The organism is Exiguobacterium algae (assembly GCF_018617875.1).
In the GTDB taxonomy this organism is placed as follows: Bacteria; Bacillota; Bacilli; order Exiguobacteriales; family Exiguobacteriaceae; genus Exiguobacterium; species Exiguobacterium algae.
This window is the reverse complement of sequence record NZ_JACSKZ010000003.1, coordinates 1-112540: the sequence shown is the minus strand read 5'-3', so window position 1 is coordinate 112540 and position 112540 is coordinate 1. Positions and strand designations below refer to the sequence as shown.

122 protein-coding genes, 10 tRNA genes, 1 riboswitch and 1 other annotated feature (1 of these 134 cut by a window edge) are annotated in these 112540 nt (G+C 47.6%); of the genes, 75 read left to right on the top strand and 57 right to left on the bottom strand.

Features of this window, described 5'->3' with window-relative positions:
- On the bottom strand, positions 1 to 756 hold the 5' portion of the coding sequence (locus KNP03_RS09335) for a glycoside hydrolase family 55 protein (RefSeq protein ID WP_214828634.1). It extends 843 nt beyond the left edge of the window; only the first 756 of its 1599 coding nucleotides appear in the window; it begins with the start codon at positions 754 to 756; its stop codon lies beyond the left edge, outside the window.
- Between the two features lie 262 nt (positions 757 to 1018).
- On the opposite strand from KNP03_RS09335, the gene KNP03_RS09330 reads away from it, so the two are divergent.
- From KNP03_RS09330 to KNP03_RS09315, 4 genes are all read left to right on the top strand, one after another.
- Entirely contained in the window at positions 1019 to 1219 is a 201-nt protein-coding gene (locus tag KNP03_RS09330; protein ID WP_015880427.1) for a cold-shock protein, read from the top strand.
- Positions 1220 to 1337: 118 nt separating this feature from the next.
- A complete protein-coding gene (locus tag KNP03_RS09325; protein WP_214828631.1) occupies positions 1338 to 1751 on the top strand; it encodes a pyridoxamine 5'-phosphate oxidase family protein in 414 nt (137 codons plus the stop codon).
- Between the two features lie 195 nt (positions 1752 to 1946).
- A complete protein-coding gene (locus KNP03_RS09320) occupies positions 1947 to 2453 on the top strand; it encodes a DoxX family membrane protein (RefSeq protein WP_214828627.1) in 507 nt (168 codons plus the stop codon).
- An 80-nt stretch (positions 2454 to 2533) separates the two neighbouring features.
- On the top strand, positions 2534 to 2830 hold the full coding sequence (locus KNP03_RS09315) for a DUF3817 domain-containing protein (protein ID WP_214828624.1): 297 nt from the start codon (positions 2534 to 2536) through the stop codon (positions 2828 to 2830).
- Between the two features lie 22 nt (positions 2831 to 2852).
- On the opposite strand, the gene KNP03_RS09310 is transcribed toward KNP03_RS09315, so the two are convergent.
- Complete coding sequence (locus KNP03_RS09310) at positions 2853 to 4112, bottom strand: MFS transporter (protein ID WP_214828621.1); 1260 nt, start codon at positions 4110 to 4112, stop codon at positions 2853 to 2855.
- 119 nt (positions 4113 to 4231) lie between these two features.
- Between KNP03_RS09310 and KNP03_RS09305 the strand changes: the two genes are divergently transcribed.
- Positions 4232 to 5434 carry a helix-turn-helix domain-containing protein gene (locus KNP03_RS09305; RefSeq protein ID WP_214828617.1) on the top strand — a complete coding sequence of 401 codons (1203 nt, stop codon included), beginning with the start codon at positions 4232 to 4234 and terminating at the stop codon, positions 5432 to 5434.
- Positions 5435 to 5438: 4 nt separating this feature from the next.
- On the opposite strand, the gene KNP03_RS09300 is transcribed toward KNP03_RS09305, so the two are convergent.
- Entirely contained in the window at positions 5439 to 6446 is a 1008-nt protein-coding gene (locus KNP03_RS09300; RefSeq protein WP_214828614.1) for a S66 family peptidase, read from the bottom strand.
- A 63-nt stretch (positions 6447 to 6509) separates the two neighbouring features.
- Positions 6510 to 6836 (bottom strand): winged helix-turn-helix transcriptional regulator, encoded by a 327-nt coding sequence (locus KNP03_RS09295; protein ID WP_338082726.1) that lies wholly within the window; start codon positions 6834 to 6836, stop codon positions 6510 to 6512.
- A 104-nt stretch (positions 6837 to 6940) separates the two neighbouring features.
- On the opposite strand from KNP03_RS09295, the gene KNP03_RS09290 reads away from it, so the two are divergent.
- Positions 6941 to 7750: a VOC family protein gene (locus KNP03_RS09290; RefSeq protein ID WP_338082725.1), complete on the top strand. Its 810-nt coding sequence runs from the start codon at positions 6941 to 6943 to the stop codon at positions 7748 to 7750.
- A gap of 16 nt (positions 7751 to 7766) precedes the next feature.
- On the opposite strand, the gene KNP03_RS09285 is transcribed toward KNP03_RS09290, so the two are convergent.
- The gene (locus KNP03_RS09285; protein ID WP_214828608.1) at positions 7767 to 8759 is read right to left on the bottom strand and encodes a 5'-3' exonuclease; all 993 of its coding nucleotides are present in this window, start codon (positions 8757 to 8759) and stop codon (positions 7767 to 7769) included.
- Between the two features lie 201 nt (positions 8760 to 8960).
- The gene (locus tag KNP03_RS09280) at positions 8961 to 10283 is read right to left on the bottom strand and encodes a hemolysin family protein (RefSeq protein WP_240544553.1); all 1323 of its coding nucleotides are present in this window, start codon (positions 10281 to 10283) and stop codon (positions 8961 to 8963) included.
- 189 nt (positions 10284 to 10472) lie between these two features.
- On the opposite strand from KNP03_RS09280, the gene KNP03_RS09275 reads away from it, so the two are divergent.
- The gene (locus KNP03_RS09275) at positions 10473 to 11270 is read left to right on the top strand and encodes a glucose 1-dehydrogenase (RefSeq protein ID WP_214828605.1); all 798 of its coding nucleotides are present in this window, start codon (positions 10473 to 10475) and stop codon (positions 11268 to 11270) included.
- 48 nt (positions 11271 to 11318) lie between these two features.
- Here the strand turns inward: KNP03_RS09275 and KNP03_RS09270 are convergent, their stop codons facing one another.
- Positions 11319 to 13247 carry an ATP-binding protein gene (locus KNP03_RS09270; protein ID WP_214828602.1) on the bottom strand — a complete coding sequence of 643 codons (1929 nt, stop codon included), beginning with the start codon at positions 13245 to 13247 and terminating at the stop codon, positions 11319 to 11321.
- 186 nt (positions 13248 to 13433) lie between these two features.
- On the opposite strand from KNP03_RS09270, the gene KNP03_RS09265 reads away from it, so the two are divergent.
- From KNP03_RS09265 to KNP03_RS09255, 3 genes are read left to right on the top strand one after another with little or no spacing between them, the layout of a single operon-like run.
- Positions 13434 to 13754, top strand: coding sequence for a PadR family transcriptional regulator (locus KNP03_RS09265; RefSeq protein WP_214828599.1), 321 nt, complete (start codon positions 13434 to 13436; stop codon positions 13752 to 13754).
- Positions 13751 to 14047, top strand: a complete 297-nt coding sequence (locus KNP03_RS09260; protein WP_214828595.1) for a DUF1700 domain-containing protein — start codon at positions 13751 to 13753, stop codon at positions 14045 to 14047. The genes KNP03_RS09265 and KNP03_RS09260 overlap by 4 nt, the downstream gene beginning before the upstream one ends.
- 49 nt (positions 14048 to 14096) lie before the next feature.
- Positions 14097 to 15128 (top strand): DUF4097 family beta strand repeat-containing protein, encoded by a 1032-nt coding sequence (locus KNP03_RS09255; RefSeq protein ID WP_214828592.1) that lies wholly within the window; start codon positions 14097 to 14099, stop codon positions 15126 to 15128.
- Between the two features lie 63 nt (positions 15129 to 15191).
- Here KNP03_RS09255 and KNP03_RS09250 read toward each other — a convergent pair whose 3' ends face one another.
- A complete protein-coding gene (locus KNP03_RS09250; RefSeq protein ID WP_214828962.1) occupies positions 15192 to 16475 on the bottom strand; it encodes an NCS2 family permease in 1284 nt (427 codons plus the stop codon).
- Between the two features lie 245 nt (positions 16476 to 16720).
- Here KNP03_RS09250 and KNP03_RS09245 point away from each other — a divergent pair, with 245 nt between their 5' ends.
- The 5 genes from KNP03_RS09245 to KNP03_RS09230 all read left to right on the top strand — a co-directional run bounded on the left by KNP03_RS09245 (position 16721) and on the right by KNP03_RS09230 (position 19524).
- Entirely contained in the window at positions 16721 to 16954 is a 234-nt protein-coding gene (locus KNP03_RS09245) for a hypothetical protein (RefSeq protein ID WP_214828589.1), read from the top strand.
- 11 nt (positions 16955 to 16965) lie between these two features.
- Positions 16966 to 17925, top strand: a complete 960-nt coding sequence (locus KNP03_RS09240; RefSeq protein WP_214828586.1) for a LacI family DNA-binding transcriptional regulator — start codon at positions 16966 to 16968, stop codon at positions 17923 to 17925.
- A 67-nt stretch (positions 17926 to 17992) separates the two neighbouring features.
- Complete coding sequence (locus KNP03_RS09235; protein WP_214828584.1) at positions 17993 to 18274, top strand: HesB/YadR/YfhF family protein; 282 nt, start codon at positions 17993 to 17995, stop codon at positions 18272 to 18274.
- 97 nt (positions 18275 to 18371) lie between these two features.
- Positions 18372 to 18497, top strand: a complete 126-nt coding sequence (locus tag KNP03_RS13555) for a hypothetical protein (RefSeq protein WP_276313825.1) — start codon at positions 18372 to 18374, stop codon at positions 18495 to 18497.
- A gap of 97 nt (positions 18498 to 18594) precedes the next feature.
- Positions 18595 to 19524, top strand: coding sequence for a manganese-dependent inorganic pyrophosphatase (locus tag KNP03_RS09230; protein WP_214828582.1), 930 nt, complete (start codon positions 18595 to 18597; stop codon positions 19522 to 19524).
- Between the two features lie 157 nt (positions 19525 to 19681).
- Here the strand turns inward: KNP03_RS09230 and KNP03_RS09225 are convergent, their stop codons facing one another.
- The 3 genes from KNP03_RS09225 to KNP03_RS09215 are packed head-to-tail and all read right to left on the bottom strand — an operon-like array spanning position 19682 to position 23049.
- Entirely contained in the window at positions 19682 to 20806 is a 1125-nt protein-coding gene (locus KNP03_RS09225) for a DUF418 domain-containing protein (RefSeq protein ID WP_214828580.1), read from the bottom strand.
- A gap of 20 nt (positions 20807 to 20826) precedes the next feature.
- The gene (locus KNP03_RS09220; protein ID WP_015880457.1) at positions 20827 to 22380 is read right to left on the bottom strand and encodes an ABC-F family ATP-binding cassette domain-containing protein; all 1554 of its coding nucleotides are present in this window, start codon (positions 22378 to 22380) and stop codon (positions 20827 to 20829) included.
- Positions 22381 to 22440: 60 nt separating this feature from the next.
- Positions 22441 to 23049, bottom strand: coding sequence for an NAD(P)-dependent oxidoreductase (locus KNP03_RS09215; RefSeq protein ID WP_214828578.1), 609 nt, complete (start codon positions 23047 to 23049; stop codon positions 22441 to 22443).
- 167 nt (positions 23050 to 23216) lie between these two features.
- On the opposite strand from KNP03_RS09215, the gene KNP03_RS09210 reads away from it, so the two are divergent.
- Entirely contained in the window at positions 23217 to 23864 is a 648-nt protein-coding gene (locus KNP03_RS09210) for an NAD(P)H-binding protein (protein WP_214828576.1), read from the top strand.
- A 77-nt stretch (positions 23865 to 23941) separates the two neighbouring features.
- Here KNP03_RS09210 and KNP03_RS09205 read toward each other — a convergent pair whose 3' ends face one another.
- The 6 genes from KNP03_RS09205 to KNP03_RS09180 all read right to left on the bottom strand — a co-directional run bounded on the left by KNP03_RS09205 (position 23942) and on the right by KNP03_RS09180 (position 32342).
- The gene (locus KNP03_RS09205; protein ID WP_214828573.1) at positions 23942 to 25984 is read right to left on the bottom strand and encodes a cellulose biosynthesis cyclic di-GMP-binding regulatory protein BcsB; all 2043 of its coding nucleotides are present in this window, start codon (positions 25982 to 25984) and stop codon (positions 23942 to 23944) included.
- Between the two features lie 21 nt (positions 25985 to 26005).
- Positions 26006 to 27253, bottom strand: coding sequence for a glycosyltransferase family 2 protein (locus tag KNP03_RS09200; protein ID WP_214828570.1), 1248 nt, complete (start codon positions 27251 to 27253; stop codon positions 26006 to 26008).
- Positions 27246 to 28955 (bottom strand): DUF2334 domain-containing protein, encoded by a 1710-nt coding sequence (locus KNP03_RS09195; RefSeq protein WP_214828566.1) that lies wholly within the window; start codon positions 28953 to 28955, stop codon positions 27246 to 27248. The genes KNP03_RS09200 and KNP03_RS09195 overlap by 8 nt, the downstream gene beginning before the upstream one ends.
- The gene (locus tag KNP03_RS09190) at positions 28945 to 29802 is read right to left on the bottom strand and encodes a diguanylate cyclase domain-containing protein (RefSeq protein WP_214828564.1); all 858 of its coding nucleotides are present in this window, start codon (positions 29800 to 29802) and stop codon (positions 28945 to 28947) included. The genes KNP03_RS09195 and KNP03_RS09190 overlap by 11 nt, the downstream gene beginning before the upstream one ends.
- Complete coding sequence (locus KNP03_RS09185; protein ID WP_214828562.1) at positions 29783 to 30865, bottom strand: hypothetical protein; 1083 nt, start codon at positions 30863 to 30865, stop codon at positions 29783 to 29785. The genes KNP03_RS09190 and KNP03_RS09185 overlap by 20 nt, the downstream gene beginning before the upstream one ends.
- A 211-nt stretch (positions 30866 to 31076) precedes the next feature.
- Positions 31077 to 32342 carry a purine/pyrimidine permease gene (locus KNP03_RS09180; RefSeq protein WP_214828561.1) on the bottom strand — a complete coding sequence of 422 codons (1266 nt, stop codon included), beginning with the start codon at positions 32340 to 32342 and terminating at the stop codon, positions 31077 to 31079.
- Between the two features lie 74 nt (positions 32343 to 32416).
- Here KNP03_RS09180 and KNP03_RS09175 point away from each other — a divergent pair, with 74 nt between their 5' ends.
- On the top strand, positions 32417 to 33121 hold the full coding sequence (locus tag KNP03_RS09175) for an alpha/beta hydrolase (RefSeq protein WP_214828559.1): 705 nt from the start codon (positions 32417 to 32419) through the stop codon (positions 33119 to 33121).
- Positions 33122 to 33161: 40 nt separating this feature from the next.
- Here the strand turns inward: KNP03_RS09175 and KNP03_RS09170 are convergent, their stop codons facing one another.
- The 3 genes from KNP03_RS09170 to KNP03_RS09160 all read right to left on the bottom strand — a co-directional run bounded on the left by KNP03_RS09170 (position 33162) and on the right by KNP03_RS09160 (position 36926).
- Complete coding sequence (locus KNP03_RS09170; RefSeq protein WP_214828557.1) at positions 33162 to 34343, bottom strand: MFS transporter; 1182 nt, start codon at positions 34341 to 34343, stop codon at positions 33162 to 33164.
- Positions 34344 to 34454: 111 nt separating this feature from the next.
- A complete protein-coding gene (locus KNP03_RS09165; RefSeq protein ID WP_214828555.1) occupies positions 34455 to 35246 on the bottom strand; it encodes an endonuclease/exonuclease/phosphatase family protein in 792 nt (263 codons plus the stop codon).
- Positions 35247 to 35297: 51 nt separating this feature from the next.
- Positions 35298 to 36926, bottom strand: a complete 1629-nt coding sequence (locus tag KNP03_RS09160; protein WP_214828553.1) for a PTS transporter subunit IIBC — start codon at positions 36924 to 36926, stop codon at positions 35298 to 35300.
- 219 nt (positions 36927 to 37145) lie between these two features.
- On the opposite strand from KNP03_RS09160, the gene KNP03_RS09155 reads away from it, so the two are divergent.
- From KNP03_RS09155 to KNP03_RS09145, 3 genes are all read left to right on the top strand, one after another.
- The gene (locus KNP03_RS09155) at positions 37146 to 37910 is read left to right on the top strand and encodes a TrmH family RNA methyltransferase (protein ID WP_214828550.1); all 765 of its coding nucleotides are present in this window, start codon (positions 37146 to 37148) and stop codon (positions 37908 to 37910) included.
- Positions 37911 to 37968: 58 nt separating this feature from the next.
- Positions 37969 to 38427: a GNAT family N-acetyltransferase gene (locus KNP03_RS09150; RefSeq protein ID WP_214828546.1), complete on the top strand. Its 459-nt coding sequence runs from the start codon at positions 37969 to 37971 to the stop codon at positions 38425 to 38427.
- Positions 38428 to 38517: 90 nt separating this feature from the next.
- Complete coding sequence (locus tag KNP03_RS09145) at positions 38518 to 38982, top strand: hypothetical protein (RefSeq protein WP_214828543.1); 465 nt, start codon at positions 38518 to 38520, stop codon at positions 38980 to 38982.
- Between the two features lie 33 nt (positions 38983 to 39015).
- Here the strand turns inward: KNP03_RS09145 and KNP03_RS09140 are convergent, their stop codons facing one another.
- Positions 39016 to 39513 carry a hypothetical protein gene (locus KNP03_RS09140; RefSeq protein ID WP_214828540.1) on the bottom strand — a complete coding sequence of 166 codons (498 nt, stop codon included), beginning with the start codon at positions 39511 to 39513 and terminating at the stop codon, positions 39016 to 39018.
- Positions 39514 to 39631: 118 nt separating this feature from the next.
- On the opposite strand from KNP03_RS09140, the gene KNP03_RS09135 reads away from it, so the two are divergent.
- Positions 39632 to 40288 carry a TVP38/TMEM64 family protein gene (locus KNP03_RS09135; protein ID WP_214828537.1) on the top strand — a complete coding sequence of 219 codons (657 nt, stop codon included), beginning with the start codon at positions 39632 to 39634 and terminating at the stop codon, positions 40286 to 40288.
- Between the two features lie 28 nt (positions 40289 to 40316).
- Here the strand turns inward: KNP03_RS09135 and queF are convergent, their stop codons facing one another.
- The 4 genes from queF to queC are packed head-to-tail and all read right to left on the bottom strand — an operon-like array spanning position 40317 to position 42619.
- On the bottom strand, positions 40317 to 40805 hold the full coding sequence (queF, locus tag KNP03_RS09130; RefSeq protein ID WP_015880473.1) for a preQ(1) synthase: 489 nt from the start codon (positions 40803 to 40805) through the stop codon (positions 40317 to 40319).
- 13 nt (positions 40806 to 40818) lie between these two features.
- On the bottom strand, positions 40819 to 41529 hold the full coding sequence (gene queE / locus KNP03_RS09125; RefSeq protein WP_214828534.1) for a 7-carboxy-7-deazaguanine synthase QueE: 711 nt from the start codon (positions 41527 to 41529) through the stop codon (positions 40819 to 40821).
- On the bottom strand, positions 41511 to 41969 hold the full coding sequence (gene queD / locus KNP03_RS09120) for a 6-carboxytetrahydropterin synthase QueD (protein WP_214828530.1): 459 nt from the start codon (positions 41967 to 41969) through the stop codon (positions 41511 to 41513). Before queD ends, queE begins: the two co-directional genes overlap by 19 nt.
- A complete protein-coding gene (gene queC / locus KNP03_RS09115) occupies positions 41966 to 42619 on the bottom strand; it encodes a 7-cyano-7-deazaguanine synthase QueC (protein ID WP_214828527.1) in 654 nt (217 codons plus the stop codon). Before queC ends, queD begins: the two co-directional genes overlap by 4 nt.
- A 209-nt stretch (positions 42620 to 42828) precedes the next feature.
- Between queC and nhaC the strand changes: the two genes are divergently transcribed.
- The 4 genes from nhaC (at position 42829) to KNP03_RS09095 (ending at position 46702) form a co-directional block, all read left to right on the top strand.
- Positions 42829 to 44205, top strand: a complete 1377-nt coding sequence (gene nhaC / locus KNP03_RS09110; protein ID WP_214828524.1) for a Na+/H+ antiporter NhaC — start codon at positions 42829 to 42831, stop codon at positions 44203 to 44205.
- An 86-nt stretch (positions 44206 to 44291) separates the two neighbouring features.
- Positions 44292 to 44876 (top strand): DNA-3-methyladenine glycosylase, encoded by a 585-nt coding sequence (locus tag KNP03_RS09105; RefSeq protein WP_214828521.1) that lies wholly within the window; start codon positions 44292 to 44294, stop codon positions 44874 to 44876.
- A gap of 81 nt (positions 44877 to 44957) precedes the next feature.
- On the top strand, positions 44958 to 45470 hold the full coding sequence (locus KNP03_RS09100; RefSeq protein ID WP_214828518.1) for a type 1 glutamine amidotransferase domain-containing protein: 513 nt from the start codon (positions 44958 to 44960) through the stop codon (positions 45468 to 45470).
- Between the two features lie 149 nt (positions 45471 to 45619).
- Positions 45620 to 46702 (top strand): MFS transporter, encoded by a 1083-nt coding sequence (locus KNP03_RS09095; protein ID WP_240544551.1) that lies wholly within the window; start codon positions 45620 to 45622, stop codon positions 46700 to 46702.
- 271 nt (positions 46703 to 46973) lie between these two features.
- On the opposite strand, the gene bshB2 is transcribed toward KNP03_RS09095, so the two are convergent.
- The 3 genes from bshB2 to pdxK are packed head-to-tail and all read right to left on the bottom strand — an operon-like array spanning position 46974 to position 48876.
- Positions 46974 to 47627 (bottom strand): bacillithiol biosynthesis deacetylase BshB2, encoded by a 654-nt coding sequence (gene bshB2, locus KNP03_RS09090; protein WP_214828516.1) that lies wholly within the window; start codon positions 47625 to 47627, stop codon positions 46974 to 46976.
- Complete coding sequence (locus tag KNP03_RS09085) at positions 47624 to 47995, bottom strand: YojF family protein (protein WP_214828514.1); 372 nt, start codon at positions 47993 to 47995, stop codon at positions 47624 to 47626. The genes bshB2 and KNP03_RS09085 overlap by 4 nt, the downstream gene beginning before the upstream one ends.
- Positions 47996 to 48051: 56 nt before the next feature.
- On the bottom strand, positions 48052 to 48876 hold the full coding sequence (gene pdxK / locus KNP03_RS09080) for a pyridoxine/pyridoxal/pyridoxamine kinase (RefSeq protein ID WP_214828512.1): 825 nt from the start codon (positions 48874 to 48876) through the stop codon (positions 48052 to 48054).
- 189 nt (positions 48877 to 49065) lie between these two features.
- Here pdxK and cbpA point away from each other — a divergent pair, with 189 nt between their 5' ends.
- The gene (gene cbpA / locus KNP03_RS09075) at positions 49066 to 49701 is read left to right on the top strand and encodes a cyclic di-AMP binding protein CbpA (protein ID WP_214828510.1); all 636 of its coding nucleotides are present in this window, start codon (positions 49066 to 49068) and stop codon (positions 49699 to 49701) included.
- Between the two features lie 32 nt (positions 49702 to 49733).
- Here the strand turns inward: cbpA and KNP03_RS09070 are convergent, their stop codons facing one another.
- From KNP03_RS09070 to KNP03_RS09060, 3 genes are all read right to left on the bottom strand, one after another.
- Positions 49734 to 50252 (bottom strand): GNAT family N-acetyltransferase, encoded by a 519-nt coding sequence (locus tag KNP03_RS09070; protein WP_338082727.1) that lies wholly within the window; start codon positions 50250 to 50252, stop codon positions 49734 to 49736.
- A gap of 62 nt (positions 50253 to 50314) precedes the next feature.
- Complete coding sequence (locus KNP03_RS09065; RefSeq protein WP_214828508.1) at positions 50315 to 51199, bottom strand: diacylglycerol/lipid kinase family protein; 885 nt, start codon at positions 51197 to 51199, stop codon at positions 50315 to 50317.
- Positions 51200 to 51292: 93 nt separating this feature from the next.
- Positions 51293 to 51667 (bottom strand): hypothetical protein, encoded by a 375-nt coding sequence (locus KNP03_RS09060; RefSeq protein WP_214828505.1) that lies wholly within the window; start codon positions 51665 to 51667, stop codon positions 51293 to 51295.
- A gap of 159 nt (positions 51668 to 51826) precedes the next feature.
- On the opposite strand from KNP03_RS09060, the gene KNP03_RS09055 reads away from it, so the two are divergent.
- From KNP03_RS09055 to KNP03_RS09045, 3 genes are all read left to right on the top strand, one after another.
- Complete coding sequence (locus KNP03_RS09055) at positions 51827 to 52258, top strand: MarR family winged helix-turn-helix transcriptional regulator (RefSeq protein ID WP_214828502.1); 432 nt, start codon at positions 51827 to 51829, stop codon at positions 52256 to 52258.
- Positions 52259 to 52378: 120 nt separating this feature from the next.
- The gene (locus KNP03_RS09050) at positions 52379 to 53014 is read left to right on the top strand and encodes an FMN-dependent NADH-azoreductase (RefSeq protein ID WP_214828500.1); all 636 of its coding nucleotides are present in this window, start codon (positions 52379 to 52381) and stop codon (positions 53012 to 53014) included.
- 80 nt (positions 53015 to 53094) lie between these two features.
- Positions 53095 to 53775, top strand: coding sequence for a uracil-DNA glycosylase (locus KNP03_RS09045; protein ID WP_214828498.1), 681 nt, complete (start codon positions 53095 to 53097; stop codon positions 53773 to 53775).
- Positions 53776 to 53844: 69 nt separating this feature from the next.
- On the opposite strand, the gene KNP03_RS09040 is transcribed toward KNP03_RS09045, so the two are convergent.
- Both KNP03_RS09040 and KNP03_RS09035 read right to left on the bottom strand, forming a co-directional pair.
- A complete protein-coding gene (locus tag KNP03_RS09040) occupies positions 53845 to 54846 on the bottom strand; it encodes an alpha/beta hydrolase (RefSeq protein ID WP_214828496.1) in 1002 nt (333 codons plus the stop codon).
- 35 nt (positions 54847 to 54881) lie between these two features.
- Positions 54882 to 55703 carry a Cof-type HAD-IIB family hydrolase gene (locus tag KNP03_RS09035; protein ID WP_214828494.1) on the bottom strand — a complete coding sequence of 274 codons (822 nt, stop codon included), beginning with the start codon at positions 55701 to 55703 and terminating at the stop codon, positions 54882 to 54884.
- 125 nt (positions 55704 to 55828) lie between these two features.
- Between KNP03_RS09035 and KNP03_RS09030 the strand changes: the two genes are divergently transcribed.
- The 4 genes from KNP03_RS09030 to KNP03_RS09015 all read left to right on the top strand — a co-directional run bounded on the left by KNP03_RS09030 (position 55829) and on the right by KNP03_RS09015 (position 59747).
- Positions 55829 to 56521 (top strand): response regulator transcription factor, encoded by a 693-nt coding sequence (locus KNP03_RS09030; RefSeq protein ID WP_214828492.1) that lies wholly within the window; start codon positions 55829 to 55831, stop codon positions 56519 to 56521.
- Positions 56518 to 57897: a sensor histidine kinase gene (locus KNP03_RS09025; protein WP_214828490.1), complete on the top strand. Its 1380-nt coding sequence runs from the start codon at positions 56518 to 56520 to the stop codon at positions 57895 to 57897. Before KNP03_RS09030 ends, KNP03_RS09025 begins: the two co-directional genes overlap by 4 nt.
- A 63-nt stretch (positions 57898 to 57960) precedes the next feature.
- Positions 57961 to 58326 (top strand): DUF1499 domain-containing protein, encoded by a 366-nt coding sequence (locus tag KNP03_RS09020; RefSeq protein WP_214828487.1) that lies wholly within the window; start codon positions 57961 to 57963, stop codon positions 58324 to 58326.
- Positions 58323 to 59747 carry a dihydrolipoyl dehydrogenase family protein gene (locus KNP03_RS09015; RefSeq protein ID WP_214828484.1) on the top strand — a complete coding sequence of 475 codons (1425 nt, stop codon included), beginning with the start codon at positions 58323 to 58325 and terminating at the stop codon, positions 59745 to 59747. The genes KNP03_RS09020 and KNP03_RS09015 overlap by 4 nt, the downstream gene beginning before the upstream one ends.
- Positions 59748 to 59782: 35 nt before the next feature.
- Here KNP03_RS09015 and KNP03_RS09010 read toward each other — a convergent pair whose 3' ends face one another.
- The 3 genes from KNP03_RS09010 to KNP03_RS09000 form a co-directional block, all read right to left on the bottom strand.
- Entirely contained in the window at positions 59783 to 60565 is a 783-nt protein-coding gene (locus tag KNP03_RS09010; protein ID WP_214828481.1) for a flagellar motor protein MotB, read from the bottom strand.
- The gene (gene motA / locus KNP03_RS09005; RefSeq protein WP_214828478.1) at positions 60543 to 61325 is read right to left on the bottom strand and encodes a flagellar motor stator protein MotA; all 783 of its coding nucleotides are present in this window, start codon (positions 61323 to 61325) and stop codon (positions 60543 to 60545) included. The genes KNP03_RS09010 and motA overlap by 23 nt, the downstream gene beginning before the upstream one ends.
- An 85-nt stretch (positions 61326 to 61410) precedes the next feature.
- On the bottom strand, positions 61411 to 61602 hold the full coding sequence (locus KNP03_RS09000; RefSeq protein ID WP_224862903.1) for a hypothetical protein: 192 nt from the start codon (positions 61600 to 61602) through the stop codon (positions 61411 to 61413).
- A 201-nt stretch (positions 61603 to 61803) separates the two neighbouring features.
- Between KNP03_RS09000 and KNP03_RS08995 the strand changes: the two genes are divergently transcribed.
- The gene (locus KNP03_RS08995; protein ID WP_214828475.1) at positions 61804 to 63183 is read left to right on the top strand and encodes a TrkH family potassium uptake protein; all 1380 of its coding nucleotides are present in this window, start codon (positions 61804 to 61806) and stop codon (positions 63181 to 63183) included.
- 16 nt (positions 63184 to 63199) lie between these two features.
- Here KNP03_RS08995 and KNP03_RS08990 read toward each other — a convergent pair whose 3' ends face one another.
- Both KNP03_RS08990 and KNP03_RS08985 read right to left on the bottom strand, forming a co-directional pair.
- Entirely contained in the window at positions 63200 to 64270 is a 1071-nt protein-coding gene (locus tag KNP03_RS08990) for an SDR family oxidoreductase (RefSeq protein ID WP_214828472.1), read from the bottom strand.
- Positions 64267 to 66441, bottom strand: a complete 2175-nt coding sequence (locus KNP03_RS08985) for a PAS domain-containing sensor histidine kinase (protein ID WP_214828469.1) — start codon at positions 66439 to 66441, stop codon at positions 64267 to 64269. The genes KNP03_RS08990 and KNP03_RS08985 overlap by 4 nt, the downstream gene beginning before the upstream one ends.
- Before the next feature lie 126 nt (positions 66442 to 66567).
- Here KNP03_RS08985 and KNP03_RS08980 point away from each other — a divergent pair, with 126 nt between their 5' ends.
- Together KNP03_RS08980 and KNP03_RS08975 are read left to right on the top strand one after the other, a co-directional pair.
- Positions 66568 to 67062 carry a restriction endonuclease gene (locus KNP03_RS08980; RefSeq protein WP_214828466.1) on the top strand — a complete coding sequence of 165 codons (495 nt, stop codon included), beginning with the start codon at positions 66568 to 66570 and terminating at the stop codon, positions 67060 to 67062.
- A 217-nt stretch (positions 67063 to 67279) separates the two neighbouring features.
- Entirely contained in the window at positions 67280 to 67762 is a 483-nt protein-coding gene (locus KNP03_RS08975; protein WP_214828464.1) for an LURP-one-related family protein, read from the top strand.
- 57 nt (positions 67763 to 67819) lie between these two features.
- On the opposite strand, the gene KNP03_RS08970 is transcribed toward KNP03_RS08975, so the two are convergent.
- Positions 67820 to 68443 carry a DUF1836 domain-containing protein gene (locus KNP03_RS08970; protein WP_214828461.1) on the bottom strand — a complete coding sequence of 208 codons (624 nt, stop codon included), beginning with the start codon at positions 68441 to 68443 and terminating at the stop codon, positions 67820 to 67822.
- 148 nt (positions 68444 to 68591) lie between these two features.
- On the opposite strand from KNP03_RS08970, the gene KNP03_RS08965 reads away from it, so the two are divergent.
- A complete protein-coding gene (locus tag KNP03_RS08965) occupies positions 68592 to 69242 on the top strand; it encodes a diacylglycerol/polyprenol kinase family protein (RefSeq protein WP_214828458.1) in 651 nt (216 codons plus the stop codon).
- 163 nt (positions 69243 to 69405) lie between these two features.
- Positions 69406 to 70326 carry a UDP-N-acetylmuramate dehydrogenase gene (murB, locus tag KNP03_RS08960; protein WP_214828456.1) on the top strand — a complete coding sequence of 307 codons (921 nt, stop codon included), beginning with the start codon at positions 69406 to 69408 and terminating at the stop codon, positions 70324 to 70326.
- Between the two features lie 76 nt (positions 70327 to 70402).
- On the opposite strand, the gene ald is transcribed toward murB, so the two are convergent.
- From ald to trhO, 4 genes are all read right to left on the bottom strand, one after another.
- Positions 70403 to 71533, bottom strand: a complete 1131-nt coding sequence (ald, locus tag KNP03_RS08955) for an alanine dehydrogenase (RefSeq protein ID WP_214828454.1) — start codon at positions 71531 to 71533, stop codon at positions 70403 to 70405.
- A gap of 132 nt (positions 71534 to 71665) precedes the next feature.
- Positions 71666 to 72889, bottom strand: coding sequence for a PucR family transcriptional regulator (locus KNP03_RS08950; protein WP_214828452.1), 1224 nt, complete (start codon positions 72887 to 72889; stop codon positions 71666 to 71668).
- Positions 72890 to 72980: 91 nt separating this feature from the next.
- Positions 72981 to 73394, bottom strand: a complete 414-nt coding sequence (locus tag KNP03_RS08945) for a divergent PAP2 family protein (protein WP_214828450.1) — start codon at positions 73392 to 73394, stop codon at positions 72981 to 72983.
- Between the two features lie 133 nt (positions 73395 to 73527).
- A complete protein-coding gene (trhO, locus tag KNP03_RS08940; RefSeq protein WP_214828448.1) occupies positions 73528 to 74469 on the bottom strand; it encodes an oxygen-dependent tRNA uridine(34) hydroxylase TrhO in 942 nt (313 codons plus the stop codon).
- A gap of 225 nt (positions 74470 to 74694) precedes the next feature.
- On the opposite strand from trhO, the gene KNP03_RS08935 reads away from it, so the two are divergent.
- Entirely contained in the window at positions 74695 to 75339 is a 645-nt protein-coding gene (locus KNP03_RS08935) for a TVP38/TMEM64 family protein (protein ID WP_214828446.1), read from the top strand.
- Between the two features lie 16 nt (positions 75340 to 75355).
- On the opposite strand, the gene KNP03_RS08930 is transcribed toward KNP03_RS08935, so the two are convergent.
- Positions 75356 to 76642: a Na+/H+ antiporter NhaC family protein gene (locus KNP03_RS08930; protein ID WP_476702723.1), complete on the bottom strand. Its 1287-nt coding sequence runs from the start codon at positions 76640 to 76642 to the stop codon at positions 75356 to 75358.
- Between the two features lie 59 nt (positions 76643 to 76701).
- A riboswitch (SAM riboswitch) is annotated at positions 76702 to 76796 on the bottom strand.
- A gap of 95 nt (positions 76797 to 76891) precedes the next feature.
- Positions 76892 to 78571: a GGDEF domain-containing protein gene (locus tag KNP03_RS08925; protein ID WP_214828441.1), complete on the bottom strand. Its 1680-nt coding sequence runs from the start codon at positions 78569 to 78571 to the stop codon at positions 76892 to 76894.
- A gap of 148 nt (positions 78572 to 78719) precedes the next feature.
- Positions 78720 to 78931, top strand: a binding site (T-box leader).
- 57 nt (positions 78932 to 78988) lie between these two features.
- On the opposite strand from KNP03_RS08925, the gene argS reads away from it, so the two are divergent.
- Positions 78989 to 80671, top strand: a complete 1683-nt coding sequence (gene argS / locus KNP03_RS08920) for an arginine--tRNA ligase (RefSeq protein ID WP_214828439.1) — start codon at positions 78989 to 78991, stop codon at positions 80669 to 80671.
- 50 nt (positions 80672 to 80721) lie between these two features.
- Here argS and KNP03_RS08915 read toward each other — a convergent pair whose 3' ends face one another.
- Genes KNP03_RS08915 through KNP03_RS08905 form a run of 3 tightly spaced genes read right to left on the bottom strand, consistent with a single transcriptional unit; the run spans position 80722 to position 82350 of the window.
- A complete protein-coding gene (locus tag KNP03_RS08915) occupies positions 80722 to 81249 on the bottom strand; it encodes a hypothetical protein (protein WP_214828437.1) in 528 nt (175 codons plus the stop codon).
- Between the two features lie 34 nt (positions 81250 to 81283).
- A complete protein-coding gene (locus KNP03_RS08910; RefSeq protein ID WP_214828435.1) occupies positions 81284 to 81862 on the bottom strand; it encodes a metallophosphoesterase family protein in 579 nt (192 codons plus the stop codon).
- Positions 81859 to 82350 (bottom strand): YajQ family cyclic di-GMP-binding protein, encoded by a 492-nt coding sequence (locus KNP03_RS08905; RefSeq protein ID WP_214828433.1) that lies wholly within the window; start codon positions 82348 to 82350, stop codon positions 81859 to 81861. Before KNP03_RS08905 ends, KNP03_RS08910 begins: the two co-directional genes overlap by 4 nt.
- 68 nt (positions 82351 to 82418) lie before the next feature.
- Here KNP03_RS08905 and pulA point away from each other — a divergent pair, with 68 nt between their 5' ends.
- Complete coding sequence (gene pulA, locus KNP03_RS08900; RefSeq protein ID WP_214828431.1) at positions 82419 to 84407, top strand: type I pullulanase; 1989 nt, start codon at positions 82419 to 82421, stop codon at positions 84405 to 84407.
- 23 nt (positions 84408 to 84430) lie between these two features.
- On the opposite strand, the gene KNP03_RS08895 is transcribed toward pulA, so the two are convergent.
- Positions 84431 to 84595: a YycC family protein gene (locus KNP03_RS08895; protein ID WP_214828428.1), complete on the bottom strand. Its 165-nt coding sequence runs from the start codon at positions 84593 to 84595 to the stop codon at positions 84431 to 84433.
- A 140-nt stretch (positions 84596 to 84735) separates the two neighbouring features.
- Here KNP03_RS08895 and KNP03_RS08890 point away from each other — a divergent pair, with 140 nt between their 5' ends.
- From KNP03_RS08890 to KNP03_RS08875, 4 genes are all read left to right on the top strand, one after another.
- The gene (locus KNP03_RS08890) at positions 84736 to 85536 is read left to right on the top strand and encodes a hypothetical protein (RefSeq protein WP_214828424.1); all 801 of its coding nucleotides are present in this window, start codon (positions 84736 to 84738) and stop codon (positions 85534 to 85536) included.
- A 91-nt stretch (positions 85537 to 85627) separates the two neighbouring features.
- Positions 85628 to 87751, top strand: coding sequence for an MMPL family transporter (locus tag KNP03_RS08885; protein ID WP_214828422.1), 2124 nt, complete (start codon positions 85628 to 85630; stop codon positions 87749 to 87751).
- A gap of 247 nt (positions 87752 to 87998) precedes the next feature.
- Positions 87999 to 88631, top strand: a complete 633-nt coding sequence (locus tag KNP03_RS08880; protein ID WP_214828420.1) for a YitT family protein — start codon at positions 87999 to 88001, stop codon at positions 88629 to 88631.
- A 71-nt stretch (positions 88632 to 88702) separates the two neighbouring features.
- Positions 88703 to 89425: a YwiC-like family protein gene (locus KNP03_RS08875; protein WP_214828418.1), complete on the top strand. Its 723-nt coding sequence runs from the start codon at positions 88703 to 88705 to the stop codon at positions 89423 to 89425.
- A 1-nt stretch (position 89426) separates the two neighbouring features.
- Here KNP03_RS08875 and KNP03_RS08870 read toward each other — a convergent pair whose 3' ends face one another.
- The 3 genes from KNP03_RS08870 to KNP03_RS08860 form a co-directional block, all read right to left on the bottom strand.
- Positions 89427 to 90374, bottom strand: a complete 948-nt coding sequence (locus KNP03_RS08870) for a DUF4003 family protein (protein WP_240544549.1) — start codon at positions 90372 to 90374, stop codon at positions 89427 to 89429.
- Between the two features lie 89 nt (positions 90375 to 90463).
- Positions 90464 to 90895, bottom strand: coding sequence for a type III secretion system chaperone family protein (locus KNP03_RS08865; RefSeq protein ID WP_214828416.1), 432 nt, complete (start codon positions 90893 to 90895; stop codon positions 90464 to 90466).
- A gap of 67 nt (positions 90896 to 90962) precedes the next feature.
- Positions 90963 to 91229, bottom strand: a complete 267-nt coding sequence (locus KNP03_RS08860) for a metal-sensitive transcriptional regulator (protein ID WP_214828414.1) — start codon at positions 91227 to 91229, stop codon at positions 90963 to 90965.
- Between the two features lie 281 nt (positions 91230 to 91510).
- Here KNP03_RS08860 and KNP03_RS08855 point away from each other — a divergent pair, with 281 nt between their 5' ends.
- The 5 genes from KNP03_RS08855 to KNP03_RS08835 all read left to right on the top strand — a co-directional run bounded on the left by KNP03_RS08855 (position 91511) and on the right by KNP03_RS08835 (position 96918).
- Positions 91511 to 91816, top strand: a complete 306-nt coding sequence (locus KNP03_RS08855; RefSeq protein ID WP_214828412.1) for a rhodanese-like domain-containing protein — start codon at positions 91511 to 91513, stop codon at positions 91814 to 91816.
- Positions 91813 to 94281 carry a CoA-disulfide reductase gene (locus tag KNP03_RS08850; protein WP_214828409.1) on the top strand — a complete coding sequence of 823 codons (2469 nt, stop codon included), beginning with the start codon at positions 91813 to 91815 and terminating at the stop codon, positions 94279 to 94281. The genes KNP03_RS08855 and KNP03_RS08850 overlap by 4 nt, the downstream gene beginning before the upstream one ends.
- Before the next feature lie 171 nt (positions 94282 to 94452).
- Entirely contained in the window at positions 94453 to 95895 is a 1443-nt protein-coding gene (locus KNP03_RS08845) for an alanine/glycine:cation symporter family protein (protein WP_214828407.1), read from the top strand.
- A gap of 81 nt (positions 95896 to 95976) precedes the next feature.
- Complete coding sequence (locus KNP03_RS08840; RefSeq protein ID WP_214828406.1) at positions 95977 to 96432, top strand: DUF1877 family protein; 456 nt, start codon at positions 95977 to 95979, stop codon at positions 96430 to 96432.
- Positions 96433 to 96480: 48 nt separating this feature from the next.
- Positions 96481 to 96918, top strand: a complete 438-nt coding sequence (locus KNP03_RS08835; RefSeq protein ID WP_214828404.1) for a hypothetical protein — start codon at positions 96481 to 96483, stop codon at positions 96916 to 96918.
- Between the two features lie 41 nt (positions 96919 to 96959).
- Here KNP03_RS08835 and KNP03_RS08830 read toward each other — a convergent pair whose 3' ends face one another.
- A complete protein-coding gene (locus tag KNP03_RS08830) occupies positions 96960 to 97913 on the bottom strand; it encodes a metal ABC transporter substrate-binding protein (RefSeq protein ID WP_214828402.1) in 954 nt (317 codons plus the stop codon).
- Between the two features lie 172 nt (positions 97914 to 98085).
- Between KNP03_RS08830 and KNP03_RS08825 the strand changes: the two genes are divergently transcribed.
- From KNP03_RS08825 to KNP03_RS08815, 3 genes are all read left to right on the top strand, one after another.
- Positions 98086 to 99021 (top strand): alpha/beta hydrolase, encoded by a 936-nt coding sequence (locus tag KNP03_RS08825; RefSeq protein ID WP_214828399.1) that lies wholly within the window; start codon positions 98086 to 98088, stop codon positions 99019 to 99021.
- Positions 99022 to 99083: 62 nt separating this feature from the next.
- Positions 99084 to 99683, top strand: a complete 600-nt coding sequence (locus tag KNP03_RS08820) for a histidine phosphatase family protein (RefSeq protein ID WP_214828398.1) — start codon at positions 99084 to 99086, stop codon at positions 99681 to 99683.
- A 10-nt stretch (positions 99684 to 99693) separates the two neighbouring features.
- Positions 99694 to 100170 (top strand): DUF456 domain-containing protein, encoded by a 477-nt coding sequence (locus tag KNP03_RS08815; protein ID WP_214828395.1) that lies wholly within the window; start codon positions 99694 to 99696, stop codon positions 100168 to 100170.
- A gap of 74 nt (positions 100171 to 100244) precedes the next feature.
- Here the strand turns inward: KNP03_RS08815 and KNP03_RS08810 are convergent, their stop codons facing one another.
- Positions 100245 to 100718, bottom strand: a complete 474-nt coding sequence (locus KNP03_RS08810; protein WP_214828392.1) for a YwpF family protein — start codon at positions 100716 to 100718, stop codon at positions 100245 to 100247.
- A gap of 114 nt (positions 100719 to 100832) precedes the next feature.
- Here KNP03_RS08810 and KNP03_RS08805 point away from each other — a divergent pair, with 114 nt between their 5' ends.
- Entirely contained in the window at positions 100833 to 101135 is a 303-nt protein-coding gene (locus KNP03_RS08805; RefSeq protein WP_214828389.1) for a hypothetical protein, read from the top strand.
- A gap of 34 nt (positions 101136 to 101169) precedes the next feature.
- Here the strand turns inward: KNP03_RS08805 and KNP03_RS08800 are convergent, their stop codons facing one another.
- Together KNP03_RS08800 and KNP03_RS08795 are read right to left on the bottom strand one after the other, a co-directional pair.
- Complete coding sequence (locus KNP03_RS08800; protein WP_214828386.1) at positions 101170 to 102615, bottom strand: nicotinate phosphoribosyltransferase; 1446 nt, start codon at positions 102613 to 102615, stop codon at positions 101170 to 101172.
- Positions 102616 to 102637: 22 nt separating this feature from the next.
- The gene (locus KNP03_RS08795) at positions 102638 to 103171 is read right to left on the bottom strand and encodes a cysteine hydrolase family protein (protein ID WP_214828383.1); all 534 of its coding nucleotides are present in this window, start codon (positions 103169 to 103171) and stop codon (positions 102638 to 102640) included.
- A gap of 136 nt (positions 103172 to 103307) precedes the next feature.
- Between KNP03_RS08795 and KNP03_RS08790 the strand changes: the two genes are divergently transcribed.
- The 3 genes from KNP03_RS08790 to KNP03_RS08780 are packed head-to-tail and all read left to right on the top strand — an operon-like array spanning position 103308 to position 104408.
- Positions 103308 to 103583 carry a 4a-hydroxytetrahydrobiopterin dehydratase gene (locus KNP03_RS08790; RefSeq protein WP_214828380.1) on the top strand — a complete coding sequence of 92 codons (276 nt, stop codon included), beginning with the start codon at positions 103308 to 103310 and terminating at the stop codon, positions 103581 to 103583.
- Complete coding sequence (locus tag KNP03_RS08785) at positions 103576 to 104058, top strand: hypothetical protein (protein WP_240544547.1); 483 nt, start codon at positions 103576 to 103578, stop codon at positions 104056 to 104058. The genes KNP03_RS08790 and KNP03_RS08785 overlap by 8 nt, the downstream gene beginning before the upstream one ends.
- Positions 104059 to 104090: 32 nt before the next feature.
- Positions 104091 to 104408, top strand: a complete 318-nt coding sequence (locus KNP03_RS08780; protein WP_214828377.1) for a hypothetical protein — start codon at positions 104091 to 104093, stop codon at positions 104406 to 104408.
- Between the two features lie 39 nt (positions 104409 to 104447).
- Here the strand turns inward: KNP03_RS08780 and KNP03_RS08775 are convergent, their stop codons facing one another.
- Positions 104448 to 105173, bottom strand: a complete 726-nt coding sequence (locus tag KNP03_RS08775) for a rhomboid family intramembrane serine protease (RefSeq protein ID WP_214828374.1) — start codon at positions 105171 to 105173, stop codon at positions 104448 to 104450.
- A 63-nt stretch (positions 105174 to 105236) separates the two neighbouring features.
- Between KNP03_RS08775 and acpS the strand changes: the two genes are divergently transcribed.
- From acpS to KNP03_RS08685, 18 genes are all read left to right on the top strand, one after another.
- Positions 105237 to 105614, top strand: a complete 378-nt coding sequence (acpS, locus tag KNP03_RS08770; RefSeq protein ID WP_214828371.1) for a holo-ACP synthase — start codon at positions 105237 to 105239, stop codon at positions 105612 to 105614.
- The gene (gene alr / locus KNP03_RS08765; RefSeq protein WP_214828368.1) at positions 105592 to 106668 is read left to right on the top strand and encodes an alanine racemase; all 1077 of its coding nucleotides are present in this window, start codon (positions 105592 to 105594) and stop codon (positions 106666 to 106668) included. The genes acpS and alr overlap by 23 nt, the downstream gene beginning before the upstream one ends.
- Before the next feature lie 129 nt (positions 106669 to 106797).
- Positions 106798 to 107076, top strand: coding sequence for a hypothetical protein (locus KNP03_RS08760; RefSeq protein WP_214828365.1), 279 nt, complete (start codon positions 106798 to 106800; stop codon positions 107074 to 107076).
- A 5-nt stretch (positions 107077 to 107081) separates the two neighbouring features.
- The gene (locus KNP03_RS08755) at positions 107082 to 107432 is read left to right on the top strand and encodes a type II toxin-antitoxin system PemK/MazF family toxin (RefSeq protein WP_214828362.1); all 351 of its coding nucleotides are present in this window, start codon (positions 107082 to 107084) and stop codon (positions 107430 to 107432) included.
- Positions 107433 to 107576: 144 nt separating this feature from the next.
- Complete coding sequence (locus KNP03_RS08750; protein ID WP_214828359.1) at positions 107577 to 107903, top strand: STAS domain-containing protein; 327 nt, start codon at positions 107577 to 107579, stop codon at positions 107901 to 107903.
- Positions 107900 to 108379, top strand: a complete 480-nt coding sequence (gene rsbW / locus KNP03_RS08745) for an anti-sigma B factor RsbW (protein WP_214828356.1) — start codon at positions 107900 to 107902, stop codon at positions 108377 to 108379. Before KNP03_RS08750 ends, rsbW begins: the two co-directional genes overlap by 4 nt.
- Positions 108345 to 109145, top strand: coding sequence for an RNA polymerase sigma factor SigB (gene sigB / locus KNP03_RS08740; RefSeq protein WP_015880560.1), 801 nt, complete (start codon positions 108345 to 108347; stop codon positions 109143 to 109145). The genes rsbW and sigB overlap by 35 nt, the downstream gene beginning before the upstream one ends.
- A 69-nt stretch (positions 109146 to 109214) precedes the next feature.
- Entirely contained in the window at positions 109215 to 111344 is a 2130-nt protein-coding gene (locus KNP03_RS08735; RefSeq protein ID WP_214828353.1) for a Tex family protein, read from the top strand.
- A gap of 204 nt (positions 111345 to 111548) precedes the next feature.
- Positions 111549 to 111623, top strand: a tRNA-Asn gene (locus KNP03_RS08730).
- 9 nt (positions 111624 to 111632) lie between these two features.
- Positions 111633 to 111724 (top strand) — tRNA-Ser (locus KNP03_RS08725).
- Positions 111725 to 111755: 31 nt separating this feature from the next.
- Positions 111756 to 111830 (top strand) — tRNA-Glu (locus tag KNP03_RS08720).
- 5 nt (positions 111831 to 111835) lie between these two features.
- Positions 111836 to 111911, top strand: a tRNA-Val gene (locus KNP03_RS08715).
- Positions 111912 to 111932: 21 nt separating this feature from the next.
- Positions 111933 to 112008 (top strand) — tRNA-Asp (locus tag KNP03_RS08710).
- 7 nt (positions 112009 to 112015) lie between these two features.
- A tRNA-Gln gene (locus KNP03_RS08705) sits at positions 112016 to 112087 on the top strand.
- A 10-nt stretch (positions 112088 to 112097) separates the two neighbouring features.
- Positions 112098 to 112173 (top strand) — tRNA-Lys (locus KNP03_RS08700).
- A gap of 18 nt (positions 112174 to 112191) precedes the next feature.
- A tRNA-Leu gene (locus KNP03_RS08695) sits at positions 112192 to 112279 on the top strand.
- Between the two features lie 3 nt (positions 112280 to 112282).
- Positions 112283 to 112359: transfer RNA gene (locus KNP03_RS08690), tRNA-Arg, on the top strand.
- A 7-nt stretch (positions 112360 to 112366) separates the two neighbouring features.
- A tRNA-Ile gene (locus KNP03_RS08685) sits at positions 112367 to 112443 on the top strand.
- Positions 112444 to 112540: the final 97 nt, after the last annotated feature.

Sequence of the window (112540 nt, the reverse complement as noted above, 5' to 3'; positions counted from 1 at the left end):
GTTGGCGGCACGTAATCCGTCCCCTAAGTAGTGGTAATGGGGGGAGGTGACATCGAATGCATGCAGCCCTGCATTTTTTGCCGTCACGTGATGCACCCAACCGTACGTCACATGAGCGAAGGTCAAGGCGCTGGAAGTCGTGTCTCCGCTCGTGGTTCGTTGCGAAGCATCGAGGCGATCGACGTTCCAGTCCAGCGTGAGGTGCGCCACTTCGATGTGGTGATTGCCGGCGAACGGTGTCGCATTTCTTAGGAGGCGACGATGTTTCGGTGCGCGATTCGAAAGTTTGAGAATCGTCTGTTGTTGACCGGCTCCATGCAGGATGCAATTTGAAGGCAGTCGGATTCCGCGGACGACATAGGTACCGGCGGGAACGTAGACATGGCGATTCGACCGAAGCGCGAGACGGAAGGCGAGTGTGCAATCGGTCTCCCCGTCACCGACAGCACCATAATCGGTCACGTCCACCTCTTGCCGGATGGATTGCTTTAAATTTAAGTGTTCCGCGTCCAAGCGTCTCATCCAAACAGGACGTACCACCCCATGTACAAGTTCGAGAGGGAGTGCGTTTTTGATGGGGGTGATTCGTTCGGTTAGCAGAATACGGCACGGATAGGTCAAGTTCGTGTGTGGATAGTTCTTTTCCCGCATCTCTTCGAGCCACTTCAACGTGGTGGGTAACGTATGATCGGAAGACCAGTTCGAATAATGATGAATCGTCGATTGAATGTCTTGTCGGTTAATGGGTGTTGTCATCGTCTATCCCTCCTGGCGATTCTTTCACTAGGTTGTACCCGTTCCAGCTCGATTTTTAGCAATCAGAAGTATTTACTAGACAGAAGCATTTAAGCATGGTATATTACATATGTGCTTAATTAAGAATAGCTGGAATCATAATTCACAAGTGCTTGGGATTATTTTTCATTAGATAATCCAGAGGCTTGTATTTTTTTTGGTCAAGTTTTTTCTAGTAAGGCACTACTATAACGCATAGCGTTTATTTCAGGAGGGTTCATTCATGAACACAGGTAAAGTAAAATGGTTTAACTCAGAAAAAGGTTACGGCTTCATCGAAATGGAAGGCGGAGACGACGTATTCGTACACTTCTCAGCAATCCAAGGCGACGGCTTCAAAACACTTGAAGAAGGCCAAGAAGTAACTTTCGAAATCACTGACGGAGCTCGTGGACCACAAGCTTCTAACGTTGAAAAAATCTAATTTTCCTCTTTGAGGAATGAGATAGCCTGCTCGCTTCGGCGAGCAGGTTTTTTTGTGTTTACTTGCTCCCTGTGAGGGAACAGTATATGAGCAACAAATCATGAAGGAGGAATTCGGAATGGGTGCAAAGGAAACAGCGTTAAAAATACTAGATTCCAGTGATGTAGGAACGATGGCGACGGTATATAGAGTGAAACCCCACAGTCGATACATGACCTTTTTCCACGATGAGTTCACACTTTATACGGCAACTTCAAACGATTCGGACAAAGTAGATGAATTGGAAAAAAATCCGTATACGCATATTTTGATTGGATACGATGGGGACGGGGTCGGAGACACGTACTTAGAAATACTAGGGAAGGCAACGGTCTCGGATGACGAATCCATGAAAGAAAAAGTATGGAATGAAAAACTCGAAGGATGGTTTGACGGACCCGATGATCCGAAGCTCATTATCCTCAAAATCGAACCGGAATCGATCTGGGTGATGAACAAGAAGGGGGAGTCACCCCAGGAAGTACAACTTTAAATGAATCAGGATGCCTGCAAATGGGCATCTTTTTTCATGCTTTAAAAGTGTCTGTCACGTGACGACAATATGAACGAACGATGAACAATTGGAAACTTCTTCATATACATATGTGAAAAACTGAACAAGAGTGGTATATTGTGAATGTAATCACATTATTCATTATTTCACATTTGTTAAAAGGGAGGAATTATCATGTTCACGAAATTTTGGCAAAACAACAAAGTCGCTACGGCGATCTTGACGGTACTCCGTGTCTGGCTCGGCTACCACTGGCTCACAGCAGGATGGGGTAAAATCACTGGTGGATTCGCTACAGAAGGATTCTTAAATAACGCGTTGACACTTGCTACAGGGGAACACCCAGCGGTAGCAGGCTGGTGGGCAGCGTTCTTAGAAAACTTCGCGATTCCAAACTCGGCTCTCTTCGATGTTCTTGTTCCTTACGGTGAGTTCTTGGTTGGTCTTGGTCTATTGCTCGGTGCGTTGACACGTAGCGCAGCATTCTTCGGACTTGTCATGAATATGGCGTTCTTGCTCTCAGGAACGGTTAGTACGAACCCGACGATGTTGATCGTGTCTGTATTGATTCTCGTTGCTGGACATAACGCAGGTAAAATTGGTGTGGATGGATTATTCCTCCGTCGCTTCGTTGAGACGAAAATCACTCATCGTTCACCAAATCGTCAAATAGCCTCTTAACACCCGGTGTTCTCCTGTGACAAATCTCTCACGTTTCGGCTACGATAGATATAGCCTAGAGAAACAAAGGAGAACGCTACATGAATATGACGTATTTTAAACGGCTTGGTTATGCAGAAGGTGTATCATTCTTATTGCTGTTGTTCATTGCGATGCCATTAAAGTATATGGCCGGGATCCCGCTCGCCGTGAGCATCGTCGGAGCGGCACACGGATTCTTGTTCGTCGCTTACGTCATCGCAGCTGTATACATGGCTTGGCGCCATCGTTGGAGTTTTAAAGTGCTCGCGTTGGCTGTCATCGCTTCTGTCATTCCATTTGGACCATTCTTATTAGAAAAGCGGGTACTCCCGTCTATAGAAAAGACATCGAACTAATTTGTTCGATGTCTTTTTCTGTTTATGAGGCGGTAATGTCTGAATTCAATGGCGTAGTGCTTTTTTCGGCACGGATATCGTGACGAATGCGATACATTGAAGAGAGAGTAAGCGAGAGCAGGCAAACCATGCAAATTGCGTACAATGCGGATGCAGGCATCCATTCGCTCAACATGCCGAATAAGATGAATCCGAACGGCGTCATTCCCATCGCCAATGATTCAAGTACCCCCATCACACGTCCGAGGTATTTCGGATCGGTGTTCGATTGTAAATAAATTTGAAGCGGAATGTTCGTTCGAATGACCAGAAAACCTGTCAATAAAGCGAAGGTTGTCAAGAAAATAATGGAAGCGAAGACAGAAAAACCGAGCAGGACCGGAATCGCTGGTCCGATGAAAATTAAACTTAACATGGTCAATGAACGAAGTGACGTCGTGAGTTGATATTTGATTTTGAAAAATGGTAAGGCGTGTAGAAGTGAAGCGACCAAGAAACCGACGGCAAACATACTTTGCAGGAAGCCAAACTGGAACGGACTCACCCCGATACTTTGGAGTGTGACGATCGGGAACAACACTTCTGAAGCGACGAAGAAGAAATTAAGAAACGCAGCCAGAATGGTGATGGTCCAAAGAACGCGTTTTCCTTTTAAATAATGGAAGCCGGACTTCACATCTTCCCAAGCGGCTTGAGTTGGTGCAGTCGATTCAGTTGATAAGAAGGTTAGGCGAGAAGCGAAGAATGCCGCAATCCCAAACAAGACGGCTGAACTGAATAGAAATGCTGAAATCGGTAATAGTTTGAACAACGCTCCGGCAAGAAGTGGGGTACCGATACTCGAGAAAGAAATGATACTTTGAACGAGTGAGTTCACACGCTGCAATTCGTCTTCTTTAAATAACAATGGGATCGAGCTTGAGATCGTGACCGATAAAAACGTTGAGAAGATGGATAGTATGGCGGTGATGAGTAAGAAGACAGGCGCTCCGAATGTCCACATGAGACTGGCGACACCGGCGATTAAAAATAATAACCCGTTCAGTGATTCCATCGAGATAATCAGTTTTTTTCGATTTAACCGGTCGGCATACGCTCCGGCGAATGGTGACAAAAGAACACGTGGCAATGTTCCGGCTAAGAGGACGAGTGCGAATTGAAGTCCGGAACCAGAAGATGTTAAGACGATCAGACCAGCAACGAACGTGAAGAGACTCGACGCGAACAAGGACATGAATTTACCGAGTAACAGCACGGGGAGGTTTGAATTTGTCGTTTTCATAAGAAATCTCCTTTGCATATTTGTTAAATGTGATTTAACATTAATATAAAGCAAAAGAGGGAATCTGTAAACAGTTAAGTTCAATTTAATTTAACTTTTTTACAATATGGAGGTACAAGATGATAGGGGAACGGATAAAAACGTTACGAAAAGAGAAAAAATTGACGCAAACTCAGCTTTCTGAAGGGATTATCACGAAATCGATGTTAAGTATGATTGAAAATGGGAAAGCGGAGGCCTCGATGCGCAGTCTGCGTGAGATTGCCAAGAGGCTCGATGTGCCCGTGCAATCTTTATTGACGGATCCACGTGAATCTGAACTCCAAGATTTGGTCGAGCAAATCGAATATGCCGATTTAGGATTCGAGAAGTGGAAACGGGAAGATATTCAACGTGTTTTGAGTCCGTTCATGGAAGAAGAGATGGAGTCGATTTGGCAGGGGCGTGCTTACGTATTGTATGGAGATGCCATATTGAATGAGGAGAATCATGATTTCGTACTCGAGTTTTATGACCGGGCCATTACCCTCTTTGAACGTTTAGGAGAAAAAGATGAAGTCGCCATGACAAGAATCGGACAGGCTTATTATCTGCTTCATTGGAATCGCTTTGAAGAAGCGAGCGAGAAAATGGAGTGGATTGAGATGTTGGATTTACAAAGTATGAAACCGAAAACACGCATCGAATACTACATGTTACTCGTCTTCAAAGAGTTGCTCTACGACGACAACATTCCCAAAGCTTTAGAATACCTTGAAGAGGCTTTGGAATATATGAAACAGACACGGACCTATTACCGGGCAGATGATGTCTATCGGGCGATGATTATTTGCGGTTTATATCTTCAAAATGATTCGTTAATTCAATTGGCTAATCTGAAGGCGAGACAATATGTTGAGTTCACAGAGGACCGTGCGGCAAAAGGGCGGTTAATGTTTTCCGAGGCGCTGACCGCTATGATGAGAGGGAATGCTGAAGAACTTGGGTATCATGTGAGACGATTAGAACAAATCTTGGACGATGAAGTAGGGAAGAAGAAATTTATTGCGCCGCTCGATTTGTTTAAAGGTGTCTATCACGCAATGATTGGTGAAAAGGAGACTGCCCGGAAGTCGCTTGGTGACTTGTGGGAGGCACGGTCGGAGTGGCAAATCAATCATAGTCTGATTGACCAGGCGATTTATTTGGAAGGACTACTTTTAGGTACCTTGTATGGATGTGGAGATGAGTGGTTATCCGACATTGAAACAATCGTCCACCAATTCCCGCCTGGCCGGTATCACCAACACCTGATGGGATTGATTCAAAAAATCAAGGGCTGATGTTTCAGCCCTTGAACGTTTGTGTGAGTGTTCCTTTTCCGTCTTTGACCTGAACTGTAGCGTATGCGCCGTTGATGAACGTCATTTGAGGCGGGACATGTCCGAAGTCGACCTCATAAAAAATAGGAACCCCCAGCATGTCGTGTAATTCCTGATAGATCTCCTCGACAGTATAGCCTTGATAGTCACGGGGAGCATCACTCCGTCCGAATAAAATCCCTGACGTCCGTTCGAACCATCCGGCCCACTTCATTTGAAGGAGGGTCCTTTTTAATGCAGGGACATTTAATTCAACGGTCTCGAAATACCAAAAAATCGGCTCGTCACGAAGTTTTTCCTGTTGGAAGGAGGCGATGTCACCATACTCAGTGCCGATGGTATGTAATAAAACATCGATACACCCGCCGAGAAGACGTCCTGACATCTCGGTCCCTCCGATGGTTTTCCATTTGGTCGTTTCGGTCAAATGAAAAAGTTGCGTCGTCGGGTTATCATGTTGCCATTCCTTTTGGAACTTCTCGGACGACTGCTGCGTGATGGTCTCATTTTCAGATGTAGATAAAACATCCAGCCAGCGAGCGCTCGTCGCGTCCCATTCTTCACCTCTTAAATCGACCAAATTCGGTCCGTGTGCGGACGCAATCCCGGTTTTTAATGTGTAGACGAATAACAGAAGACTTGTGTCCGAGTAACCGAGCATCCATTTCGCGGGGAGGTGTTCCCAGTCGATGTAAGGTAAAATCTCCGTCAATAGTTCACCACCCCATGGAGGGATGATCAGATCAACGGACGAATCGTGGAGGAGTCGTACGAGTTCTTCTGCGCGGACGGACGCCGGTGCGGACTTGCCACGGTGTTGCGTCCAGGCAGTCGGTTCGAACTGGAGCGTGAAGCCGTGACGTTTGAAGATTCGTTCAGATTGATGAAGTAGTTGGTGTAATTCAGTCGGGATTCCTGACGAAGGCGCGGTAACGCCAACGCGGTGGTCTGATAGATGTGGATAGCGAATCATGTTAGCCTCCTGTGGATAAGTGATTGGTAGGGCGTTTCAAAATAGTTGTCCACATGTGGACAACTACCGGGTGCGCATTTTTTCGGCATGACGGATACCCCATTCGTTCATTGCCTCGAGGACCGGGATGAGCGTTTTCCCATATTCACTCAACTGATAATCCACACGAGGCGGAACTTCCGGATAGACGGTGCGGACAATGACCTCCTGTTCTTCTAAATCGCGGAGTTGGGCCGTCAATATTTTTTGGCTAATCTTTGGGAGGGCGCGCTTCAATTCACTGAAGCGTAATGATTCTCCGTTTATAAGGAGTAGCAGAATCGAGTGCTTCCATTTCCCTGTGATGAGATCGAGCGCTGTATCGACCTCGCAAGTTGTTATTTTCGTCACATCGCTCATCCTTTCATTAGTATCTTTTAAGTAACTATACCACCTTTTTGTGCCTACTTCTGCTTCAATCCGATCGGGGGTATAGTGAAAGAGAGGTGATTAAAGTGGATAAAAAACTAAGTAATATTCAATTAGGTGCAGTGACATTACGTGTCAGTGACTTAGAGCGGATGAAACAATTTTATACAGAAGTAATTGGGATGCGCGTGTTGAACGAAGCGGCGAATGAGGTCACGCTCGGGACAGCGGAACGGGAGTTGGTCGTACTGCATGAACAATCAGGTGTGCGACCGAATCCCCGGGCAGCCGGACTTTTCCATATGGCGATTTTGTTGCCGAATCGAATCGAGCTCGGCCGCGTGCTTGCGCATCTCATCGAACGTCGGATTGATGTCGGACAAGGGGATCATTTGGTCAGTGAAGCGTTCTATTTGAGTGACCCGGAAGGGAACGGAATCGAGCTGTACGCGGATCGTCCAAAAGAGCAGTGGGAATATGAAGAAAACGGTCATGTGAAGATGGCTACCGAGCCTGTTGAGTATGAGTCGATGCTTCGTTCGGCGGCAGATCGACCATTCGAAGGGTTGCCGCCAGGGACGACGATGGGGCATGTTCATTTCAAAGTACGTTCCCTTGAGTCGGCCAGACAATTTTATCATGAGCATCTTGGGTTTTCGATTACGACCGATTCGTATCCGGGTGCACTCTTCTTAGCAGCGGATGGCTATCATCACCACATCGGAACGAACGTATGGGCGCGGCCAGTTGAGCCAATGGGAGCGGAGGCAGGATTGGAAGCCTGGACACTCTACGTTGATCGACAAACGATTCAGGATCTTGGGGGAGACGGTCATACGTTAACTTTAACGGACCCGGACGGCATCACAGTCCATATTAAAAGCACGGATGAATAATATCATCCGTGCTTTTTTAACGTGCTGAAATTTTCTTTTGATTTGCATTGAATGAGAGACGGAGTCCACGTTTTTGATACGCTTGTTCGACCCGTTTCGGATTGATGCTGAGCTCAAGGTGAGCCAGCTTCAAATGGTCGAGCTCCGGCACCGTAACATCGAGACGGACGAGCTTCATATTTCGCTCTGCTTTCTTGCGTGTTCGTCTCAAATTACGGGGCACCTCTTCTGACGTCAGTGCCGCGATCGTTTCATTGATTTGTTGTCGCTTGTCTCCTTTGATGCTTAGGGCAGTATACAGCTTATCGAGCGAACCGAATCGTTTAATCAACTGTACGGATTGGCTTTCATCAAGTCCTGCTACAGGAGGGATTCCATCCGAACGGTCCCCTGTTAACGCCTTGACTGCTGAAAGTTGTTTTGGTTTTAACCCTTCATAAAGTGCCGCAATCTCCTCTGGACGGATTTCAAGATGGCGTTTCAAGGGTAGAGGACGGTTGTCGCGAATCGCACACCGAGCCTGCATTTGCTGAAGCTCTTGTGTTTGAAGCCACACAGTGATGCGTGGGCTCACCAGCTGCAGTAAATCCTTATCCTTTGTCATGATGACGACAGGGGCACTACAGCTGAATTTGCGTGCGATATGAGCGATTAAGTCTTCTCCTTCGTAGCCTTCTACCTGGAATTGTGGAATTCCACTATCCTCGAGGAGTTGTCGCATGAGTTCCATCTGTGCTTTTAGCTCAGGTGGTGTTTGGCGGCGACGTCGCTTATAGCCTGGATAAAACTCACGACGCCATAGTGTTTCACGTGAGACGTCCCAGACAACGACAAAGTGGCTCGGGCGATGTCTGCGTAAAATCGTCCGAATGAGGCCGGTCATTCCGATGACGGCACTCCGATCATTTTTGGATACCTCGCGTCCTTTTTTCGTTCGGCTCGCGGCGGCACCATAGTAGGCACTGGCCAGCATGGAGTTACCGTCAATCAAAAATAGTTTACGTTCCATGCGTAACCTTCTTTCTATTATCTTTCTTTTTGAAACCGAACATTCTACGATCATTCGGTGATGTTGTGTCATTGAGTGAAACGCACTCAAATAAGCAACATATGTGCAGTATATCACGACAAGAGGGGAAAATATAGCGACAGTTCGAAGCGGAGACTAAAAATCCCTTCTCAAAAGTATGAGAAGGGAGAAATCATTTCATCATTCAGATGGGAGTTCCAAGTCGTTTTTATGAGCCAAAATCAAGTCGACAAAGACGATGCGGTGGTTATCGACTTCACGAACAATCAATTCGTGGCCGTGCGAAAGAATAAACCGCTCCCCTGTTCGGGCATTTGCTTTTTGGGATAAGACAAACCCGCCAATCGTGTCGACGTCATCTTCAATCTCAATCCCGAAACGTTCTTCAAGCTCTTGCGTCAAAACAAGGCCGGACAGGCGATAATGACCCGGTCCGATTTCTGTGATTTCAGCTTGTTCATCGCGGTCGAACTCGTCGCGGATTTCACCTACGATTTCTTCGAGAATGTCTTCGATCGTTAATAAACCGGCCGTTCCCCCATATTCATCGATGACAAGACACATCATCGTGCGGGCGTTTTGCATTTTGACCATTGCCTCTTGTAACGGAGTGAACTCTGTGACGAGTGGTAATTGATGAATGAAGGACTCAAAAGGAGATTCATTTTTTGAAAGTTGTGCAGTGAACAGTTGCTTCGCGTTGACGAAGCCGAGTACATCGTCACGGTCGCCGTCTCGTGTGACCGGATAGCGTGTGTACTGGTGCTCTTCTACAACTGCGATGATTTCCTCGATTGAGTCTTCTTCATCGATTGTGACCATGTTCATTCGTGGCACCATCGCATCCTTCGCGATTCGTTCATCGAATGAAAAAATATTTTGAACGTAAGCCAGCTCGTTTTCGTTGATCTCACCACTCCGGAAACTCTCCGTCATAATGATTTTCAGCTCTTCTTCTGAGTGCGCCGTCTCCTGAGCGGTCGTTTGTACACCGAACAACCGAAGCGTAAGCCGGGCCATGCTGTTTAACGCACGGATGAAAGGATAAAACAATTTCGTGAATACATGAAGTGGGCGTGCTACCAAGAGCGTTAATTTCTCCGCTTCGTGTACCGCTAGCGTTTTTGGCACGAGTTCACCGATGACGACATGTAAAAAGGCAATCAGTAAAAAGGCGATTAAAAAAGAAATGAAGGTTGCAACCGAGGGTGAGACACTCAACCGGTTGATGAGCGGGTGAATATACCCTTCTATTTGATCGGCACCGATCCACCCTAGTCCTAATGCAGAGAGCGTGATTCCAAACTGCGAGGCCGAGAGGGAGTCATCAATATTTTCAATCACTTTTTTTGCGCTTTCGGCGCGTTTATTTCCTTCAAGGACGAGTTGATCGAGCCTTGCACTTCGCACCTTGACGATAGAAAATTCCGCTGCAACAAAAAAAGCGGTCAAAAATAGTAGTAAAGCGACGATCGATAAGCTGAGTAACATGGGACTGTCCAAAAATTCCCCCAAAAATCGGGGAGTCACCTCCATCAAAATAGAATCAAACGTCTTTCAGGCACATCCTGAAAACGAATAGTTTGTTTCAGTATAGTTGATTTATCGTGATTATTCAAAAAGCAGTGCATGAGGTTTGATGAAGAGGGGAATGCGGGAACTACAAACCGAGAAGACGAAGGAGGAAATGAAATGGCAAACTATCCAGAGCTTAAAGGAAAAGTAGCAGTCGTCACCGGTAGTTCGAAAGGTCTCGGTCGTGCCATCGGGGAGCGCTATGCGAAAGAAGGGATGCACGTCGTCCTAAATTATCGAAGCAGTGAGAAAGAAATGGAAGAAGTCATCCGTGGGATCGAAGAACATGGAGGACGTGCGGTCGCCGTGCAAGGGGACGTTTCGGAAGAGGGACTTGCCGAAAAAATGATTGAGAAGGCCATCTCGGAGTTTGGGAAGATGGACGTCTTTGTCAACAACGCCGGGGTCCAGGTTGAGGCCAAAACGCATGAAATGGAATTCGACAATTGGAGAAAAATCATCGACATCAATTTGAATGGGACGTTCCTCGGTGTTCGTGCCGCTTTAAAATATTTTGTGGAAAACGAAATCGAGGGGAACATCATCAACATGTCTTCGGTGCATGAAATGATTCCACGTCCGGGTTACACGCATTATGCTGCGAGTAAAGGGGGCGTCAAAATGTTCACGAAGTCGGTCGCTCTTGAATATGCGCCGAACCATATTCGTGTAAATGCAATCGCGCCGGGTGCAATCGATACACCGATTAACGAGGAGACGATGAGTGACCCGGAAGAAAAAGAAGGATTGAAGGCACTCATTCCTTCCCATACAATCGGAAAACCTGAACAGATTGCAGCTGTTGCGGCTTGGCTCGCCTCGGATGAATCGTCATATGTCACAGGGACCACGATATTCGCAGATGGGGGACTGTCGCTCTATCCATCGTTCGGACCTGAAAATAAAGTGCAATAAGGAAAGAGAGGAATGCGATCTGCATTCCTCTTTTTGATGAAGCGCTGACTATGCGACCGGCAATGTGATGAAGAAAGTCGAGCCTTCGCCAACGGAAGATTCAACACGGATTGTTCCATCATGCCCTTCCACAATTTCTTTACAGATGGCAAGACCGAGACCGGTGCCTCCGATTTTTCGGCTTGCTGAATTATCGACGCGGTAAAACTTATCAAACACCTTGGAGATAGCCGTTGCCGGGATGCCGATTCCGAAATCTTGAACCGTGATCTCAAGGTGATTCGTTCCGATATCGGTTACATTGATTCGAACGTCTCCACCGTAAGGAGAATACTTCAGCGCATTATGAATGATATTGGTGAACAGTTGATGGAGGCGTGTGCGGTCCCCGAATACATGAACTGATTTCTCGCATTGGAGAGAAAGGTGATGATATCTTGAAATCTGTTGGACAGAGATGGCTTGCTCTAAAAGGTCACGTACGTTTTCTCTTTGGAAATCATAGGTTTGTTTTCCGGACTCCATTCGCTGGATATCAAGTAGGTTAGAAATCAAATCCTCAAGACGCAAGGTCTCCTGGTGGATCAAACTGATGTACTTTTTCATGCGTTCCGCCGGAAGTTCACGGAATCGAAGCAGTTCGGTAAATCCGATAATACTGGTCAGCGGTGTGCGGAGTTCATGAGACACGGTGGAGACGAGTTCCGTTTTCAGACGATCGACCTCTGTTTCATGTGTGATATCTCGAAACACGAGCATCGTTCCATGCCGTGTGCCCCGCAAGTAGATTTTTTCAGCGTACATCTGAATGAATCGTGCTTCTTCATTCATAGAGAACGTGACACTCTCTTCTTTGCATTGCCCATCAAATGATCGGCGCATGAATGAAAAGAATTTTTCTTTTTGATCGACCTGTAGTCCCAATTCATCCAATTCGATATCGACTCGACATAGATCGACCTCGTTCCAGTGGGTGATCGGTTGATTGAACAGAACAAACAGTGCTTGGTTTGCCCATTTCTCATTCGTTGTATGTTCGACATAAATCACGGCATCCCGAATGGAGTGAAGAAGACGTGCTGTCTTTTCTCGCTCTTCTTCTACCTGGGTTCGCTGTGTCGCCAACGAAGTAGCCATTTGCCGAAATGAGTTGGCCAGTTGCCCGACTTCGTTTCGTGATTGAGGGGCTACAGGATAGATGGACGGCTTGTCACCTGCGAGGCGTTTACTGTTTTCAATTAAATCTTGGAGCTGTCCAGTCAGTCGTTTTACATACGGGTGTGCAATGAAAAATAAAATGAGCAGGACAAGGAAGAGGGAGAAGAGCCAAAGCGCCTGGGCCCATTTCGTATGTGTCGCCAGCTGTGTTCGTAAAGCATCTTCATCGCTATTCAACGCATTCCGATAATCCGTGAACATCTTCTCCATATCGACAATGCTCTCACTCATGTCAGCCGCGCTGCTTGAATTGATGGCAAAAGTTCGATCTGCCGGCGGCGTGTCTTGTGGGTATACAGCGTCCAAAGTAGGCATTTTTAAAAAGGGTTCCGTGACACGCCCCTCATGCTTGGCGTCGACGTAGCGTTCTAAGCTCGGCATAACCCGATCCTGATACGCCGCAAAAAGCGTGCGGGCATTGTTGGCGTAAGTTTGTTCGTGGTCGGTACGCGCGTGGCGTTCGAACCACGATGTCTGTTTATGGATTAACGCTTGCTTCTCTTTGACTCGTGCGAGCATCTCTTCGTCTCCGAGAAGGACGTAACCCCGCATCTCATACTGCATCGACTGCCACGTCTCAAATAATTCCGTCGCATTCGTCCGACGTTCGCTAATTTGCTCGAGAGCGGAGGTGGTCTGTTCGATTCGCTGTTCCGCATACATATATACAGCGATCGATGTGAGGAGGACTAGCGCGGTAAATAAGTAAAAAACAAATAAGAATTGTCTTCCAATTCGTTCATCAATCCATGATTTCATGAAAATCGTTCCTTCCTGGAACTATGTAAGTTTCGGTTAAAGAGCCCTTACCATATGTTTACTATTATTGTACCGATTCGATTTCATACTTTCCACACATAAAAAGTGAAAAAATATCTATTATACATTGAACAGTAGTGAATTGTATGCTATTGTTCAATGTATAGTAGAGGGGAGGCGAAAATGATGAATCCTCAATTTAAAAAAGGCGTGTTGAATTTGTGTGTGTTGGCACTCGTCGCGCAAAAAGACCGCTATGGTTACGAACTCGTCCAGGCCATCTCAGCAAATGTTTCGATTTCAGAGGGAGCCGTGTATCCGTTACTACGCCGACTGACCATGGATGGGTATTTTACGACGTACTTAAAAGAATCGGCGGAAGGACCGCCGCGAAAGTACTACACGATCACCGACCAAGGGAAGGCTCATTTAGATGAACTGCAAACGGAATGGGAGTTGTTCACTACAGGTGTCAATGCGTTGATTCAAAGGAGTGACCCATCATGACGGATGAACAGTATTTACTTGAACTCGAGCATTTGCTCATGGGGATTGGAGTACGTGCACGTATTGAAATCTTACAAGAAGTGGCGATGTACTTCACACGAGCCGAACTTTCAGGGGAATGCGCAGACGAAACCGTGAGGCGGTTAGGGGAACCACGTGCCCTGGCCGAAAGACCGTTCGAAATCTCCGAACGTGTTTGGCTGACGACACGGCATCGCAAAAGCGAATCGATGCGTAGCAGACGTTCTGTAAATGTAGGGAATGGAATTTGGCCGGGCTTTGTGCCGAATTGAAAGAGTGAACGAACTATATTTGACTGCTGATGAAAAGGGGAGACGACAGATGACGGAGCAACAATATTTACTTGAACTCGAACAATTGCTGATGGATGTGCAAGAGGCGGACCGGGAAGATATTTTAAGAGATGTCGCAGAATATTTCGCGAGCGGTCGCGTCGAGGGAAAACAGGATGAGGACATGATTGAAGAACTGGGGACCCCGCAAGCGTTCGCGAACGAGCTACGGGAGACCGTGCAAACGTTGACGACTGAACATCATGAGCCGACTACGGTGATGAAAAGTTCGAAAGTCGCATTTCAGAATGTATCAATCAAAGTAAAAAATGCGCACGTTCATATTGTTCCTTCCACCGATCAGTATGCTCACGCAACGTTGGAAACGGAAGATGACCTTGGCGTATTGATGGATATCGTGGATGGGACGTTAGAAATTCGGATTGAAACCAATCGGCCGTTTCGCTTGACCGACTTGCTGACCTTGTTCGTTAATAAGACACCGACTCTTCGGGTGGAGCTGCCTCAACATGAATTCAATGGGGTATACGTTGAAAACCGTCACGGAGCGACCGACATAAAGGGAATTGTCGCGCGGGAAATTGAGGTCCAAAATGCAAATGGACGTGTCGAAGGGGAACGCCTGCGGGTTCATCGAGGTTTCCTCAAATCAAGTAACGGCAGAGTCTCTCTTGTTTCGAGTGTCGGGAGTGAATGGGAAGTGACTTCGTCGAATGGTCGGGTAGAGGTGAAAAAAACGACAGGGAATCTCAAGGCCAAATCGTCGAACGGACGAGTGGATCTTGAACAGATTGATGGAGCCGTTAAAGCCAAATCGTCAAACGGGAAAGTGCAACTTGTTGCAGATACCATTACTCACCCGATTAATATGGATACGAAAAACGGGAAAATTGAACTTCAGTTGAAAGAAAAACCGACGAATACCACGATTCGAGGAAAAACGAAAAATGGTCGAGTTGAGATGTTCGGCTCACGCACGAATGAATACGCTGCGGGCAATGGAGCGAACGAAGTGATGTTGACGAGTTGGAACGGGAATGTCATCGTAACGGACTATTAAACAATCTAATCAACCAAAAATAGCCCCCTTCGTCCAATCGGATGGAGGGGGCTATTTCGTCAGTTAAAGGATAAACATCTCCAAGATGAAGAGTGCCCCGAACAAATAAATGAGCGGGTGAACCGTCTCTTTGTTCATCGCTTTGAAGATCGGGTACAAGATGAACCCGAATGCGATCCCGCGTTCGATACTTCCTGAAAGCGGCATGATCAAAATCGTCATGAAGGCCGGGAAGTATTCGCTAAAGTCGCTCCAGTCGATATAACGGACGTTCGTCAACATGAGAGCCCCGACGATGATGAGTGCAGGAGCTGTGATCGCCGCAACGCCAGAGATGGCACCGATGAGCGGGCTAAAGAAGAGCGTCAATCCGAACAAACCAGCGACGACGGCCGTTGTGAGACCCGTACGTCCACCTTGTGCGACACCGGCTGCAGACTCGATGTATGCCGTCGAAGGGCTCGTTCCGACAAGTGAACCACCCATTGTGGCAAGCGAGTCGGCAAAGAGTGCACGGTGACCATTTTCAATCGTTCCGTCTTCTTTTAAGAGCCCGGCTTGTTTCCCGACACCGACAAGTGTACCTGTCGTATCGAACAATGTGACGAGGAAGAACGAGAGGACGGCACCGAACAATCCATATTGAATGACATCACTAAATGCTGTTACCGGGTTGACCATGAGTCCTTCTGGAAGTGTCGGCATCGCCGTGACACCGTTGATTTGTAAGATGTCCATGAAGTAAGCCGCGATTCCAGTGAGTACCATCCCGATCAACAGTGATCCTGGGACATTTCGCGAGAAGAGAAGTGCCGAGACGATCAAGCCGCCAAGGACGAGCAAGACTTCCGGTGAAGAGACGTCACCGAGACGCACCAAGTTTGCCTCATCGGCAACGATTAAGCCCGATAACTTTAATCCGAGCGAAGCGATGAAGAGACCGATTCCGGTCGTGATGGCATGTTTCAACGAAGTCGGAATCGCTTGAATCAGTTTCGTCCGAATCGGAGAAAGCGACAAGATCAAGAAGAACACAGACGAGACGAAGACGACACCAAGCGCGGCGGATGGTGCGATTTGTTCCTGGGCGACGAGTGTATAAGCAAAGAAGGCGTTGAGTCCCATCCCGGGTGCCACAGCGATCGGCAAGTTCGCAAAAAACGCCATTAAGCCCGTTCCGATGAGGATGGCAATGATTGTCGCCGTGAAAGCTTGTGCGAACGGGATGCCGGCATCAGACAAAATCGCCGGGTTGACGACAGAGATATACGCCATCGTCACGAACGTTGTGATCCCTGCTGTCACTTCCTGTTTAACATTCGTTCCATGTTGTTTCAGTTGAAAGATATTCATCGATAAAACTCCTTATTAAGGTCTATTTCCGAACATTAATTGAAAAAAATGATTAAATTAACGTTATCAACTTGATGACTATACAAAAATGTTGGATTCGCGTCAATTGTTTTAAGCAAAAAACATCAAAAATGAGAATCAACGATAAAAAATGTTCGGAAATAAACTTTTTTCAAAAAGAAGCTTGCTCTGAAACGCGTTTCAGAAGATACGGTATAGACAAAGGGAGGGGAACCGATATGAAACCAGCAATGTGGAAGACATGGTGTAGTGGCATCGTATACGAACTCGTCATCAATCAGTTGTATACACCACTCGGGAAAATGTTGTGTGCCCGATTCCGGGAGGAGTTTCTTCATCTGTCAATCGAGGAGCGTTTCCGTCTTGTTCAGGCGATCCGTTGCCAAGTAATCGAAAGAGGTGACAGTCAGCAAGACGAGTGGGTACACTATATGCATAGACTGACTGATTGAGGTGAGGCAGGATGGCGAATATTCGAGACATCGCCAAATATGCAGACGTTTCGGTGACGACTGTCTCGCGCGTGATCAACGATCATCCTTATGTATCGAAAGAAAAACGGGATCGTGTTCATGCAGCGATGAAAGAATTAGGCTATTTGCGTAATCAGCAAGCGTTGACGTTGTCGACGGGGAAAACACAACGGGTTGTCGTGATTCTTCCTTATATGGATCATCCGTATTATAGTTTTTTTGTGGATGGGATCGCGAAAGCAGCACTCGAGAATCAATACCGGATTGTCATTTGGCAAACGGAATACAAGTTGAGTGAAGAACAGCAAGCGCTCGACCTGTTAAAACATCGGGAAGTCGATGCCGCGATCATTCTGTCACATGAGATGTCATTCAAAGAGATGGTCTCCTATCGTGCCTATGGTCCAATCGCTGTCGCGACCGTCGGAGCACCTAAAGGTATTTCCTCAATTCACGTCGACCATTATGCATCGTTCGTATCAGGTATTCACGTACTGCAACAACATGGGTACGAAGAAATCGGAATTATCTTGTCGAGAAGCCATAGTCCGAGCTCCCTTGCGCGTCAGCAGGCCTATTTTGACGAAGTAGCGTCTGCGCGTGAGCAATGGATTTGGACCGGCTATTTGACGAGTGAGGACGGTATACGCCTGGCGGATGAGTTCCTATCTCAAAAAGAGCGTCCTCGAGCGCTCTTTTTCTCGTCGGATTATGTGGCGCTCGGTTTTCTAGGGGAGATGCAGCGTCGACAACTCCCCATTCCGGAAACGGTTGCGATTCTAGGATTTGATGGAAATCCGATTGGGAAAGCATTTGGTCTTTCCACCATGCTGTCCCCGAATGAGACAATCGGTCGACAATTGTTCGAAACAGCGCTCGCTGAGATGCAAGGGGCATCCCCGCAAACAACGGCGATGACGGTGATGTATCAAACCGGCACGACCCTTTAGGCAAGTTCCTCGCTCGACCACTACGAAACGTTTAGAATGAATTTAGTAGTCGAGAGGAGGAATCCGAATGAAGATTCATGTTACAGAAGAAGCGCTTCAATGGTTCAAAAACGAGATGGAAGTCGAATCAGGTCAGACGGTTCGCTTATTTGCAAAATATGGGGGTTCGACGGATTTGACGCATGGTTTTTCGGTCGGGGTCATCACCGAAGAGGTCGACAATGCAGCCGTCGAGACAGAAGCGGACGGCATTCGTTTTGTCGTAGCGGAACAAGATGAATGGTTATTCCAAGGGCAAGATGTGAAAGTCGAAATCCGTGGAGAAGAAATCGTTTTTGTCCAAGCCTAAGTTTTCAGTTTGTTTACGGACGATGAATCGTTGTTTCATACGAATCTCCAACGGGAACAGGTGAAAGACAAGCCGGATTTCTGAAAGGATGACATGTATGACAGATAAAGAAAAACGTGAGCAGGAAGACTTAAAACGAGATCAACCGGATATCTCCCATGAAGAGGATTCAAAAGGTGATCATTCCGATCTCGAGGAAACAGATGAAGACGAACAAGCATAAAGAGCCAGGTGAGGCTCTTTTCTTTTGGGAATTGAAACAAGCGCTATTGACGTTATAATGGATAAGGGAAAACTATTCATAGTGAGGAGAATGAAAGATGAGTACAGTACTTGTTTTTGGACATAAGAATCCAGACACGGATACGATTTGTTCAGCGCTCGCTTATGCAGAGCTGAAAAAGAAATTGGGAATGGACGTAGAAGCCGTTCGTCTTGGTGAAGTGAACGGGGAGACACAATATGCACTCGACCATTTCCGTGTGAAAGCACCACGCATGATCGATGGCGTGAACGGAGAAGCAGAAGAAGTCATCCTGGTTGACCACAACGAGTTTCAACAAAGTGCAGACGGCATCGAGAACGTCCGCATTCTTGAAGTCATCGACCATCACCGGATTGCCAACTTCCAAACAGCGGATCCGCTTTACTATCGTGCGGAACCGGTTGGCTGTACGGCAACGATTTTACTCAAGCTATATAAAGAAAAAGGAATTGAAATCGCGTCGGATATGGCTGGATTGATGCTTTCGGCAATCATTTCAGACTCACTCCTTTTTAAATCGCCAACGTGCACGGACGAAGATGTGAAGGCGGCAAAAGAGCTCGCTGAAATTGCTGGCGTCGATGCGGAATCATATGGTCTCGAGATGCTAAAAGCAGGTGCCGACCTCAGTCAAAAAACAATCGCAGAACTCATTTCGCTCGATTCAAAAGAATTTTCGATGGGTGACTACAAAGTCGAAATCGCACAAGTGAACACGGTCGATGCGAACGAAGTGTTAAACCGTAAAGATGAAGTCGAAGCTGAAATCAAAAACACGGTTGAAGCGAAAAATCTCGATTTGTTCGTCTTTGCCATCACGAATATTTTGACGAACGACTCAGAAGCTGTAGTTGTCGGATCGAAACCGGAATTGTTCGAGAAGGCGTTTAATGTGACGCTTCAAGACGGGGTGGCGACGCTTCCTGGCGTCGTCTCGCGTAAAAAACAAATCGTGCCGGTGTTGACAGACGCGGCTACAAAATAATAAAAGTGGAGCCGCTTAAGTAGCGGCTCTTTTTTGAAGTCAATATTGCACATACCTGTTTGATGTGTGTGGACGTGAGAGTCCTGATCTTGAGGCATGGCTCACGTGCCACGAATCATAAAAAATAGAGGTCGAAGCAGGCGCTTCGACCTCTATTTTATTTGTTCTTTTGAACCCCATATGTCCCAAATCGCCACAGTTTCTCAAACGGTCCGTAGCGATGGTTTCTCAGCCACCACATGGAGAGGAGAGCCTGCAAGAGTAGGATACTGACACTGAGGAACAATCCTTCAGTCAACGATAATCGGCCGTAAGCCCCCAGTGCGATGACAGGGAGAAAGACGAAGAACGTTTGCGTTAAATAGTTCGTCAGTGCCATCCGTCCCAGTGCCTGGAGCGGTTTAAACGTCCATCCTTTGCGAACAGCAATCGTGAAGAGGCAGATATATGTCGTCGCAAGCAGTTTACCGGAAATCAAGACAGCTAATAGATTCACCCATACATAATTGTACCCATTCCCATAATGATGCCAGATGATGATGGCGAAGAAAGGCAAGGCTGACAAGCTGCAAATGATTGCTGTTCGTGCCAATCCTTCAATACTCCACGTCAATAACTTTCGCTCCCGTCCAATATACAGGCCAAATAAGAAGAGACTGAGGATTTCAAATCCAACGAGGAACGAGTTCGAGAACGCGTTAAAGATTTCGTAAGTGAGCCGATAGTCAAGCCATGGTCCGAATCCTTGATTAAATGCCTCCGGGAATGGCCACCCCGGATAATACGTTCCGCCCATGCGCCATTCGTCGAGCGCGGAAGTCACATAAAGGAGGAACACACTTCCGATGAGCAGTCCCCACGCCCAAGCGAGGAGGGAGCGGTTACGCTGTTTATAAAACAAAGGGAGCAATAATCCCCACATCGCATACGTGTGTAAGATGTCGCCGGACCAGATCGTCAGGTGAATGATTCCAAATAGGAAGAGGATGGCAATCCGACGTATGTAACGGCTAACCGATTCCCCGCGCGCATACGTGCGCTCGAGGAAAATCGAGAAGCCGATTCCAAATAGAAAAGAGAAAATCGTATAAAACTTTGTTTGTACAAACAAATCAAACAATGTTCGAATAAGCAGGTCACTTCCTTCGTAAACCGGGCGACCGAAAATCCAGTCGCTCCCGAGCATACTTGGGATATTGACGAGGAAAATGCCGCAGAGGGCAAACCCCCGGATGATATCATACAGGATAATCCGTTCATTCGGTTGAATTGGGCCAGCCATACGACACGTCCTTTACTGAATTAGAATACTTTCGTCGTCCAAGACTCACAGTTCCAAACGTCTGTGACGATATCCTCATAGAATTCTGGTTCGTGACTGATGAGGAGGACACTTCCTTTGTACTCTTTCAACGCGCGCTTCAACTCTTCCTTCGCGTCGACGTCCAAGTGGTTCGTCGGCTCATCAAGTAAGAGCAAGTTTGTTTCGTTGTTTAAGAGTTTGCAAAGGCGGACTTTCGCCTTTTCCCCACCACTGAGGACAGAGATTTTACTTTCAATGTGCTTCGTCATGAGACCGCATTTCGCGAGCATCGCACGCACTTGCTGTTGGTTGAGTGATGGGAACTCGCTCCAAATCTCTTCGATACATGTGTTGTTGCTCGATGCTGCTTCCTGCTCGAAGTAACCCATTTCGAGGAACTCACCGCGTTCGACTGTTCCTTCAAGCGGGTTGATTAAGCCGAGTAAGCTCTTTAAGAGCGTCGTCTTCCCGATGCCGTTCGCGCCGACGAGGGCAATCTTTTGACCGCGCTCCATTTGAAGGTCGAGCGGACGAGAGAGCGGTTCATCGTATCCGATGACAAGACCTTTCGCATCAAAGATGAGACGTCCCGACGTACGAGCCTGCAAGAAGCGGAATTCCGGTTTCGGACGTTCTGCGCTCAATTCGATGACATCCATCTTGTCGAGCTTCTTCTGACGGGACATCGCCATGTTTCGTGTCGAGACACGCGCTTTGTTTCGTGCGACGAAGTCTTTCAAGTCGGCAATCTCGGCTTGTTGACGCTTATAGGCAGCTTCAAGCTGCGAACGTTTCATCTCGTACACTTCCATGAACTTGTCATAGTCTCCGACGTAGCGGTTCAATTCTTGGTTCTCCATATGGTAGACCAAGTTGATGACGCTGTTTAAGAACGGGATGTCGTGTGAGATCAAGATGAAGGCATTGTCATAGTTTTGAAGGTAGCGCTTCAACCATTCGATGTGCACTTCATCCAAATAGTTGGTCGGCTCATCGAGGAGCAAGATATCTGGCTTCTCGAGAAGCAACTTCGCAAGCAATACTTTCGTACGTTGTCCACCTGACAAGTCCGTGACGTCACGATCGAGACCGACATCTAAAATGCCGAGACCGCGTGCGACTTCTTCTACTTTCGCATCGATGATATAAAAGTCGTTTGAGTCGAGCGTCTCTTGAAGTTCACCGACTTCAGCGAGCATGTCTTCCATTTGTTCAGGTGTCGCGTCTCCCATTTCCATGTAGAGTTCGCCGATGCGCGTCTCCATGTCGATCAAGTATTGGAAGGCACCTTTCAAGACGTCCCGAATCGTCATCCCGCGCTCAAGCACCGCGTGTTGATCGAGGTAACCGACACGGACATTTTTCGCCCATTCAATTTTCCCTTCATCCGGTTGGAGCTTGCGTGTGATGATGTTCATAAACGTTGACTTTCCTTCTCCGTTCGCTCCGACGAGCCCGATATGCTCGCCTTTTAAGAGGCGGAAGGAAACATCATTCAAAATCGCGCGGTCACCAAAGCCATGGCTTAAGTTTTGTACCGTTAAAATACTCATAATTCGTTTTCGTTCCTTTCAAAGTAAACTATCCGATATTGTAGCATGAATTAAATCAAATTAGTACGCCAGTCCGACTGACTGACGAATATGTTCATGTTCTTCAACTGTATGAAGCATGAATTGAGCGACATCTGCACGGGAAATCCGGCTGCCCCCGTCGGGCACCCCATCAAAAGAAGTGCGGTATTCGGATGTCCGTGGACCGTCTGTCAATTGCATGGGACGTACAATCGTGTAGTCAAATGAAGAATGTTTAATCAAGTCGGCCGCTGCACGGTGTTCGCGGAGCGTCTTGCGAAGCATAAATGCGATGGCTTTTCCAAGAATACCAGGCAGTTCGTAGTCGATTCCCGCGGATGCTAAATAAATGACGCGATTGATGCCGTTTGTCTTCATCGCCGGTACGAGCTTGTCGACGACGTTTGCTAAGAAATCGTCCTCATTTAAGTCGGTACCGAGACAGCTGATGACGGCGTCATGCCCCTCCATTGCGGCGCTTAGCGCATTACTGTCGAGTAAATCACCTTCAATGATTTCAAGTTGAGGGGTTGGGATTAGTTTTTTTTGTTCGCGCACATAGGCCGTGATGTCATGTCCATGTTCAATTGCCTGGTCAATGAATTGATGACCTGTCCGTCCGGTTCCGCCTAATACGAATAGCTTCATAGCAGCAAGGCTCCTCTCTGATTTCCAATATATACAGTATACAGTAGTTTCTGAAATCGCGAGTATTCCAAATCCGCGAATCAACTGATTTGCAAACGTACGTTTATCGACTTTTTATAGTCGCTTCAGCTAAACTGAAAGAAATGATCTATGAAGGGGAGACGAGAATGGGAAAAACGGCATTAGTTGTTGGAGCGACTGGATTGATTGGACGAGAGCTCGTGGAGCAATTGCTGGAGAATGACCGTTACGACGCGGTGTGGATTGTTGTTCGTCGTTCAAAGCGCTGGAGTCATCCGAAGTTGCATGAAATTGTCGGATTTGAACAGATGGATGAAACATTACCGCATCTCGATGATGTCTATTGCGCTCTCGGGACGACGATCGGGGTGGCGGGATCACAAGACGCTTTCAAACAAGTGGATTTGGAGCTTCCTCTTGAAGTCGCACGCATTGCCCAAGCACACGGAGCGACCCGTTATGCGGTCGTGTCCGCTCAAGGTGCGTCCCTTCGTTCGCCGTTCTTTTACAATCGCGTAAAAGGGGAATTGGAGAACGGGTTAAGAGTGTTCCGTTTCAAGCATTTAATCATCGCGCGTCCATCGTTGCTCCTTGGGAACCGTGATTCGTTCCGATTCGGGGAGAAAGCCGCGGAATGGGTCAGTCGACCGTTTCAGTCGATTTTACTTGAAAAGACGCCTGACGTCGCGCCGATTCAAGCTTTGCATGTCGCCCGATCGTTGATTATGGCATCTGAAGAGGGCGAAGGTGTCGAGATTTTGACCTCCGGCATGATGCAACGGATGAGTCAATGAGTTAAATACATCATGGTAGGCAAACAAAAAAAGTCGGATGAATGTCCGACTTTTTTTGTGTAGTTTAAATCTTCCGATTAGGAGTGATGTTTTTTTCGACGTTGCAGGTAAAGGACGGAGAGAATGACGACAACGAGAGCCGCAAACCCTACCATATACCAGATGGATTGGTTATCCTCGGCAGATTCAGGTAAGTTGCTGACGCCGGAAGTGGCTTTTTCGAAATAAGCGCTGTTTGTAAATACCGACCCATTCTGGTTTTGAACAGCGATGTTGAACGTCTCTTTCGGTGCAATGAGCGACTGCATCAATGACGAGTCCACAGGCTGGTCATTTGGAGAAATGACAATCAGTGCCTCATCCTTATTCCAAAGAGATGGTTGGATCCAGGCAATTTGTTCGGTCGTTTCTGGTATAAAACCAAATGTCGTCAAGTCGACTTCTCCTTTATTCGAAATGACCCAGTCGGATTGACGTTCTTTCATGAAAGGATAACTTTCTGGATCACCTACTATAAGGATGGAGCGCTCTTCAACCATGTCTTTCGAAAAAGCGTCTGCGGAAACGAAATCAATTTTTTTCGTGGATGGCGGAACCGACAACCCTTCCATGATGTTTCCTAGGTTTTGGAGTCCGAGTTGATTGAGCTGAGGGTCCGTTACGATCACAACACCTTCATCCGCCTCAAAGATACTAGTTAGATTTTGAAATGTTTCGTTGTGTTTTTCATTGCTGGCGGGCGGGATCAAAATTTGACTCTCGTCGGAAATGAACACCCACCGGTCAGCATCGGTCGAGGTACAGGATGTTTCAGAGCGAAGTCCGGTCGCCTCAAACGAGAAATCGAGAGAAGGATTGCGGCCCAGTGTCGTACTGTCGATGTCAATGGTGTGGGTTGACCACGCTTCTTCCTCAGTCGACTGCTGGAGGGGGATCGAGTAAGGGACTTCATTAATCCATGCTGTGAGCTCGGGACGAATGTCGTTTTCATTGTTCGAAAGCAACTCATCGGCGACTTTGTATTTCAGTTCAATCTTGACTGTTGCGTTTTCATCAAGCATAGGAAGCGCTTGGTAATAGCGTGTGCTCGCAGGTTCGCTACCACTCAAATAAAGGTCCTTTGCCCCTAATGTCTTCAAGGTGATGTTCGTCTGAGCAGGGCGTGGAGCAGGTGCACTGTTTAATACAAGGCGTTCTCCATTCAATTGAGCACGCTGTTGTTCATCCAGAAGATAATCCAGTGTCCCTTCAAAAGCTTCTCCATTTTGAGCTAAAACGAATAAAGCATCGGTTTGATCGGATTGATTTTTTAAGGTCACCCGTTCAAATAACACATCTTCGTTTTGTAAATCCGGATTCAGTTGTTCAATCCATTTGGCGACCTCTCCTGAGAACGAATCGATCTCACCGACGAAAATGTAGCGACCTTTCAACGTATCGATGGACCGGTCGTATTGGAGCGAAACATTATTACCATCTTGCGCATCTCGCTTCAATTCGCGATAGAGCAATAGTCCCGCCTCTAACTCTTCCGTGTTCGCTTGTTGCGGGAGCACGATTGTTAACGGGTCATTATACGTTTGTACGAAAGGGTGGGGATAATCTTCCAGTGAGAGGGAAGAGGTACTTTCACTTAATCCGACGAAACTGGAAGGGTGAATCGTCAACCAACTCCCACTCGTATCCCCTTCGTCGCATAACCGCCCTTTTACGATACCGGTGTATGCGAGTTTCACCTCATGCGTCCCTTTTGTTAATTGGGAAGTGGTCAAGGGAATCGTCACATTTCCTTCGGTCGTCGCTTCAGATAATGCGGTTGATTTAACCGGCTCCCCGTCAATTCTGATTGTGAGAGCTGAAGGCGGAATGAGTAGTTCAGAGTGTGTCCAATCGATTGATAACACCTTATTTTTCCCCGGCTTTTCGTCAGTGAGTACCGTATACGTATACGTACGTTCTGATTTTTCGCCAGGCAACACATCATCCATTTCCAAAAAAGAAATGGCGCTGCTTGTATTAGCAGATGAGATGGGTAGAGAAGAAGACACTGTTGTGGCAAAGGCAGGTGTCGTTGCAGTGAGAAGAATTCCTAAAGCAACGAGAACGATGCGTTTTTTCATGATGATTCTCCTTTTCAATAATCAACCGAATCGGTCTGTTTTGTACCATTTGACATCCTGGTTAAAGAGGACGCGTTTCATCTCAAGGTAAAGCGAATAAATTACTAGCACAATCCATAGTTGGCTGTACGTAAAATACATAAGAATGACGGTGAAAAAATTTTGGAGATTAAATTCAGATCGTTCGATACTGAGTGTTACAAAGACTTCTGTGACAAACAGAAGGAAGGCAAGAATCCATAAAACCATGGTCATATTCCCGACCTCTAACCCGATATCGAAAAATAGGTTGAGAACAAAGAGTGAATTCGACAAAATGACGCCGAAGAAGAATAAGAAATAGGTGAAAAAGAAGTAAAAAATATCAAATACGATTTTTTTACGTTTCAATTCGAATAGCTGCCCCATAAACTTGAGGACAACATATTGGTTCCCCCGGGCCCAACGCGTGCGTTGCTTCCACCACACTTTTAAGGTTTGAGGCTCTTGTTCCCACGTAATCGCAGCTGGGAAAAAGCGGATGTGCCAACCGAGTTCGTAAACACGAATCGTCAGCTCTGTATCTTCGGCCAATGCCTTCTCATCCCACCCTCCCAACTCGTCGATGATGGAACGTCTGATTGAAAAGTTTGTACCGGGTATAGTGGCAATCCGGAACCATTTCCAACGCCCGGCCTGTGCCATCCACTGAAAACAAATCGTTTCGATATTGATCAGCCGTGTGAGAAGTGTCTCGTACGCGTTTGTCACGCGAAACTTTCCGACGATGGCGCCCGCGTCAGGGTCGTTCAATAACCCCATGACGAGATAATAAACCCCGTCTTTTTCCGGTGTGTTGTCCGCATCATACACGACCAGTATTTCTCCGCTGGATTGAGTCAGTCCGTAGTTGAGAGCGGAAGACTTTCCTTTTCCGGCATATTCGGGCGTCGTCTTCACGACTTTAATGAAGGGGAAGTCGTCGGCGAAAGATTGAGCGATTTCCCCGGTGCGGTCAGAAGAATTGTCATTGATTAGAATGACTTCGAGTCGATCTTTCGGATAGTTTATCCGGGACATCGCCCGAAGCGTGGCGGCCACCACGACCTCTTCGTTGTGAGCAGGAATGAGCACAGACACTTTTGGTAAGTTGACCATCTTCTTTTGCCACTCCGGAATCGGCTTTCGATAGGTCATGAAATGCCAAAATCCACCTTGCATCAAAAACATGTGATAGAGGAGCATCGTCCAAATCATGATGAGAGAAAACACGAATAGCATGTTAGCCACGAGGTGCACGCTCCTTAAATAATCGTTTTTTTCGTTGAGTTCTCAGATAGAAAGTATAGAGACTGAAGGCTGCCACGGCTAAAAATGTGACCACTGCGAGAAGGAACAAGGCTTGTTCAAGGAAAGAGTGAGGGGCAAAACGTTGTACCCAGGCACTCCATACGCTCCGCTGATCCTCTACAATGAATTGACCGGACGCATCTACTCGAATAGACAGGTTAGAAGTAGTAACTGTCGGGTTGGTTTCTCGAAGTGACAACCACCGGAAATGGGGGGTACTTTCCATCATTTCGACAATCTCCGGTACGTATTCGATTCCTAGATAAGGATGATAAAAGGCTCCGATCATCGACTCCCGAACAAGTAACATTTCGTCGCGAGCTTGTTCCATTACTTTTACTGGATCAGACAGTTGTGGATCGACAAAACCAATCGTTTCCGGATAAAGCGTCATATAGTTCAAAAAAGGAGGATTTGTCACAAACGGTACGCTCGTCATGACATCCCATTCTTCCTGTCCCCACTGGACTTGCCCGAATATATTCGTGAAGTAATCAGCAGTTAATTCATATCCCGTATGCGACATCGCATAGTGAGGTGCTTCAAACCCAAGTGGATGGAGACCTAACGTAGTCAGGTCCCTCACGCCACGCTCTAGTTTATCGCGGATATAAGCTTCTTCGCGGGCATGCATTTCCTTTTGATAAGATTGATAGTCGTTATGATTCGCAAATGCCTCTTTTGACTGAAGAATAGGGGCTTCTTCACTTGCAGGTCCAAAAATCGGCTGACCGTTCTCTACATCCCAAAATTCAAAGCCCTCCCCGGTTTCGGAAGAACGGTATTGGTGAGTATAGCCGTGTAGTAACACGGTGGCCCCTCGGTCTTCTAATTTTTTTAATACTTGGAGTAATTCAGGTCTGTCGGAGAATTGAACGACATTGCCTGTCTCGGGATCCGTATAGATTGGGACGACGGCCATCAGTATGGGAACGTGGTGATCAAGTAAATAAGTGCCGACTTCGTCTACTAATTCCGGGTCGGCAGATGGGCTAACATCTTCTAAGCGCAAATAACCGACATGTTCTGCTTTGGCCTGTACATCAAAAAAATCAAAAAGTGTATCGGAAAAGAGAAGGTGTGAGCGGTTGAGTAAAGTGGATAGTCCTGCGTAGTAGTTGTGTTGATAGGAGAAGATGACTGGTAAGTGTTGGTTGGATAATGTGAGGGCGTGTGGTGTGACTTTTTGGAGGTCTGTTGTGACGATTACAGGTTCGTTGCCTTCGAATTCAACTTGTTTGCCCGATCGTTCCTGCTCAAAATGGGAGACGGACACGATTCGTTTGAAAGAGAGTGCATCGAATGCTTGTAAAACCGTTGCGGATTGTCCGATGGCGTATAACGGAATCTCTTGTTCATCGATGAGTTGTTTGGCTTTTGGAAGCAGCTGACCTTGCTGATGATAAACAAAAAGATGGGTTGCTCCCTCAAATGAATCAGACTCGAGGTTACGGTCTCGAACCACCTGAATCTGATCGGAAAATCGAGAAACAAGCGTTTCCAGCTTCAGAACATCCGGCGGAATTTCTTCGTCAACCGAAGTGTAGATGATCAGAACGTGAGGCGTTTCCTTCGCTGAAGCCGGTGAAGCATAAAACAGGAGGCAGAGCGTTCCGATCAGTAAAAAAAATTTATAGAGCATTGGATTTCAACTCGTTTCGTAAAAGAATGAGAACCTCTTTAGGCTCGATAACTTTAGTATCTTCAGAAATCGTATAGTGCGCGACATGGTTTGAGAACGTGACAACCTTTCCACGCTCAAGCTCGAAATCTCCGATTATGTCTTTGAAACGGTGATATAAGATCTCCATGTTTTCTTCGGCAGTATGTGGGAGAATGAACGCAAAATCTTCTTGCGATAGACGAAACTTTTTATCTGTAGCTCTCGTTGATTCGTACAGTTGTTGCCTAAAGAAACGGATGAACCGGTTATATTCGGTTTCCCCATACAAATCATAGAATGTCGACAAATAATCAATCCTCAGTAACAAAACAGTAAAAATACCGCCATGTCGTTTTATTCGATCCATCTCCATCTGTAAGTCCAATTGGAATCGCTCCTCATTATCAAATCCCGTTTCAGCATCGACAGCAACCAGATCATGAACTTGCTGTGAAAGTTGAGAGTTGGTAACTTGGAATCCTTTAATTTGATCATGGATTGAACCCGTCAGTACCGTTAAACCTACAATACTGACTCCGAAGATGAATAAAGAAGAATCATTGAATAAAAGAAAGTCTTCCTGTGGTCGAATCAGTAAATTCCAAAAATATAAACTGCCGAATAAGAACAGGATCACGAGCGTGGTAATCAGCCCGCCCCGCAGTCCGAAGAAGAGAGCAACGATGACCGCCGTCGCGACAAGGGCATGTGCCTCTAAATCAACCGTTCCGAGTGAGGGCATAAAAAGAACAAATGCGATCACACCAGCGATGAGGAATAAAATATTCAATAGCAAAAATGTCGTTTTACGGTGCAATATCCCCATGTGCGATTCTCCTTTCAGCTAAGAGTGGAAGCAGGTTGTCAAACGAATGCGTCTCTTTCGTTATGACGTCTATATACCCGCCATAATAAGGAGAGGCATCATCTTGTACGGATAATTCGTATAAATGTTCCAACGTTTCGGTGGCGAGTGTCATTTCATTTCGTTCCATCAAGTAAAAAATAACTAAAGCATATACCGCTTGCGACTCATACTGAACGACAGGTTGTTCGGTACGTCGGTCATAGCGGCCATAGACGATTCCATTTTGAAGTTCTGATACTAAAAAAGTGAAAAACTCGGTAGTGTTTAGCCCGAATTGTTCATACCGGAGAGCAACATATAATTGATCGATAAGATTGATTGTATTGTCGAAGTGGTATGTTTTATGTTGGGTATCATAATATTTGGCGTAGAAGGGTCCATCTGTTGGTGCATTTTCTAATAGCCGCTTGGCCGCCACGACCCGCTCGTTCGAAAGAGAGTTGAGCATATCATAATCGAGATAGCTTAGTGTGACACGGCTTCCCACTTCCTTCGTATTTAAATCGGTAAAATCCACTGGAAGTCCGTCCACAAAACTATAGGAGTCTAATGCCGATTGAATCTCTTCAGCAAGCAGTGCATAACTCGGAGTTGAAAAAGTTTCTGCAGCCCGAATCAGTGCGCGGCAAATTCTGGCGTCGTCAATCCAGGCATTCGTAGGGTTGGCTTCAATCGACATCGTATTTCCTTTAAGCTCCCATGACACCATCCCGGATTCGTGTAAGAAATAGTGACGCAATACTTTCACTTGGGCGGCAAATTCATCACTTCGTCCCTCATTCACTAAAAAGAGCATATATAACCCGAGCGATTCAGATAAATATTCATTTCGCCGTTTTAATAAATCGGTTCGGATCAACCCTTGTTCAGACAATAAAAAGGTACGGATGAATTGTTCTGTCGGATACGCACTATCAAAGGTCGGATACATTTGAATGGAGGACGTCATGTCATCTTTTGGCGTAAACAGCGAACAACCAGCCAGCAATGTAACACAAAGCGGAATCTTTATCCATTTCATGTAAAGACGCCTCCTTCTACAACTACATATTCCACTATCTCGGTCAGATAATCATGGTTCATATGAAAATCAGGGAAATAGCGGTGTTATGAAAAGATTATCATCATTTCTTTGTTAAATTTTCATGATTTAGAAGGCTCATTTACGTAATATGAAGTCTTAAAAAAGCTCTCACCGAATAACGGGTGAGAGCTTTAGACTATCGTGTTCTTCAATCTCGAATTCGACTCAATATGGCAGTCGTCAGGGCGACGACGGTTCCTAAAACCAGTCCGTTCGAGAAGACGGTTGCGAGTAGTGGTGGGAGCTGATTCATGGAGCCGGGTGGTAACAGCATTGCCCCTGCACCGATGATGAGCGGGAGTCCGACCGTTAAGGAAGCGGTTTTTTGATTTAACTCGAATGCAGCCTCGTTAATACCAATGATCATCATTGTCGCGATGAGCGGGGTGACGAGGGCATAGCCGACAGCCGCAGGAATGCTGGCGATGAGCGATACGAACGGTCCAAACAACGCAAGGACGAGCATCAAGACATGGGCGACGAGGTGTGGATTACGATGGACACTTTCCGTTGAAGACAAGAAGCCTGCCGTTCCAGAGATGGCGACGGGACCCGGCGTGCCGAATAGACCGGCGAGTATTTGACTGATCCCGCTGACGACGCCAGAAGCCGGGACATTCCCTTTGACAGTGCGTTTTTCACGTGAACTGACAATTCGTTCGATTAGCTTGATGTTTGCCAGGACGTTCGTCATCAGAAGAAGTGTAATGACGAATGCCGTCGGAAGCAAATTCCAATCCCATACCCAACCGCCGAACGGGAATAATTCAGGGATGAGGAAGAATGACTCGGAATGGACAATCGGAGTTCCGAGTCCGAGCAAATTGAAAAGTCCGAAGCCGACGATTAGCGTCAGTACGAGACCGTATTGTTTAAAGCGGCTACGCTCCAACGTCAGCGCAAAGAGAACCAATCCGGCTGTCGCAATCGCTTGGATACTATTGATTCCATCATCCGATACACCGAAGCCTCCTTTAATGACGGCCCCTGAAAGTTGGAGGACGAGTAAAATCATATAGACGCCAAGGACCTGTGGAGTGAACAAAGCGAGCATCCGTCTTAAAATGCCCGTTACTGTGAGCAAGACACCGATGACACCACTTAAAAATAACATGAAGCCTAAGGCCTGAAGTGTTTCCTGTTGACTACCGTACAGGGCAGGTCCGATCGAGGCATACAAGGTGAAGACGCCCCACCAGATACCTGCCGGCCCCTCGAGAATCGGGAGGCGGTGGCCGAGCAGAGTTTGAATGATGCTAAAAAGTGCGAAGATGAAGAGCGAGCGCGAGATGAACGTCATCGTTTCATCTGGTGAGAGTTCAAATAAGGCGGCAATCGAAAGCGGTGGTACAATATTTGTAGCTAAAATAAAAATAAACCACTGAATGGCTGTGGTTACGTTACTCTTGGTCATGGTGTCCCCCTGATCATACTTTTTTCTTATTAGTGTACCGTTATGAAGAAATCGATGCAAATGGAGGGTATATAATGAAGAAATTTTTGAAGTGGACTGCACTGTCCATCGTGGCACTGCTACTCGTCGCAGTCATTGGTTTTTTGGTTTGGACGCAGTTTACATACGGTCCGACAGATGAAGCAGAAACATACGCCGCACAGGCGGTAGAGGAAGAGGGATACCTCGCGTTTGGGGACCCGGCGAGTGAAGTCGGGGTGGTCCTTTATCCAGGAGCTAAAGTGGAGAAAGAAGCATACGCATACTATGGCACGCGCCTTTCAGAAGAAGGGGTATTCGTCGTGATTCCATCACTGCGTCTCAATCTGGGGATATTAGATATCGATGCGGCCGAACCCATTATTGAAAAGTACTCAGATGTGAAGGCGTGGTACGTGGCGGGGCATTCACTCGGAGGGTCAGCCGCTTCCGGATTTGCGCTCGAACACGTATCCCAAGTGGAGGGGGTCATTTTTCTCGCTTCGTACCCGATTCGTTCAATGAAAGATCGTGATTTGAAGGTGTTATCGATTTCAGGAGAGCAAGATGGACTCGCGGTACCGGAAGACATCGAGGCAAGTCGCGATGACGCCCCGGCAGACAGTGAGTTTTATCAGATTAAAGGTGGGAATCATGCCAACTTTGGCATGTACGGTCCTCAAAAAGGAGACCAGGACAGTCCACTGACTTCCAAACAGCAGATGGATGAGGCAATCGGGAAAATTTTAGAATGGTTATAAAAATAAGCGCGCACCTCTTCGAAGGCTGCGCGCTTATTTTTTATCGTTGATCGAGATGATGACTGAGGGTCGTTAACCCGGCTGTTCCGAGTGCGACCGCTCCTCCGACGAGGGCGAGTGTCATGATGGGAGTCGTTGAATAGACAAGCCCCCCGAGCGCTGATCCGAGGCCGATTCCGACATTACTTGCCACAGGCATGAGTGACGAAGCAAGTCCTTTCGCATTCGGATTGAACGCTTCCGCTAAATCAATCAAATAGATTTGTGTCGACGTCGTGAGTAAGATCGCCATGAACGACATGAGTGCGATATTGATCAAACCAAGTGTCAGGCTCGATGTCGTGAAATAGAGCGCGGCGAGAACGAGTGCCTGGATGAGAAAGACGAATCGCAAACGGCCGATCGGATTATGGCTGGCGATTTTTCCGGCAGCCATGTTACTGAAGATTGAAATAAAGCCATATGCGAATAAAATCGGGCTCACCCAAGCGACCGGGACACCGAGTACATTTTTCAAAATCGGTACTAAATACGTATACACAACGTACGTTGCCCCAAATCCGAAAGCCGGAATGAGGAACGCAATGAGGATGCGCGGATTGGTCAGGAGTGTCAACTGCTCACGCAAGGATGCTTTTTCCTGGGACAAATGAGTGGGCAATACACGATAAATCGCAAACCACGCGACAGCACCTAATGAGGTGGTCAACACAAAGGTGGATGCCCAACCAGCCTGTTGGCCGATGAATGTACCGATTGGAACGCCAAAGACGTTCGCCATCGTAAATCCACCAAAGATGAATGAAACGGCGACACCTCGTTTGGACGGGGGAACAGATTCACTGGCGACTAACATGGCCAATGAAATTAATACACCGGTTACAACCGCCGTCATCATGCGTAAGAAAAGCAACATCTCGTACACAGGCGCCAAACTGCTTAATAAGTTCAGAATCGTGAAAATCAGGGTTAAGCCGAGCATCAATTTACGTTTTGGCAAATGGCTCGTCAACGACATCGTGATCGGTGTTCCGATGGCGAACGTGATCGCAAAGGCGGAAACCAGTGTACCCGCGGTCGCGATTGAGATTGTTAAACCGTCTGCGATGTCCGGTAAAATTCCGACGATGACAAATTCGCTCGTACCGAGTACGAATGTCAATAAAGCTAAAGATAATATGAGTGTCCAGTCGTGGCGACTGAGTTTTGTAGCATTCGTCAAGTCAAGTCACTTCTTTCAATACTTAGTGGTTAGACATCAGTCCTTTATAACGTTACAAGATTTCATGCAAAAGAAAAACCTTTTTCTCTCAACTTGAAAGAAAAAGGAAAGTCAGCGCCAAAAGATCGTAGCTTCCACACCGGCATGGTCTGACACGACGGGGCCGTTTTCACCGTCAAACACCACCGCATGACGGGAAACATGGACTGGGGCATTCGTTAACATTAAATCGATGCGCAAAGCTGTTTTGTTCTCATCCCAGCCTGCGATTTTACCATGTACGGTCGCATCGCCCTCACGTTCGGTCGCAAGATGGAACAAGTCCTGTAAGCCATTTTCAATCATATAATCATATCCTTCCCCGCGGACGAAGGCATCATTATTGAAGTCTCCTAAGAGCAGGGCGCGGTCGTCATCCTGGACATGTCGAATCAATTCATCCAGCTGATGCTTCGCAGGATCTTCCGGATCATGCCACCAGCCTAGATGACAGGAATAGATGGTAGTCGGTGAATCATGTCCTTCTACCACGGCTTTGACGATTTTCCGTGATTTGTAGTTCGTTGGGTCCGAGGTCTTTGAGACAAAGAAAGAGTCTGTGGACAGAAATGGCGTCCGAGATAAAATCGCGAGCCCTTCTTCATAAATGTCATATCCGTAGTGGGCGAAGTCCCAGAAAAGATAATAATTCAGACCGAGTTGTTTGAGACGTTCCACAATCACATGTGCAAAGTTGTTTTCACGAATGTTTTTCTCAAGGATCGGTGCCTCTTTATGCTGATTTACCTCTTGAAGCGCAATCAAATCATACTCCTCACTCGCGATCCGCTCGACGATCCATTCAATCTTTTCTTGCTGCCGGTCTTCCAGCCAGGCATGGCAGTTTAGCGTCAAAATATTCATGAGCATCCCCCTTTGGAAAACAGACCAACTCGAGCGAGTTGGTCTGAAGATTTATGCACCGATGACGTCTTGAATATCCGATTTCAATACGTCAGCTTTTGGTCCGTAAATGGCTTGAACGCCACGGTCTTTCAAAATAAGACCCATTGCACCGTTCTTTTTCCATTCCTGTTCATCCGAAACGAGGGAAATATCTTTTACTGTGACACGGAGGCGAGTCATACATGCATCCACATCTTCGATATTCTCTTCCCCGCCGAGCAACGCGATAATACCCATCACTTGATCATTGCCCACAACAGATGTCTTTTCTGAAGCTTCTTCCATGTAATTGCCGTTTCGTCCTGGTGTCGGCAGGTTCATTTTTTTAATGAAGAAATGGAAGACACCGAAGTTGATGAAGAAGAACGCGACAGATACGAGTAAGAAGTTGATCAAATCTTGAAGCAACCCGGCTTTGATGATCATTGGGACACGAGTCAACAGTTCGATGGCGCCAAACGCGTGAATACGAAGGTTGATGAGGTCCGCAAGCGCGAATGCTACCCCGGTCAGGATGGCATAGACGACATAGAGGACAGGTGCAACGAACATGAACATGAACTCGATTGGTTCTGTAACGCCCGTCAAGAAGACGGCAAGTCCCGCCGACAAGAACATCGGCTTGTATTGTGCTTTTTTCTCTTCATCGACATTACGGTACATCGCGTAAGCAGCACCGAGTAAAGCAGCAAAGGAAAGGATGACTTGTCCGACTTTGAAGCGGGCAGGCACCACGTCAGCCAAAAGCGCGTTGTAGGCGGCTGTATCACCGGCCGCACGTAGGTTGACCAGATCCGTTACCCAAGCTAACCAGAGCGGGTCTTGTCCCGCAACGACTGAACCGGCAGTGGCACCAGTCAAAATGGTATAAGTTCCACCGAGCTCTGTGTAGTTCATCGGGACAGTCAGCATGTGGTGTAAACCGAATGGTAAGAGTAGACGCTCAAGTGCACCATAGACGAATGGAGCAAGAACAGGAGCCGTGTTGCGTGAAGTTGCAATCCATTCCCCGAAGCTGTTGAGTGCGCCTTGAATCGTTGGCCAAACAATCGACAACACGATTGCAGCCACGACCGAACCGAGGATGACCACGAACGGTACGAAGCGTTTCCCGTTGAAGAACGAGAGTGCGTTCGGCAACTTGTTAAAGTTATAGTAACGGTTATATAAAGCGCCACCAAGGAAACCGGCGATGATTCCCACAAAGACACCCATGTTGAGAGCAGGTGCCCCTAAAACCGATGTGAAGTAATCAGAAACGACGAGGTTTGCACCGAAGAGAGATTCAATCGTTGCTTCAGGATCTTGTAACATCGCGCCATTCACACCGAAAATGGCACCTGTGACACGGTTGATCAAAATGAACGCGAGAAGTGCCGCGAATGCACCGCCTGCGCGATCTTTAGCCCACGAGCCCCCGATGGCGACCGCGAACAAGATATGTAAGTTGACGATAATGCCCCAACCTAAATCCTCGACGATACGAGCTGTTGTTAAAAAGATACCGATGTCTCCAGCAGACATTCCGATTAGTTTTCCAATCGAAATCATGAGACCGGCAGCCGGCATGACCGCGATGACGACCATCAAGGCCTTACCGAGTTTTTGCCAGAAATCAAATGAAATCAGTTTTTTCATGCTATACGCTTCCTTCCTACCAAGGGAGTTTTCTCTGTTTATTATTTTGCTAATAGTGCAATCGCTTGCATGAATGATTGTAATCGATTGCATGGATTTGTGCAACCGTTTTCCTTGATTTCGTTATTTTTCTTGATTGTTTAGACGAGGCTCCGTCCCGAACTTGTCAGTCGAATCGAATCTCGCTACAATATGTAAGGTTGAAGGGAGCGAAAGCGAATGGGTTGGAGACAGACCACATCTGCACTGACGAAAGAAGAACAAATTGAATTAGTAGAAGAGTTGTTACAAACGGGCGTATTAAAGCCTGAAGATCGACCGTTATATGAATTGCTGATGCCGGATCGCGTGAAGCGAATGTATGAGGTGCTAAACCTCCGGACGAACCATATTACGATTTTGACTGAAGGGGTCGATGATCCTCATAATCAATCGGCGGTACTGCGCTCGGCTGATGCATTCGGTGTTCAAACGTTGCATGTGGTTGAAGGACGTGCTCCATTTAAACCCAATTCGATTATTGCCAAAAGCGCAGACCGCTGGGTCGATGTCGTGGAACACGCTTCGATTGAAGAAGCGATTGATCGCCTGAAAGCCGATGGTTATCAAGTGTATGCGACTGCGCTCAGCGAAGAGGCGATCCCGCTCGAAGACGTCGATGTCTCGAAGCCGACCGTCCTTCTTTTCGGAAATGAGCATAGCGGTGTCTCGGACACAGCACTGGCTAAAGCGGACGGAAATTTCGTCATTCCGATGCAAGGATATGTACAAAGCTTGAACATCTCGGTCGCAGCAGCCATCTCGTTATATGATGTGACGACACGGGCGCGACATATCGTGTCGGAAGGGTATCGTCTCCCGGTTGACGATCAAGCTCGAATTTTTAAAGACTGGATGATAAAAAGCCTTCCGAAGCGCTCACTCGGGATGTATAAACAAAAAGGGATCGATGCGTTTAAACGGGAAACAGGAGAATTGAAGTAAGTGGCGAATTGAACAGACGTACGGAATCTTTGTTCACGGACTGAAAGGGGATGGAACGATGAGTACGACGAGTTCATTTATCGTGAAAGATGTGACGACCCAATTTAAAGAGTTTGAGGAAGATTTCTTTAACCTGTATCGGACATTGTATGGGGACATCGATCAGCTTCGCTTCAAGGAACGACTGTACCGCCACGCCAACCCGTTAGTATTGTTGGCATTTTCTGAGGACCGACTGGTAGGCTTTAAAATTGGATACGAGGCAGAACCGTATCGATTTTATAGCTGGGCCGGCGGGGTCCATCCGGATTTCCAAAAGTTCGGAATTGGTCGCAAGCTGATGGACACGCAACTCGAATGGGTGCAAAGCCAAGGGTTCCATTCGATTCGGACGAAAGCACGCAATACGAATAAGGGTGTCATCATTTTAAACTTACTGTGCGGGTACGACATTATGGGTGCGTACACTGAAGACGGTGAACCACGTATTATGATGGAGAAACAATTGAACGCTTAACCCGGGAGCCGTAATCATTCAGATTGCGGCTTTTTTTGGTTGAAACTTTTTGAGTGGGCACACGTACAGTAGTTAAAGGGGGAATAAATGATGAACGTATTTGGATTCGGCGGAGACCTGTTCTTTGACGGTGTCTTCACAGTATTTCCGATTTTTTTCATGACGATCTTCGGAATCATCGTGTTTGCCATCGTGAAAGGGATCATAAATCATTCGAAAACATCGAATACATTGAAAGACTTGCAACAGTTTGCCTCACAACTCGCGGATGCCCCGGATGACGACACGGCTGAACGGTTAGGAGAATATTTACGTGGAGTCGATTCCTTTTCAATCGAGCGCACGCGCATGGAACCGTTCCGAGTGGCCCTCGGCTGCTATCGCCTCGTGATGGAATCCGAATCGGTTCGGGATGAGACGAAAGAGCGTGTCGATCGCCAATATAAACGTCTCGGGATCCTCGAAGGAGAAAAGTATGCGGATGAGCCGGCACCACGCCGGAATTCGACGCATGCCCATCATGACATTCACCATAATCACCATCACCACACATAAAACGCGAAGGGAATTCCCTTCGCGTTTTTATACTTACATATAGCGCGACGCATCAAAGTCGATTTCTGTCTGACAATAGACGGACTGGATGGCACGGTCGATTTGATTGGCCCGTTTTTCGATGTCTTGTGCTTTTAATCGGTAAAGCTCAGGGTCATATAGCGCATGTTTGACAATTTCTGCTCCGCGAATGAACTCCCGCTTTGGACGTAGCGACAACTTTTTATACAGGCGTGCTTGTACGCGTAATTGAACAGATAATTCGATGGCTTCAACAAGAGGGAGCGGACCGTCATGTGTATCGACGATGGCACGCAAGTTGGCTTCTTGAATCAAACGGTCAATCTGTCGTAAATCAAGGCGTACTCGCTCGAGCTCCATTTCGATGTCTTGTAGTGAACGGGATTGAATAGTAGGAAGGGACTCACCGGATTCAAGCAGGATGAATGCGACGTGTTCAACTTCTTCGGTTAATGTATCAATCTGCTCATGGAGCAGCTGTTTTAATGTGTTGGCATCTGCAAGGTTCATATGGACTTCCTCCTTCTGCTTTTCATAACCGTATCACATCTATTCCGTCTTAAAAAGTTGAACGTTACTTTCATGTGAGTTCGGAATAGAATGGAGGTAAGAGAAAGGAGGCAAGTCGATGAAAAAATGGAAGACACAATGGATGATTGCGCTCGTTGTACTCGTTTTCGGGACGGCGACACTCCTCTATCAGTGGATTGATTTACGACCAAGTGAGATTCGGGATTACATCATCCAGTTTGGATGGCTTGCCCCGCTTGTCTATATCCTGTTGTTCACGGTTCGTCCGTTAATTTTATTTCCGACATCCGTATTATCCGTCGCCGGCGGGTTGGCATTCGGAACCTTGCCCGGTGTTGTGTATACAGTGATTGGTGCCACGTTAAGCGCGCTCGTAGCTTATTATCTCGCCATTCGTTTTGGAGATCGGTTCCTTCGTCATTTTGAGTCGAGTGATTATGAGAAAATCCAGCATAAAATCGAAGAAGATGGATTTTTTTACGTCCTGATTTTACGATTGATTCCGCTCGTCAACTTTGACTTGGTCAGCTACGCTTCAGGACTTGCGAAAGTAAGTCTTCCTGCATACCTGCTTGCGACTGTAGTCGGGATGATACCGGGTGCTTTTGCCAACAACTTCCTCGGGAGCAGTATTGCGAGCGGCGATTGGGGAATGATTGCGATTGCATTCGGGGTGTTTATTATACTGACGCTTGTAGCGACTGTGTTTCGTGAACCAATTAAGCGACAAGTTCATCGTTTTCAAAAAAAGTAGGCCTCCTTTTAGGAAGCCTACTTTTTCATTATCGGTTGTCGACTGTTTCCGGGTAGAGGTCGTGGTTGAACAAACGGTGTTCCGCCATCTTCTCATATTTTGTACCGGGTTTCCCGTAGTTATAGTATGGGTCAATCGAGATCCCGCCGCGTGGCGTGAATTTGCCCCACACTTCAAGGTACCGGGGTTCCATCAATTTGACGAGGTCTTTTCCGATAACGTTAATACAGTTTTCGTGGAAGTCCCCGTGGTTACGGAAGCTGAACAAATACAGTTTAAGTGATTTCGATTCGACGAGTTTCTCATCCGGGATGTACGAGATATAGATCGTCGCGAAGTCCGGTTGGTTCGTGATCGGGCAAAGAGACGTAAACTCCGGTGCGTTGAATTTCACGAAGTAGTCGTTCTCCGGGTGACGGTTCGGGAACGCCTCAAGAACATCCGGTGTGTATTCAAAAATGTAAGGGACACTTTTTTGTCCAAGTAACGAAAGGTCTTGTAAGTCTTCTGGTCTCATGGTGATTCTCTCCTTACACGCCACGTTCGTTGGCGTACAGTAATGTGTGTAGTTGGGGAAGGACACGAACGCTCTGCCATGACGGGTCGCGTGCGACATCTTCCCACAATTGTTTCAAACGTCGGAGCTGCGCATCGGTGATATCACCGTCAGCTCCCGGTTCTGGATTTCCGGCTGACAAATACATGACGTCGGGTTTATAGCGCTCTTGCACTTCTTTGGCGTAGGCCAAATCGACCTCGTCAAACACGGCAACTTTGAACGTCGTCTGCTCCGGGCGTAATTTTTCCACAATCGCGTCAAGCTTTTCCCAATCGGTCTTCATTCCGGATGAAGGGGGTTTAGGACTGAGCGTGACGTCATCGATTGACTGGAGCCAGTCCTGATAACGGCTTCCTTGTGTTTCGACTGCGAGTTTGACACCACGTGCTTTCAGCTTCGTAACGAGGTCCTGCATCGCGGCGATGAGGAGCGGGTTGCCACCGGAAATGGTGACGTAGTCATATGCACCTAACGCATCCAGACGCGTGATGACCTCGTCAGCCGTCAACATGTCCGGCTTCTCAGAGCCGTCCCAAGTGAAAGCTGAGTCACACCATGAACAGCGATAATCGCAACCGGCGGTCCGGACGAACATCGTCTTTTGTCCAATGGCGCGTCCTTCCCCTTGGAACGTGGGACCGAACACTTCTAACACTGGGATTTTCACGATTCCACCAACCATTCACGACGGAATTCGGCGTAAGAAGTCGGTGTCTCATAGAGACGAACGAATTCCACGCGGACACCGCGCTCATCAGGAAGGTGTTTGGCGAGTTGTTCAAAAATCCAGTAACACATGTTTTCAGCAGTTGTATTCATATACGGGAGTGATTCGTTCAAGTATCGATGATCGAGATAAGGCTCCAACTCTTCTTTGAAGATGGCTTTTAAATCACCGAAATCAAGCGTCATCCCGCGATTGTCGAGAAATCCGCTCACACCCATCTGTAATTTATACGTATGTCCATGTAATGCACGACATTTGCCGTCGTAATCGAACAAGTGATGCGCGGCATCGAACGTCACTTCTTTGACGATTTGGACACGATGTGGGCAGTAAATGAGCGACCCTTCTTGTTTCGTTTCAACACTGGTCGGAGCGAGGAATGGTGTATGTTTCATACGCGCACCTCCTCATAAGCTGTCAAACCGTTTTGACGTAGCTTGCATGCCGGGCATTCGCCACAGCCTGAACCGATGACGCCGTTATAGCATGTGAGTGTACGCTCTTTGACATAGTCGAATGCACCGAGCTCGTCGGCGAGCGCCCATGTCTCTTTTTTATCAAGCCACATGAGAGGCGTATCAATAACGAATGGGTAGTCCATCGCCAGATTGAGTGTCACATTCAAGGATTTGATGAATTGGTCTCGGCAGTCCGGGTAACCTGAAAAATCCGTTTCACATACACCAGTGACGATGTGATGCATACCGAGTTGTTTGGCCATCACGGCCGCAAAGGATAAGAATAGATGGTTGCGTCCATCGACGAACGTGTTCGGGAGTTCCGAGCTTTTGCTGTCGATATCAAGATCATGTCTTGTAAGCGCATTTGACGTGAGTTGTCCAAGTAGGGACAGGTCGAGGATGTGGTGCGGGACATCAAGTTCAGCCGCAATCTCTTTTGCGACCTCGATTTCCGCATCATGGCGTTGCCCGTAAGCGAACGTCACGGCTTCCACATGAGAGAATTGTTGTTTTGCCCAAAACAGGCAAGTCGTTGAGTCTTGACCGCCACTGAAGACGACCAATGCTTTTTCGTGTTGCATCATGCACACTTCCTTTTTCGATAGTTTTGATGTCGGAGGAGGTTACGAACTCCGGAGGTCACCCTCAAGCATATAATTTATCATAAAAATCGGTTTGACAGGGAGGTTTGGAGCGAGTATAGTAAAAAACATCCCTGACATGCTTTTATGCATAAAAGCGTTTAAGCGGTTAGGCAAAATAATAATTAACAACATGAAAGGAGGGGACGTCGATGCAGATGAAAGGAAAAGAGGCTGTATTCGTCGTGTTGATGAGCGGGATTACGCTGCTCGCACTGATGTTTTTAGCCAAAGCGACGCCACACATGGCGATCTTTGGCACACTAATAATGGTAGGTGTGTACGCGTATTATCGGACGCGTGATTTCAAACGAATCGAGACGGCGATGATCAACGGGATTCGCGAAGCCATCATGCCGGTACTTATTTTGTTGATGATCGGGATGCTCATCGGGGTATGGCAAATGTCCGGGACGGTCGCGACGATTCTCTCCATCGGTTTAAATACGATTTCGGCAGAATGGTTCTTACCGAGTGTGCTATTGATCACCATGATTGTTTCGACATTCACGGGTAGTGCCTTTACGACGGTCGGGACGGTCGGTGTCGCCTTGTTTGGAATTGGTACGGCTCTAGGCATCTCGCCAGCTCTTGCTGCAGGCGCCATCGTGTCGGGTGCTCTCTTTGGAGACAAGATGAGCCCGCTATCGGATACGACGAACTTTGCACCGGCCGTCGCTGGCGTCAAACTGTTCGACCACATCCGTTTTATGATGGGGACGACAATCCCGGCATTTGTGATCACGGTGATTCTATTCATGCTTCTTGGTCGGAGCGGTCAAACTGCTGACACGACACAAATTGCGGAAGCGCAAGCTGCACTAGCTGGCCGTTTTAATCTGTCATGGCTGACACTTCTTGCCCCGGCACTTGTTGCGATTTTAGCCTTTCGACGGATTCCGGTCTTGCCGACAATGCTCGTCGGGATGTTTGCCGGCGTGTTGACGACTGGATTCGTTCAAGGGAATTGGAGCATCTCGAACTGGCTCGGTGTCATGCAGTCTGGCTTCAAGTCGGGTGTCGAGAATGAAACGATTGCGACAGTACTTGACCGCGGTGGTCTCGAGTCGATGCTTTGGTCAGTCAGTCTCGTCTTGATCGCCCTCGCTTTCGGTGGTCTGCTCCGTGAACTCGGTGTCTTCCAAGCAATCGTGGAGTCTCTTCTCAAACGCTTGCAGTCTCCCGGGAGTTCGGTATTATCCGTTGTCTTAAGCTCCATCGGAGTCAACTTACTCGCAGGAGAACAGTATCTTTCGATTTTGCTTCCAGGTCAGGCCTTCAAACAAGGATTTGTCGACCGGGGCATTGATCCGCGTTACTTGTCACGTGCGCTTGAAGATGGCGGGACAGTCATTAATCCGCTCATTCCTTGGGGTGTATCCGGTGCGTTCTTCGCGGCGACGCTCGGAGTACCGGTTCTTGAATATGCACCATTTGCATTCTTCTTATGGCTCAGTCCAATCTTCTCTGTGTTACTCGGTTATGTGAAACTGGGGAAGCAACGTGAGATGTTGAAACTGGCTTCTTAATCCATCAGATGTCCTGAGACGATTCAGGGCATCTTTTTTGTGTCGTCGAAAACGCTTTGAGAAAATAGAACAAAGGAGGTGTGAGGATGAAGCGGCTTGATCAGATGTTTTACGAACAACCGACACTTGATTTGGCGAAGGCATTGCTTGGTCAATATCTCGTTCATCAACACCCGAATGGAGAAATCATTGGGAAGATTGTCGAAACGGAGGCTTACCTGGGAGCAATCGACCGTGCTGCCCATAGTTTTGGAGGAAGGCGGACGAAGCGAACAGAAGTCATGTTTGGAAAGCCTGGACACGTCTATATGTATAAGATGCATACCCATACACTCCTGAACGTTGTCAGTGGACCGGTCGGATCACCGGAAGCCATCCTCATTCGAGCGATCGAACCAGTTCAGGGACATGAATTGATTGAGGCAAATCGTCCTGGAGTGAGGCAGTACGATCAGACGAACGGTCCTGGAAAGTTGACGAAAGCACTTGGGATCACGATGGATTTGTATGGTCATTCGTTTCAACAGGATCCTTTGTACATTACCGAGGGGTCAGGCGTGACAGCAATCGAAGAAGGGCCGCGTGTCGGGATCCCGAATACGGGAGAGGCACGGGATTATCCATATCGTTTCTTCGAACGCGACAATCCGTATGTTTCGAAGTTCCGTTGAATGTATAAATGATGTTTAAGTGATTCATGCCAGTGGAACTATCCCTATGTGCATAAAACAAACAAAGGGAGTGTTTCGAATATGGCAAAAGTAGCAACGCTCATTACGGATATGTTTGAAGATGTAGAATTCACGGGTCCCCGTGACGCATTGGTGGATGCGGGACATGACGTCGTGACGATTGAGAAGAAAGCGGGCAATACGGTAGAAGGGAAGCAAGGAAAGGCGAAAGTGAACATCGATCAATCGATTGACGATGTATCACCAGAAGATTTTGATGCCCTTCTCTTACCAGGCGGATTCTCTCCTGACTTGTTGCGTGAAGACGAACGTTTCGTCTCGTTCGCAAAAGCGTTCATGGATGCGAAGAAACCCGTGTTTGCCATCTGTCATGGACCACAGCTGTTGATTACGGCGAAGACACTAGAAGGTCGTGACGCGACCGGATACAAATCAATTAAAGTCGATATGGAGTATGCCGGTGCGAAATATGCGGACAAAGAAGTCGTCGTGTGTCAGAACCAGCTCGTGACGAGCCGTCAACCGGATGATATTCCGGCATTCAATCGCGAGATTCTCAACCTATTGAAATAACACGCCACCACGAGATGTATCTCGTGGTTTTTTTCTGTTTTCGGGAATAGGAAGGTAAGGAGGAGATTCAGATGAGAAAACGAGCACGTTCACCAAGTTAAGTTCGTCGAAATATTGTTTGGATAGGGTGGATTCGTTGGTTTGAAGGCTTGATTCCCGCTTACGTGATTGAACGATTGTTTTGGGAATCACGGGGAATCTTAATTCAAGAAGTCGTCTATTTAGAGATGGTGTATGCTGGGATCATCGTTTTGTTGGAAGTGCCGACCGGCGTATGGGCAGACCAAACGACGCGACGTCGACTCGTTCAAATCGGTGTCGGGTTAGAGTGGCTGTCGTTTTTCATCCTCTTGTATTCGTTCACGTTCACCGGCTTCTTTGTCGCCATCAGTTGTTCAGCCGTCGGATCGGTCATTCGAAGCGGGGCAGAGAATGCGTTACTGTATGAGTCGTTACAGGAAGGTCACGAATGGAAGTTCGAACGAATCCTCGGAAGGTTGAACGCGATTGGCATCGTAGCCGCGGTCACGGCGGCACTGAGTGGCAGTCTGCTGGCGCAGCATTTTCCCATGGAGTGGAACTATAAGCTCTCAATCGTCAGTTTGATGATGGCGACCGTTTGTAGCCTCTTTCTCGTCGAGCCGACTCAGCGAGAGGTGGAGGAGCGTTTGACGTGGGGGCACTTGTTGAAAGGCTTCCGATTCATCTGGTCGAAAAAACAACTTCGCCATGTCACCATCGGCTTCTTGGCAGCAGTGTCTGCTTTTAATTTCCTCGATGAGTTTTGGCAACTATACGCACGCGATGTGTCGATTCCCGTCTATTGGTTTGGTGTCATTTCAAGCGGATTGCTCTTGATTCAGTTACCAGGACAATTGTTCGCAGGAGTCATCGTGCGATTTGCGCCTTCAGAACGTTGGTTGAAACGATTCGGTTGGACGATTGGTGGAGGATTTCTCTTCCTCGGAATGTTTCCGAGCCCAATCGGGATTGTTGTGATGGGACTGTTGGCTCTTCTGTACGGCGCAATGGAGCCGATTTATTTCGGCATCCTGCATCATCAGGTTCCATCGTCCATTCGGGCGACGACCGAGTCATCCGTGTCGATGTTATGGCACCTGGGCATTCTCTTGTTCGGTGTAGTCTTCATCGTCGGAACAGTGTGGTCTCTATTTCTTGCGTTGATTCTCATCGGGTTCGTTGTATGGATTGTGCACGCCATTTCCCGATAAGCGCTACAGGCATGGGTCATAAGCCATGCCTGTTTTTACATCTTAAGACTGAAGAAATGAAAGAGTGGATGGGTGTATGATGAAGACAATCAAACCGAGTACATAAAAAGACAGCACGAGTCGAAGCTGTGCTGTCTGAAAACCGAGTGTATGTCATGCTCGTAAATCAAATTGAGGTGAAAGCATGGGACAAATCGTGGTTGTGATGGGAACATTAATCGGCTTAGGTACGGTAGGAACACTTCTTTATATGACGCGACTTGCATACGAGTCATGAGAACGGATAATGATAGAAGCGCTCACGTTGGAGTAACTCCATGACGTGGGCGTTTTCTGCGTGATCAATTGCACGAAGAAGCCCCTCAGTCTGAGAACGATGAGCGAATAAGGCGGCTTTCTTTTGTTCGCTCTCAGCCGTCACATCATGGATTACATGTGGTTGTCCGAGTTCTTCCTCAGTGCGTCGGTCGAAGGCGACGCCTAAAAATTCAGGTCGCTTTGAGTCCTCTATTTCTTGAAGTGCCCGTACGACAGCGCGGGCTGTTGCTTCATGGTCTGGATGGACCGCATAGCCGGGATAAAAAGAAATGACCGTGGCCGGGTTCACTTCGTCGATGAGTGAACGGAAACGTGCGGATAATTCTTCTTCATCTTCGAATTCAACGGTTTTGTCACGAAGCCCCCACATCCGTAAATCTTGAATCCCCATGACCTCGCAAGCATCCTCTAACTCATGTTTTCGAATTTTCGGGAGCTCTTCACGTGTCGTAAAAATCGGGGATCCCATGTTTCGTCCCATTTCACCGAGCGTCAGGCACACGTATGTGACAGGCCATCCTTCTTTTCGGTGCTGGATAATGGTCCCGGCTGAGCTGAATGCTTCATCATCCGGGTGTGGGAAAATGACGAGTAAAGGACCCTTCATTGGCTTTCCACCTCCGAAGCTCCTTGCGGGAGCGGTTTGATATCCATATGCAAGGCACATGCGAGACGGCCTAGGCGGTCATGTCCGGCAAGTAATAACTGTTCGCCGTGTTGTTCGAAGTCGGTTAACCCTTCGACGTAGAGCCAGCCATGGTCGAGTTTTAAGCCGACGCGATAGGGCCCTTCCCCTTTTATTTGCCCGATACTGTATTCGATGTTGGCATTTCGGATGAACATCCCGGCATTGTGGAAATCCGGGTCGTTATGCGTCGCGTAAGCCCCGTTCGTCGTCTCAACGTGGACATAGAGTGGCGTTGCGACGTGTTCGTCCAGATAGTGCTGGATCTTGTCAGGTTGAATCGATTTCACGCCTTTCCCTCCAATGGAAAGGATGACCCGAAACGTGTGGTCCCGGGTCATCTTTTTTAAGATTGTGTCGCTAATTTTTTACGGTAACCGGTATGGTTGGTCGGTCCGACGTATTGGTTGAGACGGAACGAGTGACGTACCGCTTCTGTGATGAACTGCTTCCCGATTTCAATCGCTTCCTCTACAGAATGCCCATTGGCGAGCGATGCCGCGATGGCAGAAGAGAACGTGCAGCCACCGCCGTGAGTGAAGGCTGGTTCGATTTTTTCACTTTCAAGCAGACGATACTCGTTACCATCGTATAAAACGTCGAACGCTGTATCGAATCCAAGTTTTCCTCCGACTTTCACGATAACGATATCCGCTCCAAGCTCATGGATCAAGCGGGCAGCTTCTTTGATTTCATCCATCGTCGACGGTGTCTTGTCGAGTCCTGCGAGCATACGCGCCTCGAATAAGTTTGGTGTGATGATTTTTGCGACAGGTACGAGATGTTTGCGCATGGCGACCGCCACATCCGGGTTCAGGATTTCGTCTGCACCTTTACAAGCCATGACAGGGTCGACAACAGCATTTTCGATGCCGTATTCTTTAATTTTACGTGCAGCGAGTTCGATAATCTCTGGTGTCGGCAACATTCCGGTTTTCACGGCGTCGACTCCGATTCCGGCAAGTACCGTATCGATTTGTTTTTCAATCAACGTTGTGTCGATCGGAAAGACTTCATGGTTCCATGCGTTATGTGGGTCTTGTGCTACAATGACAGTTAAGGCCGTCATGCCGTAAACACCGAGTTCTTCCATCGTTTTTAAGTCGGCCTGAATTCCTGCACCACCACTTGTATCAGATCCGGCAATGGTTAACGCTTTTTTCATTGTCATAATCGTTCAATCCCCTTTATCTGTTTGGATAGTTTCACTATAACGACTTTTTTGGTTTACGACAAATCCAAGGATTTCTTATCGGATATTCATGTATTTTAAAAAAAGATGAAGGAATTCAATCATATTTGGGGAATAATAATGAATAGGGTGTAGACCACTTTATCAATTGTCTAGGAGGAAAAACGCATGTTAGTACATAGCTTATGTATCCCGAAGAAAGACGTTGTTACAATCCGCGAAACAGCAACATTACGGGAAGCGTTGAATACACTTGAAGAAACGGGTTATCGCTGTGTACCTGTTTTAGATGAAACCGGAACATTTTTCCGGGGTAACATTTATAAGATGCATATTTACCGCCATGGTATGAACGGGGAGAGCATGGATGAGCCTGTGATGACTTTAATCAAAAACACACAGAAGTACGTTCATGAGTCAGACGGCTTTTTCAAAGTGTTTTTCTCGATTAAAGAACTTCCTTACATTGCTGTATTAAAAGACGACAGCAACGAATTTTATGGCATTTTGCCGCACGGAAAAATGCTCGGCATGTTAGAAGAGGCATGGAGTCGTGACACAGGCAGTTACGTCGTGACGATTGCATTGAGCGAACAAGGCGGGGCGCTCGAAAAAATCACAAAAATCGTCAACAAATACACATCGATTGCGAGCTTGATGACGCTTGATGCGAAAAGTAAGGTATTGCGTCGTGTCCTTCTCACGTTACCTCCAGAGTGTGACGAGTCGATGAAGGATAAGATTGTTGCGAAGCTTGAACAAAAAGGGTTCCGCATCGTCGAAGTGGAAGACTTGAATAACTGACGAAAACCTTCCACGCACGCGTGGAAGGTTTTTTAGTCGAGTCGTTTCTCCATTCGGATATCTGCCCACAGTTTTCCGCGCCAATAAGTAAAATCTTCGACCCGGCCGATTTCGTGGTACCCCATTTTCTGATAAAGACGATAAGCAGCTTCATTGAACTCGAAAACACCAAGTTCGATTCGTGGCGTACCTTTACGGCGTAAGTGTGCCTCCAACAAACGGAGTGCCTCGGTACCGACGCCTTTCCCACGTCCAATCGCTTCCCCGATCACGAGACCGAGCCAAGCGCTTCCGGGTTCTTTATGATACAGATGTGAGGGATTGTACATCGTATTCACTTCGCCAACGAGTTGGTCATCTGCATAAATGAGAAAGATGTCGTGTGTATCGAGTCGCTTTTCTAAGTCTTCTGTACTCAATTCATGAATCGCTTTCAATTCTTCCTCCGAGCGACTCGGACGGATGAGGTGAACGATCTTCGGGTCGTTGTTCCAGCGATTGAACGTTTGAGTGATGGCATCAGATGCATGGTGTAAAGGGACGAGCGAAATATGAATAAGTCATTCTCCTTTCTGACTCTAAACCATTCGTGCCCCTTAATAAAAATCCTGCTTCAAACCGGTCTTAAGACATATAAATGACTTGGAAGTATTTCAAAAGTGAGCGGTAAAGAGCCGCCCGGATCGCCATCTGCGTTCACTGGTAGCGACTCAGGAGAGGATACGCTGACTTTTTTCGTGGTGAATGAAGTGACACTATCTGTCTCTTTCAACTTTCCGGTAAAGAGAGCCGGGGTCAACTGGAGGGCATCCTTCAACCCGAGTTCTTCAAAGATATAGACGTGTAACAGACCGTCATTTAGCGTCGCATCCGGTTCAAAGTTCTCAAAGCCGCCAACTGAATTCGTCAAGGCGATGACGACCAGATAGGCTTCATCCTGAAACGATCCATCCTCTGACTGGATAGAGAGTTCGTAAGGGCTATGCTCGCGGAATGCTTTGATGCCTTCGATGAGATAAGCAAATGGCCCCCATTTTGTTTTTTCTTCGACGCTGACTTCGTCAACTGCCTCGGCAATCAAACCGATGGCAATGACGTTCATGAAATAACCGTGCTCGGATTTGCCGATATCCATTGGTGTGGGCTCGGCATCACGGAGTGCTTCAATCGCTTTCTTCGGTTTATTCGGGACACGGAGCGCACGAGCGAGGTCGTTGACCGTGCCAAGAGGAATGATTCCAAAATGCGGCCGGTGCTCTGCTTCAGCAAGTCCGGCGACTGCTTCGTTCAAGGTTCCATCCCCGCCCATGGCAATCACCGCTGTATAATGTTTCTCAGCGGCTTCTCTAGCAAATTGCGTGGCATCGCCTTCTTTTTCGGTGTAACGGACGTCCACTTGTCCGTAGCGTTCCCGAAGCACTTCTTCTGCAGATGCGGCATGTTTTTCTCCTTGTTCTTTCCCGGATGATGGATTGACGATTAGCATGGCTGTACCCATTCGATAACTTCTCCTTTTTCGTTCGGATACTGTCCATTATTCCCTTCCTCAGAAAACTCTAGTCCTACAAAAAAACAACGCAAAATGCGTTGTTCAGTAGTGCCGAAAGGCAGACATATCTAAATGGCTCGCTTCTGACTCATCGACGGCGAGTTCGATTCGTAAATGTTCGTTGAAGGGGGAGGCGAGTGCACCCATACAGGCGACTGGTTCGTGGTCCGGTACCGGTGATTTACGCTTTGTTTTGACGAATAAATAGTCGGTACGTGCTAACGTCAGCAAGAATCTTTCTACGGCATGCGGTTCACGAGTCACATTCGGCCAAGGTAAATGGTTGAATAATAGAAAGACCGCCCCTTCTTTTTCGAGCGCATAGTCTGGAGCGATGCCTTCTCGATTCAATAGATCAATGACAGGGGGCAAGTACTCCCGTTTGATTGTCAATGAAATTTCATAATACTCACGCATACGGTCCACCCTTTCTGAAAATCACAATACTACTATTCTAAACGTTTCATCGAAGGGCGACAATGCAGAAGTTTCTTGACGAACGATTTTTCCCGTCTTATACTGCATAAGTCCTGCTATACTAAGAATATATGATGAACGAATTGAGGTGAAACCGACATGATTGAATCGCTCGAATTAAAGGCGTGGGTCGTACTCGCACGAACAATGGACGCGATTAGTGACCGCGTCAAAGACGATTTGAGACGTCACCAATTGAATTCAACAGAGTTCGGTGTATTATCGGTCTTGTACAAACGAGGAGATACTCCGCTTCAACAAATCGGGGATCAAATTTTAATTACGAGTGGTAGCGTGACTTATGTCATCGATAAGCTGGAGAAACGGGGGCTTATTGAGCGAATCGCGTGCCCATCCGACCGGCGTGTGACGTATGCGTCCTTGACAGAAGAAGGGAAAGCGTTAATGGATGAAGTATATCCGCAGCACATCGAAATCTTCAAAGATATATATGGACCGTTAAGTGATGACGAAACGGAGCAGTTGATTTCGTTATTAAAACGAGTCGGTTATAACGCAGCGGGCAAATAAAAGCCTGCTGTTTTTTCAATTAATATCTTGAAGTTAAAATAATTGACGATGAGATATACAGATGATATAGTTCTAACTGTTATTGAAAAAATAGAGAATTCACAATGGAGGAATACCCAAATGACTAAAGTATTGTATGTCTCGGCTAACCCGAAACCAACTGAACTTTCGTACAGCAAGCAGGTAGCAGAAACGTTCGTATCGACGCTCAAATCTGAAAACCCGGCATTCGAAGTAGAAGCAATTGAACTCTATGATGTTGATGTGCAAGAAATTGACGCTGACGTGCTTAGCGCATGGGGCAAATTCGCATCAGGTGAAGCGCTCACTGACGTAGAAGCGAAAAAAGTAGGCACGATGAGCGGTATGCTCAAGAAGTTCATGGAAGCGGACCTATACGTATTCGCGACACCAATGTGGAACTTCTTCTTCCCGGCACGCATGAAAATGTTCCTCGACAGCGTCCTCATGGCGGGCAAAACGTTCCGTTACACGGAGCAAGGTCCTGTCGGCTTGCTTGAAAACAAACAAGCAGTCCACATCCAAGGGACTGGTGGAATCTATACAGGAACAGACCTTAACTTTGCAGACGCGTACCTTCGCCAAGCGCTCGCGTTCGTCGGTGTATCGGAAGTGACAACGGTAGCGGTTGAAGGAATGAGCCAATTCCCGGACAAAATTGAAGAAATCGTTGCGGACGCGAAAGCGAAAGCAGAAGCACTTGCAAAAGAAGTTGCAGGCGCAGTAACAGTATAATCCTGAAAGACGAGTCGGCTGACTCGTCTTTTTGTATGCATACATTTTGGGTATGATAAGAACGGGAAGGGGAGAAGTGTATGGACCAGCACTTATCGGATCGTTTACTCGGCGATTGGACGGAAATCATTCAGTCTGAGATAAACAAACCGTATTTTCAGACGTTAAAACAATTTGTCGACCGGGCGTATGAGCAAACGACTGTCTATCCGCAAAGGGAAGATATTTGGAATGCATTTGTATATACGAAATTTCAGGACGTGAAATGTGTCATTCTCGGACAAGACCCGTATCATGGGCCGAACCAGGCACACGGACTCAGTTTTTCAGTACAGGATGGGGTACGTTTCCCCCCGTCTTTACGAAATATCTTTCAAGAGTTGAGAGACGATATTGGATGTGATACACCGAAGAGCGGAAACTTAGAGAAGTGGGCGACACAAGGGGTGTTACTTCTGAATACGTCACTGACAGTGGAAGCCGGGAAAGCAGGATCTCACAGGAAACAGGGGTGGGAGCAATTTACCGATTCCATCATTGAGCGATTAGGAAGTCGTGAGAAGCCGATTGTGTTCATTCTATGGGGGAACGATGCCAAAAAGAAAATGAAGTGGATTGGCGAACAACATACCGTGCTCACCTCTGTTCATCCAAGTCCTCTGTCGGCACATCGCGGTTTCTTCGGCTCAAAACCGTTCTCCCAAGTGAACAAGCAATTGAAGGAATGGGGGGAGTCCTCAATTGATTGGTGTATCGGATAACTGATAAGAATAGAATGAAGAAATATAAATAAAGCGACTTTCTCCAACATCGGAGAAAGTCGCTTTTGTTTATGCCTGGTATTTAGCGGTCGTTTCACGTAAGAAGGTGATCAAACGACGATATGTTGAGCTTGCGGCAGGACGATCCATTTCAAAGAAATAATTATGTCCGAGCTCGTGCTCATTGCGATCATAAAATACCGTCGTGACGTCTGTACGCCCTGAGAGGATCGTAGCAAACTCTTTTGCCTGCTCATCAAACGAATTGTCATTCCCGTCTGCGATGAACGTCGGTACGAACGTAGACGGGACATTGAGTAATGGAGAGGCTTCTGACACAGCCGGGAGGCTTTCCCAGTTGTACGTCCCGAAATAAGCCCATCCAATCCGTTTGAACAAGAAGCGGTTGACCGATTTTGTTGAGTCGACTAACGCACGTTTCAAATCATAAGGTGCAGATAAGAGAACCGCACCAAGAATCGATTCTTTCGGTACGACCTGCTTCACTTCAGCGGAAGGTGCGTAGTCATCATTGAGCTGAATGCCGACAAACTGACTGGCTAATTGACCGCCATTCGAATCACCCGCAAAAAAGACACGGTCTAAGTCGAGACGGAAACGGTCATTGTTCTCGGCGATGAAAGAATACGCCTCTTCGATTTGTTGGAGCGGTACGGGATATGTGACGTCAGGAGCAAGTGCATAATTGATGCTGACGACGTTATAGCCGTTGCTTGCAATAGATGTCACATACTTCAATACATCCGATTTATCTCCTCCGACGAATGAACCGCCATGGAGCCAAAAGATTGTCGGAACAATTTGTTGGCTGCCCTCGTATCGGATTAAATCAAACGTCCCATTCTCATAAGAAGACAAGTAATCGATGTCTTTACGGACAGACGTCTTTTGAACGACTTCCTCGAATCCCTTCATCTCCACTTCGTTCCCCCCTGCGAACGAAGTTTTGATTAAACGTGTTGCTGGTTTAGGTGAAAGGAACACGTAAGCCGCTCCCGCGACCGCTGTTCCAATCAATCCGACTCCAGCACGTTTCAACCCTTTATTCATCTTACTTCCTCCTTTTGACCGACGAAATCAGAAATTTACTGGGTGACGAGTGCCTCAGACATGTATGTTTCAATCACGTGAGCAATCCCATCTTCGTTATTCGATTTCGTAATAAAATCAGCCTTCCCTTTTACCGTTGCGTTCGCATTTCCCATGGCGACGCCGAGTCCGGCCCATTCAATCATCGTCAAGTCATTGTTTCCGTCTCCGCAAGCGATGACTTCACTCTGTTCGATTCCAATATGCTTCGCTAAGAATGCGAGACTTGTGCCTTTTGTGACACCGGCTTCGGTGAACTCTAAGAAAAATGGCTTCGAACGAGCGACAGCAAGTTTTCCGGCGAGTTCCTGTTGCAATTTCGTTTCGATCGGAGCGAGTGTGTCGCCATCAGCAAGCATTAAGCATTTGACGACCGGTTCGGTTACTGCTTCTTTGAAGTCCTCGACGTGAACGACCGGCATCCCTGTCAATTCACCTTCAATGTCCGTGTAAGGGTTCGGACGATCGGTTACGATTTCGTTACTGACGTACGTATGAATCGCGATTCCTTCCCGTTCACTGATATCATGGAGATGGGCGACCGTATCCGGTTGAAGCGTGCTTGAGAAAATCTCTTCATCGGTCGAGCAGTCAATGACCGACGCACCGTTGAACGATAAGATATAGCTTCCATATTTCGCAAGTTCGAGCTCACGGGCAGCGTCCCACATCGCAAATGTTGGGCGACCGCTCGCGAGAACGACTTTATAGCCGCGTTCTTGCGCATCGAGAAGCGCTTCTTTTGTCTTAAGGGAAATTGTATGATCGCTTGTGAGAAGCGTGTCATCCATATCCAACACAATCATCTTGTAACTCATAGTAGTAGGGGGTCCTCCTTCAGAATCTAATGATTACATCCTAAACCTTTTTAAGGTCAATTGACAACCTTGTCGCAAAAACGTAACTATAATGTAGAGAAGTGAACTCTAGAAGAGGTGGAAATATGAATCGGATATTAGTAGCCGAGGATGAGCATGCGATTCGCAGCTTTATCATCGTTAATTTAAAACGTGCTGGTTTCGAAGTACATGAAGCAACGAATGGACGGGAAGCAGTGACCGCATTTGACCGGGAACCGTTTGATGTCGTGTTGTTGGATGTCATGATGCCGGAGATGGACGGGTTCGAGGCGTGTGCGGCGATTCGTGATCTCGATGAGAATGTCGGCATTATCATGTTGACGGCACGAACACTCGAAGAAGACAAAATTGAGGGGCTCGGAAAAGGTGCGGACGATTACATCGCAAAACCGTTTAGTCCAGGTGAACTCGTTGCGCGCATTCAAGCGTTGTTACGCCGCGTCGAAAAAGTGAAACGGAACGACACGAAGCGTTTGAAATCAGGTCCGTTCGCCATCGATTTGGCGGCGAAGCAAGTGACGAAGTACGGTCAGTCCATTGATTTGACACCGACAGAATATGATTTGATTTGTCACCTCGTCCAAAATGAAGAGATTGTCCTGTCCAGGGATGCGCTACTCGATGCGGTTTGGGGAATCAACTACTTCGGGGACCGGAAAACCGTCGATGTGAACATTCGACGCTTGCGTCAGAAAATTGAGGACGATCCGAGTCATCCGATTTACATTGAGACGTTGTGGGGACATGGGTACAAATGGCGGAGACATGAAGGATGAAACAACAGCTAGTCTTCCGTATGATGGCCGTGGTAACGCTCGTTCTGCTTCTTCTCATCAGTGTACTGTCATATGGGACATATCGTTATTATTACGAGTATGAATCAGATGCCTTGCTCAGTCATGCGACGACAAGTGCGTACTTATATCCTCAAGCACAGGTTGGATTTGAGACCCCGAGTGCCTTCTCCGTACTCGTTCGAACGTTTGGTTATCCCGGGACCGATCTGACGATTGTTGACCGGTCGGGTTCTATCGTTAAAACGACGGGACAGCGGACGAAGCAAGCCTCGTTTTCGCAGGAGCAACTGGACCAGTTGGCAGCAGGCGAGTCAATCATTCAGGACTATGATGTCGAGGATGAACATTTCTTGTCCGTGACGACTCCGATTGTGACGGATGATACGTCAGAGTTCGCCATCAGTTTCACTCGTCCTCTGGCAGACTTGGATACGCTCATTCGGGAAATTTGGATGACGGTCATTACAATCAGTGTACTCGTCTGGTTGATCGCCCTTTATACGGTTATTCGCATCGCGGACCGGTTCGTCCGGCCGATTCGAGACGTTATTGAAGCGGCGGATGAGATGGCCCAGGGCGATTTCGATGTCACTGTCGACTCAAACGAAAAGCATGAATTGGGTGCCCTTGCGCGCACCTTGACGTATTTAGGTGCGAAAGTGCAGCAACATCAATCGACAAGAAATGAATTCTTGTCGAGCGTCTCCCATGAATTACGAACACCGCTCACATCTATAAAAGGGTGGACCGAGACGATTCGAGGGGGCGATGAGAAGTTGTCTGAAGAAACGGAGCTCGGTTTGAGCATCATTCATTCTGAGACGGAGCGCATGATTGGACTGGTCGAACAATTACTCGACTATACAAAAATTGAGGAAAGCCGTCTCGTTTTATATCGTCAAGAGCTCGATCTTGTGGCGTTATTACGCAAGGTAACCGTTCAACTCAAACAATCGATTGAGGATAAGCACATCACATTGATTGAACGATATCCTCAAAAATCAGTCGGTTTGTTTGATGAAAACCGATTGAAGCAGGTGTTTTTAAACCTTTTGGAAAATGCGATTCGTTTTTCTCCGGATGGCGGCACGTTGACGATTCGCTTTGTGCAATCGGAACGCGTTGCTTTCATTTCCATCATGGATGAAGGACCCGGGATTTCGAGAGAGCATTTACAACGGATTACCGAAATGTTTTATCAGGCACATGTGACAAAAGGAAGCAGTGGTCTCGGTCTTGCGATTTCCAAAGAGTTGATCGAGGCGCATGAAGGAAAACTGGTGATTGAAAGTGATGTCGGACAAGGAACGACCGTCACGGTCTTGTTGCCGCTCGACCCGAGTGAACTGCATTAAAAGGATTAGACCTCCCTGTTTCGGGCTACATATAGTTGTATGTAGCTTGAGGGAGGTTTTTTTATGTCAAACGAGTCGTTAAAACCGTTGAAGGGAAACCCGAATGCGGTCTCTACCCAGACATCCATTCCTGAATTACGGATGAATCCACTTCCATATGGAGAGAGTCGTGAACAAACAATCGAAGCAATCAAGATGACGATGGGGCAAATGCCTCGAACCGAACTAGTAGATGAAGCAGAACATACATTGCATTATGTCGTGACGTCAAAAATGATGCGATTCAAAGATGACGTCCATTTTTTATTTGACGATGAAACGAGACGGGTCGAATTTCGCTCTGCCTCACGGGTCGGCTATTCTGATTTTGGTGTGAATCGCAAACGGATGGAGGACGTGAGTACGCGTTATCGGAGGTTGATCCAATGAAAGATTATCAACTGATTGTCATTGGGGGAGGAGCGGCCGGAATGACCGTTGCTGCGGGAGCGGCAAATTTAGGAGTCAAGGTGGCCCTCGTCGAGAAGAACAAGCATTTAGGCGGAGACTGTCTGCATGTCGGTTGCGTACCTTCTAAAGCATTGATTGCCGCCTCGAAAGAAGCCAATGCGATGATGCGAGCTGCACGTGTGCTCGGGACGACATTTCATGCTGGAGAGCATTATCAAATGACGAAAGCTCGAGTCGATCGTGCCCGTGCGATTATTCAAGAACACGATGGCAGGGAACGGTTTGAAAAAATCGGGGTGGATGTATACATCGGTGAAGCCTCGTTTCAGAGTCCGTATGAACTTAAGGTAGGCGATGATTTGTTAATCGGGAAAAAGTTTATCATTGCGACCGGGTCCAAACCGACCGTTCCCCCGATTGAAGGGCTGGAAACAGTTCCATATCTGACAAACGAAACAGTATTCGAGGAATCGACATTACCGGAAAGCCTGATTGTGATTGGAGCCGGGGCAGTTGGTCTTGAACTCGCTCAATCCTTTGTCCGTTTAGGAAGTCAGGTGACGGTGCTTGAAGCGCATGATTCGTTTATGCCGAAAGAAGATCAGGCAGTTTCCGCGTATTTAAAATCTCAGCTGGAGATGGCGATGCGTTTGAAAATCGGGGTAAACGTGAAGCGCATCGAAAAAATAGAGAATGGCGTCCGCGTCACGGCAGAAATCAGTGGAGAAACGTTCATCTATGAAGCAGAGCGTTTACTCATGGCAACGGGCCGCGTACCGCGAATTGATTCACTTCGTCTTGACAGGGCGGGTGTTCACGTGACGAAAGGCTATATCGATGTGTCTTCTTCCTATCGCACGTCCCAATCGCACATTTTTGCTATAGGAGACACAATCAAAACCCCGCCATTCACACATGCCGCCGGTGAAGAAGGAAAAGCCGTGGTGTCCAATGCACTCTTCGGATTACGAAACAAGGTCGATTATCGAAAACTTCCTTGGATTACCTTTACCGACCCGGAGGTATTTCATGTCGGCATGACCGAAGAAGAAGCGCGAACCTCATACGGTGATGACATCATGGTCTACGAAGCAAAATTATCGGAAGTGGACCGCTTTATCGCAGAACGTCAAGAGGCGGGCTTTGTCAAAGTCATCACGAAGAAAAATGGAAGGATTATCGGGGCGCATGCGGTCGGCGAGTCGGCGGGGGATTGGATGCAAATCGTCGTCTATGCGATGCAACGGGGGGACAAGATTGGGAAATTGTCGCGAATGATCTACCCTTATCCTGCCCGCAGCGAGGCGGTGAAGAAAGTAAGCGACTTATATTGGCGTAAACGTCTTTTCGAGAGCCCATTGACCGAACTGGCTCGGCGCTATTTCAAATGGACGCGTTAAAAAAAGCACCCACTTCATACGTGAAGTGGGTGTGGTTAGTTCGGTAACACAATTGTTTCGAACATTTGCGGTTCACCTTCCGTCAAGTCGACGAGCGGTTTGATCAACACTTCAACACGTCGGTTTTTAGATCGACCTGCTTCGGTGTCATTTGTCGCAATGGGTTTATATTCACCGTAACTCGCCAACGTGAACTGGGCTGGATTCAAGGCGTCATTCGTTAATAACTGGCGCATGAATGCTGTGGCCCGTGCAGAGCTGAGTTCCCAGTTGGACGGGAAGCGGGCTGTGTTGATTGGAATATTATCCGTATGTCCTGAAACAACGATTTCCCGTTTTCCGGCCTTTTCAAGAATGTTACTGATGTTGCGGGCGACTTCACGCGCGCTCTGATCCAGTGTCGCTTCACCAACATTAAATAGGGCACGATCTTGAATGGTAAGCACTAATCCGTTAGAGTTGATCGTTGCTTTGATTTGGCTCTCTAACCCGTTCTTTTCGATGTATTGATTGACTTCATCCTTTAGTTCGTCTAGTTGTGCCAACTCAAATGTTCGCGGGTTGGCACTCGTTGTGTTGTTCCGATCTGTACGGTCGATATCACTATTCGAAGCGGTAGATGCTTGGAAGACGCTAATCCCGCCGGAGAAGATTTGATTGAATGAACGGGACATTTTCTCTAACTTCACTTGGTCAATGTTACTGGACGCAAACAATACGATAAACAGTGCGAGTAGGAGCGTCAATAAGTCGGCATAAGGAATGAGCCAACCTTCAGGAATATGTTCTTCATGATCATGTTTCTTTTTGCGCTTCATAGTCAGCTCGCTCCTTTGGAGACAAATACACAGACAGCTTATCTTCTAGCGTTTTTGGAGATTCACCACTTTGAATGGATAAAATCCCTTCAATCATCATTTCTTTAATCACGACTTCACTTTTCGAGTACTGCTTCAACTTGTTGGCGAACGGGAACCAAAGGACGTATCCGGTGAAAATCCCGAACAGGGTTGCAACGAATGCGGCTGAGATGGCATGTCCGAGCTTCTCGATATCAGATAAATCTTTTAACGCTGCAATCAAACCGATAACGGCACCTAATACCCCGAGCGTTGGGGCATAAGTTCCTGCCTGTGTAAAGACGTCGGCATTTGCTTTATGTCGTTGTTCCATGTTTTCGATGTCGCGTGACATGACTTCAGCGATGTATTCAGATGGTTGGCCATCGATGACCATCATCATGCCTTGCCGCAGGAACGGAACTTCAACTTGTTCGAGTGCAGTTTCTAATGAAAGAAGACCTTCTTTTCGAGCTTGTGTTGATAAATCGACAAACTGCGTTAATAAACCGGTCTTGCTTGGTAGCTCCTGCTTTTTGAACAAAATTTTAAATAAATTCGGTACATTAAAAAGTTGTTCTTTAGAAACCGCGATGGTCACGGCGGCAATCGTTCCGACGAAAATAATGACCATTGCTGCAGGGTTGATCAGTGGCGCAACCCCCGCGCCTTTTAATAACATTCCACCGACGAGGGTGAAGAACCCGAGTATGAGTCCGACTAACGTAACGACATCCATGTCTTTGTTTTCCACCTTTCTGAAAAAATCGGGATGAAAAAAGCGGAAGACGCTACTCGTCTCCCGCAACATGCGTTCCCGATAATTAAGCGCCATTTTCATCGATCAGCATCTGGATGCTGATATTTCTTTCTTCACGCTCTATATCGGTTAATACGTCGTATTTTTTTAACAATGCGTACAATTGATTCACGACTTCTTGCTCGAGTGACCAATTGAGTAACTCTTCTAGCTGAAAATAAAGGTGAGCGGGCATACATTGTGATTGTCGCTCCAACCTTCGTGAGACATCCTCTATCGAATGATCTACCGTACTAGGGTCCACGGTTTCATTCAACCTCCTCAACATTCTTAAAGTCTATCTCCCATAATACCAAAAAATCGAAAAAAGAGTTAGTCATACATTTTTCTTATTGGCATTTTAAAAACCGAGGCGTAATATGATGCGTAGAATACTATGAATGAAGGAGATTTCGTGATGCGACATCGACTGTCGGCGCGTGAACTGCGCTTAAAGCGCATCGAAGCCATGTATCGAGTGGTTTTTGAAAAACCGGCTCGATTTATCGCGGCGGGTTTTTTATTCGCTATTTTGATTGGGGCAACTTTGTTGTACATGCCTTTTTCGCAAAATGAAGCCGTACCCTGGATCGATTGTCTGTTCATTGCAACGTCTGCCGGTACAGTGACAGGTTTATCCACTGTGGATATCGGCTCGTCATTTAACACGTTTGGTGAGTTAGTGATTGTGACGCTTATTCAAATAGGCGGTCTCGGGTTTATGACGGTTGCGTTAATGTTACTCAGTGTATTAGGAAGAAAAATCGGTCTCAAACAGCGTATCCTGCTTCAAGAATCATTGAATTTGTCGGGACCGGGTGGAACGGTTCGATTGGTAAGGAACATCGTATTTACAACCGTCATTGTTCAATTGATCGGGATGCTGTTTTTGACGTTTGAATTATACAGCACCGGCGATTATTCCTTTTTGTCAGCCGTCCATTACGGCTTCTTTCATGCCGTCTCGGCATTCAACAATGCCGGTTTTGCGCTTTGGCCGGATAATCTGATGTCCTTTGAACAGAATACCGCCATTGTGTTTACCGTGTCCTTGCTTTTAATCATCGGGGGTCTCGGATTTACGACGATTGCCGATGTGGCAGAGGTTCGTGTCTGGAAGCGTCTCGCACTACATTCAAAAATCATGATTGCGTCACTCGTCATCATTAACGGGATTGCCTGGTTAGCTCTCTTGTTCTTCGAATGGGTGTCAAACGAGGGTTCGCTTCACGGTCGTTCCTTCAGTGAGGCACTGCACGTCACATTCTTTCAAGCAGTTACAACACGGACAGCAGGGTTTAATACCATCGACATCGCCGCGATGGCCCCAGTCTCCATTGGTCTCATCCTCATTTTGATGTATATCGGAGCGGGTGCGGCTTCAACCGGTTCAGGAATCAAAGTGACCACTGTGGCTGTGATTTTAGCAGACATGTGGGCATTTATTGCAGGGAAAAAAGAGACCGTGATTTTGGAACGGACGATTGATGTTTTTCAAATTAAAAAAGCTTATGTCGTCGCCTTCTCAAGTTTCTTCTTTATCCTCACCATTACGTCACTTGTCATTTTGACGAACGGTCATCTCCCGGCCAGTGCCATTTTATTTGAAACGGTTTCAGCTTTCGGTACGGTCGGCTTATCGCTCGGCATCACGGCCGACTTGAATATGTTCGGGAAAGGGCTGATCATGTTTATGATGCTCCTCGGTCGTGTCGGCTCCCTGACGATTCTGTTCACGGTTGCACGTCAAGCCGATCGGAAGCTTCGCTATCCGAAAGAGAAATTATTGATTGGTTAAACACAAAACGCCCTGATCAGGGCGTTTTGTGTTTCATGAAATAATCAACGATTGAAGTGAGATAGTCTTGTAAGTCCGGACATACGATTCCGGTGCCGTTCAAAGCCCGAATGGTTTGTGTGGTATCAAAATGAACCTGATGCTTAAAGTAGTCGAGCAATTCCTGTGGGACATGATACCGGTCATGAAGATGAAGTGCCGAAAAGGCCGTTTCCGCTGCGACATGAGGAATCGTTCCGCGCGGCGAACGCTGGAACATCGCTTCATGGAGCATACGATACACCTCACGTGCGCCGTGTGGGAACGGGTCGGTCAGGTGGAAGGTACGTTTTACGCCAACTGGCGCATGAGCCAGATAAGCGGTCGCTCTCACTACATAATCGTAAGGAACGAGATTGACCTCGACATTGGCTCGTCCGATGTATGGCAAAGGAGCAAGTTGGCGTACCTGATCCATCAACTTTAATACAAAGTACACCCCGTCGAATTTTTTTGTCTCCCCGGTATGGCTATGCCCGATGACGATGCCCGGTCGAATGATGGTGATGGGTATCGTCCCCATTTCTCGAGAGACGAGTGCCTCCGCTTCATATTTCGTTGCTTCATAATGGTTTTTAAATTGGGCGCGGTGCCAAAGCTCGTTTTCGTAGACCGTGCCCTTTCGTCTCCCGGCGACATAGGCGGTACTGAAATACACATATCGCTTCAAAAGAGCCGAACGTTTTGCAAAAGCGGTCACATGTTTCGTCCCGAGTATGTTGATTCGATACCCGACATCATACGGCACACTCAAATCATAGACGGCCGCTAAATGAAACACATGCGTCACACTTCGTTCAATCATGGAACGCATGATCGGGTCAATGATGACTTCCGGCAACGTGATGTCGGCTTCCACTAAGACGAGTTGGTCTTCTGTTAATGAAGTAGTCGTCAGCAATTCTTGCCGTAACACGAGCGCGTCCTCCCGTTGATTGGGAAGATGTAGCGCGTAAATGGTCCCGATTTGGTCGGGTAAAGCAGCGAGATGGGCAATCATTTTTCCGGCTAAAAATCCAGGGAATCCGGTAAAGGCATAATTGTTCATGGTGTCTCCTCCGCTATGTCCAACGTAAACGTGAAGGTCGATCCTTCTCCGACAGTCGATTCGACTTCGATACTTCCTCCATGGGATTCAATGATTTCCTTACAAATCGAAAGCCCGAGACCGGTCCCGCCGATTTGTCGAGTATCCGAGTTATCCACTCGATAAAATTTTTGGAATAACTGTTCAAACGCATGTTCCGGAATCCCGATTCCATAATCTTTGATCGACACGTGAGCCTGATTACGTTCATGACGAATGCGCACTTCGACTTCATGACTGTTCGGGGAGTATTTAATCGCATTGGAAATCAAGTTGACGAGAACCTGTTCAATCCGTGCCCGGTCAGCGATTAAGAAGAGCGGTTTTTCGGCATCGTCGAAGTGGATGGAATGGTCACCGGTTTCCCGGAATCGCTCGACGACTTCCCGCACGAGTTCGTTCAACGAGAAATGATTTCGTTTATATTCTTGATGTCCGTCTTCCATACGTTGAATATCAAGGAAATCGTTCAATAAATCTGTGAGTCGCTTGGCCTCTTTTGACATCGTCTTTAAGAATCGTTCCCGTTTGTCGGGTGTCAGTTCACGATTGAGCATGAGCTCAATATACCCGGATAATGACGAGAGGGGGGTGCGGAGCTCGTGGGAGACCGTGCTGACCAATTCATTTTTGATTTGGTCCATACGTTCTTCCTCGGTTCGATTTCGAAACACGAACAAGTAGCCGCTGTCCATTCCGATTTGGCGTTTTGTATCCATACTGGTGCCATACATCTCGTAGTATTGTTCATCCCGGTCGTTCGGTTGTGGGATCGAGAAACGCATCGAGACCTCCCGAGCTGTCCCATCGAGCAAGATGTCCATTTTTTTAAGCATTTCAGACCGGTCACGCGGACGGAACGTGGACAAGAGGGGGATGCGCTCCTGAATTTTGTTCGGGGCGATTCCAGGCAAGTCCATCAACCGTCTGGCATGCACGTTCATGAAGAGGACACTCCCGTTTGATTCGGTCAGGACGAACGCCTCGTTCGACGCTTGTAAAATTGATTGGATGATGTCTCGCTGTCTGGCAATCGCATTCTTTTCCCGCTCGAGCATTCGCTCGATTTTTTTACGGTCACTAATATCACGCATGACAGCAACACGAAGTGTTTGTCCTTGGTAGGTGACTTCTTTCGGGTACACTTCCATCTCTAAAAATGTCCCATCTTCTCTTCTTCCAATCACTTCGTAAGGCGTTTGAATATGGTTCCGGATACGACGGAGCACGTCAGCCCGGTATCCTTCAGCTATAAACTCGATGGTCTGTCTCCCGACCATTTCATCTGCAGGGATGCGGAAAATGGTCTCGGCCGCTTTGTTGGCATCGAGAATCATGCCGTTTTCATGAAACAGCACCGCTTCAATCACCGATTCGGCGAACATACGATACCGTTGCTCCTTGTGTTGGAGCTCGCCTTTCAGTTGAATTTCTGAACTGACATCGAAGACGAAAAAGAAGAATCCGACAAGTTGTTCTTGTTCATAAACCGGGTGCATGAACAGCTTTCCTACAAAGTGGGTCCGGTCTTTCCGTTGAAACTTCCACTCCCGGTCGCCTTTATCCAGCGCGACGCGAAGCATTTGTTCGAACGAGAGAAGACGTTCCATCTCGTCTTGGTAGTTTGTCCGTTTTTCACTCAATTCTCTTGATTCGAATAAAGCAAAAGGAGTCATTTCATAAAGAACTTCATGGGGGGCATATCCGAATAGCTCGGTCGCCCCTTGATTGAATCGCGTGATTAAAAGATTGGCGTCGGTCATGATCATCGCCATATCGAGTTCTGTATGCATCATCGCCTCAAAGGCATTATGTTGAATGGTCACACGTGTATCGAGCGGGAGGGGTTCGATTGACAGGATATATCCTTCCTCCCACGGAATCGCATGGACACGCATCGTCGGCAATTCATACATCCAAGGCAATCCTTGCTCCATGCGGCGCGATAATTCCATCGTAATCGGTGATTGGTTCACCATATGGAATAAGTTTGATTTCGTTTGTAAGTTTTCAGGGAACTGCTCCATGAAAGGACGGTTCGCTTGGACGATCGTTCCATCTTTCTGGATCAGGGCGACACCGTAGGGTAAAGCTTGCAATAGCTCACTTTGGAGATTCGATCTGTTCTCCATGAACGATAATCCCTCCTTCTGTAAATCAATCGGGCACATCCTCTATTACATTCGACAGATGCCCCTTTCATTTCCTGCCCTCGAAACGGTAAAGTGATAGAGAGAATAGGGAAGGGAACGATTGATATGTTTGGAATGGTACTGAGCCTCGTTGTGTCACTCCTTTTATGGTGGGCCGATGCCCCGGTTTGGATGATTGGCGTGACAATTCTACTCGGGGTGATTTGGCTTCTGTGGAAAGTCAGGCTGTCGACGATCGACCGGATTGATCGCATGGACGGTCGGGATTTTGAATTGTTTTTAGAAGAGCTGTTTACGGCGCTCGGTTATAAAGTGACGGTCACACCGGCATCACGTGATTTTGGTGCTGACTTATTATTAGAAACACCGGATGGATGGTCGATTGCCGTTCAAGCGAAGCGGTATGAAAAAGTCGTTGGCCTTGAGGCGGTTCAACAAATAGCGGCAGCCGTTCCGTATTATGAGGTTCATGAAGGATGGGTTGTGACCAACTCCACATTTACAGATGGTGCGTATGAATTGGCTGCTCCAAATCAAGTTCGTCTGATTGCAAGAACGGAGCTGGAACAACTGTTGAAAGAAGCGGGATTCAAGCGCTAAGAACGGCCCTGTTCACAAGTTCGACAGAATCACAAATGATGTCGAAAAAAAGGGGTTGTCTTTTTCTTTAAACGATGCAATAATCATCTTCGTCATATGAAATATGTAGTAGTTGAAGAGAGAAACAACTACAAAAATATTTTTTTGGGGTTTTTAATGAATGACCGACCGTACACATACAAATAGAGCGGTTGGAACGTGCTAGGAGGAAAAAGCGGTGCGCAAATTAATTTATGTAAAAGGTTGCGTTTTTACACAAGGCGAAGCAACCATTTATGATGAAACAAATGATGCGATCGGATCTGTTCACCGCGACGCGGAAGGCAGTGTCCAAGTGCACAATTTGTCTGGTAGACAAATCGCCCACGGGAAGTACATCCCAAACTGCCAAAAATGGGTCGTGATGAACCATGATGGACAGGCGATTGGTCAGCTGAAAGATAAATTCTCTTTATTCGGGAAAAAGTGCGAGTACAACGTCTATGAACGCGGACTCTTCACGATTCAATACGATGTCGAACGATACAAATTCAGTGTACGGGATAAAGCAGGCAAGCTTGTCGCAGAACTTCGCAAACAAGGACACGACACGTACTGCTTGACGAAGGAAGCAGATCAACTTTCGATGTTTGAACTGCTATCGGTCTTGAAGACGCTCACAGTCAAATCCCGGATGCCGGTTGCAGCATCTGTATCCTAATCATGACGAACACCAGTCCATGCGACTGGTGTTTTTGCATATAAAAAGACCGCTTCATCAAATGAAACGGTTTAAATAGTGTTTCGCTTCTAATTCAAGTGTTGTCACGCGATGGGCGTATAGACACAGTTTAAGCACATGAATGATGTTCGGATGGGCGTCCCCTGATTTTTCGAGTGACCGTCTCACCCGGGTATCGAGCAAATCGATCGGGCTTGTCGATTTTGCATACTCGGCGTACAGTCGATAAAAATCGATCGGTGAAATCAAATCATCCTCATCACGGTCGGGGTTGTTGAAAACAAGGGCCAACAGTGAGCTCGTCTCTTCTAATGAGAATAAATGCTTTAAATCGTCGAGCAAATAAATGATGGCAGCTTGGTGGAGTGAATACTTTTTACCGATTCGAGGTACCCCGATGATTTTTCGAACTTCTCGCTTCGTCCAGTTTTGAATCGTTGTCGCGGACAAGTGCTCTCCTGTCAAAGCGTTCGCAAGCGCTACGATTTGATTGATGGATAGTCCGTTCTTTTCAATATGAAACAAGTGGATTTTTCGAAGTTCTTTAGGGAAGTGGTCACGCACTTCCTCAGGAAAGAGGGCGATGGCTCGATCAATCTCGCCAACCTGCATATAATGAAGGCAATCTGCCAAAGTTTGAATTGAAGTTGCGTCGCGCATACAGCCACCCTTTCTATCGCCGAACCCTTCGTCCGGCTATACAGTCATTTGACCTCATTCTACCAAATGTTTGAAAAGGAAGCTAGGATATGCATGGATTAAGGTATAATAGCAATGTATGAATCCTGGAGTTAAAGGTGGTCAACCAATGAATGAGTGGATTAGCTCAGTTTTATCGATTGTCATCGTTCTTGTGTTTCTCGTAGGACTTGAGCAGGTAGGGAAACGGATCGGTTGGACAGATGAAACGATTCGAAAAAGTGTACATATCGCGGTCGGGCACTGGTCGCTATTAGCCGTATGGTTGATGGACTCGTGGATGGTCGCAGCTGTCCCACTTGTGTTTTTCACATTTGCAAATGCGGTATTACTATATAAGAGTCCGTCTCCTGTCCATCAAACGGAGCGGAAGTCACTCGGTACCGTGTATTATCCGATTGCCTTATTGGTCATTCTTTATTTTTACTTCGAAACAGAACCGGTTGCATTTTTGGCAGGCTCTCTCGTTTTGGCATGGGGCGATGGCATGGCAGCCTTGATTGGACGTAAGTACGGTACGGTTCTATATGACTTGTACGGACAGAAGCGATCGTTTCAAGGAAGTGTCGCCATGTTCTTAAGTTCTTACGCGGTTTTATTTTTATTGTTTTTGTGGAATGATGTCCCGTTGTGGCAAGTGGTAACTTATGGATTTATCATTTCAATCATCGCTACGTTGGTAGAAGCGATTTCGTATCGTGATTGGGATAACTTAACAATTCCGATTGTGGTGGCTGTTGCAACATCATTATTGTTATAAACTGATTCAGTCATTGTAAGAAAAACGTTGCTTGTCACCCATTCCAAACATTTGTATACTGTGTCTCGTACTGAAAACCTTCAGTAACGTGCTCGGAATGGATTATAATGACCGGGACATTGATTAAACTGATTAAATTGAACGTAAAGGATTGGGTGAACGCATGAGCTTTTTAGAGCAGTTACTTCGTATTTTACCGGCTGAGCGCGTCCTTCAAGACGAGCCGTTGTCGGCACACACATATACAAAATTAGGCGGGAAGGCTGATTATTTCGTAGCCCCTCATTCGTATGAAGAAGTTCAAGCCGTCCTTGAGCTTGCGCATCGGGAAGCGATGCCATTCATGATTCTTGGTTTCGGTTCGAACTTGATTGTTCGTGACGGCGGTATCCGGGGCATTGTATTGAATTTGAACGAGTTGAACACGATTCGTCGTGAAGAAAACCGAATCATCGCACAAGCGGGCGCTGCCATTATCGATGTGTCACGTCAAGCACTCGCAGAAGAGTTATCGGGTCTTGAATTTGCATGCGGCATCCCGGGGACTGTCGGCGGTGCGGTCTATATGAACGCAGGTGCATATGGCGGGGAAACGAAAGACGTCATTACGAACGCAACGGTTCTTACACCGGAAGGCCAAGTCCTGCATCTATCGAAAGACGAGTTGGAGCTGGATTACCGGACGAGTCGTGTCTCAAAAGAGGGATTGATCGTATTAGAAGCCACGTTTGAACTCGAACCGAAAAAGTATGAAGAAATCAAAGAAGTGATGGATGATTTGACGTATAAACGTGAATCGAAACAACCACTCGAGTATCCTTCATGCGGAAGTGTCTTCAAGCGTCCCCCTGGTTACTTCGCAGGAAAACTGATCCAAGACTCCGGATTACAAGGGAAACGGATTGGCGGCGCTGAAGTATCTTTAAAACACGCCGGTTTCATCGTCAACATCGACGAGGCGACAGCGACAGAATATATTTCTTTAATTCGTCACGTACAAGCGACGGTCAAAGAGAAGTTTGAAGTCGACCTCGAGACAGAAGTGAAAATCATCGGTGAAGATATCACTGTTGAGAACGCGTAAAAACGTTCAGGCCCTAAGGCCTGAACGTTTTTTGAATAGGAGATATAAAAAGCCGGCGTGTGTGCCGGCTAGATGCTTACATTTGAAGTTGTTTCGTGACGGCCTCAGCGGCAGGAACGAATGGATAATCCAAATCGCGTGCGACCGCTTCGTATGTGACCGTTCCATCGATCACGTTCAATCCTTTTAAGAGGGCCTCGTTTTCGCGGAGTGCTGTGAAGACGCCTTTTTGAGCACATTCCACGATATATGGCATCGTTGCGTTCGTTAGGCCCATCGTGGATGTGCGAGGTACCGCCCCAGGCATGTTCGCGACGGCATAGTGTTGAACGCCGTAACGCTCATACGTAGGTGCGTCATGTGTCGTGATGTGGTCAATCGTCTCACAAATACCGCCTTGGTCGATGGCGACATCCACAATGACAGAGCCTGGCGACATGCGTTGAACCATCTCTTTTGTCACGAGTTTCGGTGCTTTCGCCCCTGGAATGAGGACAGCCCCGATGACGAGGTCACTTTCAGCGACTTGTTTCGCGATGTTGTATTTATTCGAGATCAGCGTGTGAATCGTATTTCCGAACTGATCGTCGATTTGACGAAGGCGCGCCGGACTGATATCCATGAGCGTGACATTCGCCCCTAGACCGATGGCGATTCGTGCAGCGTTCATTCCGACCACGCCACCACCGATGACGGTTACGTTCGCACGTGGCACACCTGGTAAACCAGACATGAGGATGCCTTTTCCACCGTGCGGTTTCTCAAGGATTTGAGCACCGATTTGTGCAGCCATTCGTCCAGCCACTTCACTCATTGGTGTCAAGAGTGGCAATGTTCGGTCTACTTCAACTGTTTCGTAGGCGATTGCAGTCATACCTGAGTCGACTAAAGCTTTTGTCAGCTCCGGTTCAGCCGCGAGGTGCAGGTAAGTGAAAAGCGTCAAGTCACGACGGAAGTATTGATATTCAGACGGTTGCGGTTCTTTTACCTTCAATGCAAGCTCAACTGTTCCCCAAACTTCTTTTGCCGAGTCGATCATCGTTGCGCCCGCATCGATATACTCCATATTTGTAAACCCACTACCCATCCCTGCGTCTGTTTCGACGAGGACCTCGTGACCGAGTTCAGTAAGGACAGAAGCACCCATCGGTGTCAAGGCGACCCGATTTTCATTGTTTTTAATCTCTTTTAATACCCCGATTTTCATGGAACATTCCCCTTTCATTCCGTTGACACAAATTGTTCACACCCATAGTATAGACCCATTCGAAAACGCTGTCTTTAGCATGGATTCTAAAAATGAAGACGCTCACTTTGTGAAAAAACACAAAGTGAGCGTCTAGTCATGTAATCGGTATTGACCGGCTTTAATGGCCAAGTAAATCATAGCCCGTTCCGGTAAAGATACCTGGGTAATATTCGTCAATTCTTCGATGCGTCGGATACGATAAAGGACCGTATTCGGGTGAATATGCAGGTGTGAAGCGACTCGTTTTACATTTCCATCGAAATAGAAGTACCACTCGAGCGTCGTCAGCAATTCAGTGTGGTGGGAAAGGTCATAATTTTGTATCCGTTCAACCGTCGGATGCGTCTCTAAACGTAATCCGATACGGCGGGCGAGTTCCGGAACGAGTTGATAAATCCCAATCTGCTCAAACGCCCGGGCGTGAACGAGTTCGAGCGGGAACTTTTTCCGGAGGGTGGTCACGCGTTTTGCCTCCTCGGCTGCTGCGTATAGCATGTCACTCTCAAAAAAGCGCCGGCTAATTCCGAGATACGGGGCGGAGTCGACGAACTTATCCTGAAGTAGCTGTTCAAAACGCTCTGCCCAGGATAGAAGTTCTGTCTCTTCGTCCGACAAATCCGCTTTCATATAGTGCCAAACGAGAAGTTGTTGACCGTCGATTGCATGCAAGACAATCTCGATGGCTTCTTGTGTAGCGAGCACATAATGCAGGCGCTCGGCGAGTTGCGGTGTGATGGGTTGTTGGCACTCAATCACCGTCAATCGACTGGCGACGGCAATCGGCGCCAATTCGTTTAACCGTTCTCGATTGGCGTCTGTTAGCGTTGGCGAGGCCAGGACATCCAACAGGAATCGTTCGAGTTCAGCATTGATTCGACGTTCGTGCATGGCGATGGTCATGAGCAGTTTTTTGGCGATGCTCGCGCCTTCTTGAAGAACGGTCAACTCCTGTTCTGAAAAAGGTGTCGTCCGGGCAAGGCTCCAGATATAACCGAGTACATCTTCGTTCTGCTTGATCACGATGGCAGCACGCTCTCCAAGTCCGACCGCAAGTCGAGCCGGAATGACGACCGGTTCATCGTGGTCGATCACTTCCTGTAAAATACCGCTCTCCCACAAGTCTTCAATGACCGTCTCGGGGACGCGTCGACCAATGATGGTCGCAATACGGGCCGGATCGGTCGAGTCGGGATGGGTACTGTAGGCAAGGAGCTGGTGGTGGCGATTTTCAATCGTGATCGGGGCGCGAATCGCTTGACCGATTGCTTCTGCGAGCGTGTCCAGCGACTCATATGATTTCTGCAAAAAAGGCATGTCGATTCCTCCTCTCCATGAGTATACCTTCTTCTTTGTGAAACTTCACAAAAAGATGGTGGGAGAGTGAGGAATGACATACCTATGCGGGTTAGAGAGGGAAAAAGAGACCGATGACGAGTCCCAGGAGCGCCCCGACGATGACTTGGAAAGGGGTATGCCCGACGAGTTCGTTCAATAGCGGTGTCTCATGCTTAATTCCTTTGAAATAGTCATTTAACAGCCGTGCCTGGAATCCGACTGCTTGGCGGACTCCCGTCGCATCATACATGACAATCGTCGCAAAGACGACGGCGAGAGCGAATAAGCTGGAATCAATTCCTTCGGCTCGACCGATTGCAGTGGCAAGGGCAACGACTGTCGAGGAGTGGGAGCTTGGCATCCCACCTGAGGCGAGCATGATTTCAAGTTCAAAATCTCGCGTTTTAATGAGTTCGGTCACAAGCTTGGCGGCCTGGGCGATGAACCAGGCGAGTATGGCGGCAAGTAAGGGTTCGTTAAACATGGATCAATTCACTCACTTCCTGTCTGACATGTACCTTCACTATACCCCATTCCCCGTAGCGCTAGACGTTAAGTTTTCATCAAGAAAAGGTGCCATGAACAATCAGTTCATGGCACCTTCCGGTCGATTTTTGTTACCCGACTACTCCTTCAGTTTCCTGAAGTTTCTCTGCAATGTTGTCGATGATATAACGGTTGCGTGGGTGTTCTTGACACTCCTTCGAGCATGAACGCATTTGTTTCGGCTCACACTCTTCACAACAGAAATGCTGTACATTACACTCCGGGTTTGCACAATTAACGTAACGAACCGTCTCGGTTCCACAGTGCATGCATTGTGAAACAACAGTCGGGTTCACGGTGTTAACAGGAACGTTGATGCGCTCGTCAAAGACGTATAGCTCACCATCCCAGTTTTCACCTTTCGTCGCTTCGTCTTTTCCATACATTGCGACGCCACCTTTTAAGTGGAAGATGTTGTCGTGACCTTGGTCACGCATATATGCTGTAAATTTCTCGCAACGGACGCCACCGGTACAGTACGTGAGAAGTGTTTTCCCTTCGTAGAGGTCCTTGTTCTCTTCGAGCCATTCCGGCATGTAACGTGAAGCCTCTACATCGATTTTGATCGCGTTTTTAAAGTGACCAAGTTCGTATTCGTAGTTGTTACGAACGTCGAGGATGACGACATCATCACGATTCATCATCTCTTTCCATTCTGCTGGTTCGAGGTATGCACCGTGTTGTTTCGGCACATCAAACTCGCCATCAAAGCGCCACGTCACGAGCTCTTTCTTGTGACGGACAAACATTTTCTTGAACGCATGTTCTTCCACTTCATCGATTTTGAATTCGATGTCGCTGAAGCGTGGGTCTGCCTTCAAATCATTCATATACTGCTCTGTTTGTTCCCAAGTACCCGAACATGTTCCGTTGATTCCTTCTGAAGAAATTAGGATCCGTCCTTTGAGCCCGAGCTCTTTACAATACTTGAGGTGTTCTTGCGTGAGTGTTTCTGGGTCTTCGATGTTGACATACTTGTAGTAAAGTAAGACCCGCATTGGTTTTGTTTCCATGTTTTGTTACTCCCCTGTGTTCAGTTTTTTGCAGGAAAACGAACGTTGGGTTGTGTCGTTCGACGAATGAGCTTGCCTGCAACCACAAGCCCATTATTATATGATAAATATCACAACGAAATTTCGCAAATGGTTTTTAATTTTTTTTGAAGGATGCAGGTAGATGCGTCCGACAAGCCGAATTGGGGTAGTAGAGTAGTAACGAAAGTTGAAGGTGGAACGACTATGCTCAATACACTTCAGCAATATATTCTTCAATTGATTGACTGGCTTCAAAGCTTGCCTGGAGGTCCTTGGGCCGGACTTGGCGCCCCTTTTTTAGAAGCGATTTTCCCATTTTTACCGCTCGTTTTAATTATCTCTGCGAACGCGGCGACATATGGATTTTTACTTGGTGTACTTTTGTCCTGGATTGGCAACTTGCTCGGGACAATCGTTGTCTTTGCCGCAGTTCGATATGTGTTCCGCAAACCAATGACCCGTTGGCTTGAAAAACACAAAGCAGCTGTCTACTGGTTAGAACGCATCAATCACATGAGTCCGATTTCACTTGGTTTTCTGTACTCGCTCCCGTTTATTCCGGTCAGTCTGATCACGTATTTACTGGCGCTTATCCAGATGCCTCTTCGTACCTTCATCATGGCTGCGGGATTCGGGAAACTGCTTGTCGTTTTAATTTTCTCGGTGATCGGCGATCAGTGGGAAGAATTTATTCAGAGTCCACTGCGATTATCGATGCTCGGTTTATTATTGGTTGCACTCTGGGCCATAAGTCGAGGTCTTGAGGAGATACTCAAACGACGTGCCTTCAGGAAACGGAATGAACAGCTTAAACATGAATTGACGGATAAACGTCAAACACCCCTATGAGAAGGGGTGTTTTTGGTTACGATTGTTTTTTGAAGCGCGGGAAGTTGAACAAAATGGCTAAGCCACCGAATACGAATAACAAGAACGGATAGAACATGAACGGAACGAGGTCCGGCGATGCGGTCTTCGTTAACTCTGCGGCGATGAGGAGTTGTGCCCCGTATGGGAGAATCCCTTGAACACCACATGAGAAGATATCGAGTACGCTTGCTGATTTTCTCCGTTCGATGTCATATTCGTCCGCAATGTTCGCGGCAAGCGGTCCGGCTACGAGAATCGAAATCGTGTTGTTCGCCGTTGCGACGTTCGTCGCACTGACAAGACCAGCGATACTCCACTCGGCACCGGCACGTTTTTGAATCCGTGACGTCAAGGCATCACGTAAATACGTAAGTCCACCGTTGTGGGAAATCAGCCCAACGAGTCCGCCCATGAGTAACGTCAAGAATGAGATTTCGGCCATGCCAATCATCCCATCAGCGATAGCAGTCACGAATGCTGTGACGGATAAGCTTCCGTCGAGGAGTCCGATGATTCCTGTGAGCGTGATGCCGCCAAGAAGAACGATAATGACATTTAAACCGGTCAATGCCAATCCGATAACAGCAAGATAGGGAATTAATTTATACCACTCGAATGCGGCGACATCGACGGTAGACTCTCCACTCGAGAGAACAGCGAGCAAGATTGTCGTAATCACGGCAGCCGGAAGAACGATCCAGAAGTTCGTCCGGAACTTATCGCGCATGTTCGTCCGTTGTGTTCGAACGGCCGCAATCGTTGTATCCGAGATGAACGATAAGTTATCTCCGAACATGGCGCCTCCGACGACGGCAGCTGCGGCGACCGCGACATTGACGCCGCTCTCTTCATGGATCCCGAGGGCAATCGGCGCAAGTGCCGCGATGGTTCCGGTTGATGTTCCCATTGCCATTGAGATAAAAGCGGCGATGACGAAGAGTCCGCTCAGTAGTAGCGAAGGAGGGAGTAACGTCAATGCGGCGTTAACCGTCGCATCAATGGCCCCAATCGCCTCGGCTACGTTTGAAAATGCGCCGGCTAGTAAGAAAATAAACAGCATGATGAGAATTCCCGGGTTACCGGCCCCTTGAGCGATGCGCTCAACCGTTTGTGTGGCACTGCCTTTTGTCATGAGTGCCGCGACAATCAATGCGATGATGGCTGCGACAAGTACAGGGAATTTATAAAAGTCCCCGTAATAGACACCTGCGCCGATGAAGAAGAGTAAGAAGACGAATAACGGCAAGAGTGCCCATTTGTTTGCTTTTGGTTGTTCCAACATAATCACCTCTCTAAAAATAAAAGGACCTTTTTGAAAAAGGCCCTTCACATGAATCGCCCTTTTCATCTTTCGGACATCTGTCCGCTGGATTTGGCACAGGTTCCCCGCTGCCGAGACTTCATCGGGCCAGTCCCTCCGTCTCTCTAGATAAAAAGTCGTCGTATATCGTTATCAAACACGTTCCCTAACGTACCTGTTTCAAATCAGCTTGTCAATATAAAAACTCCCAATCCATCAAGGAATCGGGAGTCATGTCGTTAAATGATCGAAATGGGCGACACGGTTGCGACCGGCATATTTTCCGCCGACATAAAGGGCGCGGTCTGCGTTTCGGATCGTGTCATCCAGACGTTTACTTCCGAATGACTGAATCGTATCGACGCCAATCGAGGCCGTGACCGGAATGTTGAGGTCATCCACTTGAAACGCCTTCGCTTCGATTTGATGCCGGATCCGTTCCGCGACTTCAATCGCCTGATGCACGTCGCAATGATTCAGTAGTAAGATAAACTCTTCTCCGCCGTACCTTGCGGCAAAGTCATCTGTTCGCAACACTTGACGGATGCGGCGGCCGAACTCCTGTAAAACCTGGTCGCCGACTTGGTGACCATGTGTGTCGTTGATTTTTTTGAAGAAATCGATGTCGAGCATGGCGACCGAAATCGGATACATCGAAACATCTGATATTTGTTGAATGCCGTATTCATAAAAAGCGCGGGCATTTGCCAATAAAGTGAGGCTGTCGGTCCGACTTTCTGTATACAAGCGATCGCGTTCATGGCAACGGCTAATCGTCCGATTAAATGACTTCAACAATTTAATGATTTCCTGTTGAATGACACGGGGATAGCCGTAAACCTGTTCACCTGTCATGACGATCCATGTGCGAATGCCGTCGTGTTCCTCAGAGCGAATGGATAGGAAACTGTGGTAATCGTCGTGAAATTCGTCCGATAGAAGCATGTCCCATTCAAAACGCATTTCATACTCCAGGACAGGTTCGAGCGGATGCGTCATTTCTAACAATCGGAAGACGGGCGGGCGCTCAATCGGTTGCCGGGATGTTAAATCGAAATACAGCGTTCGTTCGAACAGTTTGAATTCGACGTAGCCTTCATCGAAATGATTAAGTTGTTCACATTGACTTAAAAACACCTCGATGGCCTGTGCTTCACTTTGTGAGAGCGAGACCGCTTCCTTCGCTTCATCATATTGTTCAATCAAGGATTTATAGGCATCCTGTCGTCCTTTTTGAATAAGCAGGCGTTTGATGAAGAACGTTAATGCAGCCGCGATACTGCTGACGACGAGCAAGTTGGTCTCGCGGAAGAACGAGGCGGCGAGTATAAAGAAGAGACTGACGATATACGTGTAAAACGCGATGCTTAAAAAGTCGCGAAGGGAGATGTCGACGCGGAACCACCACTTCACTTGATACTTTTGAACGACCGTGTTCAATACAATCGCAATGAAGAGCCCGAGTAACGGGATGAACGAGTCCTGTGAATAAAAGTCGAGACCCGTCTCACCTCCTAAAGCAAGATAGACGACAGCAGGAATCGTGATTTCCAAAAAGGCGGTAATCGCATTCCATGGATAGGTGAAACGGAAACGCCGGAGTGCCACTTTCGGCGTCAAGTTGGCAAATTGAAAGACGAGCAATCCGATTTGGTTCACGATCAAGGCCGTCTCGAAATCGAAAAATAAAAATAAAATCAACACGATACTTTCGGAGAAGGTGAAATAGACTCCTTTTAACTCAATCGAATCGAGTTGAAAGATAATGACAAGGAGTGAAATCAAGATGAGCGACAACGGGTCGAGCGTCGGGATATGCAAGACGCCGGTGATGAACAGACCGATTGTCAAAATGAACAAGATACTCCATATACTCCAACCGAGGACGGACATTTTACGGAAATGGGTCATACGTTCCCTCCTAGCGTGGGAAATTTCAATATGTAAGGATTCGGCACGATTTCGCGTGAGTCCTGCCTATTCCCCATAATGGAGGAATTCTAGCATTGAGTCTATAAGAAATATCCTCTATAATGAAATTGCTTTTCAACCACATAGACGAACGTCGATGAAAAAGAGAGTAACGATGAATTGGTCAATAAAGCGACCTGGGGATTGGTGAGAGCCTAGGCTGACAAACATCGCGAAACGCACTTTTGAGATGCTATCCGAAATGAGAGTAGGCGTAGCCGGAGGGAACCGTTATCACCAAAAAGCGGTCTGCATCATGCAGGCAAGAAGAGTGGTACCGCGGGAATTCCCGTCTCTTTGCATCTGTGCAAAGGGCGTTTTTTTTATGAGTTGATTCAGGACAAGGAGGAAATACAGATGAGTTATGAACGCAAGTATGCAGAAGCGTTGTCACGTGTCATTGGAGAAGAGCTCACAATTGACCAACTTGAGGCGTTGATTGAGAAGCCGAAACATGAGGCACATGGAGACCTCGCATTCCCGTGCTTCCAATTGGCAAAAGCATATCGCAAAGCGCCGGTCATGATTGCCACGGACATTGCGAATGAATTGAACGACGACTTATTTACAAAAGTCGAAGCGGCGGGACCGTACGTCAACGTCTTCTTAAGTCGTGACGTCGTTTCTCAAGAAATCATCAATACCGTATTGGAAGAAAAGTCGAACTACGCGACACACGAAGCACGCAACGAGACAATCGTGACGGACTTCTCGTCACCGAACATCGCCAAGCCGTTCTCGATGGGACACCTCCGTTCGACCGTGATCGGAAATGCCATCAACCAAATCGCGCGTAAAAACGGATATGACGTCGTCGGCGTCAACCACCTCGGTGACTGGGGTACACAGTTTGGAAAATTGATGGTGGCTTACAAGAAGTGGGGCGATGAGGAAGCAGTCCGTGCTAACCCAATCGCAGAACTCTTGAAATTATACGTCCATTTCCACGAAGAGGCGAAGACACAGCCGGAGCTTGAAGATGAAGGCCGTGCCTGGTTCAAGAAACTTGAAGACGGCGACGCGGAAGCGACAGAGCTATGGCAATGGTTCCGTGACGAGTCACTGAAAGAGTTCCAAAAAGTATATGACCTCCTCGGTGTGAAATTTGAGAGCTACAACGGCGAAGCATTCTACAACGACAAGATGTCTCGCATCGTCGAGATGTTGGAAGAGAAGAATCTGCTTGTCGAAAGTGAAGGCGCGATGGTCGTTTCACTCGAAGATGAGAACTTGCCACCATGCCTCATCAAGAAAAAAGATGGTGCGACGCTTTATGCGACGCGTGACTTGGCAGCGGCAGTGTATCGCTATGAGACGTACAACTTCGTGCAGGCCAATTACGTCGTCGGTGGCGAGCAGGCGCTTCACTTCAAACAATTGTTCTCGGTCCTTCGTAAGCTTGGTTATGACTTCGTCGATGGCATGCACCACGTGCCGTTCGGCTTGATCTTGCAGGAAGGGAAGAAGATGTCGACACGTAAAGGTCGTATCGTCCTCCTCGAGGAAGTATTGAAAGAAGCGATCGAGAAAGCACAAGGCAACATCGCGCAGAAGAACCCGGATCTCGCCAATGCCGAAGACGTGGCACGTATGGTCGGTGTTGGAGCCGTCGTCTTCCACGACTTGAAAAACGAGCGCATCAACAACATCGAATTCGACCTCGACAGCATGCTCAAGTTCGAAGGGGAGACAGGACCGTATGTCCAGTACACGAATGCCCGTGCGAACTCCCTTCTTCGTAAAGGGAATTATGATGGGTCGACATTCGCTGGTGCAGACGATGACTATTCATGGGGTGTCGTGACGATGCTCAACGCATTCCCGCACGTCATCACACGTGCACACGAGCGTCGTGAGCCATCGATCATCAGCCGTTACGTGCTCGACCTCGCGCAAGCGTTCAACAAGTACTACGGACATGTCCGTGTCCTTGAAGAAAATGAAGGCAAACAATCCCGTCTCGCGCTTGTTAAAGCGGTGACGATCGTCTTAACGGAAGGACTTCGTTTGATCGGAGTTCAAGCACCGGAAGAAATGTAAGCTATACAAAAAAGGACCTCATTCGTTGAGGTCCTTTTGATTTGGCAACTTTAAAAGTCAGAGAACATTTCATAGCCGCCTGTGAAGAAATTGAGTCGAGGACGATCCATCTGATCGGGCGACATGAACAACAAATGTTTTTCATCATCATATGGGACGATTACTTTAATCAGCTGTTCCGTGTAAGGTGGAGACCCAGCTACAAATACGGTTACCTGGTGCGTCGTTGTGACTTCTATGTCTTCTTGGGCTACCGTCGCATACTCGTCAAGTATTCGTTGTACTTCATCTTGCGCAAGAAGTGAAATGGGTTTACCGCGGTCGATGACGACATAAGACTGAATCGGATTCTCGAGCCGATCGACCACATAAAGATGATCATCGGTGAAATACGCGTAGTTTTTGGGTGATTCAAAATAATCCCCTTCTACATCACCAAACTCTTCTAGAGCAAAATGACGGACAAGGTTTTGAACTTCCGACTTACTCGGAGTGGGATCGTTTGTCATGACCCACCCCCACCATCCGAAGGAAACAACAATAAGGCCCCCTGCGATCAAATACATGACTTTTTTCATGAGAGTCTCCTGAATTTTGATTGCGAATACTACTTCACACCTTCATCCGTGTCACCGTTCGGGCTTCGGTGTCATATAAACACCATTCCCGATCGAAGATGACCGCACCGACATTGATGATGTAGCGTTTCTTTTTCAATTTGAACGGTGTGCCAATTTCCCACGGAATCGAGTTTCCTTTTCGATAAATCGCAGGGATGTGGCTGTGTCCGATAAAGATGAGCGGGTATTTCCCTTTTTCAATGATCGGTTCCCAGTCTTCGTTCCACTTTACTTGATGACCGTGTAAAAATCGTGCCTCCCCAAGAGTCGTCTGTTCGGGTAACAAGGAAATCCGTGTCTTCACAGGATGGTCGATGACGAGTACTTCATCGATTCGCTCCTCCTGATTTCCACGCAGACTAGGGAAGGTCAACAGCGCCTCGTAGTTCGGGTCATACGTGACGACGTCTTCCACATGGTGAAACCGTTCGTGCCGTCGTTTCTTTCCGATGTGGCATTCGTACAAGTCGCCGAGACACAAAATGTGCTCGGTCTCATGGCGAACGGCGTCAAGGACTGCTTTTAAATCATCAAAGGAACCGTGCGGGTCACTGATAATCGCGAGTTTCATCGGAAGTTTGTGAATTGGGCGTCAACGGACAGCTCAAGCTCACGGACCATTTGCATGACCGCTTGCAAATCGTCACGTGATTTCCCTGTGACACGGACCTGGTCGTCCTGAATTTGCGATTTCACTTTCAATTTTGATTCTTTGATTGCATTGTTAATTTTTTTCGCGTCATCTTTATCGATTCCGCTCTTTAATTTCACGCGTTGACGAACGGTACCGCCGAGGGCGCCCTCCACTTTTTGATAGTCGAGGTTTTTTGTTGGGACGCCGCGCTTGATGAGCTTTGTGATCAAAACGTCTTTCAATTGCTCAAGTTTATAGTCGTCATCCGAAATGAGGACGAGGTCACCATTGTCGAGCGACATCTCACTTTTTGATCCTTTAAAGTCGTAACGGTTTAAAATCTCTTTCTCTGCGATTTGGATCGCGTTCTTCACTTCTTCAAGATTCATTTCTGACACAATATCAAAAGAATTGTCTTTTGCCATGTTTCATCCATCCTTTGTGTGGTTTTGTTATAATGATAGCAGATTTGAAGCAGTGAAGGAGTGAAGAGATGGAACGTACAATTGATCAACACACGCAAGCGCATTTAGATCACGTTGCCTATCACGGAAAAGACCTTGGGGTGACGTTTCATGGGGAGCTCATTCGACTACGCGTCTGGTCTCCTGTGGCTGAACAAATGGCGGTCAAACTTTACCGGACGGCTCGTGCCCGTAAGTTTGAGCGATTTGAGTTAGAACAGGATGAAAAAGGGACATGGGTCATCGAACTGGACCGGACATTGTTCGAAGGACAATTTTATCTGTTTGAAGCGGTTATTGAAGGGAAACGCGTTGAGTCGCTCGACCCTTATGCAAAAGTGGTTGGTGTGAACGGAAAACGGGGTTGCCTTCTCGATCCATCTTCACTCAATCCGGACTATTGGATAAAAGAGCGTCCGTTATTCGATTCTTCGCAGGAAGCGGTTATTTATGAGGCGCATGTCCGTGACTTGACGAGTCATCCGGAAAGTGGTGTCACACATCGCGGGAAGTTTTTAGGGATGACGGAAGTCGGGACGACGACGTCAAACGGTTACCCGACCGGTCTCGATTACATCACATCGCTAGGAATCACGCATCTTCAGTTGATGCCGATCTTTGATTACGGGTCGGTCAATGAATCTCGTGAGAGTGAAGACAACTACAACTGGGGTTACGACCCGGTGAACTACTTCGCCGTTGAAGGGTCATATGCCTCATCTGCCGACGATCCTGCCAGTCGAATCGTCGAGTTAAAAGCCTTGATCCAAGCGCTCCATGACCGTGGCATTCGTGTCATCATGGATGTTGTGTTTAATCATACGTACGATGCGTTGACAACACCGCTCGGGCAATTTGTACCGGACTATTATTACCGCCTGAACGAGGACGGCACGCTGGCCGACGGTTCGGCGTGCGGTAATGACACGGCTTCGGAACGGGCGATGATGCGCAAATTGATCGTTGAATGTGTCACGTATTGGGCGGAGGAATTCATGATTGATGGGTTCCGGTTTGATTTGATGGGGCTGCATGACGTCAAAACGATGAATCAGGTGCGAAAAGCACTTGATCGCATCGATCCGTCGATTCTCGTTATCGGCGAAGGTTGGGATTTAGACACGCCACTCGCTGTCCGTAAAAAAGCGAACCAGCATAATGCGCATAAAATGCCGCGGATTGCGCAGTTCAATGATGCGATTCGTGACGGTGTTCGCGGAGATGTCTTCATCGAAGATTTGCCAGGGTGGATCAGCGGTAATACGGATATGACGGCTGACGTGAAGCGGGGGATTGCTGGCGGAATCACGAGTCAAAGCTTTGCGGATGAACCGAACCAGGTGGTGAACTATGTAGAGTGTCACGATAACCTGACGCTTTGGGACAAATTGATGATCACGAATCCGGAAGATGATGAATCGACGCGTCGCCGTCGTCATCGTTTGGCAACCTCGATTGTATTGCTCAGCCAAGGGATTCCGTTCCTGCATAGCGGACAGGAATTTTTCCGGACAAAAGACGGTGATGAGAACAGTTTCAATTCGGGCGAGGTCGTCAACCGTGTGGATTGGACCCGTGCCGAACAGGAAGCACCAAGTGTGGAGTACGTAAAAGGATTGCTTCGTCTCCGGAAGCAGTATCCGTTGTTCCGTTTGGAGAACACGGAGCAGATTCGTAAACACTTACGTTTCTTCGACGAAGAAGAGGGCGTGATTGCGTTCGAACTAAGCCGTCACGTTGAAGGGTATGTGGAACGACATGTTGTCTACCATAATGCGCTCGAAGAAGCGGTGGATGTGAAGCTCCCGTCCGGTAAGTTTGAGGTAAACGTCGAGGATCATGCAGTGAACTTGACGGCGCCGCGTCTGATCGAAGATCGTCATGTGACCATTGCGCCACTTTCGACCTTTGTTGTGACGGAACGTCGACCGGACTACAGCAAATATGCGGTAGCCGGAGGTGCAGCGCTCGCTGTCCTCGGTCTCTGGTACGTGGCGAAAAAACGGAAACGCAAGTAACGGCAAATCAAAAGGAGACGTTTTTATTCCGTCTCCTTTTTTGTTTCTTCTGCTGTTTTTGATGCCTCAAGTTGCATCATTTTTTGAACGAGAATATGTTTTGGCATATGCATCAATTCCTCGAGTGGGACGTTTAACTGTTTAGAGAGCTCAACAGCTGTCTCCGGTGACAATTGTAAGGGCCGCATGGTCATTCTCCTTTCTTTTATTCACTATCGTTACCGTCAGTATACAGGAAAAGGAGAGCGGGGGAGAATGTGTTGCTTGAACACATTCAAAATCGAAAATGTCGTTCCCCGTTGCTAAGCTGAAAGTAGGAAGTGATCAAATGTACAAACAATTCGCAGACTATCAATTTCATCAGACAATCGAATGGTTAGAACGTGTTGGTGAGGGATGGATCTTATATTTGGCGCAAACAGGATTCCTGTTATTTGACGAATCGGCTCAAATTCGCTGGGAGCTGGATTGGGCCTTTGCTCCGTGTGCGCTATACATCGACCCGGGCTGTCAACGTGCCGTTGCCTGGTTTCGAGACAAACAATTATACGGGTTAATCGATTTGAAGGACGGACAAATGGAAACACATGCGATTCCGAGTCACTTTAGCGAGGACTGGTTCAGCAATTTATATGATTGGCAAGAGGATGACCTTTTTCTTTATTCTGCAGAATCAGATGTCGTGGCGTTAAATGTGGCGGACCATACGTTTCGGTATAGTCGGTACGAGGAGGTTCCGCGCTTCGGAGAAGTCATCGAACGTGCTTATCAGCGAACGTATGACTTTGAACGATTTACCCCACAGGCGTACGTCACGCTTTATGATGCGGAACAGGCTTGTTTCCGAGTCGAAAACGTAGAATCGAATGAACGCTGGACCATCCCGTTCACAGGCGACCGGGATACGGTCATCCTGGATCAAATCGGGGAAACGACAGCTGTCGCCTCGACCAATTCGTTTCAACTGTTCAAACGGGACCAGGAAATCTTTTGTTCAGATGTTTGCGCAGATTATCAGTTGTTGAAAGTGATGCTATTGGATGAACGTGGAGACCGCCTCGTTGTGTTATCGGCGCCACCGCGATTTTGTCATAGCTGGTTACAAGTATTTGAACGCCCCCGTTCCTGAACCAATCGATCGGTTCAGGATTTTTTTATGAATCGATGATGATTTAAACAGGAAACGGGAACAGTCTTGATAGACAGGGAGGAGTGAAGGTATGGAGTGGATTGGAAGGCAGTTAGTGCGTTGGCGATATGGGGTGTTGCTTGTGTGGGCACTCTTACTTGCTGGGGCGGTCTATTTTGGGCTGCAATTGCCTGGGGAGTTGAAAGGAAATGGGTTCGCCATTCAAGATGGCCGGTTTCAATCGGTTGAAGAGACATTGAACGAGCGCTTTGACCGGGCGGGTGCAACGATGATTGTGCTGTTTGAAGGCGGTGATTTGGATGGTGTGATGGAAGAACAACGTCAAAAACTAGAAGAAATACGTGACGTAAAAGGTGTCATCACCCCTGCGGAAAATCCGGAGGGACGTTCCGGCGATGTGGCTTACTTTTTACTCGAGTTTGATGATCATGAATCGGCAGAAGCATCGATTGAAGAAGTCCGGGGAGCGTTGATTCAAGATTCCGATACAGACGTGAGACTGACCGGTGAACCGGTCTTTGCGGAAGATTTGAATGAGGCTTCGAAAAATGACCTGATTCGTGCGGAATTGATCGGGATTCCGGTTGCGTTACTCGTCTTGCTAGTTGTCTTTGGGACGCCGCTCGCGGCCCTGATGCCATTGTTTGTAGGATTAATTACCTTTATTGTGGCGGCCGGGGCATTATTCTTTTTTGCGCAAAACATGGAGCTGTCGATTTTCGTGTTGAATGCCGTCGCGATGATTGCCATTGCATTAGGAATTGATTTTTCACTATTGCTCGTCAATCGATACCGGGAAGAGCTGGCGAAAGAACAAAGCCGTGAAGAAGCGATTGTCCGCACTGTCGCGACAGCCGGTCGTTCCATCCTGTTTTCCGGATTATGCGTGTTCGTTGGATTGGCCGGATTGCTGTTCATTCAAGTGGACGTATTCCAGGCAGTAGCCCTCGGTGCGTTGATTGCCGTCGCGGGAGCCGTCTTGTCGGCGCTCACACTTTTACCATCTTCTCTCTACTTGGTCGGAGATGCGCTGAATAAAGGACGATTGATCAAATCAAAAGAGGGACGTTCAGAGGAACGGTGGCAAAAGCTTGCCCGCTTTGTCATGAAACGTCCTGTCATGATGACGATTTTCGCCTTACTGCTGTTATTGCCAAGTCTTTGGTTTGTGCGAGATTTGGAGTTGAACATTCCGGACGCGGATGCCTTGCCGACATCCTATGAATCTCGAGCAGCTCTTGAGCGTTGGGATGAGTTGTTCGGCGAGAACTCCACGGACGCCGTCATCCTGTTTGAAGCGAACGATTTGACGGACCCGATGATTCTTGAGGAATTGACGGACTTGACGGCTGAACTGGAGGAAGAGTCCATAGTCAACAATGTCTCGACATTCCTGACAGTGGCGAACCTCACGCCAGAAGAATTTCGTCAGTTGCTTCAAGTTGCTCCGGACCAGCTGGAGCAATTCAATCATTTCGTCACGCTCGAAGGGAACACGGATTTGGCTCTCCTCAACGTCAGTTTCGACGTCCCACCGAGTGACAAACAAGCGCAGGCGTTCGTACGTGATTGGCGCGACCAAGGTTTTGAGATTGGAGGACCTGCAGCCTTTAACGAAGAAATCTACGAAGAGATTTACGATAGTATTCCTTTTGCTGTCGTCACCGTCATCTTGGCAACGCTCTTCATTCTCATGTGGGCGTTCCGCTCGATTTTGATTCCGATCAAAGCAATCATCATGAACGTGCTCGGACTCGGTGCCACGTTCGGTTTACTCGTTCTGATCTTTGAATCGGGTTATATCTATGACGCAGAGACGATTGGCATTTTGACGCCGGTGTTCATCTTCTCTCTCGTCTTCGGGTTGTCGATGGATTACGAGGTGTTCCTCGTGTCGCGTATCGAAGAATACTACCGGGAGACAGGAGACAATGACTATGCGACAGAGATGGGTCTCGCCAAAACGAGTAAAATCATCACGTCGGCAGCCATCATTATGATTGTCGTCACGGGAGCGTTCGCCTTCACCGGAGTCAGCCCGATCAAGCAGCTCGGTGTCGGGATCGCGCTCGCCATCTTCATCGATGCGACGATTATCCGCATCTTGTTGGTTCCTTCTTTAATGAAGCTCTTCGGGGATTGGAACTGGTGGTGGTTCGGAAAAACGAATTTACCGAAACGTAACATGCATTAAACAGATGATTCATATACTGAATCAATTCTGTGGTAAACTACGTACAAGATTACGCGCAATTTAAGAAAGGAAGGTCTTTATGGATACCGAGAGGACATGGCCTCTGTTCCAGCTTCCGGACTTCTAGCGTTGAGCGATCACAATGACGTGTATCAATCAACAATCGGAAGATCGGAGATGGAACAGATGGAACCGCAGCTACGACTGAGGATCCTCCTCTCCGTCAAGAACGGGGAGGACAATCGGAATGAAACGAGTTGCTACCATAGTGCTCGGAACGCTGATTATGGCGTTCGGTTATTGTTATTTGAATGAACAGTTTGGATTGGCAGAAGGGGGATTCGTCGGACTCGCGTTGCTCGGTCGTTATTTATTTGATTTTGACCCGGCACTTTCGATGATCTTGCTCGATTTCCCATTTTTCATCATTGCACTTTGGTGGAAAGGATGGCGTTTTGTCGGGCAGGCACTGCTTGCGGCTTCGTCATTATCGCTCAGTTATGCGATGTGGGAGAGACTCGAGTGGTTGACATTCAATGTCCAGGTCTGGCCGGCGACACTTCTTGCTGCGGTCGCAAGTGGAATCGTGACGGGATACGGACTCGGACTCGTTTTGAAGTCCGGTGGGGTGACCGGCGGAGATGACTTGTTTGCCCTTGGTTTGTCAAAGTGGACAGGCATGTCGGTCGGAACGATTTTAATCGTCTTGGATGTAGTCGTCTTAGGCGTCTCACTCATCTATTTGCCGCTAGCAAATGCGCTCTATACGCTGGTTGCGGTGTCAATCGCCGGACGTGTCGTCACCAAGATGCTTGTCGTCGATGAGCCGGAAGCGACACCTGTTATGCCAAATTGGACACCAAAAAACGATCTCGCATGAGATCGTTTTTTATATTGTCACAGCATCTCTTGCCGCATTATCTTACACTGAGAGATGAAGGAGTGAAGAAGATGAAATGGATGATTCCGAAACAGCATGGCGCCTGGTCCATGCTCATTTTACCGTTTGTTTTAGGAGGGATGGTCGGCGGATGGACGTGGGCCCACTTGCCCTTCGCAATCGCCTGGTTGTTCGTATATATGGGCACATTTTTCTTGTTTCAATACATAAAACAACGCAAAAAATCACGGGAACTTCTAAAGACGATTGTTGTCTATCTCATGATCGCCATAGTCGCGATTGCACCAGTTCTAATTTTTGAACCCCGGCTCATCGGATTCGCACTGGCGATGATGCCATTCGGACTGATCAATGCCTATTTTGCGAAACAAAAAGACGAGCGTAACCCATGGAACGATGTGAGTGCGGTCATGTCGTTTTGTATTGGTGGGATGGCCAGTTACTATTTGGGGGCACAAGAACTTACAGGAGCGATCGCCTGGGTATTTCTTTTGCCGTTCCTTTACTTCTTAGGGAGTATCTTTTATGTGAAGACGATGATTCGGGAGAAACAAAATAAAGCGTACCGGAATCTGTCCTGGGGGTATCATCTGCTTCTAGTCGCCGGATTCGTCGGCTTTGGATTTCCACTTTTGGCAATCGCCTACGCACCAAGCCTGATTCGTGCGATGGCGTTTTACGGCAAAAAGATCCCGATTATGAAAATCGGAATCTTTGAAATCGCGAACTCTGTATTTGTATTGGTTTGTCTCGGCGTGTATTTGACGTTGTAGTTCAATGACTGGAAGAGGTGCTGGCGATTACAGCGGCCGTCGTTGCGGCGGCCATCGCCTGTTGCATCGCTAGGAGATGAGCAAATGTACCGTGTAACAGTAACTCGCTCGCTTCTTCGGTAATATTTTCCGCTGCGACCAGTTGCAACGCGACTATCACGCTGTGTGTATTAAACCAACGCTGTTTTTCTTTTTCCGCTTCAACAATTTCTAGTACGGCGTGTACGTTTGCGGAACTTGGCTCTGCGACAATCGTGAGCAAGGCAAGAGACGGCAAGTGTTCCCGCTTAACTGACACACCGGCGTCCCCGAGTATTGATCGCCATTCAAGTAGACGTTCGACGGAAGCGGCCTGAGTCAATTCGCTAAAAGCGAGAAGGTGGGATACGAGTTGAAGCTCATTTGATTTCGGGAGCTCCTCTTTCAACGTTTCGTAATACGTCTCAATACGTTCGTTCAAGTCGATCGGGTCGTCAAACACTTGCACGAGGACGAGGGCGGACAGTAAATCTTCTTCGCTCGTCAGCCAAGGATGGTGTTGTTTAAACGTCTGATATAACTCGGTAGCTTCGTTGAGACACCGTTCAGGGTCATCAACGTTGATCAACTGATTTGCTAAAAATGGACGCAAGGAGCTGAAGCGAAAGTGCTTACGGTCGAGCAGTGTATCGAGCCGGAGCGCTTCGTCGATGGCAGGACCGATGTCCTCGTACTTCGCATCGAGAAACGACAGCCAGACGAGGTTGTGGTTTCCTCTAAACTTGGAGAACAGTCCTGTCTTCTGCTTTAATGTCTCCCGGGCGGAAGCGAATCGCTTTGCGCTGAACGGCGTGCGGTGGACAGCATAATGGAGTGCCATGAGCCGACGGAAATCGTCGGATAGCTCCCACTTTGTCGCAGCCTGAATTTGCTCGAGTGCCTCTAGGTATTGTGTATAACGTGTCAACATAACATGAACCTCCTTTATCTTACCTACGTATAGAAGAGTTGAATGGATTCAAAAAAGCCGCCACGGAATAAGTTCCTGGCGGCTTTTAATCATTGTACTTGAGTGTACAGTTTTTGCATGTACTCATTCACTTCGTCGGCTGCTTGGAACATCATGAATGAATGTTGCATGATGATTTCCGGTGAGAAACCGAGATCGAGGTCGAGTGTAGACGCGAGCGTGACATCACGGTCGCTGTCGAGTACACAACGGAAGTATTTGAATTCTTGGTTGAACTCGTTTAAAGCGTTAAGAATCGGTAAATCATCGACGTAGTCTGGAACATGCGTCACGGTTGCAGCATATAATTCAGCGTCTGTCGTCTTCTTGTTGAAGGCGATAATCATAACGGGTTGTGCCCCGGATTTAGTCGTTTCACGCGTCAAGAACGTGACGTGTGTTTCAGTATCGCTTTCTTTGAACGTCATGTTGCGTTCAGCAGCAAGCGCTTTGAATGATTCTACTTTTTCTTCGAAGTTCACAAGGAAATCCCCCTTAGTAAGTCGTTACTCTAACTTTCCCCCATTTGGCGCGGGAAAGCAAGGGGAACTAGCGTTTCATCAACATTTTGATGGCTTCTTCTACCGTTTCCGACGTATCTTCGCCATCTTCTTGAGCGGTGATGATACATTGCTCCAGGTTTTTTGCCACAATGATGGTCGATGCACGGTCGAGTGCTGACCGGGCGGCACTCAGCTGTGTTACGACGTCGCGGCATTCCTTCCCTTCTTCCATCATACGGATGATCGCGCGAATCTGACCCTCGACGCGTTTCATACGGTTCATTACTTTCGGATCATATTGATACTGTTCCATATCGTTCACCTCTATAGTAAAAATTAAAAAAGATTCAGTTACCCAACTATTTATTGTGTAGTCTCATCTTAATACGTGGGGGAGTATGTGTCGAGCATCAACGTTCAAAACGACTGAATCTGAAAGTTCTCCAATTCGTCAAACTTATTTCTTGCAATTAGATACCTAAGGGGGTATATTAATGACGTGGAAGCGAAATGTTCAATAAATCACAAACTTATTGAACGCCAGTAACCAAACTGAATTGAAAAAGATTTAGATGAAAAGGAAGGGTAGATATTATGAAAGCATCTGCTTTGAAACGTCAAATGGATTTTGATGTACCGGTAAATATTGTTGACGTTCGTGAACGCGACGAGTTTCAAGAAGCGCACATCGAAGGTGCAAAAAACTATCCGTTGTCTGAGATTGAATCATGGATTAATACATTGGACCCATCTGTCGAATACACTGTCATGTGTCGTTCGGGCGCACGTAGTATGCAAGCGACTTGGCAAATGGAAGCGAAAGGTTATAAAGTGGTCAATATAGATGATGGCTTGATGAGCTGGCCAGGAGAAGTTGTTAGAGGAGGAAATGAACAATGAGTAAAAAAATCGTAATCGTCGGTGGAGTAGCGGGTGGTGCATCTGCAGCAGCGCGTCTTCGTCGTTTAAATGAAGAAAACCAAATTGTCATGTTTGACCGTGGGGAATATATTTCATTCGCAAACTGTGGTCTCCCGTATTACATCGGTGATGTCATCCAAGATCGTCAAAAACTTCTCGTTCAAACGGTTGAAGGGATGAACAAACGTTTCCAACTCGATATCCGCAACTTGACGGAAGTGATTAAGATTAACCGCGAAGAAAAAACGGTTACCGTTAAACACGTCCAAACAGGCGAAACGTATGACGAGTCATATGACGTGCTCATCTTATCACCAGGAGCAAAACCGATTCGTCCGAACATTCCTGGAATTGATGAAGCAGAAGATATCTTCACACTCCGCAACATTCCGGACACAGACAAAATCCGCAGCTACGTCGATGACAAAGCACCGAAACACGCAACTGTAATCGGTGGCGGATTCATCGGAATTGAAATGGCTGAAAACTTGCGTGAGCGCGGCGTCGACGTAACCCTCGTCGAGATGGCTGACCAGGTCATGACACCGCTTGACCGCGAAATGGTCGCACCAATTCATGAGCACATGCGCCTCCATGGGGTAGAACTCCAATTGTCAGATGGTGTATCTTCATTCTCTGAGAAAGGGAAGAAAGTACATTTGACAAGTGGACGCGTCATCGACACAGATATGGTCATCATGTCAATCGGTGTCGTTCCAGAGTCGACAATCGCACGTGAGGCAGGACTGGAAACAGGATTACGCGGTGCAATCCGAGTAAACGAAAAAATGCTCACATCTGATCCGAACATCTATGCGATCGGAGATGCGGTCGAAGTACTCGACTATGTGTTCCAGGAGCCGACAGTTGTGCCGCTTGCATGGCCAGCGAACCGCCAAGGACGTCTCGTTGCAGACATCATCAACGGTCGTGACGTCAAATACAACGGTACGATGGGAACAGGGATCGCGAAAGTATTTGATATGACGGTCGCATCGACTGGCTGGAACGAAAAACGTTTGAAAGCAGCAGGTAAGACATACGAAGCGGTCCACGTACACCCGGGTTCACATGCGGGATACTACCCAGGATCGACACCGATCTCACTCAAATTGTTGTTCCACCCGACAACAGGGGAAATTTACGGAGCGCAAGGTGTTGGTATCAACGGTGTCGATAAACGAATCGATGTCCTCGCGACAGCGATGAAGGGCGGTTTGACAGTTCTTGATCTTCCGGACCTCGAGCTTAGTTACGCACCACCATTCAGCTCGGCAAAAGATCCGGTGAACATGCTTGGATACACGGCATCGAACGTCGTCTTGGGTGACAACGAAGTCGTACACTGGGATGAAATCGATGAGCTCGTGAAGAACGGCGCGACGCTTCTTGATGTTCGTGACGAGTCTGAACACGAACTTGGAAAAATCCCTGGTTCAATCAACATTCCGGTGAACGCATTACGCGAAAACTTAGAAAAACTTGATCAAAATGAAACGATTTATGTGACTTGCCAAGTCGGTCTTCGCGGTTATCTCGCATCACGTATTTTGCGTCAAAACGGATTCAAGGTGAAAAACTTGAGCGGTGGCTACAAAACGTGGTCACAGATCAACCGTGACTTCGAAGCAATCGAAGAAGGCACGAAAGCCACGAACGAAACGGCAGCAACAGTAACAGAGGAGGCACCTCAAACAATGACAAACGCACCAGTTGGCGAGCCGGTGATTTTAGACACTTGTGGTCTACAATGCCCGGGTCCGATTTTAGAAGTAAATAAAAAAGTCGCAGAGCTTGGTGAAGGTGAGTCGCTCCGAGTGCTCGCGAGTGATCCTGGATTCTTCGCGGATATCGAAGCATGGGCGAAAAAGACAGGGAACAAATTAGTTTCAAAACAATTTGTGAATGGCCGTGTTGAAGCCATCCTTCAAAAAGGACAAGGCCCTGCGGCACCACAAGCAGGCGCACCGACGACAGACGGCGCATCAATGGTCGTCTTCAGCGGAGATCTCGACCGTGCCCTTGCCTCACTCATCATTGCACAAGGTGCAGCGGCGATGGGGAAAGAAGTCACGATGTTCTTCACATTCTGGGGACTCAACGTCATCCGAAAACCGGACGCACCTGAAGTGAAGAAACAAGGTCTCGAGAAAATGTTCGGCATGATGATGCCAGGACATGCCGGAGAACTTCCGCTCTCGAACATGAACTTCGGCGGAGTCGGTCAAAAAATGATGAAGAAAGTCATGAGCGACAAAAACGTTCCTTCTGTTGAAGAAATGATCAAGTCGGCACAAGAGGCAGGCGTCAAAATGGTCGCATGTACGATGTCGATGGATGTTATGGGAATCAAAGAAGAAGAATTGATTGACGGCGTCGATCTCGGTGGTGTGGCAGCATACCTCGGAGCTGCAGACGGCGGTAACTTAAACCTCTTCATCTAAGCATAAGTATTTGAATGAGCGATCGGTCCAGGCCGGTCGCTTTTTTGTGTGAAGAACGGGACCTTTCAAAAAATATTGCAATTTTCGTATAACTTTCCTATAATTCTAGTCATGTTAAAAAAGTTAACATGACGAATTGGATTAGTTTTTTAGAATGATGGAGGTTGACGTATGGAGAAGTTTATTGAGGATCTCGTTTCGTCTGCAAACGATTTGTTATGGTCTCAAGTGTTGATTGTCGTACTTGTCGCACTAGGACTTTATTTCACGGTTCATATGGGCTTTGTGCAATTTCGTATGATTCCTGAAATGTTCCGTCTTCTGTTCAAAGATGGAACAGAGCGTAAAAAAGGACAGGTGTCTTCGTTCCAGGCGTTCGCAATCGGAACAGCGGCGCGTGTCGGTACAGGAAACATTGCCGGTGTGGCGACAGCGATTGCGCTAGGTGGCCCGGGTGCTGTTTTTTGGATGTGGTTGATCGCGTTGATCGGAGCGGCTTCAGCATTTGTTGAAAGCACGCTTGCGCAAGTGTATAAAGTACGTGATGGACGTACATGGCGCGGTGGTCCGGCTTACTATATGGAGCGTGCACTCGGACAACGCTGGCTCGGAGTATTGTTTGCCATCTTGATCACGTTCTCGTTTGGTTTTGCCTTCAACTCCGTTCAGTCGAATACGATTTCTTTATCTATGAGTAATCAATTCGGTGTCAGTACGACGACGATCGGTCTTGCCCTTGCCGTCGTGACGGCGGTTGTCATTTTCGGGGGGATCCAATCCATCGCGCTCTTGTCGAGTGTGATTGTCCCGGTCATGGCTGGCGGTTATATCCTGCTCGCCCTTTGGATTATGGCTTCGAATGTATCGCTCTTGCCGGACGTGTTCACCCTCATTTTCTCTGAAGGTGTATTGGGAATTGAACAGCTCTTCGGCGGAGCAATCGGGGCGATGGTTCTTCAAGGAATTCGACGTGGTCTCTTCTCAAACGAAGCGGGTATGGGTTCTGCCCCGAACGCCGCGGCGACAGCAGAAGTATCACACCCGGTCAAACAAGGCTTGATTCAAGCATTCAGCGTCTTCGTAGATACGCTTCTCGTCTGTACGTCGACCGCGATGATTATCCTGATTTCAGGTGTGGCGGGCTCGGACTCATTTGCGGGCGTCGAGTTGACGCAAGCCGCTTTGACGACTGAAGTGGGTTCTTTCGCGACTTCGTTCTTGACGATTGCGATTTTCCTCTTCGCCTTTAGTTCGATTCTCGGGAACTACTACTACGGGGAGACGAACATCCAGTTCATCTCGGACAAGAAAATTTACATCGTGCTCTACCGCATCGGTGTAATCGCGATGGTCCTCTTCGGAGCGGTCCGATCAGCGGGTCTTGTCTGGTCGATTGCGGACGTATTCATGGGACTCATGGCTCTCGTGAACTTATATGCGATTTTCCGTCTTGCGAAAGTGGCTCGTGCTGTACTCGATGATTACTTGGCACAACGCCGCCAAGGAGACGATCCAGTATTCTATGTGGATTCGGTTGAAAACTTACCGGGACGTGAATACGTGGAAGCTTGGGAAAGCGAAGCGGAAGAAGTCAAAACAGGTACAGGTCGTTAAGTCGAACCGTCTATGGATTTCCATAGGCGGTTTTTTCATGTCCGGAAGACGGGTACAGATAAAAAAAGGGGGCGTTCATGGATGGAAACGACACATTATATTCGTGTTACCCCGGAAGTGTGGGTATCGTTTAATCAAGACCCGGAGATGATTCTGGACTGGTTGCTCCATATGCATGCACAGTATCGGGAACGAGATGAGACGTTGACGCTCCCGAACATCGAACCGTTTCAAAAAGTGCTGAGCCAGATCGAGGTGTATATCGATGGTGCGGACACATACAACATGGAGATGGCACTCGTCGGAGAAGAGCTCATCGTCAATGAGGCCCAGGCGGTTGTCGTCGGCATTCTCACACCACAACTCCTGCACGTCGTAAAAGATACATTACATGCTTTTGAAAGAAGCGATGTGAAAGATATGGCTTTCGTTGGGACAGATCAGTTCGAAGAAATCTGGCAGAGTTGGACGCAGTTGCAACAATTTTGCGAAACGGCGACCGAGCAAGAAGAACTTGTCTTAATTTATTATGAGTAATCGGAATCGACTGTGGTATAATTTCACAAAAATGCAGGAGGTTCGCTAATGGATGTCATCGGCTTGTTGCTTTGGATTGGGATATTCATCGCCCCCTTCCTCGGTTATCGGACGGGGAACAAGTGGCTCGGCCGGATTACCATGCTTTCTTTGATCTTTCTCCTTTCCGGTTTGGGCTATCGCTTGAGTGGGGGAGAGACGGGAGGAATAGTTGAAGGACTTTGGCAGACACTGATGGTGTCTCACCTTCTTCTCCTTGCGCTCAATAGTTGTTTGGTCAGCAAACGATTCGTACCGGAGATGACTTGGCTTCGCTTGGCATTAATCGGTTTCATCGGTTATGGACTTGGACACATATGGATAGCGATTATGACGGGGACTTGGGAATGGATGAACCAGGAAGTGCTGACTTTGAGTTTCATCATGGCACTAAGCCTTTTGCTCCTCGTCTCTTTGAAAACACTTGATCGTAGAATCGAAGCATAGAAAAATCCCGGGACCTGCGCATGACAGATTCCGGGATTTTTTTATTTCAAAGCGGTTTCGAGTGCTTTGACATTTTCACGCATCAAGTCAAAATAACTTTTCTCCATCTGGTCTTTTGTGACAGATTCCAAGTTATAAATCGTGACGGTTTTTGCGCCGATCTCATCTTTCACGACTTGCGCGACTTTCGGGGTGACGGTCTCTTCAAAAGCGATATATTTCAAATCGTGCAGGCGCGCCTCCTCGATGATTTCCTTTAACGCCTGCTGTGACGGTTCTTCTGAAGGCGTAAGACCAGTGATTGGCAATTGATCAAATCCGTACCGTTCGGCTAAATAACCGTAAGCTGCGTGCGTGACGAGAAGTTCTGATTTTGAACCCTTTTCGACAGCGGTTTTCAGCTCGCTATCCAAGGCGTTTGCCTCTTCCTTGAACGTGTTCAAACGTTCAGCGAATTCATTCTTATAATCCGGAGCCTCTTCACTGAAGGCGATCTCAACGGATTCGGCCATCGATACCGCATTTGTCGGGTCGAGCCAGACGTGAGGGTCGTACTGCCCATGATCGTGTTCCTCCTCATCCGCGTCATGTTCATCCTCTTCGTGATGATGCACGGTATCAGAGGCAGAGAGGAGTTGAATCTCCTCGGCTGTTTTGACAAATTGGACAGGTTGGCCGTCCAAGCTTTTTTCCATTGCCTCGACATACGGCTCAAGGTCGTGGCCAATCGTCAAAAACAAATCTGCTTCAGCAATCTGGGTCATTTGCTTAGAAGTCGGTTCGTACGTATGGGGGTCTGCTCCGGGCGGGATCACCATTTCAACGTTGACACGGTCGCCACCGATTTCTTCAGCAATCGATTTCAGGGCAAACGTGGAGGCGTAGACGGTCAACTTCCCTTCTGTTGATTCAGAAGAGCGATCTCCCTCTGTGTTGCCACACGCGCCAAGTAGAAGTGTCCCGGCTGCAACGGCACCGAGAAGTACGTTTTTCATCAATCATCATCTGCCTTTCAGATTATACGATTTAAATCGTAATTGTTACGTTTTGTATCTGCGAATATTATTATAGTGTTCTCCCCAATGCACGTCAAGCATCACATCGAGGGATAGGTTTTTGAAAAAAACGGGAATATGATTAAAAAAAGAAGAACGAGGAGTGGATTGTATGAGAAAGGAGACCGCCTGGTTTGTCGGTGGTGCGGCATTGGCCGCCGCGACAGCGGCAGGGGCAAGCGTGTGGAATCAGTATGGATCACTTGTCAGATGGCAAGAACCTGAATTACCGGTTCGTCCTTCGACGCGAAAGCGGCACACGTACACGTATAAAATTATTGATGACCGTCCGCTCCAATTTGATTTGTATATTCCGCCAGGTGAGGGACCGTTCCCGGTCGCGGTGTATGCACACGGTGGGGCGTTCGTTCGTGGGAGTCGGAATATGGTGACGCTGTTTCACCCGCTGCTTGATCACTTCTTAGCGAAAGGGATTGCCGTTGCAAGCATTGACTACCGTCTGTTTGAGGATGGCGTCTACTTTCCGGACAATATTATCGATGTGTCCGACGCACTGTGCTATTTGAAGCAGCACGAGTCGTTGCTTCATCTCGATACTGACGATTTAGTCGTTTGGGGGGATTCGGCGGGAGCGGCACTCATGCTCGCGACCGCATTGGACAGACATCAACAGTTCATCGGAGAGTTGGGGGACGACTTACCCGAGATTAAAGGTGTCATCGCACTCTACCCGCCGACAAATTTCTTGTTGTTCAAATTTATTCAGACCTGGCTTGCCCACTTAAAATTTTATGAAGGAAGCCGGGAGGAGTGGCGTGAACTCATGGTAAAATGTTCGCCGGTGACACACCTGTATGCGGATGCACCCCCAATTTTGCTCCTGCACGGCAAGAAAGACCCGATTGTCCCGTTCGGACAGGCGCTTCATTTTGTCGAACATGCCAGTGATGTCGGGGCGAATGTACAATTGATTTCTTTTCCGAATGGAACACATTCCCTTGCGAGTTTCCTGCAATCAGACAATCCGATTAAAGAGGGGCAACTGATGGAGCGGATTGACCGTTTCATCGACGATTGCATTTCGTGACGTTGCGATTTTTTGGAAAGATGGTACGATGGGGAATGATTGAAAGAGAAGGAGTGAAGCACGTGACAGAACTTTGTTTGGTTCGACATGGTCAAACCGACTGGAACCGTCAGGAGATTATTCAAGGTAGAGAAGACAACCCGTTAAATGCGCTTGGACGCCGTCAGGCAGAAGAGAGTGCAGCTTTTTTAAGTCAGGAAGAGTGGGATGTCATTGTAGCGAGTCCACTTTCCCGTGCGGTCGACACAGCGAGTTATATCGCGGAAGCGTGTGGAATGGACAATGAAGGAATTGTTTTGGATGAGCGGTTCATTGAGCGGGAGTTCGGATACGCCTCAGGGAAGCCTGTAAAAGGCATTTACGAAGCCGTGCAAGCTGACGACCGCGAGCGGATTCCGGGTCTTGAATCAGAAGATGAGATGCGTAGTCGCGTCCTTGAAGGGATGCAACACCTCGTCGAGACACATCCGGGAAAACGGATTATCGTCGTATGTCATTCCCATGCTATCAAAGCGGCTTTATCGGCTGTTGATGAGACGTACACGTTCCGTCACGCGATGCGAAACGCGTGTTCAAACTATATCACTTATGAAAACGGTCAATTTTATGTGAAGGCGGTCAACGTGGCTGACCATATCACAGATACGACCGTTGTGAAATGAGGGAACAATCATGACGACCTTACTTTGGGTATTTATTATCGCATCGTTTGTCGTCGCTTTCGCAGGGTTGATTTATCCTGTGATCCCAAGCGTCCTTTTCTTATTCATCGGTTATCTGATTTATGGATTTGGATTTTCGTTTGATCCCTTGACCTGGACGTTTTGGTTATGGCAAATCCTGTTTCTTGTCTTCCTGTTCGCGGTGGATTATCTTGTCACTCGAGCGGCTGTCGAGAAACGGGGAGGCTCAGAACGGGCAAAATGGGGAGCAACCATCGGACTCATTGCCGGACCGTTTATCTTTCCGCTGGTCGGCGTGCTGATTTTCCCATTCATCTTCGCGTTTCTCGCCGAGTTGACATTAGGCAAGAAAACGAAAGAAGCGTGGGACATCGGGGTCGGAACGGTCCTTGCATTTCTCGGTAGCACGCTGTTGAAGTTGGTCGGGATGTCGATGATGGTGATCTTATTCTTTATGTACATTTAAGACGAAGGAGCTTCTTCTTCGTCTTTTTGTTTGAGAAGTTTACGAAAAAGGGGAAAGAAAAACAGGGACCACGATTACTCGTAAGACCCTGTTTTGACAAGCTGATTAAAAGCTGAACGACTGAATGACTGTTGTAACTCGACTTTTTTCTCGAAAAAGGCGGGTTTCAGATTGGCTTTCGCAACGCCTTCACCAACGAGAGAATCAAGCACTTGCTTCGTTGCATCTTGTTTCGGGATGAGCATCAGTCCTTCGGCGACGAACGTATGATGATCATTCAGCGCCCGTTCACTCGTGAAGGTCAGTGCGACTGCGGCCGGCTGATTTGCCCGTGACGTAATGACTGCCTCGGCGAGCAGCAGGATGCGTTTGTTCAAATAATGATGAAGCGTGACGGCGGCTTCGGTGGGAACCAGCATTTCGAGTAGCCACTCGTTATCATGTTCCTTCGAAATAATCAGGCCGTCGAGTAAGTTGATGGGTAAGTTTAGTTCGTTGCCGTACTCATCTTGGACAAGCCGGACTTGGACGAGGCGAAACGTTTTCATCAGATCGTTCCTTTCCGCGTTTTCTTTAGACCATCTTAACACAGTAGAAGGGTAAGAATGTGTTAAGATAACTGGGAAGAAACAGAAAATATAGAGAGTAAGGGAGGCATCAACATGAGTTGGATGGTTGGGTTAATCGGGTATGTGGCGATTCTCGCAATCGTTTATTATGGTGTCCTTTTCTTCAAAGTGAAACGGGAGCGGAGTCGAGCCGGTTACCGGATTTTTCTTCTGCTCGCCGGATTATTTTTAGTCAGTGGGAGTGACTATATCATCGCGTTATTCCGTGGCGACACGGAGGCGACGTTTTGGCAACGGACGGTCTATTTTGTCTTCATCTTGCTCTCTTTGACAGCCGCGCTCTACTTTCGGAGAAAAGAAGATCACAACCAAGCGGGAGAAATGACGGTAGTATAAAGAAAAGGCTGTGGGAATTCCCACAGCCTTTTCTTTATTTCGGTACGCGCGTTTTGCGGATCATTTCCAGCTTCAAATCCCAAAGCGGCTTGCTGAACGTGACCGAGTAGACTTCCGGTAGACGTAGACGTTTATACTCTTCCCACAGTCCGTTCATCTGTTCGTGGTGATAGTCTCGGATTTCACGTGCACTCGGTAAATCATAGACCCGTTTCCCATTCAGGAAGATTGGTTCCAACAAACGCTTCACATGGAAGTTGCGTGTCTTGATTTTGAAGGCCGGGTCCCGCACATCGATGAGGTCGATCTCAGTGTAAGACTCGACCGGCTCGTCTGCGAGGGCGATATAATCCCCTTTGAACATTTTCGTCTCATTATCGATGATGCGATACAGTTCTTTTTTATGAGGGGTTGTCGTTTTCACTTTCGATGAAGACACTTTGATGACGGGTTTCAACTCCCCGTTTTCATCTTCCCGTGCCACAAGCTTGTATACCATGCCGAGCGCGGGTTGTTCATATGCCGTGATCCCACGTGTCCCGACGAGGAATGTATCGGCCTCGGCTCCTTGCATGCGTAAGTCTTGAATGACATATTCATCAAGGTCGCCGGACACGACGATTTTGACATAATCGAGCCCCGCTTCGTTCAAGGCTTTGCGTGCCCGTTTCGACAGATAGGCAAGGTCTCCTGAATCGAGTCGGACCGACTTCAGGCGATGTCCTTTCGCTTCAAGCTCTTTGGCGACTTTGATCGCATTCGGTAAACCGGACTTGAGTGTGTCATACGTGTCGATGAGTAAGCTCGTATTGTCCGGATACATGTCAGCGAATGAACGGAACGCAGATAACTCGTCATCGTGAAATTGAATATCGGCGTGCTCCATCGTCCCACCGGTCGGTACATCGAAGTCGCGTCCTGCCGACACAAGGCTCGTCACGTCAAAACCGGCGATATAAGCAGCACGTGTGCCGTAATACGCCGCATCAACACCTTGCGCACGACGGGCGCCTCCCTCAAGTAACGTCTCGTTTGGAGCCGATTGACGAATTCGCGCATATTTCGTCGCGATGAGCGATTCGTGGTTGGCGATATTGAGAAGTGCCGTTTGGAACAGTTTCGCTTCAAAGATTGTCGATTCGATCCGGACGACTTGTTCGTGAGGGAAAATAACTTCACCTTCCCGGACGCTATATAGTGAACCGGTGAACTTGAAGTTCCGTAAAACGTCCTCAAACTCATCCTCGAAGTCGAGTTGCTTTTTCAAATAACGAATGTCCTCTTCCGTGAACGAGACGTTCTCCAAATAGTGGACAATGTTTTCGAGTCCGGCGAAGACGACGTAACCGCCACTGAACGGATTCGAGCGGTAGTAGAGGTCAAACACGACTTTTTCGTTGTGGCGACCTTGTTTCCAGTAGATATACATCCAGCGTGGGAGATAAAGGTCTGTGTGAAGTGCTAAATTGCGATGTAACATATAAATTCCTTTCTGTTTTACGTCACTTTCCGACGACGGTCGCACCGAGAGTCGTGACGAAGTGTTCGAGCGCCCATTCGTGTCCGACCGGGTTGAAGCTCTGGACGGCATCGGCATGGACGACGATTTGATAACCGAGGTTGTAAGCATCGACCGCTGTATGGAGGACGCAAATGTCTGTACACACACCAACGAGATGGACTTCAGTGATCCCGCGTTCACGTAAACGCAAGTCGAGATCCGTTCCGGCAAAGGCGCTGTATCTCGTCTTATCGATCCAGTGATCCGCCACTTTAGATGCCGTTTTTACGTCACCGTACAATTCTCGCCCTTCCGTCCCGCGAATGTTGTGTGGAGGGAATAGCGTCGTTTCTGGATGATACGTATCGCCCGCATCGTGGACATCGTTCGCAATGACCACATAATCCTCTGCGGCGAAGGTTTCAATCAACTGGACGATTCGTTCTTCTATATCCTGCCCAGGTTTACCGCAAGTTAAACGACCCGTGTCAGCGATGAAATCAAATGTATAATCAATGACAATCAATGCACGCATAGGGGGTGCTCCTCTCTGTAATCGGTATATGGCTATCTTTCTTATTCTAATTCATTATACATCATGCGAGAAAGATTATTTTTCCGTGGGTCGGGTAGAAGATGAAGTAGACTGTCAGTGAAAGGGGATTGCGTACATGTTACTGTCATCAAGCGAACTGTCTGATCATTTATCCCGTTTAGACGGCTGGGAAGTGGTGGAAGGAGAACTTCAAAAAACGTATCGTTTTGAAACGTTCCCGGAAGCCATCCAATTCGTGCATCTGGTCGCGGATCTGGCGGAGTCAATCAATCACCACCCGAACATCTTAATCGAATATCGGAATGTCACGTTGACGGTATCGACTCACGATGAGGGTGGAATCACGGCAAAAGACATAACACTTGCGAAAGGGTGTGAAGAGGTTGTCTAAATTGTACATGACGTTCGCTTCAGGGAGTGTCGCGAATCAAATTAGTAAAAAACCGGGTGTCATCATGGCGAGTGGCCGTGAAACGATTCTATTGTCCGAAGGGGAGCACAACCCGTTTCAGAGCGGAAAAGTATTTGAAATTGAAGAATCGTCGGGGCAGCTGTCCTCGCGGGGGAGCATTTTATATGCCAACGTACCGGTCGATTCGAACGCCAGAAAGTTATTGTTCCACCAGCTGTTAAAAGAGAAAGTGCATATTGGCGCAGGAGTGAACCATTCTGTAAATTATCGATTTGGGTACGACCCGGACGATGAACACGCGATTCTCTTCATTCAATTTGAAGGAAGCGCACAACCGTTTTTGGATTCACCTGATTACGCGGTCTTTCAAGAGCGATTGAACGAGGCGATTGAACATAGAGGGGCCGGTCCGATCATAAAACACTATGTCGTCAATGAATCAGATAATCTATAATGAAGATAACGTCATGTTAGGGGAGGATTTTTATGAACAAGAACTATTTCTGGTTGGGGATGGCTGCAGGTGCGGTAATTGGAGCAGCGGCATCACTTCTCCATAGCGAAACGCGTGATCAACAAGTGAAGCAACTGAAAGGGATCAAATCGAAGTTCAAGTCATCGAACACGTCGACTGAAGCACATTCGGTCGGTCTCCAGGTTTCTTCTAAAGGAAACTTGAAAGATCGTGTGATGGATTTGAAAGCACTATATGAAGAAAACCAAGATACAATCCAAAACCTCGTCGAAGACGTAAAAGATTTGGTGGACGCTTTACAAGAGGCGCGTCATAAAAATCAAATCTAAGAAATGGCCAAGCAGATCTGCTTGGCCATTTCTAATTCCTCATAAAAACCGGGCGAGCAATCCGATAATCGCCAGACCGACAATGACATAAAAGAACCACTTTCCGTCACCCGAGTGGATCATCGGAGGGGCATAGGAGCGTCGGCGATACTTACCGTGATGTGCCGGACGGGAATAAGGGACTGTGAATCTCGAGAGCGGGATGGCGAGCAGGAAGCCTGCCAAGAAGCCGTACACATGTCCCCATAAAGCCACATTTCGCCCAAGTAGCGTGAAGACGGCGCTGAGCGCGACGAAAATATAAACTAACCGGGCGTCCTGGGTGTACATCAACGTGCGACGGAATCGGCCGATGAAGACAAAGAAACCGAGAATCGCCAGGATGGCGCCGGATGCACCGGCCTGAAGATAAAACAAGTTGCTGACTGTGAAATAGGTGAACAAGTTGGCGAGAGCCCCGGCGAGCATGTAAAATAAGGCAAATTTCACATGCCCGACCATTCGTTCCATCGCCGGTCCGAAAATAATCAGTGCGAACGAGTTGAATAGTAAGTGACCAAGACTCAAATGTATGAAGTTGGCCGTGAACAGGCGATACCATTGACCGTCAGCCAATGCTAAATGGAACGATCCGCCAGTCGCCACGATTCGTAAACCTGGCGCGAAAGAATCGATGACAAACACAAGGAGTTGGATTACAATGAACAGCGTTACGAGTGGATATGCCCGTATAAACGTTTGTACATTTTCCGTACGACTAAACATAACATCACCTCTTTCCTCAATTGTATAAGGAAACGAGTGGAAAAGGAAAGGAGCGAGTGTTTCGTGATTGTAGGAATTGGAATCGACATCGTCGAGCTTGATCGGATTGCTCGCTCGATGAAACAAGAGCGGTTTACGAAGCGGTTATTAACAGACGCCGAACTCGAGTTGGCGCAAAGTTATCCGGAACATCGTCAAATCGAATTTATCGCTGGCCGATTTGCCGCGAAAGAGGCCTATGCAAAAGCGGCCGGTACCGGCATTGCGCGAGGTCTGTCTTGGCATCATATTGAGGTCTTACCGGATGAAACGGGACGGCCGGTCATGAGCGCACCAACCGATGGGCGGATTCATGTCAGCATCAGTCACAGTGAACACTATGCGATTGCGCAAGTCATCATTGAAAAGGAGGCGCATCATGTTTCGTCCGAGTCGTATTGAAATTGACCGGGCAGCGATTGCCCATAATATACAAGAATTAAGAAAACGGATTCCGCAAGCCATCATGGCCGTTGTCAAAGCGAATGGCTACGGTCATGGAGCCGTAGAAGTCGCAAAAGTCGCGCTTGAGAATGGAGCGACGATGCTCGGTGTCGCTTTGTTAGAAGAGGCCATCGAGTTGCGGGACGCGGGCATCTCTGCCCCGATTCTCGTCATGGAAGCACAGTTCCCGGATGCGGCAGGTGTTGCTGCCGAGCGGGGGATCACGCTATCGGTCTTTTCAGCCGAGTGGCTGGAAGAAGCGAAACAGTTTTTGAACGGTCAAACGCTCACCGTTCATATTAAAGTGGATACCGGAATGGGACGTCTTGGTCTCCGGTCGCGTGAAGAACTGGATGCGATGCTAAATGCCGCAAATGAGTCATTTGACCTCGAAGGCATTTACACGCATTTTGCCACGGCGGATGAATTGGGTAGTGAGCTTTACTATGAGCAACAGGAACGGTTCGAGCGGTTAATAGAAGGGTTACATGACCGCTTCCGCTATGTGCACACTTCAAATTCAGCCGGTGCGATTCGCATGGCCGGGCAGGATGTGCCGTACAATCTCGTGCGCGTCGGAATTGCGATGTACGGACTTTACCCGTCAGCGGAGATGCAAGGGTTTTACTCCTTCCTCCGCCCGGCATTCACATTAAAAAGTAAACTGATGCATGTGAAGCGTCTGGAAGCGGGACAAACGATCAGTTATGGGGCGACGTATACGACGTCAACTGAGGAATGGATTGGGACGGTGCCGGTCGGGTACGCTGACGGATGGTTGCGCAAAGCGAGTGGCTTCGAAGTCGACGTGGAAGGGGAGCGCTGCCCGATTGTCGGACGTGTCTGTATGGACCGGTTCATGATTCGTCTCCCGAGAGAATATCCTGTCGGGACAGACGTGACGCTCATCGGCGGACCGATCGCGATTGACGAATTGGCAATGTACCTCGAGACGATTAATTATGAAATTGTCTGTGAGTTCACGGGCAGACTTCCGCGACACTATGTGTGAATCACAAATCGTGTGAAATTATCTGAATTCTTTCTCGATTTCTCTATATTTTCCCATCCCTGCGTGTTATATTGATAAAGAACGCGGGAGAATTTCCGCCAGTCCATGAAACGATTCTGGAGGTGTAAGATGTTGAAGCAGCGAACTGCGGGTGCGCTAGCGTCCGTCCCAGATCGGTTCTCGCAACAAGGGGGTCCGATTTCGATGAAAGACCGTGAAACACTGTCCTTGAACGATGTAGTGACATACTTGTCTAAAGAAATTGCTGATCGACAACACACACTGCGTGAAGAATTGGCGAAAGGCTATCAAGAGATGGCCGCGTTTAACTTGAATATGGCAGAAGAGATGCTTACGATTGAAGCCGAGGCCGAACATGCTCTCTTACGTCAAGTAAGTGGGGTGTGAGCGGAGTGATCGTAAAGCGTGGTGACGTATTTTATGCCAATCTGTCGCCCGTAGTCGGTTCAGAGCAAGGTGGCGTTCGACCGGTTCTTATCATCCAGAACGACATCGGCAATCGCTTTAGCCCGACCGTCATTGTCGCTGCGATTACAGCTCAGATTCAGAAAGCAAAACTGCCGACTCATGTGGAAGTATATCAAGAGAAGCACGGACTCGAACGAGACTCCGTCATTCTTCTTGAACAGATTCGTACGATTGATAAGCGTCGTCTGACTGACAAAGTCACGCATCTCGATGATGAGACGATGCATAAAGTTGACCGAGCGCTAGAGATCAGTATGGGATTAATCCCGCTCTAGCCTTACATAGATCAAGACTGATACACGGGTATCGGTCTTTTTTTAAAATGTTTTTTCGAAAAAATGGTTTAAAAATTTGCCTAAGGGGAATTAAAGTTAATCGTACTCAATTTATCTGTACGGACATTTAGGAGGGAATAGACGATGGATTTAGCGATTCGTGAACAAGTTATTGGAGAACAATTACACCTTTACGTATCCGGAGAAGTGGATACATATACTGCACCAAAACTGAAAGAAGTGTTGCATCCGGCCATCAGTGAGCAAGACGTGGTCGTTCATTTGGACGAAGTGGAGTATATGGACTCGACGGGCCTTGGCGTTTTCGTTGGCGCTCTTAAAATTGCGACGCGCAACGAAAAAGAATTATCGCTTGTCGGGGTAACGGAGCGGGTCAATCGTCTCTTTGAACTGACAGGGCTCCATAAACTTCTTTCAATCAATTCGAACGTAAGAGGTGGCACGCAATGAACAATGTTGAACAGACGGTAATGACGTTCCCGGCCAAACCGGAATATGTCGGTGTGGTACGTTTAGTCGTTTCAGGAATTGCGAACCGTATGGGATATACGTACGACGAAATCGAGGATATTAAAATCGCGGTTTCGGAAGCATGTGGCAATGCAGTCCAGCATGCATATGAAGATCATCAAGAGGGAGAGGTCAAGCTGACTTGTGGCGTATATACAGACCGTCTCGAAATGACGATCGAAGATTCGGGCAAGACGTTCGCGGATGATGTGAAACGTCAAGCTGCTCCGGTCGAAGAGACGACGGAAATTGAATCGCTCCACGAAGGAGGACTTGGTCTGTTCCTTATCGAAGCGTTAATGGACGATGTCTCGATCAATAAAGACAACGGTGTCAAAGTGACGATGACAAAACTCCTTAACAGGGACGAGGTGGATCAGAGTGCCAGCAAAATCTCAACAACGCCATCACAGTGATGACGAGGTATTAGAGTGGATTGAACGCTATCAACAAGACGATCAAAATGAAGAAGTCCAAATGCTACTCATCAATCGTTACTCCGACCTTGTCGAGGCGCTCGCACGAAAGTTTTCGCGTGGACGTGCCATTCACGATGATCTCGTACAAGTTGGGATGATTGGGTTGTTGGCGGCTCTTCGTCGATTTGACCCGGAATTCGGTCGTAGCTTTGAATCGTTTGCGGTCCCGACCATCATTGGTGAGATCAAACGATTCATCCGCGACAAAACATGGAGTGTCCATGTACCCCGTCGGATCAAAGAGCTCGGCCCGAAAATCAAGAAGACGGTCGAAGAGCTGACGACTGAATTGCAACGCTCGCCACGAATCGACGAGATTGCCGATCACCTCGGTGTGTCGGATGAAGAAATTCTCGAAACGCTCGAGATGGGCAAGAGTTATCAAGCATTGTCGGTCGATAGTTCGATTGAAGCGGATAACGAAGGTAGCACGGTCACGTTACTCGACTTGGTCGGTAGCCAGGAACGTGGCTATGAATCAGTCGACCAACGACTCATTTTAGAGAAAGCGTTCAATGTCTTAAATGAACGGGAACGCGCCATCTTAGAATGCGCCTACTATAAGAACATGAGTCAAAAAGAGACTGGAGAACTTCTCGGCATCTCGCAGATGCACGTCTCCCGTTTGCAGCGGCGAGCGCTTGAGAAACTGCGAGAAGCAATCAAAGTCCCACTCAATGAAGTATTTTCAAGCGATGACTAATCGAGTCATCGCTTTTTTGTTTGAATATTTGCTACACTTTGAAGGAGAAGAAAAAAGGAAGTGATTCGAGTGATTGCAAAGGTAGCAAACGCATTACAGTTGAAAACGAGTCAAGTCGAGACGGTTCAGCAACTCGCATCGGAAGGGGCGACAATTCCATTCATGGCCCGTTATCGGAAGGAAATGACGGGGAACCTGGATGAAGTCGAAATCAAAGCCATCTTGGACGCCCTTCAATATGAAGAAAACTTACTGAAACGGAAAACGGATGTTCTTGCTAAGTTAGAAGAGTTGGAAAAGGACACACCTGAACTAACAAAAGCGTTAGAGTCGGCGACGACACTTCAACAAGTCGAGGATATCTACTTACCATATCGTCCGAAACGTCGGACGAAGGCGGAACAAGGACGGGAGAAAGGGCTACAACCACTTGCGGACTGGTTCCGTAAAAAGTCGCCGTATTCGACAGATGTTGTCGAAGAGCTCTCGAAAGATGTCGCGTTAGAAGAAGCGTTGCCGCTCGTCCATGCAATCATTGGGGAAGAGTGGGGTGAAGAAGCAAAACTGAGACAAATGCTTCGTGACCGCGTACGTAAAGAAGGATTGTTGCGCTCGAAGAAGAAAAAACAAGCTGAGGACGAAAAAGAGATCTTTGCACAGTACTATGAGTATGAAGAGAAGATCGCTGGAATCGTTCCACACCGTGTGCTGGCGTTGAACCGTGGGGAACGTAACGATGTTCTTCAAGTGAAGGTCATTTTTGACGAAACACGTTTCATGGATCAAGCCCTTCGTGCATATGAACGACTTCCGAAAGAAAAGCGTGCAGTTGTCGAGACGGCTGTGACAGAAGCTTATAAAAAATCGGTCTTCCCAGCGATTGAACGTGAGATTCGTGGTGAGCTGACAGAAAAGGCGGAAGAACAGGCAATCGACGTCTTCTCAAAAAATCTGAAGCAACTCTACATGCAACCACCGCTTCGGGAGGTCGTTGTGTTAGGGATTGACCCGGCTTATCGCACAGGGTGTAAATGGGCAGTCGTGAATGAAATCGGAAAAGTAGAAGAAGTCGGTGTCTTCTATCCTACGGCGCCGAAGCATGATATTGACGGAGCGGAGAAAGTGTTAACGAGACTCGCGAAAAAATATCCGATCTCGGTCATTGTCGTTGGTAACGGAACGGCATCACGGGAGACCGAACAATTCGTTGCGGATTGGTTGAAAAAATCCGAACGGAAGATTGCCTATGCGATTGTGAATGAGGCAGGAGCGAGTGTGTACTCAGCATCTGAAGTCGCCCGTAGTGAGTTTCCGGAGTTGAAAGTCGAGGAGCGGTCAGCTGTCTCGATTGCCCGGCGTATTCAAGATGCGATGGCTGAACTGGTAAAAGTCGACCCGCAATCGGTCGGTGTCGGACAGTACCAGCACGACGTCAGTCAAAACAAATTGAAAGCTTCCCTCGAATTTGTCGTCGAAAGTGTCGTCAACATGGTCGGGATCGATGTGAACCGTGCCTCGGAATCACTATTGACTTACGTATCCGGACTGAACAAGACGACGGCGAAAAATATCGTCTCTTATCGGGAGGAGAACGGTCGCTTTGAGACACGCAAACAAATTAAAAAAGTTCCACGTCTCGGTGCTAAGGCATTTGAGCAGGCAGCCGGGTTCTTACGGATCACGAACGGGAAAGATGTTCTGGACCAGACAGAGATTCACCCTGAGAGTTATGACCTTGCATTGTCGATTTTGAAAGAAATCGGAGCCTCAAGGGATGAAGTCGGTACAGCCGCACTGCGGGACCGAATTCAGTCAGTTAATCCCAAGGCGTTGAGTGATCAGTTGGGGGCAGGGTTGCCGACCGTAGAGGACATTTTGAAATCACTGGCCAAACCAGGGCGTGACCCTCGGGAAGACATTCAGAAACCCTTGCTTCGTACCGACGTGATGAGTTTAGAAGATCTGAAGGTCGGAATGGAGTTCCAAGGGACGGTTCGGAACGTGATTGATTTTGGGGCGTTTGTTGATATCGGAGTGAAACAGGATGGACTTGTCCATATTTCTAAACTCTCGAATCGCTATGTGAAGCATCCGCTAGACGTTGTTGCGGTAGGGGATATCGTAACTGTCTGGATCGAGCAAGTCGATGTGAACCGTGGTCGAATTAGTTTAACGATGCTTTCTCCTGACAATAAATAAGAAGAAACTCGAATCAGGCAAAACGAATTTCGTTTTGCCTGATTTTTTTCAGGAAAAGTGTTGACGACCTTAATTGACCGTGGTATCTTATAGAAGTCGCCGAGAGACGGCATGCGAAATTAAAGTTTTTCTAAGAAAGTGATTGACAGGTTTCTGGTTTGCGGTTACAATATAAATCGTTACTTCGATAAATTCAAGCAACGTTCCGCAATAGCTCAGTGGTAGAGCAACCGGCTGTTAACCGGTAGGTCGTAGGTTCAAATCCTACTTGCGGAGCCATTTTATTTTGGAGACGTACCCAAGAGGCTATAAGGGGCTCCCCTGCTAAGGGAGTAGGCTGGGAAACCGGTGCGAGGGTTCGAATCCCTCCGTCTCCGCCACTTAAAAAATTACTTAGAAGACACATACACTGGCCCGTTGGTCAAGCGGTTAAGACACCGCCCTTTCACGGCGGTAACACGGGTTCGAATCCCGTACGGGTCACCATATATGGAGGATTAGCTCAGCTGGGAGAGCACCTGCCTTACAAGCAGGGGGTCGGCGGTTCGATCCCGTCATCCTCCACCATTTCAAATAAAAACGTAATCTGGTCTCGTGGTGTAGGGGTTAACATGCCTGCCTGTCACGCAGGAGATCGCGGGTTCGAATCCCGTCGAGACCGCCATTTACGTTGGGCTGTAGCCAAGTGGTAAGGCATCGGATTTTGATTCCGACATGCGAAGGTTCGATCCCTTCCAGCCCAGCTTTTTATTTGAGTCATTAGCTCAGTTGGTAGAGCATCTGACTTTTAATCAGAGGGTCGCAGGTTCGAGCCCTGCATGACTCACCATTTTTATTTTAATAAGTTGCGGTCGTGGCGGAATCGGTAGACGCGCTAGGTTGAGGGCCTAGTGGTGGTTAACACCGTGGAGGTTCAAGTCCTCTCGACCGCACCATATGCACCCTTAGCTCAGCTGGATAGAGCGTTAGACTACGAATCTAAAGGCCGGGAGTTCGAATCTCTCAGGGTGCACCATTTTTATGGGCCTATAGCTCAGCCGGTTAGAGCGCACGCCTGATAAGCGTGAGGTCGGTGGTTCGAGTCCACTTAGGCCCACCATTTAAACTGACGAACTTTGAAAACTGAACGATGAGGCAAAAAAAGTTTTACAATTTTTGAATGAAGCGCAAGCTTCGTCAATTTAAGAGCTATATCA

Bases quoted from the DNA above. Each gene is read 5' to 3' on its own strand.
- KNP03_RS08970 (WP_214828461.1), bottom strand. From the start codon at position 68,443: ATGCGCGACGCAACTTCAATTCAAACTTTGGCAGATTGCCTTCATTAT.
- KNP03_RS09265 (WP_214828599.1), top strand. From the start codon at position 13,434: ATGAATCCTCAATTTAAAAAAGGCGTGTTGAATTTGTGTGTGTTGGCA.
- KNP03_RS09325 (WP_214828631.1), top strand. From the start codon at position 1,338: ATGGGTGCAAAGGAAACAGCGTTAAAAATACTAGATTCCAGTGATGTA.
- KNP03_RS09150 (WP_214828546.1), top strand. From the start codon at position 37,969: ATGAGTACGACGAGTTCATTTATCGTGAAAGATGTGACGACCCAATTT.
- KNP03_RS08860 (WP_214828414.1), bottom strand. From the start codon at position 91,229: ATGGAACAGTATCAATATGATCCGAAAGTAATGAACCGTATGAAACGC.
- KNP03_RS09220 (WP_015880457.1), bottom strand. From the start codon at position 22,380: ATGAGTATTTTAACGGTACAAAACTTAAGCCATGGCTTTGGTGACCGC.
- KNP03_RS09175 (WP_214828559.1), top strand. From the start codon at position 32,417: ATGAAGAAATTTTTGAAGTGGACTGCACTGTCCATCGTGGCACTGCTA.
- KNP03_RS08980 (WP_214828466.1), top strand. From the start codon at position 66,568: ATGTTTGGAATGGTACTGAGCCTCGTTGTGTCACTCCTTTTATGGTGG.
- KNP03_RS09195 (WP_214828566.1), bottom strand. From the start codon at position 28,955: ATGCTCTATAAATTTTTTTTACTGATCGGAACGCTCTGCCTCCTGTTT.
- KNP03_RS09210 (WP_214828576.1), top strand. From the start codon at position 23,217: ATGGGAAAAACGGCATTAGTTGTTGGAGCGACTGGATTGATTGGACGA.
- KNP03_RS09135 (WP_214828537.1), top strand. From the start codon at position 39,632: ATGAAAAAATGGAAGACACAATGGATGATTGCGCTCGTTGTACTCGTT.
- KNP03_RS09180 (WP_214828561.1), bottom strand. From the start codon at position 32,342: ATGACCAAGAGTAACGTAACCACAGCCATTCAGTGGTTTATTTTTATT.
- KNP03_RS09155 (WP_214828550.1), top strand. From the start codon at position 37,146: ATGGGTTGGAGACAGACCACATCTGCACTGACGAAAGAAGAACAAATT.
- KNP03_RS09030 (WP_214828492.1), top strand. From the start codon at position 55,829: ATGAATCGGATATTAGTAGCCGAGGATGAGCATGCGATTCGCAGCTTT.
- KNP03_RS08760 (WP_214828365.1), top strand. From the start codon at position 106,798: ATGTTGAAGCAGCGAACTGCGGGTGCGCTAGCGTCCGTCCCAGATCGG.
- KNP03_RS09205 (WP_214828573.1), bottom strand. From the start codon at position 25,984: ATGAAAAAACGCATCGTTCTCGTTGCTTTAGGAATTCTTCTCACTGCA.
- nhaC (WP_214828524.1), top strand. From the start codon at position 42,829: ATGCAGATGAAAGGAAAAGAGGCTGTATTCGTCGTGTTGATGAGCGGG.
- KNP03_RS08805 (WP_214828389.1), top strand. From the start codon at position 100,833: ATGAGTTGGATGGTTGGGTTAATCGGGTATGTGGCGATTCTCGCAATC.
- KNP03_RS08885 (WP_214828422.1), top strand. From the start codon at position 85,628: ATGGAGTGGATTGGAAGGCAGTTAGTGCGTTGGCGATATGGGGTGTTG.
- murB (WP_214828456.1), top strand. From the start codon at position 69,406: ATGAGCTTTTTAGAGCAGTTACTTCGTATTTTACCGGCTGAGCGCGTC.
- queC (WP_214828527.1), bottom strand. From the start codon at position 42,619: ATGATGCAACACGAAAAAGCATTGGTCGTCTTCAGTGGCGGTCAAGAC.
- KNP03_RS09310 (WP_214828621.1), bottom strand. From the start codon at position 4,112: ATGAAAACGACAAATTCAAACCTCCCCGTGCTGTTACTCGGTAAATTC.
- KNP03_RS09285 (WP_214828608.1), bottom strand. From the start codon at position 8,759: ATGGAACGTAAACTATTTTTGATTGACGGTAACTCCATGCTGGCCAGT.
- KNP03_RS08875 (WP_214828418.1), top strand. From the start codon at position 88,703: ATGAAATGGATGATTCCGAAACAGCATGGCGCCTGGTCCATGCTCATT.
- KNP03_RS09185 (WP_214828562.1), bottom strand. From the start codon at position 30,865: ATGAAATGGATAAAGATTCCGCTTTGTGTTACATTGCTGGCTGGTTGT.
- KNP03_RS08965 (WP_214828458.1), top strand. From the start codon at position 68,592: ATGAATGAGTGGATTAGCTCAGTTTTATCGATTGTCATCGTTCTTGTG.
- KNP03_RS08990 (WP_214828472.1), bottom strand. From the start codon at position 64,270: ATGAACAATTATGCCTTTACCGGATTCCCTGGATTTTTAGCCGGAAAA.
- KNP03_RS08835 (WP_214828404.1), top strand. From the start codon at position 96,481: ATGGATGTCATCGGCTTGTTGCTTTGGATTGGGATATTCATCGCCCCC.
- KNP03_RS08950 (WP_214828452.1), bottom strand. From the start codon at position 72,889: ATGCCTTTTTTGCAGAAATCATATGAGTCGCTGGACACGCTCGCAGAA.
- KNP03_RS08930 (WP_476702723.1), bottom strand. From the start codon at position 76,642: ATGTTGGAACAACCAAAAGCAAACAAATGGGCACTCTTGCCGTTATTC.
- KNP03_RS09020 (WP_214828487.1), top strand. From the start codon at position 57,961: ATGTCAAACGAGTCGTTAAAACCGTTGAAGGGAAACCCGAATGCGGTC.
- pulA (WP_214828431.1), top strand. From the start codon at position 82,419: ATGGAACGTACAATTGATCAACACACGCAAGCGCATTTAGATCACGTT.
- bshB2 (WP_214828516.1), bottom strand. From the start codon at position 47,627: ATGAAGGGTCCTTTACTCGTCATTTTCCCACACCCGGATGATGAAGCA.
- KNP03_RS09235 (WP_214828584.1), top strand. From the start codon at position 17,993: ATGAAGATTCATGTTACAGAAGAAGCGCTTCAATGGTTCAAAAACGAG.
- KNP03_RS08985 (WP_214828469.1), bottom strand. From the start codon at position 66,441: ATGGAGAACAGATCGAATCTCCAAAGTGAGCTATTGCAAGCTTTACCC.
- KNP03_RS08815 (WP_214828395.1), top strand. From the start codon at position 99,694: ATGACGACCTTACTTTGGGTATTTATTATCGCATCGTTTGTCGTCGCT.
- KNP03_RS08880 (WP_214828420.1), top strand. From the start codon at position 87,999: ATGAAACGAGTTGCTACCATAGTGCTCGGAACGCTGATTATGGCGTTC.
- KNP03_RS09145 (WP_214828543.1), top strand. From the start codon at position 38,518: ATGAACGTATTTGGATTCGGCGGAGACCTGTTCTTTGACGGTGTCTTC.
- KNP03_RS09190 (WP_214828564.1), bottom strand. From the start codon at position 29,802: ATGGGGATATTGCACCGTAAAACGACATTTTTGCTATTGAATATTTTA.
- KNP03_RS09065 (WP_214828508.1), bottom strand. From the start codon at position 51,199: ATGGGTACAGCCATGCTAATCGTCAATCCATCATCCGGGAAAGAACAA.
- queF (WP_015880473.1), bottom strand. From the start codon at position 40,805: ATGAGACCAGAAGACTTACAAGACCTTTCGTTACTTGGACAAAAAAGT.
- KNP03_RS08800 (WP_214828386.1), bottom strand. From the start codon at position 102,615: ATGTTACATCGCAATTTAGCACTTCACACAGACCTTTATCTCCCACGC.
- KNP03_RS08895 (WP_214828428.1), bottom strand. From the start codon at position 84,595: ATGCGGCCCTTACAATTGTCACCGGAGACAGCTGTTGAGCTCTCTAAA.
- KNP03_RS09240 (WP_214828586.1), top strand. From the start codon at position 16,966: ATGGCGAATATTCGAGACATCGCCAAATATGCAGACGTTTCGGTGACG.
- KNP03_RS08995 (WP_214828475.1), top strand. From the start codon at position 61,804: ATGCGACATCGACTGTCGGCGCGTGAACTGCGCTTAAAGCGCATCGAA.
- trhO (WP_214828448.1), bottom strand. From the start codon at position 74,469: ATGGAAACAAAACCAATGCGGGTCTTACTTTACTACAAGTATGTCAAC.
- KNP03_RS08925 (WP_214828441.1), bottom strand. From the start codon at position 78,571: ATGACCCATTTCCGTAAAATGTCCGTCCTCGGTTGGAGTATATGGAGT.
- KNP03_RS09255 (WP_214828592.1), top strand. From the start codon at position 14,097: ATGACGGAGCAACAATATTTACTTGAACTCGAACAATTGCTGATGGAT.
- KNP03_RS08790 (WP_214828380.1), top strand. From the start codon at position 103,308: ATGTTACTGTCATCAAGCGAACTGTCTGATCATTTATCCCGTTTAGAC.
- KNP03_RS08945 (WP_214828450.1), bottom strand. From the start codon at position 73,394: ATGTTTAACGAACCCTTACTTGCCGCCATACTCGCCTGGTTCATCGCC.
- KNP03_RS08890 (WP_214828424.1), top strand. From the start codon at position 84,736: ATGTACAAACAATTCGCAGACTATCAATTTCATCAGACAATCGAATGG.
- KNP03_RS08795 (WP_214828383.1), bottom strand. From the start codon at position 103,171: ATGCGTGCATTGATTGTCATTGATTATACATTTGATTTCATCGCTGAC.
- KNP03_RS08750 (WP_214828359.1), top strand. From the start codon at position 107,577: ATGGATTTAGCGATTCGTGAACAAGTTATTGGAGAACAATTACACCTT.
- KNP03_RS09260 (WP_214828595.1), top strand. From the start codon at position 13,751: ATGACGGATGAACAGTATTTACTTGAACTCGAGCATTTGCTCATGGGG.
- KNP03_RS09315 (WP_214828624.1), top strand. From the start codon at position 2,534: ATGAATATGACGTATTTTAAACGGCTTGGTTATGCAGAAGGTGTATCA.
- KNP03_RS09245 (WP_214828589.1), top strand. From the start codon at position 16,721: ATGAAACCAGCAATGTGGAAGACATGGTGTAGTGGCATCGTATACGAA.
- KNP03_RS08840 (WP_214828406.1), top strand. From the start codon at position 95,977: ATGGAAACGACACATTATATTCGTGTTACCCCGGAAGTGTGGGTATCG.
- KNP03_RS09160 (WP_214828553.1), bottom strand. From the start codon at position 36,926: ATGAAAAAACTGATTTCATTTGATTTCTGGCAAAAACTCGGTAAGGCC.
- alr (WP_214828368.1), top strand. From the start codon at position 105,592: ATGTTTCGTCCGAGTCGTATTGAAATTGACCGGGCAGCGATTGCCCAT.
- KNP03_RS09165 (WP_214828555.1), bottom strand. From the start codon at position 35,246: ATGAATATTTTGACGCTAAACTGCCATGCCTGGCTGGAAGACCGGCAG.
- KNP03_RS08935 (WP_214828446.1), top strand. From the start codon at position 74,695: ATGCTCAATACACTTCAGCAATATATTCTTCAATTGATTGACTGGCTT.
- KNP03_RS08855 (WP_214828412.1), top strand. From the start codon at position 91,511: ATGAAAGCATCTGCTTTGAAACGTCAAATGGATTTTGATGTACCGGTA.
- KNP03_RS08825 (WP_214828399.1), top strand. From the start codon at position 98,086: ATGAGAAAGGAGACCGCCTGGTTTGTCGGTGGTGCGGCATTGGCCGCC.
- KNP03_RS09035 (WP_214828494.1), bottom strand. From the start codon at position 55,703: ATGAGTTACAAGATGATTGTGTTGGATATGGATGACACGCTTCTCACA.
- argS (WP_214828439.1), top strand. From the start codon at position 78,989: ATGAGTTATGAACGCAAGTATGCAGAAGCGTTGTCACGTGTCATTGGA.
- KNP03_RS08870 (WP_240544549.1), bottom strand. From the start codon at position 90,374: ATGTTGACACGTTATACACAATACCTAGAGGCACTCGAGCAAATTCAG.
- queE (WP_214828534.1), bottom strand. From the start codon at position 41,529: ATGGTTGGTGGAATCGTGAAAATCCCAGTGTTAGAAGTGTTCGGTCCC.
- KNP03_RS09140 (WP_214828540.1), bottom strand. From the start codon at position 39,513: ATGAACCTTGCAGATGCCAACACATTAAAACAGCTGCTCCATGAGCAG.
- KNP03_RS09275 (WP_214828605.1), top strand. From the start codon at position 10,473: ATGGCAAACTATCCAGAGCTTAAAGGAAAAGTAGCAGTCGTCACCGGT.
- KNP03_RS08905 (WP_214828433.1), bottom strand. From the start codon at position 82,350: ATGGCAAAAGACAATTCTTTTGATATTGTGTCAGAAATGAATCTTGAA.
- KNP03_RS09015 (WP_214828484.1), top strand. From the start codon at position 58,323: ATGAAAGATTATCAACTGATTGTCATTGGGGGAGGAGCGGCCGGAATG.
- KNP03_RS09010 (WP_214828481.1), bottom strand. From the start codon at position 60,565: ATGAAGCGCAAAAAGAAACATGATCATGAAGAACATATTCCTGAAGGT.
- KNP03_RS08915 (WP_214828437.1), bottom strand. From the start codon at position 81,249: ATGAAAAAAGTCATGTATTTGATCGCAGGGGGCCTTATTGTTGTTTCC.
- KNP03_RS09055 (WP_214828502.1), top strand. From the start codon at position 51,827: ATGATTGAATCGCTCGAATTAAAGGCGTGGGTCGTACTCGCACGAACA.
- KNP03_RS09270 (WP_214828602.1), bottom strand. From the start codon at position 13,247: ATGAAATCATGGATTGATGAACGAATTGGAAGACAATTCTTATTTGTT.
- KNP03_RS09105 (WP_214828521.1), top strand. From the start codon at position 44,292: ATGAAGCGGCTTGATCAGATGTTTTACGAACAACCGACACTTGATTTG.
- KNP03_RS13555 (WP_276313825.1), top strand. From the start codon at position 18,372: ATGACAGATAAAGAAAAACGTGAGCAGGAAGACTTAAAACGAGATCAA.
- KNP03_RS09025 (WP_214828490.1), top strand. From the start codon at position 56,518: ATGAAACAACAGCTAGTCTTCCGTATGATGGCCGTGGTAACGCTCGTT.
- KNP03_RS08780 (WP_214828377.1), top strand. From the start codon at position 104,091: ATGAACAAGAACTATTTCTGGTTGGGGATGGCTGCAGGTGCGGTAATT.
- KNP03_RS09320 (WP_214828627.1), top strand. From the start codon at position 1,947: ATGTTCACGAAATTTTGGCAAAACAACAAAGTCGCTACGGCGATCTTG.
- KNP03_RS08775 (WP_214828374.1), bottom strand. From the start codon at position 105,173: ATGTTTAGTCGTACGGAAAATGTACAAACGTTTATACGGGCATATCCA.
- KNP03_RS08845 (WP_214828407.1), top strand. From the start codon at position 94,453: ATGGAGAAGTTTATTGAGGATCTCGTTTCGTCTGCAAACGATTTGTTA.
- KNP03_RS09050 (WP_214828500.1), top strand. From the start codon at position 52,379: ATGACTAAAGTATTGTATGTCTCGGCTAACCCGAAACCAACTGAACTT.
- KNP03_RS09045 (WP_214828498.1), top strand. From the start codon at position 53,095: ATGGACCAGCACTTATCGGATCGTTTACTCGGCGATTGGACGGAAATC.
- KNP03_RS09225 (WP_214828580.1), bottom strand. From the start codon at position 20,806: ATGGCTGGCCCAATTCAACCGAATGAACGGATTATCCTGTATGATATC.
- pdxK (WP_214828512.1), bottom strand. From the start codon at position 48,876: ATGACAATGAAAAAAGCGTTAACCATTGCCGGATCTGATACAAGTGGT.
- KNP03_RS09330 (WP_015880427.1), top strand. From the start codon at position 1,019: ATGAACACAGGTAAAGTAAAATGGTTTAACTCAGAAAAAGGTTACGGC.
- KNP03_RS09305 (WP_214828617.1), top strand. From the start codon at position 4,232: ATGATAGGGGAACGGATAAAAACGTTACGAAAAGAGAAAAAATTGACG.
- KNP03_RS08830 (WP_214828402.1), bottom strand. From the start codon at position 97,913: ATGAAAAACGTACTTCTCGGTGCCGTTGCAGCCGGGACACTTCTACTT.
- KNP03_RS09040 (WP_214828496.1), bottom strand. From the start codon at position 54,846: ATGAATAAAGGGTTGAAACGTGCTGGAGTCGGATTGATTGGAACAGCG.
- queD (WP_214828530.1), bottom strand. From the start codon at position 41,969: ATGAAACATACACCATTCCTCGCTCCGACCAGTGTTGAAACGAAACAA.
- KNP03_RS08850 (WP_214828409.1), top strand. From the start codon at position 91,813: ATGAGTAAAAAAATCGTAATCGTCGGTGGAGTAGCGGGTGGTGCATCT.
- motA (WP_214828478.1), bottom strand. From the start codon at position 61,325: ATGGATGTCGTTACGTTAGTCGGACTCATACTCGGGTTCTTCACCCTC.
- KNP03_RS08910 (WP_214828435.1), bottom strand. From the start codon at position 81,862: ATGAAACTCGCGATTATCAGTGACCCGCACGGTTCCTTTGATGATTTA.
- cbpA (WP_214828510.1), top strand. From the start codon at position 49,066: ATGTTAGTACATAGCTTATGTATCCCGAAGAAAGACGTTGTTACAATC.
- KNP03_RS09230 (WP_214828582.1), top strand. From the start codon at position 18,595: ATGAGTACAGTACTTGTTTTTGGACATAAGAATCCAGACACGGATACG.
- ald (WP_214828454.1), bottom strand. From the start codon at position 71,533: ATGAAAATCGGGGTATTAAAAGAGATTAAAAACAATGAAAATCGGGTC.
- KNP03_RS09100 (WP_214828518.1), top strand. From the start codon at position 44,958: ATGGCAAAAGTAGCAACGCTCATTACGGATATGTTTGAAGATGTAGAA.
- KNP03_RS08810 (WP_214828392.1), bottom strand. From the start codon at position 100,718: ATGAAAACGTTTCGCCTCGTCCAAGTCCGGCTTGTCCAAGATGAGTAC.
- KNP03_RS09300 (WP_214828614.1), bottom strand. From the start codon at position 6,446: ATGATTCGCTATCCACATCTATCAGACCACCGCGTTGGCGTTACCGCG.
- KNP03_RS09060 (WP_214828505.1), bottom strand. From the start codon at position 51,667: ATGCGTGAGTATTATGAAATTTCATTGACAATCAAACGGGAGTACTTG.
- rsbW (WP_214828356.1), top strand. From the start codon at position 107,900: ATGAACAATGTTGAACAGACGGTAATGACGTTCCCGGCCAAACCGGAA.
- KNP03_RS09215 (WP_214828578.1), bottom strand. From the start codon at position 23,049: ATGAAGCTATTCGTATTAGGCGGAACCGGACGGACAGGTCATCAATTC.